We start from the raw sequence: 115343 nt of genomic DNA on the forward strand, positions 1-115343 counted from the left end.
CCGCAAAAGACCGGAAGCGGTAAAGGCACGCCAGCTCTATGATGTACATCCGTGAACGACGGGATCGATGGCCCGTCAAGGAGATGTGCGAAGTGCTTACTGTCAGCGAATCGGGATATTACCGTAGCTTGAAGCCCACCCCCAAACAGGAACGGCAGCAACGCCTTCTGGTCAAAATCAAAGATTTATCGCGAAAGAATGTTGTCACAAGCAGCTTAATAACGGGATTTCAGTATGAGGGTATTTTCAAACTGCACTTTTTTTGACAACCCTATTGATAAATAATCGGGAACACCCAAGTCCCTATTTGCTAAAAACAAATTATTTAACACGAAAGAGTTCACGCTGTGATAACGTGAGCTTTTTCGTGTTCATTAAGATGTTAAACACAATTTCCCTGTCACGTTCACCTTATGGATTTCCCTTACAAATTGCAGATTATCAAAAGTATATTTCTGAAAACTCGTCAGATATTATTAATAGCTATCGTCCTATTTGTATATGAGGAATTCTATCAAGGTTTTACAAATTGTGAGAATGGATATCTTCCTATTAGGCGGTGAGGATATGGAGCTTGACGATAACCAACGTCGCGCCATTGAAGAGTTATTTCAGGATATGCTCTATCGTATGTCCACTTATGCACAAAACACACTACATGACCGCTCACTTGCTGAAGAAGCTGTTCAGGACACATTCAGAATCGCATGTACAAGAGCCGACAAACTATTATCTAGTCCTAATTCGAAGGGCTGGCTGTTAAATACTCTTAAATATGTGATTAAGAACACGATTCGCAGCAGAGCATATCTTAATAGCATTGTAATTTCTTCCGTAGATTTTGATGAGAACATTATTTCGATAGGTGCGGATACCCCTGATGTTGATTTTTTTTACTCAGACCTTGCCAATAATGAAGATTATAAATTAGTTAAAAAAGTTGCTCTGGATAAATATTCGATGTTAGAGGTGGCGCAGGAACTTGGAATATCCGTTGAAGCGTGTAAGAAACGAGTCCAGCGGGCAAAAAAAAGGTTGAAAAATCGTTTTAAAGAAAACAGAAAACAACTTAAATAATACACTGTGACATAATAGGAATCAGCACTGATTCTTATTTATCAGCTCGAGCGCTTCTTTATTTCGCTTGATGTACATTACGCTGTTTCTTTAATAAACTTAGGAAGTTGGTTACTTCATTATCATTATTTATACCGCTGTTAGGAGGTGCGACAACTACTTCGGGACGAATTGATTCTTGCAGCGAATTTGCGTTAGTTCTGTCGCTGTATGGACGGCGCAACAACTTTAGGAAGTGGGTTACTTCATTAACATTGCCGCTATCACTGTTAGAAGGCGCGATCATTACTTCGGGCCGAGTTGTTTCTTGCGGGTCATTTACCTCAGCTATAGCAGCCCCAGTCGTTAGAATACACGCCAGCGCCATACAAAGGATTATAAAGCCTGCCTTCTTTCTCTTAGTGTCCATGATAAATGAAATGCGATTTTTCATATTTCGTTTTCCTCCATAGAAATTTGTTGATAGTGCTGTTTGGGGCTTTGCCCCATTCTTGACAACACCAATAATGGCTTCACCATATTGCTTTCGCCCTTGAAAATCTACACCTTGCAAAACCAATGCATCACAGGAGATTTCACATTGTGCGGCCATCGCTCTTGACATAAGATAGACCATCGGATTGAACCAATGAAGCACGGTTGCCGTTAAAACTAATGCCTTGCACCAAAGATCATACCGTTTTAGATGGATCAGCTCATGCTTCAATATCATAGATAATTCATCATCCGAAAATTGCAAAGGCGGTAGTAAAATGGTTGGCCGGAAAAAGCCCACGAGCATAGGGCTCGTAATGACCGGACATACGTTTAGCTCTATATGTTTTTTAATTTTCAATTCCGACCTTAACCCCTCTAGAATCTCAATAATTTTGATGTCAGCTACAGGGGAACTCCAGCGGCGTACCATCCTTATAAAGGATCTGTGCCTCAAAGTATGATAAGTTGCAACGCTTACAACACCTAAACCCCAAATCGTTGGAAGCATCCACCATAAAGGAATTGGTAACGGAATGTTTATAGTATCTCTCGCATCTATGTGCGATATCGCATTAATAACTGTATTCGCATGCGTTAAAGGGTTATTCTCCATTTGCGCAGGAATCAAGTCAATCCGGAGGCGAAAGGGGACTATCCACCCCACTACAATCAGAATCCACCCCATGTAACACCACTTTGCTGCATACCGCCTAGATAAACTTGGCAATATTGCCGCATACGCAAGTGTCACCAACGACATAGAGACAGAGCTTAGGAGCAGGGTGCTAAGAAATTCCTGCATATCAACTCTTCTTTTCCTTTAGCCATTGTTCCAGTTCGTCAAGGTCACTGTCTCTTATCTTGTTTCCGTCATATAGTCTGGTAACCAAGCTTGTAAAGGAATTTGCATGAAAACGCTCTATAAAGTCGCTTGTTTCAAAATTTAGGTAGTCTTCTTTACTAATAAGCGGAAAGTAATTTCGTTCCTTGCCGTTCTTTTCCGATCTGATAAAACCGCGCTCCACCAGCCGCAACATAAGCGAAAGAACTGTCTGCGCCTTCCATTTCTTTTCATTTCCGAGTTGTTGCATGATGATATTGGTTGTTATCGGCGGCTTATTTGCCCATACCACTTTCATAATGTCAAACTCTGCATCCGGCAGTTTTTTCATTGTCCCCAAAGTATCAGCTCCATTAAGACAATTGTATTACATTTACATTCTACATCTGTCTTAAATGAACGTCAACCAGCTGCAAGCAGATTTTCGGCAAGTGTAGAATATATAATGATCTTGAAAATTGAATTATCAAAAAAAACAGGAGGGATGTCCCTAAAGTGCGATTTCATTACATATATTCATGAAATATTCCGTAATGAGTTGTATCTGTCCAAGCAAGCGGTACGATTGATGAGACCGAATATAAGGAAGCAACGGAGAGTGGCAATGCAGAACTATTTAGCCTACAAGACCAGTTAAAAGGCTAAGTTGGAAGAACTGACTTTTGCAATGTTACATCATCGTTTTGTTGATAAAATTGAAGTTCAAGCGGATGGCTCGCTAAACATTCATTACAAGTTTGCCGCCACCGCTCTTCTTACGGCTTAAAATACAGTGACCGACACTCAAGTCATGTGGAGTGCTGTATGTCGCTCGTAAGGAAGTAGTAGTTAAGTTTGCACGTTAATGAACCGTCCGGGGGTGGACGGTTTTTTTCTTACTTTCAAAAAAGGACCTCATCGTGATGTTTGTGTTCAACGCCTCGCAAATATTTGCAGGGCACATTTTCCTTTAATGATGTTATTATTTAGACAATCAACTTACTTATTGCGCTCTAGTAGATTGGGGTCGGATTCATCATGAGGGGTATTTTCCGATTCGGTTCTCGTACGATCTTGCTTTATATAGCAGCTGCCGTTGTTGTCGGTTTGATTGCAAGCTATGCCATCATCTCTGCACCAGTCTTCCCTAAGTTTCAAAGCGAAAAAGGCATTCTGGATTTAACGCAGGTTCATGTCAGCGAGAATTCGCTAAAGCTAAAAGGGGAGTGGGCGTTCTACTGGGAAGAGCTGCTGTCGCCCGAGGATATACAGAATCGCTTGGCAAGGGACGGAAATCGTGACCGCTGGATCAGCATCCCGAGCTCCTGGTTAGGCTATCAATTAAATGGTCAGCAGTTGAACGGTACAGGCTTTGCAACCTTTCGGCTGGTCATTGAGCTTAGTGAGCAGGATCGGAACGAGCGGCTTGCTCTGCGGATGCCTACCATTTTTCATGCGTATAAATTATGGGTTAATGGTGAGCTGCTGGAAGAAGTCGGTGTGGTTGGTCAGGACAAGGGCAGCGTGACACCGCATCTGGCAACGAAGCTGGTGTTCTTTCAGCCCGAGAATGACACCGTGGAACTGGTTATGCAAGTCGCCAACTTCCATCATCATCGAGGCGGCATTACCAAATCTATCGAGCTGGGCGGCAGCGATGCGTTAACGGTCAGGACAAATCTGAGAATCGCCGCCGAAATGTTTATCACCGCAAGCCTGTTGGTGATTGGCGTGTATCACCTGCTGTTGTTCATCCTGCGACGCAAAGACAGGGCTCCATTGTATTTTGGTCTGTTCACCCTGTTGTTCGGTATCCGATCCTTGCTGGTCGGCGAGCTATTGCTCACGCAATTGTGGCCGGCTATTCCGTGGGAATTGCAGTTCAAAATCGAGTACCTGATTCTGTGCAGCAGCGGATATATCATCACGATGTACTTTGATTGCATTTTTCCCAATTATGTGTCGCGTTGGTTTCAGCGTGGAACGCGGATCGTAACCGGCGCATTCTGCCTCGTTGTCGTGGCGACCCCTGCCATTATCTATTCAAAAATGTTACTGATGATCGGTGCGGTAGTTGTTCTCCATATGATCTATCTGATGGTTGGACTGGCCCAAGCGGCTATGCGACGTATGGAGGGAGCGCTGGTCTTCCTGTTGGTGTCGGTGGTTGCTTTGGTTACCGTCGTCAACGATTTTTTATATTACAACGAATGGTCGCCGATCGGAAATACTTCTCCGCTTGGTCTGTTGGTGTTTACGATCGCACAGATGATGCTGCTTTCTTCGAGATTTACGAGGGCGGCAGCGAACGAGGAGAGGATTGCACGCGAGCTGCAGGACGCTAACAACAAGCTGACCGAAATGAACATGAATTTGGAACGGACCGTGCAGGAACGCACACAGGCCTTATCCGCAGCTCATGACGATCTCCGCTTATCGTATGACCAGTTGCTTCACTCCGAGGAAGGACGGAAGAAGCTCCTTGCCTACATTACGCACGATCTGCGTATGCCGCTGTCCAGTATGCTTGGTTATGTAGAAGCCGTGCAGGACGGGGTCAAGCCGGAACGTAGTGAACAGTACTTGAAGTATATCCGGGATAACACGATAAGGATTAACCGCATGATCGAAGAGCTGAGCTTCTTGTCGCATTTGGAGACGGGACAAGTCTCGTACCGAATGGAACCGGTTCGTGCGATTGACTTCTTGCGCGGCTTTTTTGAACAATATGAGCTGGTTGTGCGTGACGCAGGTCTGGATTTCAGGCTGGACTACAGAGATGAGGAAGATCAAGGATCTAATTCGCCTGTTGTAGTGATGGATGTGCAAAGACTGGAGCAAGCGTTGTTCAATCTGGTGTCGAACGCAATGAAGTTTACCCCAAGGGGTGGGGGGGTGCGCATTGAGCTAGCTGTAGATGAGGTGAATCTTACCCGCTATGCGATCATTAGCGTGCAAGACTCAGGCATGGGTATTCCGCCAGAGCAGCTCGAGCAAATCTTCGATCGCAATTACAGGTATGATCAACCGGGCGAGAAGAGCGTAGAGGGAAGCGGGCTCGGGCTGGCGATTTGCCGGGAAATCGTGCAAGCGCATGGAGGGACGGTTCGAGCGGAGAGCGACGGCAAGACGGGGTCGATCTTCTATGTATCGCTTCCTATGGCGGCGACGATGATGTAAAGCCCGGCTCGGGTGGAGGATAGTTCTTATTTGGTGAAAAAAATGGGTCACGGCGTTGGGGCATTACTTGACGCTGTTGACCTTTTTTTGTTCTTTTCGCCAGTTTCGTAACGGAAGCGTGTTGTAAGTGCGAACTTAAAGTTTTCTTTACAATTCACAAGTTGTCCCAGTTGCCCTGCTAATATGGGAGGAGAAAAATCGACATCATTTTTCCTGTATTCAGCTACGAGAAGGGATGAATAAGCGTGAAGAAGGCAATAAAAAGAGGTTGGAAGTCGAAATCACGGATTGTGGCATGGATGCTAATCATCAGCATAGTGATGGGCGTTCTGCCGGTACAGCAGGCGAAAGCGGCCGAATTGCCGGTACAGCAGGCGATAGCGCCCGAGCTGTCGGTGCAACAGGCGGCAGCGTCCGAACCAAGCGGTTTCCAAGATGTTCGTCCAACGGACTGGTTCTACGAAGCGGCCGTCTATGTCCAGAAGAATGGCATATTCAGCGGAACGGGCGGCGGTCTCTTCTCGCCCAAGGGAACGATGACGCGCGCCATGTATGTGACCGCGCTTGGACGAATGGCGGGCGTGGATGTAAGCGAGTATTCCGCCTCGAGCTTTGCCGACGTGCCGGCGGGCATTTGGTATGCGCCATATGTAGCGTGGGCGGTTAAGAAAGGGATTGCCGGCGGAACGGGCGGCCGGAATTTTTCACCGGATGCAACCGTATCCAGAGAGCAGATGGCGACATTGATTTTGCGGTATTTTGAAAGCTATCAGATTCCTTATCAATCAAGCAATCGCATAACTACGGAGCCGAGCGATCTCGCGAACGTTTCTTCCTGGGCGGCCGACGCGGTCGTCAAGCTGTGGCAAGCAGGCTTGTTCGCCGGCGATAGCAACGGCAACTTCAACCCGCATGGGCAAGCGTCTCGCGCGGAAGCGGCTATTCTCTTCATGCGCAGCAACGCGGTTGTGGAGGCGTGGGCCAATCAGAATCAAGAGGCGGCGGAGCCGACACCGACGCCGACATCCGGAGTCGGCGGAAACAGCGGCGGCAGCGGCGGCAACAACGGAAACAGCGGCGGAGGAAACGAAGGCAGCGCAGGTATCGAATATACGCTTAAGTTCGAGAGCAACGGAGGCACGGAGATAGCGGATCAGAAGGTACGGCAAGGAAAAGCGTTGAATCAACTGCCTGCTCCGGCGAAGGAAGGGTATATTTTCCAAGGGTGGTTTAGGGACAGCGATTTATCGCTCATCTTCGCGGAGGGCAGTACCGTTACCTCGGATACGAAGTTGTACGCGAAGTATATCGATAGCGTGAGTAATGCCGTACAAAGCATTCCCAGCTACTCTGTGCTGGATGTCGCGCCGGGCTTCACGATCGCTGTCAACGATGCGACCGGCAGCCTTACCGCGTCTGAGGTACAAGAGGGGATGACTTTCGAGGACACCGCGAATGCCGATTTCGCGGGGATTACCGTCACCGGCGCGAACGGTCTCTTCACGGTAACGTCCGCAGCCGAAGACGGCAAGTTCGTTGAGGGCAATACCTATCAATTGACGTTGACGGACGACAATCTGTCTTTCCAAGATCAAGATGCGACGACGAGCATCTTTGTGTTTAGCGTTGCAAAGGAAGAAGTCATGAACATTCCGCTCAATCCGAACATGATCTATCTGCCCTTCGCGGATGTGACGGATATGATGCTGGATGGCGCGGAGGTCGGTTCGCCGGCGATTCCGGTAGTCACGACAACGGTGGGCGGCAGCGAAAGCGGTCTTGCTGCGGCGAATGCGGGCAGCGGAACTTTCGCATACACCGGCAGCGAAGCCATTCAAGTTGGCGATACGGTCGCCATCTATGAAGGGGTTCGCCCCGATCAGCGCACGGTAGACACAACCGGCGCTGCCGACGGCGAAGTCGCCTATGTCCAGATCACAGCGATTAACGGCAGCACCTACACCTATGATCACGCGGATGCCAAGCAAGTGTTGTTCAAGCCGGATGTTCTGCCTGTGAGCGTAGAGGCGGATACGGATGGAGACCCGGACAACCATTCGATTACGGTAGCGCATACTGCGATGAACTACAGCGACAGTCAGTATGCGAAGCTCGGCTTGAGCGAGCTTACTACCGTCGATGTAGGCGATTTTATCGCTTTCTATGAGGGGGAAACAATCGAAGATGCCTCCGGAGTAATCGGTTACGGGCGAATTACGTCGATTACGCCTGTGGCGGAGAGGGATGTGATTGCCTATACCGATGCTACGGAAGAAGACATCGCGCATGTCTTCGACGTCTATCAGCAGCAAGCGATTGACGGCGACCTGTTATTGTCGGATGAGGAGATTGCGCAGCTCGAAGATCAAATTAAGCAGCAAGCGATCGCCAGCGGCTTCGTCGATCAAGCCGCGAACTATCTGTCTGCTCTGGCTATGGAGACGAATGCCTTCAAGACGCAGATGGAAGTGAATATGCTATCGGCCTCAAAAGGTGCGGGCAAAGTCAGTGTGGAGAATCTGACCGTCGTCCCTTCGCTTGGTACGAAAGTGAAGCATATTGCCGGACAAACCTCCGGAGTCAGCGCTACGCTTCAAATCGGAGCCGACATTGTCATTCGTATCCATGAAGAGAGCGACCTCGTCATCCATATGACCGGTACGTTCCTTCAGGAGATCAGCTTGAATCTCGGCGTTAATGGAGAGACGGCTTGGGGAGAGGCGTGCCTTTGGGGGCTCTGCGTGCCTTACCCGAGCGATTATCGGATCACCGCTAATCTGGATGCCTACACCTATACCGGGATCAACATTAAAGCGGAGATTGCTACCGTCGAACATGATAAGCTGCAGGCTGCGCTGGCGGACTGGGATAAAGCGAATAATAACGGCATGCTCGGTAAAGTATTGAATATCGCGACAGAGATTCAAGCGTTAATCGACGGTGTGCAGGATACCGGGGTAGATGCGGAATCACTGAAGGAACAATACAAAAAGATGATGGAGAACGAGACGGATTGGGTTCCGTTAATTAAGAAGAAACTCTTCGAGCAGAGCATGCGCGTCGTTTTTGGTATCGTTGAAGTCAAATTTGAAGCAAACTTTGTGGTCAGCGCCAATGTGAACCTGACGATCGGGGCCGATTTCAACTACAAGACGGCGAAGCGCTTCTCGGTTACGATACATGTGCTCGATTTCAGCGGCAGCAGCAGCACGGTAAGCTTGCCGGGCGATGGCGATTATCAGTTTACGTTCTATGTGATGGGTACAATCGGCTTGCGGGCGGGGGTTCTGCTGGAGCTTAAAGCCGGGGTTGGCAGCGTTGAGCTGAATAGCATCGGGCTGTCTGCAGAACCGGGAGCTTATGTGAATTTATGGGGCTATTTCTATTATCAACTGAAAAATATAAACGGGAAGCAGTCTACTCGATCTTCCGGTGCGCTATATGTAGAACTGGGTATCTACCTGGAGATTGCAGTAGGCGCGCAATTGGGCGACGGAATGCTTTCGGCTAGCGCACCGCTGTACGAGAATACATGGCCGTTGTACACGGTAGGGCAGCAACATAATGTCACTGACTTCGCCTATCCGCAGGATGATACGCTCGGGGTCAACTTGGCAGGTAAGGCGACCTCGATTGCTGTGCCGGAGCAGTGGCTGACGATGAGTACATTTGATTTGAAGTCAGGAAAGTCGAGTAGCGAGGCGTATCCCCCTGCGAACTTCGATATTCAGATAGACAATCCGAATTTCAGGTATAATCCGACGACTCAAATCATCGAAGTGGTGAACACGAGTCTTGCGGTAGATACAGGAAATCTGGTCATCACCTGGAAAAGCGCGCCGTTGTCCTTCACGTCTGATCCGCTCAAGCGTACGATTCCGTTAACTTGGCTCGCCAGAGCGGGTGACTATTCGTTGCAACTGGATCCGCGGAATGGCGGATTAACTCAGGTTTTCTCTCACGCTTATAACGCGGCAATCAACGTGAAAGAACCGACCTATCAAGGCTACACCTTTGACGGCTGGTATACGTTTGCTGCCGGCGGCGTGAAGGTCACACTGCCGAGCCGGATGCCTGCGAGGGATTACTCTCTGTATGCGCACTGGATCGCCAATACGGATACACCGTATACGGTTGAGCATTATTTGATCGACCCGAATACTAGATCAGCGTCTGCGCCTGCGTATACGGAAAAATTGACAGGCACAACGGGTGCGAAGATTCAGATTACCTCTGACAGGTTCAGAGATTTGGGTTATGCGGAAGGCAAAGTAAGCGGTGTGCCTATCAAGAACGACGGCTCGACGGTCGTAAGAATCGATTACTATCCGACGAATCGCACGATGACCTTCGATTGGGGTTATGCGGGCGCTCCCAGCAGTACGATAACGGAGCAATTCGGCAAGAACATCGCCGCTCGTATACCGCTGCCGACCAGGGCGGGCTATACGTTTACTGGTTGGTCACAGGATGTCCCAAGCATGATGCCGACTGTCGACACGACCTACACCGCAAGCTGGTTAGCCAGAACGGACACGCCTTACCAAGTCGTACATTTGCAGCAGAATATAGCGGATAACACCTATACTGTTGTCGATAGAGAATCGTATCGCGGCACAACCGACACCGTGGCGAGTCTGGTAGGTACAACGCCTAAAGTTTATGAGGGCTTTGCCTATGATCCGACTGCTGCGGGAATGGTGCAAACAGCTACTATAGCGGGTAACGGCTCAACGGTTCTAAAGCTGTACTACAAGCGCATTAGCTACGAGATGAAGCTCAAATACAATAGCGCTGATGTGGCTGATCAAACAGTGGATGTACCCTTTGGGGCAACAACGGAGCGATACCTTGGCGCTCCGGCTTGGCAGGGACGTACATTCGCAGGCTGGTCGCCTGCCCCTCCGACAACGATGCCCGCGGGCAATGTCGAGCTTACTGCAGAGTGGACGCTGAATACTTATGCGGTGAGCTTCAACAGCAACGGCGCCGCGGAGGAAGTGACCGCACAGACAGTCGGTTACGGCTACCCGGCAAGCGAACCGCTTGAACCGACGAAGAACGGTTACGTGTTCGACGGCTGGTATAGCGATAGCGGCTTGACGAATGGCTACGACTTTACGACACTGGTCACAGATAACATCACGTTGTACGCGAAATGGCTGCGTAGCTATACGGTAAGTTTCAACAGTAACGACGGCTCGGCGGTAGCCGGGCAGACGGTGAGCGAAGGCTACAAGGCGACAGCGCCTGAAGCGCCGACGCTGGAAGGTTATGTGTTCAGCGGTTGGTATAGCGACAGCGGCTTGACGAATGCTTACGATTTCACGACAACGGTGGTGACCGCTAATATTACGTTGTATGCGAAATGGACGGTTAAGCAAAAAAACAGATACACCGTAAGCTTTAACAGCAATGGGGGTACGGAAGTGGCTGAGAAGACGGTGGAAGAAGGCGCCGTGGCGACAGTACCTACCGCACCAACGCGCGAAGGTTATACGTTCGCTGGTTGGTACAGCGACAGCGGCTTGCTAAGCTCTTACGGTTTCACGGCAGCAGTGATGGAGTCTATCACGCTATACGCCAAGTGGACAATGAACAGCTATACGGTAAGCTTTAACGGCAACGGCGGGTCAGCGGTCGATGCCGTGACAGTGGAATATCGCGGTACGGCCGTAGAGCCTGTCGCACCAACCCGGGCGGGTTATACGTTCGGTGGTTGGTACAGTGATATCGGCTTGGCGAATAAGTATAACTTCTCAACGCTGGTGACGGCTAATCTTACGTTGTACGCGAAGTGGACCGCCGTCAATACGGTGAGCTTCATCAGCAATGACGGCTCGGCGGTTGCTGATCAGACAGTAGAATTTGGCGGCAGAGTAATGGAGCCTGCAGCCCCGACACGGACAGGTTATACGTTCGACGGTTGGTATAACGACAGCTCTTTGACGGAAGCTTACGGATTCACTACAGCGGTGACGACTAACCTCACGCTGTATGCGAAATGGACGATTAATGTTTATGAAGTACTTTATGACAGAAATGACGGTTCAGAGGTCGTTGACGCGACAGTGGAATATGGCGGCAGAGCAGTGGAGCCGGCTCCCCCAACACGAGCAAATTATACGTTCGGTGGTTGGTACAGCAATAGCGCTCTGACAGAAGCCTACAGCTTCATGACACCGATCACGGCTAATCTCACGTTATATGCGAAATGGACGATTAACGCCTATACGGTAAGCTTTGACAGTAGCGGCGGCTCGGCGGTAACGAGCCAGACGGTGAATCATGGTGATGCGGCTGAGGCGCCTAATGTGCCGATCTGGAGCGGTTATGCGTTTGAAGGCTGGTACACGGATATGGATCTTGACGAGACGAATGCTTACGACTTTACAGCAGCGGTAACGGCAGACATCACCCTGTATGCGAAGTGGAGGGGATTAGCATGGCGACAAGTTGGCGAGGTGAAGCCAGCGGGCGAAGGCTTGAAACTCGCAGTTGACAGTCAAGGTACTCTTTATTCTGCTAGTATTGAGACAGGTAGTTATAATCTAACTGTGAGGAAATTAGAGGCAGGCGTGTGGGAGCAAATTGGCGATGCAAATGACTTCCCTGAACTTAGGGGCTTCAATAGTCTCATCCTAGATAGCCAAGGTACTCCTTATATTGTTTATCAGAAGAACGTTGGGAGCTCTGTCAATGCCACCGTTGTGAAAAAGTATAACGGCGCCATCTGGGAGGAGCTAGGCAATACAGAAATTTACTCGAGTTGGGTATCGATTGCGTTCGACAGCGATGACGCTCCTTATATCGCTTATATGGGCTGGAGGCAAATGGCGGCTGCAGGGGTAAAGAAATATGATGGCAGCAATTGGGTAAACTTAAGCGGGGGAGAGGAAGTTTTTAATAAGGCCTATTACTATAATGCTCCAAATCTCATGATTGACGAAAACAATATCCCATATGTACTCTATCAGTATTATGATGGCATAATGTCTAACGCTAATTTGCGTACAGTTCTAGTGAAATATCAGAATGGCGCTTGGCAGACTGTCAGCACGATCAACTTCAATACGAGCAACTTAGACAAACCAGGTTATACATTTAGATTTGCAGATGATCCCAGTAACAAGCTTTATATGATAGACTATGAGAATAGGAGCATATTTGGCCAAACTACAACGAACCTGACCGTGAGTCAATATAATGGCTCTGGTTGGCAAACTGTCGGCATTCCCAACTTTGCTTTGCTGAGTACCCAAACAGTTGCCGATCAGAAAGTAAGCATCAACTTTGACAGCTATGGCACTCCTTATGTTTCTTATCTGGATGCTGCCGAAGGCGTCAAATTGACCGTGAGGAAATACGATGGACAGGATTGGGTTGTTGTAGGCGATGCCGGCTTCTCCGCAGGCGGAGCGGACAAGTTACATCACGTTATAGACAAGGACGGAAACATTTATGTGATCTATGCAGATCAAACAAATGGGAACAACGTGACCGTGATGAAGCATAATCCGAGCTGGTAACAAGCTGCGATAGCAGAGACTAACAGGCCAGACACAGACTTGTTGCAGATCAACAGATTCATAGACTAATAGCAGGATAGACTAGCCTACTCCCAGCGGAGTGGGCTAGTCTGCTTGTGGCGATGTTATTCGAATACCGGGAAGATCGAAGTGGTGAAGGTGTGATGTAGACAGCCTCTTAAAGTTTTCTTTGTAATTCACAAGCGGTCTCCTCTACCATGATAAAATAGGAGGAGAAAAATCGACACTGACAAAGAACACTGAAGGAAGGTGACAGAGTGGTGGACGCTCACAAAATCATGATCGTCGATGATGATCCTCATATCTGCGAGATTGTTCAGGTGTATTGCGAGAGGGAGGGTTTCCTAGCCTCCTACAGTCATAACGGGACAGAAGCCATGAAACTGCTTGCGTCGTTCGAGCCGGATTTGATTGTACTGGATGTCCTGCTGGCTAATGAAAACGGAATTGATTGGTGCATTCACGCACGTAACTATACGAATGCGCCGATCGTATTTCTGAGCAGCCGCGAGGAAGACGAGGTGAAAATCAGCGCATTATCCTATGGTGGCGACGATTACGTGACCAAGCCGTTCAGTCCGGGAGTACTCATGGCCAAGATCAAGGCTCATCTTCGCAGAGTATCGACGGGCAGAAGGGAACAACTGCTTGAGCTACCGGGCTTGACGCTGGATTACTACGCGCAGTCCGTCATTATGGGGAGTGAAGCCGTCTTTTTATCGAAAAAAGAGTTCGGTCTGCTGTCCTATATGGCACAAAACGTGAACCATGTCGTCAGTGTCGATGCGTTGTTTCAACTCATCTGGGGAACGGAGAGTCTGGAGGATACGAGAACCGTCGCCGTACACATCAGTAACTTACGCAAAAAAATCGAGGCTGACCCTGCCAATCCCGATAGAATCGTTACGATTCGAGGGGCCGGATATATGCTGGTTGCCATGAAAAAATAGCGGCGCGGGGATTACCTCCCTTGCGCCGCTATTTTTACTTTTAAAGCGAGTTCAAGTAATCGTCAATCGCTGCCTGGATTTGTTGTTTAGTGGACCCGGCGCTTAATGAACCGCCGATACCGCCACCCATACCGCCGCCGCCGAAGCCCCCATATTGCGATTGAAGGTACATATTGATACCGGCTAGGTTCAAGTCCGTAACTCCGACGAGACCGGCGAGATCAAAAGATGCTTTGTCAGGTTCGGTTCCATAACCATATGCAAAATAATTATTGATTGCAGTTAAATAAATGGTCTCGGTGACAATCGTTTGAATCTGACTTTTAGTTTTCGGTTGCGCTCTTGAAGGGTAATCATAGTCTTGCAAGATGCCTTGGATACCGTATAGGTATTCGGATGTAACACCCGTAATACCCGCATCGGCAAAAGTCGTTACAGTAACTTCATCCCAATCACCCGAAGCAGATGCTTGATTGATCAAATCTAGCGACGTTCTGGATAATGAAGGCGTGATATTGCCCGTATAGGGCATGGTTGCCGTTGCCGGAGGCGTTGCCGAATCCGTCGCGCCGATCGTAAACTGATATGCGCCGCTCTCGCTTGGAGTTCCGGTAATCGCTCCCGTGCTTGGATCTAATGTCAGCCCCGCAGGCAGTACTCCATTCGTCACTGCATAAGTAACGACGCCCGTTCCTCCAGACAGCTTCGCTACGCTGCCGGTATAGGGTTGATCTTCGGTCAAGGGCGAAATCGTGTCCGGCAGAACGATTGGCATCGCGACCGTATATTCGAATCTCGCAACCGAGCTATTCTTCGAGCCAGGCTTAACGGCGATGGCTTTGATCGTCGTACTGCCCGTTAGGATGATCGGTCCCGTATACGGCGTGCTGGACGTGGTCGGTTCGCTGAGATCCGTTGTGTAGTACACCGCCGCGGATGCGGTCGCCGAAGTCAAAGTAACCTGCGTTCCCGACGTTACGGCCCCGCCTGCAGGAAGCGCCGTGGGAGTCTCAACGGTAGCCTGTACGGGTTGCGGAGACGAAGACCCACTCTGCCCTTGCTGCTTTTTCTTTTCTTCTTCTTGTTTTTTCTTTTCCTCTTCCGCTTTCTTCAGTTCTTCTTCCTTCTTTTTCTCTTCTTCCTCTTTCCTCTTTTGTTCTATCTGATCCTCATATTGCCCCTTGGCTTCGTATGCGCCCAAAACAAGCAGATCTCGCGTTGCGTTGGTTTGACCGCCGAACTTTCCGTCCGCTCCGTTGTCCAACAATTTTAGTTGCAACGCTAAGGCGACATATCCCTTCGCCCAGTCAGATACAGTAGAATCATTCACTCCCGGCGTTGCTTTGCCTGCCCCGCCCATGCCGAGTCCGCGAACAAAGAACGTCGCGAGCTGCTCCTTCGTCACATCGCCGGCAGGATTGAAATTCCCATTACCGACGCCATCCGTGATCCCTGCTTTTGCTACTGCCTCGATGTACCCCAACGCCCAGTTATCGGTACTGACGTCATTGAATGAAGAGGTCGTTGAGTTCTTCTCTACATTCAAATCGAAAATCTTCGCTGCAACCTTAGCGAATTGCGCCCGGTTCATCTCATCCCCGATACCGAATCTGTCCCCGCCCACACCTTCGAATACGCCAGCGCTAATCAACGCGTCGAACTTGGCTTTCGTTGCGGCATCCAGATCCTTCAAATCCTTAAAGTCGGCTGAAGTTTTCGCTGCGCCTGCTGCAAAGCTGACGGAAAAATGAAAGCACAGTAGCACCGCCATCAATAATCCGACAATTTTTTTCCTCATCGTTAGTCCCCCCTGAAGTATGATATAGGATATCGATTTTCCTCCTTTAATTTTATCATCGTAGATGAGACCACCTGTGAATTGTAAAGAAAACTTTAAGTTGACGATTGCAGTTCGCTTCCGGCAACTAGCCTATATCCAGAAAGCCCCTTTGTTTCTAGAGAGCGATTGGATTCCACGGAATCAGGGGTGTGGTGAAGGAGTATAATTTTATTCCCTTTTTACTGAATAAAATACAAAATATATAATATGTAATATGACAAACCCGCGACTTTCTAAACTAGTTCCTAAGAGAATTGGTTTGTAAAATAAAGATTATTTAGCCTCGACGCCGGAAGCGATCAAGCACATTACAACATGCAGCCGTATATGACACTTAATTTAATTTTCCGCAAAAAAATCGGGCTGGTATAAATATGGTAGTTGAACGTATAGCCCACTAGAAGCGACAGGAGAGGATGTTGAAGTGGTCAAAAAAATGGCAGTGATCGCCATCTTATTGGTGATGGTAACCTACCTTTTTAATTTTGGAACTCTGAAAATAGAGGCAGCGCCCATGGTATTATCGTCTAACCCGTCGGCGACATTTGATGGGACCACATCGTATGAAGATTATAGCGGGAGTTTGAATGCTGGATACCGCAATGGGCTTCTGCCTGCCTACAGCATCACAATGGGGTCTAACAGCAACTTTTCCGAAAACGGCTGGATGAATCCGGCGGGGATTGTAGAGGGGGCAATCGAGTGGCAGGTGAACATCGCTGCCATGGATGCGAATGACTACAGCATTCCGCTGCCATTGGAAGGTCTGAAGTTTTACGATGCGCTAGAGGCTGGGCGCGTAACGCCGTAGCGCAAGCACTGCAGGCAGGCATTGTAACGGGGTATGCGGACGGTACTCTTCGTCCGAATTCGGAGATAAAGCGATCCGAGATGGCGGTCATGATCGCGAGGGCGCTTGGCTTGTCCGCGAATGCGAACACTGGCGATACCGGCTTCGTGGACGAGCGAGACATTCCGCTTTGGGCCCAAGGCGCGGTCGCCGAGTTGAAGCAGTTAGGCGTCGTCGACGGTAAAGGCGCGAATCGTTCGATCCGGCGGGCTTATTGACCAGAGCGGAAGCCGTAACGGTTGTTCTGAACATGCTGACGCAGCTGAACAAGTAAGTTCGAGCGGAAGCGGCGGTCGTATTCATTCGTACGTTGCACCAACTTGCAGTGATCGACTGAGCGACATCTGTTAAGCCGCAAGAGGGTTACCCTGAAGGCTGTGTACTATTGGCTTCGGGGTATCGGTGGCCTAAACAGTTTGCAGGGATTCTTCAAAGAGATGATGTCATTGGCCTTAAAGGGTGTTCCAATATCCGAGAATGTGATGATGGGGGGATTTGAGAGTCCGGACTTGGTCTTGCGATTGCCAAGGAAAATGTCGAAAGGCATGGCGGCGAAATTGGGGCAGAGAGCGAGCTCGGGAAAGGCAGTCGGTTTTATTTCACGCTGCCGGTCGTTGGCGAAAGAGAATAAACTTATGCGAGATCCGAAAGTCCTTAGGGCTTTCGGTCTTTTTTTGTTGAAAAATGTTTTCAGTTAACCTGTATGTAACCTTAGGCATTTAGTATTTAGTCGAACGAGTTTCGGCAGCGGCGACGTTCTGCTAAAGAGGGTTGGGGGCGCCTCCGCCTTGGCTTCGATTGCTAACGAAAAGGAATTTATCGCTTAAAACAATAGAACAAAAAAAGGAAGTGTCAAGTTGAGAAATTCTCTAAAGGGTGTCATCGTTTTGTTTTTGTCCGTTGTATACCTGTTCGGTTCATCGGGGTTCGCCTTTGCGAAGATTCCTTCGGACATCGCGAACAGTTGAGCGAAGGAGAATCTACTCCGGGCGTGCGGGGAACGTCTGTCATTAGGATGGTCCGTCCGATACCTTTCGCGATGGCCGGACTCATTAGGCTGTTCGTATTCAATATGGCGGGAGCGGCCAAACCCAGGAAAGGAATCGCTGCCAGAATGACATACAGCGCGGCGGATTTCCTTTGTATACGCACCCAGTTGCACCATGTGGCAAGGAAGGCGATTACAAGATTGGAGGACCTTACATGTTCGGAATCAATTTGCGGGGATCGGCATTTTATTTAACGTTAATATTGCTGTTTACAACGATTTTCGGCGGCTTTACAGCTTATCTGCAACCCACTGTCGCATACGCCGCTTCGGATTTTGACGCCGGAACGGGAACCGCGGAAGATCCCTATCAGATTGCGACCGCGAGTCAACTAAATTCCGTCAGGAATTACTTGTCTGAGGGAAACTATTTCAAATTGACAGCGGATATTGATCTGAGCGCATACCAGGCGGGGTTCGGCTGGACGTCGATCGGTACTCCCCCATCTAATCTTTTTCAAGGGAAAATGGATGGCAACGGCTATAAAATCACGAATTTGAAGATGTATAAGCCCTCCACTAACGTAGGTTTATTCGGTCACATCGGGAATAAAGCGGTCCTTTCGAATATGAGACTGGAAAACGTAGCTTTAACCGGCGGAACTTATTACATAGGCAGCTTGGCCGGTACCAACGAGGGAACGATCAGCAACAGCTCCGCTTCGGGAAGCGTGGGCGGAAGGGATGAAATAGGCGGCTTGGTGGGGTTTAACAAAGGAACGATCAGCAACAGCTCCGCTACGATAACCGTGAATGGTACCGGATACAATGAAGGCGGCTTGGTCGGTACCAATAACGGAACAATCAGCGCTAGCTATGCTACGGGAAGCGTGAATGGCGGGAGTTCGAGCAATACCGTAGGGGGCTTGGTCGGAGCAAATGCAATTACGGGAAGAATCGAAAACAGTTATGCTGCCGGAAGCGTGAGCGGCGGTGCTCCCGGAGGCGGCTTGGCTGGCGATAATAGAGGAACGATTAACAATAGCTACGCTATAGGAAGGGTATATACGACTGCTTTTAAAGGCGGCTTGGTTGGCGAAAAATATAGTACCAGTAACATTAGCAACGGCTTTTACGACAAAAATACGACAGGACAATCGGATACGGGAAAAGGAGTCGGCAAAACGACCGCGGAGATGAAGACGCAAAGCACTTATACCAGTTGGGACTTTACGACCGTATGGGGAATCGAGGCGTCGCGGAATAACGGATATCCTTATCTGCAAGCCATACAAAAATTTGTCGCCTATGACGAAAATGGCGCGACATCCGGCAGCGTACCGACGGACAACGTTTCGTATTGGCCGGGCAGCATAGTCCCGGTTTCCGACAATACGGGCAATCTGACGAAGCTGGGCTACACGTTCGCAGGGTGGAATATGCAAGCGGACGGCCAAGGAACGAGTTATGCGGCCAATGCAACCTTGGCGATTGGTTCGGAGAATGTGACGCTGTACGCGAAGTGGACGGGGGCCGCGGCAACGTACACGGTGACGTTCGACTCGCAGGGAGGCAGCACAGTTCCGAGCCTGACCGAAGTGAGCGCAGGGGCTACGATTAGCGAACCGACAGCGCCGACCAGAAGCGGTTATACCTTCGACGGCTGGTATAAAGAAGCCAGTACCACGACCGCGTGGAATTTCAGCACCGATTCGGTGACAGGAGATACGACGTTGTATGCGAAATGGACGGCGGTTCCAACATATACGGTGACCTTCGACTCTCAGGGAGGCAGCACAGTTCCGAGCCTGACCGAAGTGAGCGCAGGGGCTACGATTAGCGAACCAACGGCACCGACGAAAGCGGGTTATACTTTCGACGGCTGGTATAAGGAAGTCGGCACCACAAACGAGTGGAGTTTTAGCGCTGACACGGTGACGGGAGATACGACTTTGTATGCAAAATGGACGGCGATTCCGACGTATACGGTGACGTTCGACTCGCAGGGAGGCAGCACAGTTCCGAGCCTGACCAGTGTAAGCGCGGGATCGACGATTAGCGCCCCGATAGCGCCGACCAGAAGCGGTTATACCTTCGACGGCTGGTACAAGGAAGTCGGCACCGCGACCGCGTGGAACTTCAGCACCGATTCGGTGACAGGAGATACGACGTTGTATGCGAAATGGACGGCGGTTCCGACGTATACGGTGACCTTCGACTCGCAGGGAGGCAGCGCGGTTTCGAGCCTGACCGAAGTGAGCGCAGGGGCTACGATTAGCGAACCAACGGCCCCGACGAAAGCGGGTTATACTTTCGACGGCTGGTATAAGGAAGCCAGTACCACGACCGCGTGGAATTTCAGCACCGATACGGTATCGGCAAATACGACGTTGTATGCGAAATGGACTGCAGTAATCCCGGTAACGTACACCGTAACCTTCGACTCGCAGGGAGGCAGCACGGTTCCAAGCCTAACCAGTGTAGTCGCGGGATCGACGATTAGCGCCCCGATAGCACCGACCAGAAGCGGTTATACCTTCGACGGCTGGTACAAGGAAGTCGGCACCGCGACCGCATGGAACTTCAGCACCGATTCGGTGACGGGAGATACGACGTTGTACGCGAAGTGGAAGGAAATTAATGGAGGCAGTGGCGTGATTGGCGGCTCAACACCTTTATCCGATAACAGCTTAGTCATTTCAACGAATGGCAAACTTACGCTTCCCGCAGGCAAAGCGGGTGAGGTTAGTTTGGAAAATGCCGTTTCGATCTCTATTCCGGCAAATGCAACGGATAAAGAACTGAAACTATCGATTAATAAGCTGTTGGATACGCAAGGGCTTGTAACGGAACAAGATGTTCTAGCTAGCGGAGTGTATGAGATATTGAAAAACTTCTCCGAGAACTTCAATAACCCGGTAACATTAACTTTCACTTTCGATCCAGCAAGCTTGATGAGCGGTCAAAAGCCATCTTTATTCTACTATGACGAAGTGGAAGAGAAATGGGCGGAAATTGGCGGCGAAGTAAGGGGGAATAAGATCACAGCAACAGTTAACTACTTCTCAAAATTTGCGGTGTTTGGTGTGAGCCAACAGACGAAACCGAATGGAACAACCAATTTCAGCGATATTGTCGGTCACTGGGCGGAGGTGAATATCAAGCAAGCGGTAAGCGCCTCTATCGTCAACGGTTATCCGGACGGCTCGTTCAAGCCGAACCGGACCGTAACTCGCGCAGAATTTGCGGTTATGCTGATGAATACGTTGAAACTGCAAGGCGATGGGGCGATACTGAAGTTTACCGACTATGGCACGATAACTGCCTGGGCACAGAAAGCGGTGGCGCTAGCGGTTAAGGCGCAAGTAATCAACGGCTATGCCGACGGCACGTTCCGTCCGGATGCCGAGATCACTCGTTCTGAGATGGCTTTAATGGTCGCTCGGGCTTTGGGCCAATCCGCTAGCGTGATTGCGGCAACGAGTTTCATGGACGATAGGGATATTCCGGCTTGGGCGAAAGGAGCGGCAGGGGCTCTAAAGAAGCTGGGCATCATGGAAGGCAAAGGAAGGAACATATGTTCGACTTTGTGGTTTTCCAATGGATAGGGGTGCGTAAATGATCCAATTGACGAACCGCCAGGCCCAGCAATTTCTATTATTGAAGCACGGTTTGCTCAGCGAATATCGATTTACCGGAAAGCGGGGAGTATTGGATTTTGTGAAGCAGGTTGGCTGTATTCAGTACGATCCTATCGATGTTTGCGGAAAAAATGCCGAGCTGGTGCTACAGTCGAGAATCAAAGGGTTCACTAAGAGCATGCTCGACGAGTTGCTGTATACAGATAGATTGCTGGTCGATTATCCCGACAAGAATCTGGCTATTATCCCTGTCGAGGACTGGCCGTATTTTGAACGGTACAGGCAGGCCGCAAGGCAACATGCCAAGCGCTATCCCGAAATGGATGCATTGGCGGAGCAAGTGCGAGCTCACATTCAAAATCATGGTGCGCTAAGCTTGGATGATCTCAAATTGGAGGGGAATTTCTCTTGGCAATCGGCGATCCATTGGAGCAGCGGAAACAATTCATCCAGGTCGGTGCTGGAGCAGATGTACTCGACGGGCGAGTTAATCATCCATCGTAAAAAAGGAACGCGCAAATATTACGATATCGCCGGCAAATACATACCACCTAATCTTCTGAATGCGCCAGAGCCGCTGAAGGATGAGCTTGAGCATCATAAGTGGCGTGTACTGCGTCGCGTCGGCGCTGTTGGCCTATTGTGGAATCGTGCATCCGATGCCTGGTTGAACATATGGGGATTGAAATCGGAGCAGCGCAACGAGGTTTTCCGCCAGCTGCTGCACGAGGGGCGCATTGTTGCTATTGCCGTGGAGCAAATGAAGGATATGCTGTATTGCCGCGCAGAGGATTTGCCCCTTATTGAAGCCGTTCTGCTAGATCCGGCGCCGAAATTGCGCTGCGAGCTGATTGCCCCGCTAGATAACTTGATATGGGACAGAAAGCTGATCAACGAATTGTTTGGCTTCGATTACACCTGGGAGATTTATACGCCTGCTATGAAACGGAAATTTGGCCACTATGTGCTGCCTCTATTGTACGGAGAGAGCTTCATCGGACGAGCCGAGGTCATCGCAGAGCGAAAAACCGGGACGCTCATCGTGAAAAACATCTGGTACGAGAACGGCATAAAGCCGACAAAGCCATTGCGAGCAGCCTTGAACGATTGTTTTCAACGTTTTGCATTATTCAACGGATGCGGGACAATTTCGACAGAGTCTATGAACTGACATGGAGCAACTTTGACATCCTTGTTGGAAGATCGGGCACAGACGGTATCGATTGTTTCTCTCTCCACAGATGACAGGTTTTGAGAGGATTATGGCGGTTGCGAATGGTTTCTCGTCACGGTAGACTGAGGGTGAAACAGGAGGTATCTCATGCAGGAATATAAGAACAGTCAGGAACTGCTTGTAGAAATAGAAAAGACGGCGAAGCTTTTTATTGCTGAATTTGACAGTTTGAAAGAAGAGGAAAAGAACATAATGGTAGAGGGAGTAGATCGCTCTCCCCTGCAAATGATTGCATACCAGCTTGGGTGGCTGAACTTAATTATGAAATGGGATGCGGATGAGCGCGAAGGAAAAGAAGTGATCACACCATCCCCGTACCACAATTGGAATCAGCTCGGCGGTTTATACGACAGTTTTTATGCGGAGTACGTCTCGTACTCTTTAGATAAGCTGATAGAAATGTTTGAAAAAGCGGTTGCTGAAATACTTGCATGGGTCAATACTTTTTCAGAACAGGAATTGTTTGAACAGGACGCAAGAAAATGGGCGTCCTCTACACCGTCAAGATGGCCGGTCTGGAAGTGGGTACACATCAATACGGTTGCTCCATTTAAGTCCTTCCGAAGCAAAATCAGAAAGTGGAAAAGACAGAATACGTTACTATAACAACTGCCATTGCCCCATTCAAGTTAAACAGCAAATCTTTAGTAGGAATACATACGGTATTTACCTATAACCTGTAGAGTCTAAGCTGCGCGCTTAGGCTCTTTTTTGAACTACTAAATGTTAATAATTGGACACAAAATAGAATCTAAGGCCAAAATTATCCGCATGATGACAGAGAATCCTGCAAATTTTTATGATATGGAATTTTCAATAGCTTTGTGTTGTTCAGTATTTTCAAATGCCACAGTAAGACGTGGTAAAGGTATACCTAACTTTTTTGCTTCTCTCACAACTTCAAGTACCGCAAAACCTGCTTTACTATTGTTGTATTCGATGAAAAGTCGTGGTAAGCTGCCCTTTGCAAAAATAACCTTGTTAAAAAGCATGCCGAGAAGTGCCGGCGGAATCTTAGTCAACAGTAGCAAAATCATATCACTCTTTGCGCCTCTTGCTTTAAGTACAGGGGTCATTTCCCTCATATGCTTACCAACATTTGCGAATGAGTCACTATGGTTCATGAGCGCTGGAAAACTTCCACGTTTTAACACCTCGGTCTCCATTGCTGCATTCATGGCAAAGTGAATCCATAGCCAGCTTTGCATATCCTTGATCCAACTAATTTTTAAATGGGCACTTTCAAAGCATTCCTTGACCAATTGGTTAATATGCTCAGTGCCTGCCCGTGGTTTTTCAAGAAATATCATTTTCAAAAAGCCACCTCTAAGCCTGTTGTCCGCGATGCCGCCTCCTGCTCCGGGGAAGCCAAAGACAACATTGTTCATAGACAATGGTGCGATCGATGATTTCAAATCTTGCCAAATGTTATTGAATATGAGGATAGGGGTATTTCCTGCAGCAGTTGATAGGAATTGAACAGCTTCCGGAAGCTGTTCCGTGTTGACGCTCACAATAATGAGATCATAATTTGGGCTCATCTCCTCATGCAGTTTGACGTTCCAGCTTTCTTTTATAAGCTTTTTCCCTCTTCGTGCGTCCCACATTTCAAGCTCTATTTTGCTTCCGAAGGTTTCTTTTCTCCCTTTTCTAACGTAAAACTCAACTGTATGCCCTGCCTTTTCAAAAGCCCAAGCATATTGGGTTGATATTACACCTCTACCGAAGAATAAAATTCGCATATTAGCCTCCTGAAAATATATGTTAATCCTTGTTGATGATCCAACAACGCGTTGTATAATGTTATTGTATAGATTCACTATACGGTCATCAACCATCAGATTTTTAATATCTGTCGTATAATCGATTGAACAGAAAATGGAGGCAAATAATGAATAAGCAACCTGAAATTACGGACAAAACAAGGCAAACATTTATAAATGTATTCTGTGATTTATATAGCCAAAAACCAATTGAGAAAATATCCATTCAAGAGATTGCTAACCAATCAGGATATAATCGCAGTACATTTTATCAATACTTTACGGATATCTATGAGTTGTTGGACTGCGTTGAAGAGCGCGTCTTGAAATCCATTAACGAGGAAATGGCGAGCAGAGAGTTTTCTACACATACTTTCCAAGATGCACTTCAATGCTTGGAAAATGCAGAGGAAATTTCAGTTCTTAAAGCCCTCTTGGGCGACTATGGTTCTGTTCATTTTGTTGAACGCCTGAAAAGAGAAATTCCCTTTGAGAGATTGATTGTGGACTTTCCAACAAATGATGTCTTAGCACCCTACATAATTGAGTTTTACATATCAACATTAATATCTATGTTTCGCCTTTGGATACGCAACGGCAAAGATCTATCGTCGGAAGAATTGGTCAAGTTGGTAGATAGCCTATTTGCAAATGGGATAACACCGTATCATATCTTTGGCACGGTCAATCCGCGGCGCCCTGATTCGAATAAAAAGTAAGGGGACGAGGAGAAAGAGAATGAGGGACTTTAATATCGGCTCATAATGTAGACTTGAAAATTGTTGCATTTTTGCCCGTTTTGTCATAATTGCAATGCAGAAGAGGGTATGTTAAGATCGTCCTGACACTTATCGATTGGAGTTGAAGAGGATAATGTAATGTTTTTTGCCACTTTTTTTGAAGAATGAAGCGAAATTTGTTTTATTCTTTATTGGCAAGAAAGTTACCTTATTCTTTCACTCAAAAAATATATCCTTTATATACCCTCACCGGGTTGGATGTGCCGTTTTTTTGAGCTACAGGAAAGGTAACCCTTTCTTGTGGCTCTTTTTTGTCATTAATCAATTTCTCGGGAGGATGAAAACGATGATGATTGAGGTTGTAGATGATGATGTGAATCGGTTCCTGATAGATGAAACGGTTCACCAAAAAACAAATGGGGTGCCGGAGGTTTACCAATCTATCGACAGGTGCACGTAGCGACCCGTCTGCACACGTTGCGCTTTTCTGTATAGTTGGTTTAACGTGTCAAAGCGCCAACTGACGGTTGCTTTACTACGTTTTCTCCGGCAGTAAGGAGAAGACATGAGACAAGCCTCGAAATATGAAGTGATTCGGCGAATGTTGTCCGACTTCAAGCAGCCGGAGTATCGGTATGCCCAGATGATGGACGCGATCTTCAAGCAAAACGTCGGCGAATACGAACGGATGACCATACTGCCCAAGTTTTTGCGAGACGAGTTAAGCCGGATGCTTGGCCCCAACGTCTGCAGCGTCGTTCCGGTAAAGGAGCTTACATCCAAACAGGTCAGCAAGGTGCTGTTTGCCATTGCGGGCGACGAACGCGTGGAGGCCGTACGTCTTACTTATGAGCGGGGATGGAAATCGTATTGTATTTCCACGCAATGCGGCTGCGGATTCGGTTGCAGGTTTTGCGCCACCGGCACCATCGGCCTGAAGCGAAATCTGACCGCCGACGAAATTACCGACCAATTGCTGCACTTTCGCTTGAACGGCCACGCCTTGGACAGCGTCTCCTTCATGGGCATGGGGGAGGCGCTCGCCAACCCGCATATCTTTGATGCAATGACGATTCTGACCGACCCGGCTCTCTTTGGTTTAGGACATCGACGTATTACGATTTCCACCATTGGCCTGTTACCGGGGATCGACAGGCTTACACGGGAGTTTCCGCAAGTGAATCTAACCTTCTCGCTGCATTCGCCTTTCGACGATCAACGAAGCGAGCTTATGCCGATAAACGATCGATTCCCGATCCGCGATGTGCTGAAGGCATTGGATCATCACATCCGGCATACAGGGAGAAAGGTGTATATTGCGTATATTCTTCTTCGAGGAGTCAACGACTCGGCGGCGCATGCGGAAGCCGTTGCCGAGCTGTTAAGAGGAAGGGGACCTGTGGAGCATCTCTACCACGTTAACTTGATTCCATTCAATTCGACTGAGGTTACGCCGGACAGCTATCAGCAATCGGATTCAGATCGGATTAAAGCGTTTGTGCGGATCTTGAAGTCACAGGGGATCAGCATCACGGTCCGAACGCAATTCGGATCGGATATTAACGCGGCATGCGGCCAGCTATACCGCTCCGAATAATCGATCAACTGAAAGATTAGTACGGAATGATTCATTCAGGATAGGGGGGCGTAATATACCCCCTATCCTTTTTACGTCCCGCAAGCCCGATACAATCAGTGCGTTCTTCCCCTGGTAAAAAGCCAGCCGCCGGCCACGAAAACTAAACAAAGGATAAGGTTAAATCCGACACCCGCCGCAAGCGAGCCGTTAAATAACAGTGCTTCAAAAAAATTGACGACATGGACGCGCAGCGAAGGAATCGCCGTTCCGACCGGAATCGCCGCAATAAGCAGCGCCCACAGCAGCCAACCGACAGGGTGGTAGTAACCAGAGACTAGCATGCTTAGAAGCGCCATCGCCATCATATAAAAGGCGGTTTGGTACAGAAAGGAACCCGCCACGCCAAAGTCATCCCAATGAAACGCTTCAATAAGAGTAACGGTGTTCGTGTACTTCCGGATCACATTCACCTCAAGCACAAACCATAAAGAATTGAACAAAGCGATGGCTGCTGACCAGAAGGCAAAGACGAATTGAAGCGCCCTATAATATTGCTCGCGGCTCGCGCCCAAATCTACGATGCGCTTGTAATATCCGATCGGCAGCAGGATAGCGATAAGGGGCAAAATAAGAATCAGCATGTTGCCGTCCGAAAGGCGGGTATTTTGGCTGTTGTCTATATTGAGACTAACAATAAATTGTGCCAGATTTCCAAGCAGGATAAGAATAATTACGCACCAGATGTACACCCTCGTTTGCAAATAGGTTGCCTTTAAATGAACGGCCAATGCCCCCAATTCAATGACCTCCTCCGATTAAATACGAGAATAGCTTCTGAAGCGTTAGATTTTCAATCGAAATGTCCATCTCGCGAGCCCGTTGCCTGTCCCGATCGTCCAACTTATCGTAAATTGCGGCAAGTGTGCCGCGGCCATAGGATTCCGTATGTAATACTCGCTTACCGGCTGTTAACGAAGCCACCGCTTCCGAATTTCCCCGGATCAGATGAGCTTTCATATGTATCTGTTCTATCTCATCATGAAGCAGGAGGGAGCCGGCTTCAAGGATATATACCTTCTCCGCGACTGGGGCGATTTCGTCTATCAAATGCGTAGACAGCAAAATCGTGCGGGGGTAATGGGCGTAATCCTCCAGAAGCGCCTTGTAAAATCGTTCCCGCATCAACACATCGAGTCCGAGCACCGGCTCGTCGTACAAGGTCAGCGGCGCCCGACTGGCCAGACCGATGAGATTGCCTACGAGCGACTCCATGCCTCTTGAAAGCTGCCTGATTTTTTTTTGCGGATCGAGCTGAAACGATTTGAGCAGCTCATGAGCGAACGTCCAGTCCCAGTTAGGATGAAAACTCGCAGCAATCTGCAAAACCTCGATAATCCGCGCTCCTCCGAAGGATTTGTTTTTCTCGCGCATATAACAGAAATCCTTCGGAAGCTCTCCTCTGCCCAGCTTTTTTCCCCTTACCTCGATTGTGCCGTCGTTCGGGAGGATTCCGCCTGCGATCACGTTAAGCAAGGTCGTTTTGCCGGCGCCGTTGCGCCCGAGCAAGCCGTATATGACGTTTTCCTCCAACTGCAGATCCAGATTCCGCAAGGCGTAGGATTGGCCGTATTTTTTGTTTAGATTGCTGCAAGTCAATACGATGCTCACGGCACGTTCATTCCTTTCTCAACTGCTTGATCATGTCCATGATGTTGTCGGTTGTCAGCCCGAGCTTGTCGGCTTCATTCAACAAATCGGACAACAGCTCGTTGTAGAAACGATCCTTGCGCTTCACCTGAATCTTCTGTTTCGCATCAGTCGCGACGTACATGCCCAGTCCTCTTTTTTTGTACAGGATACCCTCGTTGACGAGCAGACCGATCCCCTTCACGACGGTCGCAGGATTGATTTGGAAGGTCTGGGAAAACTGCGCCACGGAAAGAACCTGCTCGTCCACGCGGAAAGTGCCGTTCAGAATATCGTCCTCAATTAGGTAAGCGACCTGTTGAAAGATCGGTTGCTTATCGTCGAATGTGATGTTCATTACCTCACCATTCATCATCTAGGTATGTTACCCATCTAGCATACCATATTTCGGCTGTTGACATTTAATTCAGTACGCATTACAGTATACTACAATAGTAACATACTAGCATGCCAAGTGTGAATAGGATTGGCTAATAAGGACTTCCAGAGTTAAAAAAACGATATAGGGAGATGCGTGAAGTGACCAATTTAATCGAATTCAAAAACGTAACGAAAGAATACAAAATCGGGGAAGTGCCTATTAAGGCGCTGGGCGGCGTAGATTTTACGATTTCGGAGGGGGAATTTGTCGTTATTTTGGGGGCAAGCGGCGCGGGTAAAAGTACGATTCTGAACATCCTTGGCGGTATGGATACGGCGACTTCGGGTCAAGTATTCGTCGGTAATCAAGAAATAACAAAGCTAAGCGAAAACAAATTAACCGCATATCGCGGCGAGAAAGTGGGCTTTGTCTTTCAATTTTACAACTTGATTCCGAATCTAAACGCTCTGGAAAATGTCGAGTTTGCCACGGAGGTGTGTAAGAACCATCTGGATGCTGAAGATGTTCTGCATAAGGTCGGCTTACAGCATCGGATCAAAAACTTCCCATCCCAGCTCTCGGGAGGAGAGCAGCAAAGAGTGGCCATCGCCAGAGCGGTTGCCAAAGATCCTTTGCTCTTACTCTGTGACGAACCTACCGGAGCTTTGGATTATGTGACTGGCAAATCCGTCTTGAAGCTTCTTCAGGATCTGAATAGGGAAACGAAAAAGTGCGTTGTGTTGGTCACCCATAATTCGGCAATTGCTCCTATGGCTGATAAGGTGATTAGGGTGAAAAGCGGCAAAATCGAAAGCGTTACGGTGAATGAGGAAAAGCAAAGCGTCGAAGGGATTGAGTGGTGAGCATGAAATTATTAATAAAACTATTTAGGGATATTAAACAATCTGCAGGGCAATTTATGGCCTTTGTATTGGTTGTCGCAGTCGGAGCTTTTTTCTATGCGGGGCTCGTCACTTTGAGCGATAATCTTAGCGCTTATACGAAGGGGTACTTCAAGGAACATAATTTAAGCGACTTGAATGTCTATTACAGTCAAATCTCGAAACAGGATGTGGCCGGTTTCAGTGAAATAAAAGGCATCAATAAAATAGAAGGGCGCTATACCTTCGATGCCGCACAATCCTTCGGAGAGGATAAAGCGACCTTACAAATTCATTCGATTCCTGCAAATAATGAAATCAATACGCCTGCTATTATCGAGGGGAGTATCCCGTCTATACAGGGGGAAATCTTATTAGACTCCCATTATGCTAAAGAGCATCAGTATCGGGTCGGCGATCCAATCCCCGTAAGTGCGAACGGAAGAGATTTTACATTTACAATTAGCGGCTTGGGCGAGAATGTTGAGCATACCAAAAAGAATGAAATACAAGACCATAAAACCTACGGAGTCGCTTATATTGCCGAAGAATCTCTAACTGAAATCCTGGACGTCTCTTCCTACAATGAAATCATGATTGATGCGCAAGAAGGCTACGATATCGACAGCTTAGGCAAATCCATTGAAGAGCAGTCCAAGCAACTTCCTTATTTAAGCCAGGTGAGCAAGGAACGCACCTTCAGTTATGCTCAGATCAAGGCAACGATACACAATAATGGCTTGATGAGTAAGGTTATCCCGTTCGTTCTCTTCTTGATCGAAGCGATTATTTTATTCCTCGCCATGTCGAGGATAATCGATTCTCAAAGAAATCAAGTGGGTATTATGAAGGCTTTGGGTGTACACAACAGAAGCATCATGCTTCATTACATGGGATACCCCGTGCTCGTAAGTATTATCGGCTCCATCCTGGGATTTGTAATTGCCGAATTTGTATTTGTGCCGTTAGTCACCGCATCGAATGCAAAAGCCTACTCTCTGCCCGGCATTCAATTCACGCTGTCTTGGTTATCGATCATTCCCCCCATCCTTTTCTCGAGTGTTTTTGGAATGCTATCCTGTTACTTAAGCGGGAGAGCCCTATTAAAGGAACGTGCGGCACAGGCGATGCGTCCCAAACCGCCAAAGAAGACGAAAAAGCTATTCATAGAAAGAGTTCCGGGGATTTGGAGTGCGATTTCCTACAGCTACAAGCTGATTCTGAGAAATATATTCCTGAACAAACAGAAAGCTTTAGCGAGCTCAGTTGGCGTTGCTGTAAGCACGGTTTTAATCATAACCGCTTTTGGCACACAAACCTCCTTGCAGAAAGTAGCTGACCAAGTTGAAGACGTATATACCTATGATTTAAGAGTAGATTATAAGATCGGAGCCTCTTCTGATACGGCAGAAGTCCCCTCCGGGATTAAAAATCGTTATTCTTTATCCACCTTTCCTGTTGAGTTCATCCACGAGGATGAGAAAGAAAATGCTACCTTAGTCGTTACGGAAAAAGAAAACAATCTCATTCATTTCTTCGATGACAAGGAGAACAGGATCGCTTTGGCGGATAATGGCGTGCTAGTCCCCCAATCTTACGCCGACAATTATCGGATTAGAGAAGGGGATACCATCCAATTAAAGTTCACGTCGCCGGAGCTTAAAAATAAAACGGTAGATATGAAGGTATTAAAAATAACGACACAGTATTCGAATCCGTCGTTCTACGTCACCCCCGATTATTTGGAGAGCTTTGGGCTGGAGTACAGTCCAACCTCGCTTGTAGTCGAAGCCAATAGCTCTACAGATCTTATAAGCGTTCGCAGCTTCTTTGAACAAGATCAATATGTAGATACGATATCAGATAAGAATTACCTTAAGAAAACAGCTCAATATATTTTGAAGCAAAACAGCTTCATATTTATCATGTTTATCGTCAGTGCCGTCGTTCTCTCTTTTGGCGCGATCTATACGATCTCTTCCATTAACATATATGAAAGGAATCGCGAGCTTGCAACCCTTAAAGTACTAGGCTATCAAAAATATAAAATAAACAGGCTTATATTTACGGAAAACCTCATCCTGACCGCCTTTGCGGTAATTGCGGCTTTGCCGATAAGCGGCTATGTATACAGCTTTGTTGTTCAGGCACTGTCTAGTACCCATCAACAAATCCCGGATAAATTAAATATATTCGTACTTGCGGTCTCGGTTAGTCTAGCCTTCATGCTTACCATTCTGTCTAGCTTATTGCTAAGAAGAAAAGTAACGAAAATCAATATGATCGAGTCTTTGAAGAGTGTGGAATAGTGGGGGAATTGAGGGAGTAGCTTGATATTTCTGAAGAATGAATCCTTATAGGACTTAAGGGGATTAAGCCATTTCGTGTGCTTAACCCCTTTTTTATTTGAAATTATGTCCTAAGGCAACACATTTTATAACTTTAGTCTCAGAATACAGAATAATTTAGAAGATACAAAAAGGAGAAACGTGGAAAATGTCGAATTTCTGAGAGGGTAAATATTCCTAAGTATACTAAATCAACCTTTTAATCAAGGCCATTTGAACTGAAAAAGGCAAACCTGTTCGAAAGACAGGGACGCAAAGCCACGGACCTTAGGCATCGGTCGAAAGACTGATTGCTATGGCAGCCGGGTTGCCTGCTCTAGTGGTCTTTTTATTTTTTCTCCAATGTCCTATTTCAACCATAAAAGGGGAATTATGAAATGGAAATTCGATTCGTATCCAGATTGGCTAAGGTATTATGTTTCGTCTTGCTTGTAGAATTCATCGTTCCTTTATTATGGAGTTCTCCGACTTATGCATCGTCCGCATCGCCGGATGTCAGCATTCAGTTCAGGTCGCCATTAGCCCCTGCAACGGGTGCGTACATACCCGATTACGGGGAACCTTACGGAGAACGGAACGGATACACGTACGGATGGAACTTCGATCATACTCCCTATTCGGTCAATGAGGCCGTATACGGTTCTTCGTTGCTGGATTCAGCTATCGGCATACAAGCCGGAGGGCAATGGGAAATTGCATTGCCTGCTGGCAGCTATGAGGTAGAAATCAGCGTAGGCCATGCCGTGTATGGCAGTACCACTACGCTCCAGGTAGAGAATGTGACGTTCTGGGATCACGCCGAGCTCCCGGCCGGCGGACTGGACAAAGTGAAGAAGCGCGTTCAATTGAACGACGGCAGATTAACCCTGAAGGGAGATCAAGCTAGCCCTTCGGCCTTCATCCATACGATAGAGATCACGAAGGACGTTCTGGCTAATCGTCCGACGCCGTTGCCTTATATCGGGTTGCCTGCGGAGATAAACAAGGTGCCCGGAGACAAGATTATTTTGTCCGGCTCGCAACGCAATGAACACAATGCCATTCCGTCCGTCAGAGTGAAAGAGCTGGGTCAGGCTATTGATAACTATATGAATGAACAAATATCGGTAATGGAACAACGAATTGCTACGATGGAGCAACAGGCCGAATCCTGTGCGGGTTGCAATGCCAGCGACCTGGAATCGGCGATTCTCCGCAGTCCGAACGAATACGTCGTGATGAAAGCGGGGCATCTGAATCTGGATGCTTCCGCGACGTTTGGCTCGCCATCCAAGCCAGTCTTTCTTATCTTGGACGGTTTGAATACGAACCGGAATCTAACTCTTACCGTATACGGAACGTTGGCGGTTAAGGGAAATCTGAACGCGAATACGAATCTGACGCTGCACCTGAATGCACCCGATCAACCGGCAGCAGCCGAAAAAGGGGATATATGGGTCGGGGGTTCGCTTCATTTGAATAACAATTCCGCTGTGCGAGTGGCAGGCGATTTTATAGCGGGAAGTCTTATCTATAACAACGGCCAATTGAACGTCCAGGCCGATCGGCTTCTTGTTGCCGACAGTATGCATATTAACACCCAGGTAGATATGACCATTGCACAGGAAATGCTCGTTGGCAGTTTGGTATCGAATAACCAAACGGCGAACATCAGAGTAAGCACAGGCGATGTATTCATTCGCGACGATATTCACGTTAATAATCATTTGAGCATTCAGACCGGAGGCGTCGTTGCGATCGGCGGCAGCATCACGGCGAATCAGAAACCGACCATCGCCACCGGCACCAGCGTGGTCGGCCAAACGAAATTGCATTACAGGGTCAACGGATTGCTCGCAGAGTATTATACTGAACCGAATTTGACTGGCGATCTATTCATCGTGGTGGACGAGAACGTAAATGTGAGCAACAAACTGCCGATTGCCAAGCCTGGTCTTAACGACGGCAATATGTCGGTGAGATGGACGGGGCAAATTACTCCTTATTTCACCGAGATGTACGAATTCGAAATGGATGTTCGCGGCGGGGTCAAGCTGTGGGTGAACGGCGTGCTTCTTATAGACAAATGGGAGGCAACGGGGAACGGCAAGTATTCCGGATCGCTTGCGCTTGAAGCCGGAGTCGATTATGACCTTCGTCTCGAATATGCCAATCGCGGGGGACAGCCTCAAGCGATCTTGAATTGGGCCAGCGAGTCCGGGACGAAGGAGGTCGTGCCGCAGAGCCAATTGTCGCCGTTCGCGATGCCGATGCTGACGGCGACCGCGACGGAGAACCTCGTGAATATCGCATGGACGACCGCCTTCAATGCGACCGATTACGAGTTAGAGGTAGATGGGATCATCTACTCGTTGGGCAACCAAGCCGCCTATACCCACGCTCCGCTGGAACCGGGCACTTTGCATAAGTATAGAGTCAGAGCGATCAACGGCGATATTAAAGGAGTTTGGTCGATTCTGCAAGAGGTGTGGACGTTACCGGATGTACCAGCCAATATACTGCTTCAATCGACAAGTAACTCCGTGACGTTAACATGGGATGAAGTGACAGGGGCTGCCGGATATGAGGTTGAAACCTATAACACGATTATCAATAATGGCAACCTTACGACATATACAGAATTAAACCTAGATCCGAACATACAGCGTACGTTCAGAATTCGGGCGCATAATACCAGCGGTCCCGGAAAGTGGAGCTCCATCATGGTCAAGTCAACTCTGCCCGGAGCGACAGGCGCATTGTATACCATAGCGACGGATACTTCCATCGCCGTGAGCTGGGATGCGGTTTCCGGTGCGGATAGCTACAACATTGAGGTTGACGGCACAATCGTGGGAGGTCTTGCGGATACAAAGTATTTGCATGCGAATTTGCAGCCGAACACGATCCATTCTTACCGCGTTCGTTCCAATAATAGCGAAGGATCGAGCGGATGGAGCGAGGCAGTTCAAGCGGTTACGCTTCCGTCTGTTCCGCGCAACTTGCACGCAAGGAGCGTTGCCGGCGACCATATTCATCTCGAATGGGACGAAGTAACAGATGCTACCTCCTATGATTTAGAGGTCGACGGAGTAGCGGTCGAAGTTGGAACAAGTACGAAATACAATCATTCGGGACTGGAAGCTAACACGGAGCATACGTACAGAGTACGTGCGAGGCATCATTCCGTCGTCGGCAATTGGAGCGAGGCGGTTACGTATGCGACATTGTCCGGCGTGCCCTTGAACTTGCACGCAGTATCAACCAGCAATGAGATTACGCTTTCTTGGGATCCGGTAGTCGGCTCGATAGGCTATGAGGTTGAAGCAGACGGCAAAGTTATTCCGAACGGCCTAAGCACGACCTACGTACACGCCGGGTTGAAGCCGTTCACGGAGCATACTTACCGGGTTCGGGCGATTGGTAACGCGGGGGTTGGGCCATGGAGCGAGCTCCTGATTGCAACAACCGGTCTGGATGTACCGGTATTGGGTGCTCAAGCCCTATCGAAGACGGCGATCGCTCTCTCTTGGACAATCGTGCCTGGCGCGACAACCTATGAGCTTATGGTAGACGGCGCGGTCATCGACGTCGGTAACGTTACAGCGTATTTGCATAAAGGGCTGCTTCCCTATTCCTGGCATGCGTATCGGGTCAGGGCGAAAAGCGGCTCCGTCCCTGGCCCTTGGAGCGCTGCGTTAATGAAGGCTACGCAGTTAGGCACGCCTGTAATAACAGGGCTGTATGCGACCAGTTCCGAAATCACTGTGGAGTGGGAAGCCGTTCCGGGTGCGACCGGTTATGATATCGAGGCGGACACGCTCATCGTGAACGTGGGTACGGCGACGACATACATTCATCGCAATTTGCTGCCCAACACTGTCCATTCGTATCGGGTGCGCGCCAAGAGCGGCAACGATCTCGGCGATTGGAGCGATTGGAGCAAGCTTAGCACTCAAGTGACTTCGCCTGTTACGCCTACGCGCTTCAGAGCGGTTGCCAATACGCATGATATCGAACTGAAATGGGACGCATCGCCGGGAAGCTTGAGCTATGATCTCGAACTCGACGGGCGGATCATCACCGGGATAACTGGGACAAGCTTTATCCATCGGGATCTTGTTCCGAATACGATGCACGTCTATCGTGTTAGAGCATCGAATGCGGTCGGCTCAAGCCCATGGTCGAACAAGATTAAACCTCGTACCATTCCCGAACTGACGGTAAACGTTGGGCAAGGTTCGATGTTTAACTTCGTTATCGTAGCTCCTAGCATACCGGGTCTGACGGAAAGGACTATTACGGTGACGTATAATCCGGAAGAACTGGAAATTCAGGATCTGAGCGCGGCTACGCCCGAGATCGAATTAACGGTGGGGCCAATCAAGGGTACGAATATAAGGGTTAGCGAAATCGCGAACGGGAAAATCGTCTTCCGGATTTCGAATGCCCTGAGCACGAACGTCAATATCATTCGGTTTATAGCGAAGTCCAATGAACCATCAACAATCACATACTTCGTCGAGTAGCGATTCACCATCAGGAGGGGGATTTTGCTTGTCGTATCAAAAGACGCTGCCAGCATTGTTTATATCCTTATTTCTCATTCTCTCGTTATCTCTTAAATCAAGCTATGCATCCGAACAACTCATAGATATGCAAGCACCAACAGTCTCCGAAGCAACTAGGCTTGATGATAATACGGGTAGGAAGGAACTGCTGGAGGAGCGCACGGCCAATACGAAGCACTATCTGCTGGAGAACGGCTCGAAGCAGATGGTAACTACATTGGAGCCGCAGCATTATCTAGACCAGAATGGAAATTGGCAGGATATCATTCCCGCATTAATCGACGAAGCGGACATTCAGGACCTGAATGTGCCATTGTCGCGTGAAGTCGTCGGCGAAGTCAAACAAACGATTATGAAGAACAACGAACGAAATCGTCAGAAGACGGTTGACCACGACAATACCTCATACAAAGCTCTTCAGGTTCCGTTCAATGTTTCCTTGTCTAAAAATTTTCAGCAAGGCTATCGTATTCAGAAGGGACAGGACCGACTTTGGTTCAAGCCGGTCGGAGCAAACAAGACAATGGCAAACTTGACGGATCAACAGACATTGACATACGTGAATGTGTGGGAATCGACGGATGTGACGTTAAGAGTGACTGGCGGGGGGGTAAAGGAAACTTTTATCCTGAAGGATAAAAGTGCGCCATTAACCTTTTCATTTGAAGTAGAGGGTGAGTTTAATTCGGAATGGGCCACCGATCAACTATTTGTTTTGCCGGCCTGGCTGATCGATGCTGACGGAACGTTCAGGTCTGTAGAGCAGGTTTTGAGAAAGCAAGGAAATAAACAGTACATCGAACTTACTGTGGATGACTCAGGGTTAGTTTATCCTATAGAAGTGGATCCCACTGTGGCAACATCCGTAACGCAGCTTGCTACTCAATACGCCTATCCGTACGGTTCAGGCGGTCTAACTTACTCTGCTCCCTCCTCCGGATTATACATTGGCGGAAAAGCGTATACATACGGTGCTATCGGTTTTATTAATTTCGATTTGTCTTCTATTGAAGGGATTGTCCAGAGCGCCTACTTAACGTTGAACCGTGGAAAATCACATCGTGATGAAAAAGCATTAACTATAGAAAGCTATGTGAATACATCACCTTGGTCGCCTAGCGATCCTTCCCAAGTACCTGGTCAGGGCCAATTAATTAACGTTGTTAACACTGCTGGAGCTGTTAACAATTACATACCGCCTACAATTATTACGGGGATGGAAACCTATGTAAGATACGTGCTCGCAGGGAACCCCAATTACGGGATTAAGCTGTTTCCGAGACTTACGGACATCGAAACGCTGCGGTATTTTACCTCTCTGACATTAACGATAACCTATACACTGATACCAAAAATCACAGAAGTTGTCGCACCCGTCGGAAATCAGTTTTTTGGACCAAACGCCAATTCGTTTATTCCGATCATCAAGGTGTCGGGGCCGGATGCATCTCCATTGACTGCTGCTTATTATCTGGATAATGAAGCGTCGCCGCGAGAAACGAAATCGGTCTCCAATCCGCAAACGGCGCAAACGGTCAGCTTTAGCGCCATGAATATCGGTACGTTGGCGGAAGGGAAGCATACGTTCAGATTTACCGCCAGCAACGGGCAACAGACGGGTCAAAAGTCGGTCGATGTATACGTGGATAAAACGGCGCCTTTACTAGGCTCATTAAACGTTACGTCTACCAGTAGTTCCGTTTCGGTTTCCGGTTCCGCGAGCGATGGCGGTTCAGGTCTAGAAGCGGCCTCGTATCGCTATACTGTCGGAGCAGCGACAAGCGGTTGGACAAGCCAAACGTCTTACACAGCTGCAAACTTGATGCCTAATACGGTATATCAGGTGAAATTCGAGGCGAGGGACAAAGTCGGCCTTGTTTCTTCACGTGAACACCAGATCTATACAGCCAGCCAGAGTCCTACGTTATCCGTAACCCGTTCTATGGAAAACGGCCTGGACCTATCCGTTAACGACAGCAATCCGGCTGGGACCCAATACGTCATTCAGGCGGGCGGCCGTTACGTTAACGGGACTGGGGCTTTAACCGCCGCTCCGGTCTGGTTTGCTCCGGTCAATAAAAAGATAACCGTAACCGGACTTACAGCAAATACTTCATACGCTTTGACAGTAAAAGCGAGGAACGAAGCGGGAGTCGAGACAGAATCAAGTGCAGCCCTAACAGGAACGACACTTGCCACTCCTCCTGCCACGGTTACACCAACAGCCAAGCAAAGCTCTATCAGGCTTTCCTGGCCTGCGATCAGCGGAGCGATCGGCTACGACGTCGAGGCGGATGGGATATTGATCCCTAACGGCGCTTCCGCGACTTATGTGCACAACAATCTTGCTCCCAATACTCCTCATAAGTATCGAGTGCGGGTCATCAATGCAGGTGGAACGGGGAGCTGGAGCCCACTGGTGACAGCATATACTTTGCCTAATCCACCGCCGATACCGGTTAATATACAAACGACATCGACGCAAACGGATGTTACGGTCACCTGGGATGCTTCTACCGGCGCGGATGGGTACGATATTGAAGCGGATGGAAAGGTGATCGATAATGGCAACCATTTATCCTTTGTGGATAAGGGATTGCAGCCTTTAACCAAACATACTTACCGGGTCAGAGCGAAGAATGCCGGGGGTGCCAGCGAGTGGAGCGGTGCCGTTACGCAAATCGTCCTGCCGAATCCTCCGACCGCACCCGAACAGCTTGCCGCCCAGCCGACCATTCATCAGATTAAGGTGAGTTGGGATCCGGTTAAGGGTGCCGACCGTTACGAAATTGAGTCGGACGGGGCGATTCTCGATAACGGGACCCGCACGACATACACACATGATGGTTTGGATCCGCTAAGCAGGCATACGTATCGAGTTAGAGCCGTGAATGCGGGGGGGACAAGTTCGTGGAGCCTGCCGCTGTATGCGACTACGCATCCGGAGAAGCCGGATATTCCGACGAATATTATGATGACGGCGGAGGGAACGGCGATCTCTTTGATCTGGTATGAGGTGCCGCATGCGGAAAGCTACGATATCGAAGTCAACGGTACAACGATCATGCATTCAACAAGTGCGCAGTTTAATCATACTGGGTTATCACCCGATAGCAGGCACAAGTATCGGATTCGCGCAGTCAATATCAGCGGTAAGAGCGAGTGGAGCAGTCCTGTTGCGATGAAGACGCTTCCGAGCAAGAGCGATGCGAACGATTTTCTTACGAATATCGCAGCGGTGGTGACCAACTCTTCCATTACCTTATCCTGGGATACGGTTGCCCCTGACGCGGAGTACGAGATCGAGGTGGACGGCGTCATTGTGGACAACGGAAGCAGCACATTATATCAGCAAACCGGGCTTCCGCCGAATGAATATCACACCTATAAAATCAGGCTGAAGCAGAGCGGGACCCCGGGGGTCTGGGTGGCCGTTCTTTCCTTATCCACGTTGCCGAATCCGCCGGATGCTCCAGGCCAATTGGAGGGGGTCTCTACGAACAACAGCATCGAGTTGAGATGGGGACGGGTCGAGGGCGCAACCGGATACGATATCGAAATCGATGGAAAAATGGTAGACGGAGGCCACAATACGATCTATTTGGATGAGGGTCTTTCGCCGGGAACGACACACACCTATCGGGTGAGAGCGAAGAACATGAGCGGAGTAACTGCATGGAGTCCCGCTCTTATTACAAGCACCACCAGTCCCGACTATCGGGTTCAGGTCGTAAAGGGGCAACCCTTTCATTTTTCCTTGCTGGCGTTTGACGTAAAGGATTTCAGCGAGCGAAAGTTTATCGTGACGTACAATCCGGATGAACTGGAAGTCATCGACTTATATAGCTTCACGCCAGAGAAGAATGTTCTGAGTGCCGGTACGATTCCCGGCTCTCCATTGTCGGTGACGAATGTGCCGGGGATCATCGAATTCCGGGTACACCAAAGCGTTGCGCCGGGAACGGTCTGGTCCGGAGAAATCACTTCGATCCTATTCAAATCCAAGATCGACGGACAATCTTTCATGCAATTTAGAGTGGAATAAAGCTTCGAGGTGAACCTATGAAAACCGGAAATAAAAGAATATACAAGTGGATAGCCATTTGTCTCGGTTCAGTTATAGCGCTGCAACTGTTGACGGGAATTGGCTTCAATACGAAAAGCGGGGCGAATATCACCGCATCCGCAGAAAACGCTGACGATGAGAATCGCATTGCGGTGGAATTATCGAACCTTTCCGGGGTAAGCAAAGAGGATATTTTGCAATGGCGAAGCACCGGGAAATCGTGGAACGATATTATCGCCTTGCTCTCCAAACGGGACGACGACTTGAACGGAACCGCAAAAGCCGAGAGAAGCCAGCTTCTTGCCGATAGCGGCTTAGATGAGGATTTCATTCAGAAGTTAACGGATGCAGGCTATACTCAAGCCGAAATAACGGATGCCAAGCTGCTTGCGGAAAGAATTGTTTTCCAACTGCAGGAAATCGTTCGTTCCGTTGACAATCGTCCAAAGCAACCAATAGCGGACTTGAAGGATGAAAATCAAGACAGCAAGGATTTGACCGCATATATCCAGATTAGCGATCAATTCGACTTGAAAACGGCTGTATATGCCATGACCGTATTAAAGAAGGATTTCGGAAGCATCGATAGTGTTATGAATGAGTACCTTTTTGCGCTGCAAATCGGATTGGATTTTGAGGGATTTTTCAAGGATAAGGAAAAATATTTACAGGATAAAGCAGATAAGAGTATTGGCATCAACCCGGATTCAGTCATCTCAATCGATAAAATCGAGAATCGAATGCTGGAAGCCATTCAACAGGGAAATGCATTGAGCCAGGATGATTTCACGACAAGTCATGATGCAGCAGCTTTTCCTGTCGAATCGCAAATGAATAATCCGCTACCGGATGTGCCGAACCCGAATGCGATAAATGTAAAGCCCGAAAATCCAACCGACGCTGTAATGAAAGAAATTCAGTCGATCGACCCCAATAGGCAGTAGGAGGCTTATCCTATGAGAAAAATTCCGAAATTGTTGCTGATACTCTTCATAACCGCCATGACACTTCCGGCTGGCTTGGCCGCGTATGCCATGGTTAGCTCGACTTCCGGTCAAAATTCGAACGCAACGCAATCACCCCTTGATTCGACTGCGCTAGATGTAATCAACGCAGACTCCATTGTGATCTCAAAGCAGGTTTTAGACAAAATTAAGCAGTCCGACCCTGGCAACTACCAAAAAAATGTGACCCATTACAAGAATCTATTGATCGAGTTGAGCGTTCACGACAAATTCAAGCAAGAGATTGAGAGATTGGCAGCGGCCAATCACAAGCTGCCGAATGTCCTGATCGCCTATGCCTTCTTATATCAGAGCTACGGTCAGTTAAGCGATCTTGAGCCCATGGTGGTAAATAAGGAAGCCGGAAAAACGTGGAGCGTCATTTTTTCCGAATACGCCGAAGCCCATCCCGTGTTTGCTCCTAGAGCTTACGATTCGTCTTATCTGGAACAATTGATGCAAACCCCTAATTTAACCTCGGACGATATCATGATTGCCGATAGAGTCTCCTTTGCTACCGGCAAGCCTTTCGAGGAGGTTCTAAGCAATAGGCTTAAGTCTATCAGTTGGAAAGCAGCGAATGCCGATCTCGGCATTCTCTATAGTGCGGAGAAGCTCCCCCGTGTGCAAATTACCGCTGAGCAGTTAGATAAATATACCGCTTCCGGAAAACTGACGGAAGATCAGGTGGCTCAAGCCTTTGTCATCGCTGACAAAGTGGGGAAGAGCACAGACTCGGTTATCGAGCAAATCAAAGCAGGCCGCTCCGAAGAAGCGATTTTGGCGCAAGCTTACTCGGAAAAGTATGAATGAAAGGGGGACGACTAGCTGAAACCGTATTATAAAATTATGTTTTTCGGCTTTCTGTTTCTGGTTGTTGTCCCCTGGAGGGCTGCCCATGCCGAAACGCTGGAAGATCAATTGAATAACTTAATTGGGCCCAAACAGCAGTACAACACGATGCTGTCGCCTGTATATTTGAAAAACAACAAGTCCGAAGAGTATATCAGCCCTCAGAACGGCGAGTTAACTTTAACGCAGAGCGACTATGTGCTGCCCGGACGTAACGGACTGGATCTGGAAATTAAGAGAATCTACAAAAATGATACCTCCAATGTACAGGAGATGAAGGTCAAATATCTTAATGGCGCATGGGTGGACTATGTTTCTTCCGATATTAAGACCTCTTCCTTCAATGAAGATCGCTATAATCTCGGCATTGGCATGCGATTTTCCTTTCCCATGATTGAGGTTAAACAAAATTCCGATGGCACGAGCACCGACTTTCTGCATACACAGAGCGGCGACGTCTATCGTCTGAAAGCCGACACGCTGGCCGGAGCATCTGTATTACTGCCGGAAGGACAAACCATCAAGGATGTCGTGGTGAGAACCTCAACAGCTTTCAGCAACGGACAGAACGACGGCACTTCCAAGTTCGTCATGACGGAAAAGGAGGGGAAAAAGACCTATTTCGCAGCGGACGGTCGAATTCTGGGCATTGTTGACCGATACGGAAACACGATCAAGTTCGAATATACGACTCTGTCTTATACGCTCGACGGGCAAACGGTCAATAAGAGATTGATTTCCCAAATCACCGATACGATCGGCAGAGTGACGACAATTGAGTACAAAGAGGATCCTTCGCTTACCGTCGGCCTGATCGAGAATAATCCTTACAGCGCAAGCGACAGCTATAAAGCGTCTCAAAATCCGAATAACACCGATTCCGGCGATCTGCAGGGCAAGTTTCAGGTCATCGTCCATCTGCCCGAAAACAAACAAATCGTATACGACAAATCCGCGGTGCTGGTCAGCTCGTCCAAGCATGTCATGCGCACAAGGCTGCAAAGGGTCATCGATGTAGACAACAGTGTGAAATATCACTATTGGTACGAGCAGCCCGAGCTTGGCTTTACCTATATGAACGGTAAGAATTACGCCGTGTACAACCGCTACGAGAATTTGGTACAGATCGATTATGTCAAAACGAACCGTATTAAGCGCTATGTTTACAATACGTACACGAAGCGGCTGAACTCGGGCAGCATGCAATACCGCAAAATTTTCGAAGCCGAAGAGCGGGTTAAAAAGAGCTACGACGCATCAAAAAGCAGCTTCTTAGACCGTTTCGTTACCGAAATCAATAACAAAACCGGCTATAGCTATACGAACGAGCCAGACGGCTTCGGCACCTCGGGATACAATGAATATAACATTGCTTATTTGAGGGACACCTATCGCTATTCTACGCAAACCAAAGATTTGAACGGAGCGACGACAACCTATACGTACGATGGATTGCATCAATTGATTACGACGGAAAACAAAGGCAATGACCATAACGAAACCATTACCACCGAACGCGATGAATTGAAGCTGGTCAAAAAGAAAGCAACGGTGTCGTTACAGGTTGTGAACGGCGTAGCACAAGGCGTGTCTGTGAAAAAAATCGAAAATTACCGCTATGACGAATACGGGAATATGACCAACTATACGGGCCCCGAAGCTGTGCGGGATGCGGCCGGCTATCCGCTCGACAGCAAGCATACCGTGGTATATACGTATGCCTACGACAAGTTTCACGTCCTCACATCGAAGACCTGGAATAAAGACAAGAGCACCACTTCGCAGATTCTTTACGATGTCGACAGTAAAGGCAATGTAATCAAGGAAACCAGGGTGAACGCCGGAGACGCTGCAAACTGGACCACGATCGATTATCAATATGACAACTACGGCAACATGACTCAGAAAAAACAGAATGCGGGCGGCCAGTCTTTTGTAACGAATTACGAATACGGCATGGATGCGAACGGCAAGGACACAAAAGGAGCATACTTGTCGAAAAAATACGCCGTAGTCGAGGGAACCTCATTTGCTAATACCTATGCCTATGATTTTAATGCGGGCAACTTGACTGAAGAAATAGATCCGAACGGCAACCAAACCGTTTACGAGTATGACGCACTTAGCAGGGTGGTTCAAACCAGTCTGCCGAACGGATCGCTCAAAAAGTACGTATACCAAGAGAATCCTTATATCAATATGAAGATTCAACAGACTGATCCGAATGGAAACCAATTCATTTACACCTACGATATTCTGGGGAATCTGCTGCAAGCCAGCTTGCAGGCCAACGGTCAGATACGTCCGTTAACCACTTATGAATATGATGCCAAAGGCAACAAAACCAAAGAAACGGATGCGAATGGAAACAGCATCCTATACGCGTATGACAGTGCGTATTCACTCGTTCGTAAGACATACAAGGAAAAAGACACGGTCGATAAAGGCTCGATTGTCGTTAAGTACACAATATTAAACGACAGCGCCAATCCTTTTCTCGTCACCATCACGGATCAGGACGGGTATGTGAAAAAATACTATTACGACATTCTGAACCGACTGGTAAGACTGGAGAAGACACCGGACAACAATCATTTCTTCGCTACTGCCTATTCCTATAATTATGTAGGGGATCTGTTATCTGAAACCGACGCCAGAGGCGGAGTGACACGCCATGAATATGATTATCAGAGCAGGCGGATAAAGAAGGTCGATGCGCTCGGGAATGAAACCGGGTATGTCTACAATGCTCTGGATCAAATTTCGCAGCAAACGGAGCCAGGGGGCAAAGTTACCCGGGTACTATACGATGCAGCAGGTCGGAAATCCGAACAGAGAGTGCACGAAAATGGTTCAGCCGATTATATCTATACCAAATACATCTACGATGCCGCAGGCAATGCCATTAATATCAAGCAGGGGCAAACCTTGCGCGGACAAGATAATGTCGCTTCCGACATTTCCTACATGTATGACAAGATGAATCGTATATCCGATGAATATCACAAGATCGACGCCAGCCGTAAGTCGCATATACGTTATAGCTATGACTCGAACGGGAATAAGACGCAGGAAATCCGCTATGCGGATGCAGGAGAAAAGGAGTTCCTTGTCTATACGTACGACTACGACTATGCCGATCGCGTCAAGCAAGAAAGCGGGGCCCTGAAGGCAGCGGGCGGCAGCGGCGGCGAGGACGTTCAAGGGAGCTACAACAAAAAAAATAATTACGATGATGTCGGCAACCTTATAGAACAGCATGTAGATAACGGCAACGGGTATGACGTGACCGCCTACACTTATGATTATCTGAATCACGTTATCGAGAAGAAAGAGCCTTTTACCGATAACAGTCACTTCAAATACTCCACTTATAAGTATGACAAACGAGGGAATCAAGTCTCGGCAACGATGACGATTCAGGGGCAGCCGGTTACGGTATCCATTGCATACGACGGTCTGGGAAGACAAACGAGCATGGTCGATCCGCTCGGCGGCCTGACCCAATTCGTGTATGACGAGAACGGAAATCTGATTAAAAAAGTAGATTCGCGATACATGTCTCAATCAACGGATCAAGCACCCGGAATCGAATATGTCTATGACGCATTGAACCGTGTGGTGAAGACCTCTGTCTACGATGGCAACGCACGCACGGTAACGGATTACAGAGAATATGACGGCAGAGGCAACCTGACTCTGGAAGCGGACGGAGAAGGATACAACGAGAGCGATCCGGCCCGATCTTTAGGCAAAAAATACGTGTACAACGTTCTTGATAAAACAACCTCTTATATATCCGCACAAACAGAGGAAAAAAATCGTAAAAATGGTTCCCGTACGGTGACGTCTGCGTATACGTATGATGCTGTCGGCAACGTGCTCTCGCAAACGGACGCGCTGGGAAATCGAACAACGAACATCTATTATTTGAACGGAATGCTGAAAGAAACCGTGTATCCGGACGGCAAGAAGGACCTTTACGACTACGATCTCACGGGCAAAATCCGCGCAGTCAAGACGGACCGGGCAGGTAACACGACGACGGCTTACAGTAACGTTTTTGGACAGCCTTACCGCATAAAGTATCCAGATGGCACCTCCAAATCTTTAAAATATTCATCGAAGGGAGAGCTGACGGAAAGCATCGACCAGGCGGGGAATCGCACCCTGTACACCTATGATCCTTCTGGAAACGCAACGGCCAAGCGGGAATTTATCCGCACGGACGGCGCACACGCTATCAGCAAGCTGACTCAAAGCGTGTACGATGAGGCGAACCGCCTGATCGAGCAGGAAACCTATGAAGCCCGCAAACCGCTGGGTGGCAGCGGCGAAACGGCCATATCCTCCGGAGATAAGGTTCAGCAGGTCTATGACAAGGCGGGTCGTCTGGTTCGCGTTTCCGGTCCATTCGGAAGGGAAAAGAATTACGAATACGATCGTGCCGGGAACCAGATCACGGAAAAGCAAAAGGTATCCGACAGCTATTCGGACGTCAAGCGATACGCTTATGACGTGCAATCCCGACTCATCAGCGAATCGACACTGGTCCAGACTTCCGGACTGGAAATGCAATACTTGGCGGGAGCCAGGTTCGACAACGAATTTGCGGATCGGGTACTGTCAACGACAACGTATATGTACTATAAAAACAGTCTGATCAAGAGCAAAACGGACCCGCACGACAACAAAACCACGTTTATTTACGATGCGGATGGAAAGCTGACGAAACAGACCGATCCGCTGCTGGCGGCAACGGAATACAGCTATGACGACAATGGTAATCTGGTTGGACAATTGGATGCAAAAGGCGTTACTACACGCTACGAATACGATGGGCTGAACCGTCTGATTCGGCAAATCGCTCCTGCAGCGGACGGATCTGACGCGACAACCCGTTACCTGTATGATGCTATGGGCAATTTGATCAAGCAAATCTCACCGAACCAGTATGATCCGGCCAAGGATACAGCCGATCAGGCGATGACGATGACCGGAATTTCTTACACCTATAATGCCATGAACCGTCTAATCTCTACGGTTTCGCCCGATGGAGACGGGCTCTCGTACATTCGCTACGATGCCAACGGCCGGGTGCAAAAAACGGTAGACGGTTTGCGCTACACAGGAAATATGGATGCATCACAGGGAAGCGTCTACGAATATGACGGATTGGGCCAGCTCGTCAAGGAAACCGATGCATTAGGCAACATCACCTTATATGCCTACGATGTAAAGGGACATCTGATTAGCCAGATCGACGCCAACGGTAACACGACCGTCTACAATTACAATCCGGACGGCACGTTGAAGTCCGTCACCTATGCCGATGGTGGAGCCAGTTCTTTCGGCTATGACAAGCTCGGCCGTAAAACCGTGGATACGGATCAACGCGGCCATACGACAACTTATTCTTACAACGGTTTAGGCAAACAAAGAACGGTTACCGATCCTTATGGAAATACGCTGGAATTCAAAACCGATCTGGCGGGAAATCCGATTTCCCAAAAGGACAAGCGCGGCAGCGTTAAGTTGTTCAAATATGATGCGAATAACCGGCTCGTCGAAAAGCGGACGCCGCTTGAATTCGATGCCAGCGGTAACGTAATGTACGCTGTAGAAACGACCGTCTACGACAAGGTTGGCAACGTGATCAAGCAAGCGATGACAAGCTCCAGGGATAAGTCTTTTGTCCGTGAAACCCGTTATACGTATACCGACAACAACCTTGCATTAACCGTATCCGACAACGGCGGCGCCTATACGAAATACACTTATGACAAGAACGGCAACGTTGTTAAGAAGGAAACCCTGCGGGATAACGACTTGTACGACGTGGAGGAGTTTTCGTACGATAATCAGGATAGGACGATAGCCGATATTCGCTTGGTGGATGAGCAGAGTATTGCGGAAGCCGCAAGCTTGATCGGTATTTCCGGTTTGCGAGATCCTGCATATCCGGGACGAATTCGTCTGATTAAAGAATATGAGTACGATATTCTCGGCAACAAAATCAAGCAAATCGATCCGCGTGCTTACGCGTTCGCAGCGGATGATACGGACAATCGCGGTATGTATACCGTCACGTACACGTATGATGCCTTAGGACGGGTGGACAAAATCATCCGCAAACAGGACGGCAAAGACGTGTATACGCAATATACCTATGACAAGGTCGGCAATAAAACCGCCATTCGTAACGAGCGGGGATTTGTCACAACTTATGCGTATGACAGCATGAACCGTTCGATCACCGTTACCGATTCACTGAACCAATCGGTGACGACTCAGTATGATTCCGCCGGCAACCGGATCGCGGTGACGAACGCCAAAGGCGATACGATGAGCTTCGCGTATGACCAATTGAACCGGCTGGTCAGCACGACCGACGCGTACGGTACGATCATCGAAGAGAATGCGTATGACGCGAATGGCAATGTGATCAAGAAGATCGATGCCAAAGGCTACCTGTCTTCTTCCAACAATTCGGCCAGGTATGGATGGCTGTATACGTACGATCTGGCGAATCGGCTGATCCAAACCGTCGATCCGGAGCTTGCAGCGAAGAACAATCCGGCTTTGTTTAAAGCTGCATATCGCTATAATGCGTCGGGGGAGAAAACGGAAGAAACCGATGCGCTCGGCAATAAAACGGTATTTGTGTACGATGCGGCCGGCTATCTTGTTCAAGTGACCGATCCGCTTGGTATCGCGACCAGATACGGTTACGACAATGTCGGCAACAAGCTTTATATGACAGATGGCCGCGGCAAAACAACTCAATATGCCTACGGCGCATTTGGTTTGCTGACACAGGTCACCAATGCGGACCAAAAAACGATCCAGTACAGCTACGATCTCGGCTCGAACCTCGCTGTCATGATCGATCGCAACGGCAACCATACGCGTTACACTTATGATAACAGGGATCTGCTGTTGACCAAGAACGTCGACGAGACAGGCGATCGGATCAGCTATACGTATGATGAGAAAGGCAACCGCGCTTCGATGACGGATGCTAGCGGGACCAGCAGCTATTCTTACGATAGCAACGATAAATTGTTGGAAGTGGTCAAGAACGAGTCGGTCCAATTGACTTACACCTACGATGTTGTTGGCAACGTCTCGACCGTCACGGATCAAAGCGGGTTCGTCACAACCTACACCTACGATAAATCGAACCGGATGAGCACCGTCGTATTTGACGGAAAAACCGTTGCCTACGCCTACGATCCGAACGGCAACCGTACCTCGATCTCCTATGCAGGCGGCGTGACGGAAAGCTATACGTACGACAAGAACAACCAGCTATTAACCTTAATCAACCAAGCGCCGGGTGGCAGCGTCATTTCCCAATACAGCTACACCTACGACAACGTCGGAAAGCAACTCTCGAAGGCCGACGGTCTGGGAACGACGAATTACCTCTACGATGCGGCAGGTCGTATACTGGAAGTAAAAGCGCCAGGTAAGACGACGATGTACACCTATGACGGCGCAGGCAACCGTCAGGCGCTGAACGAAACCTATGTGTCCGATCAGTTGAGCGGATATGTTGATCGGAATACGAAACAGGCACTGCCCTACAGACTCATGAAGAGTCAGTATGTCTATTCCAACGCGAATGAATTGTTGAAGCTCGTTGAGACGATGTACGATGAGCGCAACAAGGAAGTGCTGAAGAAGACAACCGACTACCTGTACGACAATAACGGCAACGGGCTGCGGACGAAAGTCAACTTTGTTCTGCCGTATAACAACGGCATGCGGCAAGCGACCGACGCTAGTCTGTTCGGCGATGACGTTACGGGCGATATCAGCGCCTTGATCGAAAACGTCAGCAACACCTTTGACGGGTTTAATCGCTTGGTGAAGACGGAGAAGATCAAAGGCGGAAACCGTTCGACGGTCACTTTCGTCTATGACGGTAACGATCTGCGTACGCAAAAGGTCGTCCGTAGCTCCGAGGAAGACTATGCGGAGAAGACCACGAACTATATTTATGACCGCCAGTATGTCATCTTGGAGACGGATGCTTCGGGAGATCGTGCAGTTCGTTACGTGAACGGGGTCAACTACATTGCCCGGATCGACGCTTCCAGTAAGCTGTCCTACTATTTGTTCAACGGTCACGGCGACGTTGTACAGACGGTAAACGAAACCGGAGAGGTCGAAAACCAGTACGACTATGACATTTTCGGCAACCCGACCTTGACGATCGAGAAGTACGCTGCTTCCATTCGCTATGCGGGAGAATTCTTCGACGCCGAAGTGGGACTATATTATCTTCGCGCGCGGTATTATGATCCTTATATCGGGCGGTTTATATCGGAGGATACGTATGAGGGGAGAATCAATGATCCGTTGTCGTTGAACCGGTACACGTATGCGCATAACGATCCGATCATGTATGTGGATCCGACGGGGTATGCTGCGATGGCAATCCGTGATCTTGCCGCTTTGACAGGATCGACCGTTGTATGGAATCAAAAATCAGGCATAGCGACGGTTACCCTCTCTCCGGGCGTATCGGTGGAGTTTAACACGAAAAGCTCAACCGATCAGGCGAAAAAGGGATACACCGTCAAGAACGGCCAGATTATCATCGACAACAAGCAATTTGATAGTCTGATGTCACAGAACAATACGAAATCCCAAAGCTCTGTGACAGGTGGGAAAGTAACTGTTCAATCTAAAGTGGAAACTGCAGTAGGGGATAACAAGCTAATCGGTTACGCAAGTGTGACGAAAACCTACTACGCTCCCGAATCACAGCAGAAGTCGAGCCTTGCAGCTAATTTCAACATGCCGCAAATTCCGCTAGTTGTGAAAGAGAAGGAGCGGGTAGCTGTCTTAGACTTGACAACCCACAAGTTAGATAGCATTGATTTAGTCAGCGGCAAAGGATTGACGAAGAAGAATGAAACGCTAATTAAAAATATCGTGGCCGGATCAGAGGGGACAGTCAGCAGGCCGCAAGCTGCGTTGATCACGTTGCTGCTGGGACAAGATAATAGTACGTTTAGCAAGTACCTGCAAGAGAAGTACAGCGGCAGTTATCTAGGTAAAGACATGCAGAGTAGCGATAGACATTTTGTATCGAACAAAGCAAGTAATGAGATCATGAAAAATGGTAAGATATCGATAAAGGCTTTCGAGAGGGGTTTGAAGAAGTACTATCATCAGGCATTTCAAGAAGCTACCGAGCAGGATTACCAGAACTACGTCAAGACGTTAAATCAAGCTCAAAGCGGTGATATGGTAGACGTTCTAAACGCCTATTTCTCCAAGGAAGCATTACTGTATGGAGGATATTCCCAGGATATGGCGTTGGCGGAAGTTGGATGGGCCATGATGTTTAGATCAGCAGGTTTTAGCATTTCCAAAGGAGTTGTGAAGTTTGCGCCTAAGGCGCAGGTTTTCCTAAATACACCTGCTGCAAAAAATGGAACTCTTAATATTGGAGCTGGATCAAAGCCTATTCAAGGAGCTTACAATATTGATGCAAAACCAGGGGCGAGTGGTGTTCATCTAGGAGATGCTACAAATTTAAGTAATGTAGCTACCGGGAGTCAAAGTAGAGTTATTATGGAAAATCCTTATAGATACGATGTTTTGAATCCAGAAGTCTCAAGAGTTTTACAGAGGGGTGGCACTTTAGAAATTACAGGTGGTTTATCTAATAAAACTTTTAATACAGTCTATAAAATGAGCGATGAGGAATTAAAGGCAGCGGGATATACTTTGGTTTCAAAAGGTCAAGCAGCAAATGCCGGAACATCTTTGACGACAACAGGTGAACCCATTAGAAGTATGATAATGGAAATTATTTTAAAGAAGAACTGAATTGTGGAGGTGTGAAATGTGAAGTATGTAATTGATTTGACAAAAAACAATTTTGACAGAATTGATTTTACAGAGGCTAAAATTATAGATTTTTATTGCCAGCATAAACTTCCAAGCAGTCTAGAATTCAATGTTTGGGGAGCTACGCTGCTATTAGATCCGAGGTGGAAGCACGAAGAAAAGTTTGACAGTTCTCTACCCAGTGTAGAAGACATGTATGTATCTGGAACGGGAGTTGTAAAAATCGACAGACTAATTGGCGGTAATATTGAAGTGTATGCTTATGATAATGTAAGAGAAGATAATTTAATAAAAGTAGTCCAAAACTGTGATGGTTCAGAATTGGTATTTAGGAGGGAGTGGCCAATTAATAAAACAAAAGATACAGATGAATATTTGTGGGAGTCCGTTATTTTATGGCCCTATGGATTTTGCAATCTGCGCCTTCTTAGTGAAAATGGTAAAGTGTCGTTTGAGTTTGATAGCAATGATATGGTACCCGCAGGAGATTTTATCCTAAATCCTGAACGATATAGTTTTAATGCTGATAAGCTAAGGTAATCTTTAGTTGTCTTTAAAAACCCGAGTAAATAAATGCTCATTTGCGTCATGAGAAGGCTTGTCATCATCTGCAGCATGATGAAGAACAAGACCGAGTATCTGGCGGCTAGTCCTCTGATGGAGTGTCAACCAAGCTGATACAAAGGGTGGTAATCGGAATTCCGATTGCCACCCTTTGTATGCCCAGATTTAAGACAACTCAGGGTGCGGGTGATATTCCGACATCGAAGGGTTCTGATCCTGTCCCTGGTGTAATTGGTGTAAACCCATCTACAAAATCTGTAGGAGTTTTGAAGAATTATAATCTCAAAGCTGGCGGAGTAGAGTTTGTTTTTGACGCCAAAACTATTACTTTTGTGGCCGGCAGTCCAACAAGTGGATTATTCCAAAGGCTCCACTCATCAAAAGTTAGCGCAAACAATAGGCGCTGATGGAGGGAAAACAAAGCTAGGAGGAACATTTACCAGAGGGCCGAATGGTAAGTTTTTGACAACTGAAAACAGTGGGCATTTCGGGAAAAGTTGGACACCGGAGTTAAGACAGCAATTTCAAGATGTAATGAAAAGTTAAGGTATTGACGTCCAACATCAAAAATGGGTGAATCCATAATGAAAAATGATCTTAAAAGCATCTACTTTGCATTACCCGCTGAAATGAAAAATACAACCCGACTAATGGATTCAGAAGAGCTAGTAAAATGGGTTCCAGTTCTCCCTTATGGAGAAGCTTATAGAAGTATGGGCATTTCAGAAAACGGATACTGGGTTGTAAAAGTCGCTTCCGGACTATGCGAACTGACAGAATCTCACTCGTATATGTACGTGATGATTTTACTTGAACAAACCGTGAGTGAAATTCGGAGTCAGTTGACGGAGTTTTTCAATTGTTCGGATATTCCTATCGACCCGGATTCAGTATTTCCTTTTAGAGAGATAGTCAAATTCGGACTCGAACAACAAGATGAGTATTGGGTCGGTTTGGCTTTTGATTGGTACGAATGCCTCCCTTTGATGAAAAAGAATTCATTAAAAGATTCTTTAGAAAAGTTAGCGAAGTCCAAACGAGCGTCTCAAAAGTTACGGCAGCGGGCATCCAAAGAGGTAGGAAGCAAGCTCCCCAAAAGGTAGAGAATAAGTTATACGCCTAAGCTAGACTTTACCACCACATTCGGGAAAGTGAATGTGCATGTGCATCTAGAGCAGTGGAACGCCTCTACCGGAACCCCTTTGGTGACGTTTGGGGATAGAACGTATAATTTGTCGGTGACGCAGGAGAAATTTGTCGATAACGTGCTATCAGGTCTGTTTACAGATGAAGCAAAAGAAAAAGAGCTGGCGGTAACCTTCCTTAGCCTATTGGAGAAGGATAAATCAAACGATTTCTATCGCTATGTCCTGAACCAGTATACGTCCGGGCGAGGAGTCAATTCGTCCGAAATGAAGATGTCGATTAATGGGGTCATTAAAAGCGGGAAGAGCGATCCAAGTCTGACCCGATTGTTCAACAGTGCATCCGGTGAGAAAGGGAAAGAGGCCGCCCAAGAGTTCAACGACACATTAATAAAGGCTAAAACCGGAACTAGACTGAGATGAGGCTCCTCCTGCTGGAGGGGTTTTTTCGCTTGTCGAAATTGGGGGAATTTTCTTTAATTAAAGATGGTAATAAGATATAATTTTAGTAAATATTTTAACTATTCTTTGAGCTAACCTCTTAATGAAAGGATAAAAACCATGAGATTACGACTATTCATCCTAACGATAATCATGATTTTGCTACTAAGCGCATGCCAGACAAATGAAAAAAAGGTAGTGGAAAACGTAACTTTGAAAGTTGTTTATTATGATCAAAACATGTTTAATCGCGATTACGGTGAATTATTCGCCTCAAGGTACCCGAATATTGATGTCGAGGTATTGCCCATTACCTATTATTCTAATTCCCAAAACAATGGCGTTGATTCGATTAGTCAATACATCCTAACGAATCAACCCGATGTTGTACTTCTAAGGGATATCGATTTAATAGAGCTGTCGCGAAAAAACGAATTAGTGAATTTATCCTTTCTAATTAAGGAAGAAAAGTATGATCTCAGTACGATGCTGCCTTCCGTCATTGATTTAATTAAGGAACTCGGTGACGGAGATATTTACGGTTTGGCTCCGACTTTCGAGAATACGGCGCTCTTTTACAATAAAGATATTTTCGATCAAGCCGGAGTTGATTATCCGGTCGACAATATGACTTGGAAAGACGTGCTGCTTCTAAGTCAAAGGTTTAATGGTAACGAGTCTGCATACGGTTTTTATAAGGGCAAAAACTCAAGCCTATTTAATTTTGTTATCAAAAGAGTCGGTTACCTTAGCGGAATAAATTTCTATAACGCGAAGGATAAAAAAATTACATTGAATACGCCATTCTGGAAGTCCGTTTTCGAACAAGTCATTGAAGGATATCGTAATAAGAGTCTCTTTCTTGATACCAATCAGGAAATAAAAAGCAGATATAAGTTTAGCGAAGAATCGGACATCGCTATCGGGTCCAATTTGTTTGTCAAGGGCAAGGCCGCAATGACGATTGACTCTATTGCTTTTGTGAGCGACATCGAGAAAGCACAGCAAGCATTGAAGAATAGTACACCTATGAATTGGGGAGTCGTTACGACGCCTGTAGATCCCTTAAACCCGGCCGAAACAACCGCATTTCATTTGAGCCAACTCTTCGCCATTAACGCAAAATCGCAAAATATTGAAGCAGCTTGGGAACTCATCAAGTTTATCAATGGAGAAGAGTGGGCGAAATTAAAATCGAAATCTTCATCCGTACTATTAACAAGATTCGAGAACATGAAAGAAATGTATGGTTACAATATTGAGGCATTCTATAAATTAAAGCCGAACGGTAGGTTTTACAACTCTGATGGTTTACCGGACGCATTCTACAAAGAATTTAACGCTTTTGGTAACGACGAAATCTTTAAAGTCATCCAAGGAACGAGCACAATAGAGGATGCATTGATTGCAATTGAAAAGAATGGGCAAGTCATTCTAAATAAATATGAACCATAAAAGGGGATTTGTGATGGGGTGAAATTAACGAAATAGGACGTAATTAATCAAGGGTTACCCGAAGGCGGTTGATCAACGGCCTGAGGTAACCCTTGTTTTCATTTCATGAGTTAACCCTCAGATGCAGACACTGGTTATCGTGTTTAACTAACGTAAAGAGGATATGGAATAAAATTGTCGAAAGCTACTAAGTTAGCAATTCATCCTAGGGTTGGAAAGTCCGAATGATTCGCGTTCTTGCCGAACGGTTTCAACAATCGCGGAATTGCGTTTAGGATTAGGGTTGAATGATGATAAAACGCATATAGCCTATTAGGGAAACGGAGCTCATTCTCTTGCGAAAAACTGTTATTCTCATACTCGGTCTCGCATGCGTCATCTTGTTTTATTTTACGTTCGTATCGGCGTATAAAGTGTTTCGTTCCGACTGGCAATTGCCGCGGACCTCAGCCCATAAGCAAGCGCAGTTTCGCCTTGTTCTGATTACGCAAGAGCTGGAGACGCCGTTCTGGGTGAAGGTCGGCGGAGGCGCGATCGAAGAAGCCCAGAAGAACGGGACGAGCATTGAAGTGTGGGGAAGCTACAACAAAAACCAAGAGGATTTCTTGAAAAAAATCGAGATCGCCATCGACTCCAAAGTAGACGGGATTATTGTGCAAGGTCTGGATACCGAGGAGTTCAAAAACTTAACGAAATTGAAAGCCGCCTTCTACGGTATCCCTATCATTACCGTGGCGAATGATGTGCCGATGGGTGAAAGCCTTAGAAGAACTTACGTAGGATCGGATCAGTATATGGCAGGCCAATTGATCGCCAAGCAGCTGCTATCCGACATGGGACATTCGGGTAAAGTCATCCTTATGGGCGACAGCCGTCAGGAGTATTATCAAGAGCAAAGATTAAAAGGCATTTACGACGTGCTGAAAAATTATCCGAATGTTCTGACGGAATATGCGGAAACGGCCGACACGAGGCAGCAGGTCATCGCTACGACACAAGACCTTATGAATCGTTTGCCCGATTTAGATGCATTTATAGCCGTTAACGCGAATATCGCTGAGGCGATGATTCAAGAGATCGGCAGACGCTCTCAGGTCGAGCCTTATTATATCTATTCATTCGACGATAGCCCGGATACGTTCTCCTTGCTCATGCAAGGAAAGCTTGACGGGATGATCGAGCAATCCCCCGAGATGATGGGCAAGATTAGCGTGGATCTTATGATTAAATGGTTAACCGGCGAGATGGTCCCTCTCAATACGGACGGATATCTCACCGATATTCGGATGTTGAAGGCGGCGAACTCGCGATGAACAGCATCCAGAAGAAAATATGGACGCTGGCCGCAGTCGTCTTGTTTATCATGATGGCAATTTGGGGGGCACTGACCTACTACAACCAGAAGACCCAAAATCAATACAACGATATTTTGCAACGGTATTTACGGATGAACGAAGTGACGAGCGCGAGCCAGCAGACGATTACGGATCTGAACAACTATTTGCTAGCGCCGAACGCTGCCAATCTTGCGCAACTGAATGAGAGCAAGGAGAATATCCGTAAAGCGAGGCTGGAGGTCATCGGGCTAAGGAACGCGGAAAACGATTTCGCATTGACCAATTACATGAACTTGATCGACAGCCTCGTCGAGACGACGGATAGATCGCTGATGTTTCAGTCGGAGAAGGAAACGGAGGATTCCGCTAAAGCTTTCTCGGAAGCGACGCGTATATCCAAATACATCTCGGACATGACGCTCACCCTTCTCGACACGGAACTGAAGACGTACGATCGCTTCTATCGCAGCATTATCGAGCAATCCGCCGAATTGAAGAAGCTAGGAATCTGGTTGCTCCTGCTCATTATGCTCCTGCTCTTATTATTTACGTACTGGTTCTCGTTAAGCATTACGAGACCGGTGCTGAAGCTGACGCAAGCGGCTAAGGAGCTGTCGCGGGGACGATTCGATCTGCAGATCGAGGTAGAGTCCAACGACGAAATTTCCTTCCTCGCGAAGATGTTCGATCGTATGCGCATCAATATTAACAACTTGATCTCGGAAATCCAACAAAAGGCGCAGCTCGAGAACGAACTGCAGCAGAATAAGCTTCTATTGCAGGAAAGCCAGCTACGCAGCTTGCAGAGTCAGATCAATCCGCACTTTTTGTTTAACACGCTTAACACGCTTTCCAAGAAGGCGTACTTGGAAGGTTCCGAAGAAACGAGCGATTTGCTTGCAAGCGTCGCGGGACTGCTCAGGTACAACTTAAAGCGGTTGGACAGGTCCGTTACGCTATACGATGAAGTGAAGGTACTGAGGCAATACATTGAAATTCAGAAGGCTAGATTTACCGAACGTCTGCAATTCCATACCGAAATCGACGAATCTTGCCTGCATATTCAAATTCCCGGCCTTACATTGCAGCCGATCATCGAGAATGCGGTTATCCACGCGGTCGAGCCCGAGGAGAATGGCGGTACGATTTGGTTCCGCATAATCAATGGAGATGAACGAGTAACGATTGAGATTGAAGACGACGGACCGGGGATGACGGAGCTCAAGATTAAGCAAATTCTGGAGGAGCATCTTATCGAAACGGAAGGACATTCTACCGGAATCGGATTCAGTAACGTCGTCAGGCGGCTTCGCCTTTTCTATGGATATGAAGATGTCATTGGGATAGAGAGCGGTTCAGGCTCCGAGCGCGGTACCAAGGTTATGTTGAAAATACCGAAAACAAGGGGAAACGAATAGTATGATTAAGCTCCTGATCGTAGATGATGAGCAGATCGAGCGGGAAGGGCTGCATGCGATATTGCAGAAAAACTTTGCGGAGCTTGCCATCGAACAGGCGAAAAACGGGAGAATCGCTATACAGATGGCTGCTGAGTTCCAGCCGGATTTGATCCTAATGGATATCAAGATGCCTGGGATAAGCGGAATCGAGGCGTTAGAACGAATCAGCGCGGACAATCCTGGCATCAAATTCGTTATGGTAACGGCATACGATACGTTCGAATACGCACGAAAGGCGATCAAGCTTGGCGTCAAGGACTATTTGCTTAAGCCGAGCAAAGCTAGCGAAATCGTGGCGACGGTCGGCAAAGTTCTGAATCAAATAGAGGAAGAGCGTAAATGGATAGAGAGGAACAGGCTTCAGCAGGATGCGCTGCAAAAAGTATTGCCGCTCGTCGAGACGGATGTCGTTACGCAATTGTTGTTCGATCACGTGCATGAAGTTCATTTGGATGAACTGGTCGGGCTGCTGGGCATCCGGAAGACGAACGAGAAGTTCGCTCTGATCGTCTTGCTGCCGAACGGCTCGGAAAGCTTCTACACCGCGGTTAAAGATAAGGTAAGGCAGACGGGGAGCGGTTGGGTCGGCGCCTTGTATGGCCGCCAAATTCCGATTATCGTATTCCGTGAGCCGGATCGTACTTTCCGTTCCCAAGCCGTAGCCTTGGCTAACGAAATTCTTTCCGTGGCGAAGTCCGAAGTCGGTACGGGCTGGTTCGTCGGGATCGGGAACGCTTGCGGGGCGCTGGATCAGATCAGGCAGTCTTATCAGGAGGCGCTAATCGCTTCTATGGATCCGACGCTGCCCGTGAAATACCGTTTTTACTGCGATACGCCTGTGCTTGGTGTTGCACGCGAAGGCCATCTGGCCAAGCAACGGGAAAAACAGTTTTTCGATCAAATCCGGCTTGGGCAATGGGAGCAAGTGCGTGCTAACATTATGGATTCCATTCGACGGTACGAGAATGAAGGAGCCGATCTGCTGCAAGCGCAGCAGCGCGTGCTGGAGCTGCTCTGGGTCGCTTCCAGGGTGTTGATTGAAATGGGGGTCGAGACGGATATGCCCTTATATTCTTTTCAGTCGCAGGATTATCGGCAGTTGCGCGCCGAATCGGGTCTCCTGCTCGACCTAATGAGGCAATCGTACGTAAAACATTATGAACGGCTGGAACCGGATACGATTCAGCAGATTAAGCAATATATCGTCGAGCATTCCCATAAGGATATTACGCTGGACGCGATCGGCAAGAGGGTCGGTTTAAGCCCGTTCTACATAAGCAAAATGTTCAAGGAGCAGCTTGGAGTCAATTATATCGATTTCTTAACCGAATGCCGGATCGAGAAGGCCAAGAAGCTGATGAGCGATCCGGATAAAAGCCTCAAGGAAATTACGTTCGAGATCGGCTACCACGATCCGAATTATTTCAGCAAGGTGTTCAAAAAAATGTGCGACGTCTCGCCGACGGAATATCGGAAGACTCTTCTTGGCAAAAAAACGGACGGTAAATTCGACTCAATGTGAAAAGGAGGGGAAGTTGATGAAGCGGGGATTTATGCAGGCTAGGTTTAAGGTTTGCGTTTGGGGGCTGATCTGCCTAATTGTCCTATCGGGCTGCCTAGGGAATGAAGCCCAGAGCGATATCCAAGCGTCAGCTACACCATCCATGTCGGATGCGGCGGCGGAATCAGTCGGCGGTCTTGCGTCTCCCGGAGACAAGGTCAAAATCGGCTTCTCCATGGATACGTTTCAGGAGGAGCGTTGGTTGAAGGATAGGGACCTGTTCAAAGAAGCGGTCGAAGCGTTGGGCGCGGAAGTGGAAATTATGGCTGCCAACGGCGATGAGGCGAAGCAGAATTCGCAAGCCGAAACTTTGATCGGACAAGGCGTCGATATCCTTGTCGTCGTTCCCCATAACGCCGAGTCGACTGCGGCAATCGTCAAGAAAGCTCATTCGGTGGGGATTAAGGTACTCGCGTACGATCGCCTAATTAAGAACGCGGAAATCGACATGTACGTTTCCTTCGACAACGAAAAGGTGGGGGAGCTGCAGGCGCAAGCCATTACGAAGCTGGTCCCCAAAGGCAAGTACGTGTATATCGGGGGGGCCGATACGGATAACAATGCTCATTTATTTAAAAAAGGGGTATTTAATGTTCTCCAGCCTTTGATCGATAGTGGAGATATTACGGTCGTATACGACCAATGGTCTAAAGACTGGAAACCCGCTAACGCGCTAGTGAACATGGAAGCGGCCCTTAAGGCCAATGACAATCGGATTGACGCTGTCATTGCGGCGAATGACGCGACGGCGGGGAGCGTTATTCAAGCGCTTGCGGCGCAAGGGCTTGCCGGCAAAATTCCGGTCGCCGGGCAGGACGCGGAGCTTGCGGGCGTACAGCGAATCGTCGAAGGTACTCAGACGATGACGGTGTATAAGCCGATTCGGGCGTTGGCTGAAACGGCAGCCGCGCTTGCGATCAGGATGGCGAAGGGAGAGAAGGTTATCGCGGAAAGTAAGGTGAACAATGGGAAAATTGAAGTGCCTTCCGTACTCCTATCCCCAATCGCGGTCGACAAGCTTAATATTGATGAAACGATCATCGCGGACGGCTTTCATACCAGGGAAGACGTGTACAGGAACGTGAAGAAATAGCATCGCGATCATACGCAGGCATCTTATGACCGTCAACTGCGAGTCACCCCAAGTTGCAGGACCGCCATAAAGTAGCTGAGTCACCTTGGATTATTGAATTACTCGCTAAATCGCCTGGCCCCCCCTTTCTCCCAGGTTTGCGGACATCAGAGACCTTATTATAGAAATCAGAGTGATTTTTAGGATGTTATGGACCTGAGAGCCGTTAAATGGTCAAGAATCCCTCAAGTTTACGAAATATAGGGTGAATAACGGCGCTCATGTCCGCGACGAGCTTAAATACTAGGGAAATCGCCCGGATAAAGGCTCCTATGTCCGCCACACCATCGACGCAAATGAGGATCCGTATCTACGAGCACAAGATGCCAAATTAACCGCTACTCCCAAGCACCAAGCTACTCCAAAGCACCAAGCTACTCCCAAGCACCAAGCTACTCCCAAGCACCAAGCTACTCCAAAGACCAAGCTACTCCAAAGCACCAAGCTACTCCCAAGCACCAAGCTACTTCAAAGCACCAAGCTACTCCCAAGCATCAAGCTACTCCCAAGCACCAAGCTACTCCCAAGCACCAAGCTACCCCGGGCATCGCTGCCCATGACCAATTGAATCCCTGCTCCAAGCTCTGCCTTGCCCCCAACGTTCATATGCGAAGCTTATAGGTGCGAAATCGTTGTTCACCGCCGCTTGCGACTTCCAGAATGTGCAGATCTACAAGTTTGTGAAGAATGCGTCGAGCGTGACGATCGGTCACTCTAAGATGTTGAGCAAGCTCAAGCGGAGTAAAGGGCCGTAACAAGCGCCGCGCCAATCTGAGCGTTTCGACTTCCAAGCACGCTAACCCGGAAGGGGCATCTGCGGCGATGAATTTCCCGATAAAAGCTAGAACAAGCTGCTGGCATTGTTGGGGTTCATCGATAATCGACGGATAAGCGACGGGCAAGAACGTCCAGCCATCCAATGCTAACAAGCAATGTCGCCTGCAAAGATCCTTGAATCGCCTAACGTCAAGGTCTCTAGCGTGAGGTCCGTAGCCTTGAATTTCAATCCCGCCTTTGGCTCCGCCCGGCATATAAGCTAGATCCAAATAGCGATAGCCATTATTGAAGTCTCGTACTTCCCATTCCGGGAACAGATGCTGGAAATGACCGACGGCAGGAAACCAAATGGAGCGCAAAAATTGAACAGTCCCGTGCCCAAGTCCCTTATTCAGTAATTCTCGCCTTCTATGGTTTTTTTCCTCCGAGATATGGGCATTCATCCACTCGTCCAATCTTTCCTCGAATCGCAACATAGCGGGCAGACTCCTTCTCCGGTTAATGAAAAAGCCGCTTCAATACGCTCTCCTCCAAGGAACAGGGGGATCAAGGTATCGAAGCGGCGTGTGCTTCACGACCGACTTTTCACTTAATAGTATAGTGGAGAACGGATGATTCGGCAATTCGCAGCATGGAAGTGACCGGGTTCAGTACGAATAGAGTTTGTTTCTTGGTTCCGTCTACCCGGCGGAGCTTTTTTATGTAAAAAATCACCTTTCCGATCCTCATCGTTTTCCCGTCTGCAAAAAAGTATAGATGGTCGTAAAAGAGTGCTATTATTTAGCGCTTTCAACAAGTAATTTCGGTGCTATAGTTGACCTTGTTATCAGATGGAACAATTTGAGAGGGGTAACAAAGATGAAAAAAAGCATCAAATCGATTGCTTTAATGCTCGTTATTATGATGTTGGCCATTATCGTAGCAGCTTGTAACCAGAACAATGACAAAGTGAGCGTCGGTATCGTATTACCGACCAAAGACGAGGAAAGATGGCTGCAGGATGAGCAACGGTTCAAAGACGCGCTGAAGGACACCAAATATACGACTGAAATTTTGTTCAGCCAAGGCTCCTCCGCCAAGGAAAAAGAAAACGTCGAAACGTTGATCAACAAAGGAATCAAAGTATTGATCATCTGCCCGCCGGACGGCGACGCGGCCGCGGCTGCGGTCGAGGCGGCCAAGAAGGAAGGCATCAAGGTCATCTCCTATGACCGCTTAATCACGAAAACAGACGCCGTCGATTACTACGTAACGTTCGATAGCATCGAAGTGGGTAAAGCGCAAGCGCAATACTTGGTCGACCACGCCAAAGGAAACGGCCAACCGCTATACCTATACGCCGGCGCCGCAACCGACAACAACGCATTCCTATTCTTCGAAGGCGCTTGGAGTGTGCTTCAACCGAAGATCAAAGACGGCACGTTTAAGATCGCGAACTCGGCTGAAGCGGTTGCCCTGCAAGATAAAGAAACGTTATCCCGCGACGAGATGAGCAAGATCGTCGGCCAAGTGACGACGAGTTGGGATCCGAACGAAGCCAAAAACAAAGCCCAAACGCACTTGACGGCTGCGGGTGCCGACATGAAAGGCGACGTCGCCATTCTCGGCCCGAACGACGGTACGGCCCGCGCGATCGCCGACGTTTTCGCTACGGATAAAGCGGTTACAAGCTACGTCATCTCCGGCCAGGACGCCGACAAAGCTTCTATTCAATACATTATCGAGGGCAAACAATCGATGACCGTGTTTAAGGACGTTCGCACGCTCGTGAAAGACGCGATCGGCATGGCGGTCGACCTTCTCGATGGTAAAACACCGTCGACGACGGGCGAATACGATAACAAAAAGATCAAAGTCAAAGCGAAGCAAACGAAAGTTATCGTGGTCGACAAAGACAACGTTAAAAAAGAGCTCATCGATTCGGGTTACTACAAAGCAGACGACTTTACCGGATTATAAGCCGAACGAGCAATAGGACGAAGCGGAATCGTGATGGACTCGTCTATCACGATTCCGCGATTGTAAGAAGGCGTTCGGTTAAGGGGGCAGGATGATGAAGGACTACATTCTTGAAATGGACCGGATCTCCAAGGAGTTTACGGGCGTCAAGGCGCTTACGGATGTTAACTTCAAGGTCGAGAGGGGCGAGATTCACTGCCTCATCGGAGAGAACGGCGCCGGCAAGTCCACGCTTATGAAGGTATTGAGCGGTGTTTACCCTTATGGCTCTTATAGAGGAGATATCGTGTACGACGGGGAAGTGCAGCAGTTTCACAAAATCAGCGATAGCGTGAAGGCTGGCATCGCGATCATCTATCAGGAGCTCGCACTGTTCCCTGACCTTCCTGTTTACGAGAACATTTTCGCAGGAAACGAAGTGATGCGGGGCGGAGTGATCGACTGGAACCGCACGATCGTCGAAGCGACGAAAATGCTGAATAAGGTGAAGCTGAACGTCAATCCCGAGACGCTGATCTCAGATTTGGGCGTCGGAAAGCAGCAACTGGTAGAGATCGCCAAGGCGCTCAGCAAGAACGTCAAGCTGCTTATTCTGGACGAGCCGACGGCTGCCCTGAACGAGAACGACAGCGAGAATCTGCTGAATCTGCTGCGGGAATTGAAGCAGCAAGGCATCACCTGTATCATGATCTCGCACAAGCTGAAGGAAGTTATCGCCATCGCGGACAAGGCGACCGTGCTGCGGGATGGCCGGACGATCTGTACACTTGATGCCTCCAAAGGCGAGGTCATAGAGAGCGTCATTATTAAGAACATGGTCGGTCGAGAGATCGAGGACATCTATCCGAAGAGGAATAACAAAGCCCCCGGGGAGACGGTTCTGGAAGTCCGCAATTGGTCAGCCTACGATGCTCAATTGGGTCGGCAGGTCGTGAAGGGAGTTAATCTGCATATAAAAAAGGGCGAAATCGTCGGAATAGCCGGCTTAATGGGCTCGGGAAGAACAGAACTCGCGCTGAGCCTCTTCGGAAATCCGAGGTCCTATAAACTGAACGGACAACTCGAACTGAATGGGCAGCCGAGGTCGTTTCCCCATTCGAGAGATGCCATCCGCGCCGGCATCGCCTACGTGACGGAAGACCGCAAAGGCGACGGATTGTTCCTGATTCAGGATATCAAGAACAACGTGACCGCGGCGAACCTGAAGGGCATCTCTTCCAACGGCATTCTCAACGACAACGAGGAAATCCGGGTCGCTGAGCGTTATAAAACGTCGCTGAACGTAAAAGCGCCGTCCGTCGAACAGATCGTCGGCAACCTGAGCGGAGGCAACCAGCAAAAGGTTTCGCTCGGCAAATGGCTGTTCGTCGGGCCGAAGCTTCTCATTCTGGATGAGCCGACGCGGGGAATCGACGTCGGCGCCAAATTCGAAATCTATACGATCATGAACGAACTGATCGATCAAGGCATGTGTATCATCATGATTTCTTCCGAGCTCGGAGAAGTGCTCGGAATGAGTGATCGCGTGTACGTCATGGCTGAGGGCAGAATCAAGGGCGAGCTGCCGATTGAAGAGGCCGATCAAGAAAAAATTATGCAGCTCGCTACGCAATAGGAGGCCTACCACATGAACGTAATCAAGGAAGCGAAACCGTTGAAGCCGGCTAACCTCGGCAAGGAAGCCAAGTCGCTAGCGCATTTCAATATTCGCGAATACGGGATGTATATCGCCCTGATCGTCATTATGCTTACTTTCTCGATTATGACGGACGGCTTATTCATGTCTTCCCGGAATATCAGCAATCTGCTCGACGCGACCGGCTATATCGGCGTGCTTGCCGTCGGCATGACGCTCGTCATCGTCATCCGGCACATTGACTTGTCCGTCGGGTTCGCCGCCGGCTTCATGGGCGCCATCGCCGCGCTCCTGCTGACGCAGGCGGGCTGGCCCGTGTACGTCATTTTTCCAGTTATTCTCGTACTGGGCATCGTGGTCGGCATGTTCAACGGGGTGCTCGTTGCCTCGATCGGAATCCCTTCTTTCGTGGCGTCCCTTGCGGGCATGCTGATCTTCCGGGGCGCTCTTCTTCAAGTGACGGAGAAAACCGGGACGATCCGTATCGACAATGCCCAATTCAACGCGATAGGAAACGGGTTCATTCCCGAACTCGCCGAAGTGGGCGGCTTGAAGCTGCTCTCGTTGATTTTGGGCTTGGCGGTCATTCTCTTCTACTTGTACAGCGAATTTTCTAAGCGAAGGAACAAGATCAAATATCAGTTCGAAGTCTTATCCAGGCCGATCTTCCTCTTGAAATTAATTTTCGTCTCCGTTGTCATTTCTTATCTAACCTGGATTTTAGCGGGTTATCACGGATTTTCGTGGACAGTCGTCATCATGCTGCTGGTTGTCGTCGTGTATCATTTCCTAACGACCAAAACTGTGCTCGGCAGACAAGTTTACGCCGTGGGCAGTAACCCCGAAGCCGCGCATCTAAGCGGGATTAACGTCAAGAAGATCACTTACATCGTTTTCGGTTCCATGGGCTTGCTTTCCGCGCTGTCCGGCATCCTGTTCACGTCCCGCTTGCAGTCGGCGACGACGACCGCGGGCACGCTGTTTGAGCTGGACGCCATTGCGGCCGCTTACGTCGGAGGTGTCTCGTCCGCCGGCGGGGTCGGTAAAGTGACGGGCTCCATCATCGGAGCCATCGTCATGGCTTCCCTATCCAACGGGATGAACCTGCTCGGAGTAGGGATTTCCTACCAATATATGATTCGCGGCGCAATTCTGGCGGCGGCCGTTATTTTTGACGTCATGACCCGCAGGAAGAGAGGCTAATCCAATTTGCGCAAGTCCGCCGTCCCAGTTCTATTCGCGATTGAGGACGATAGAGGGCCGACCGGGTTTGCTTACTTATATATCCTTTAGTTTAGATTAAGTTTCGTTTAAGGATCGTCCTCCATGATAGAGTCATAGAAAGCAACAGGAGGATGATCATCATGAATGAAAATCAAGCACAAGACTATCATGGAATGGACAACCGTAGCGAGCCGGTTACCGTATATGATTACGATTCCTCGAAAAACTTAACCTCGATGAAGTCGTCTTATAAAAATGAGTTGGCTGCCATGGATCGGACGCAGTCTGAGCGAGGAGATGCGAATTCGCGCAACAGAAACAGAAACGGATATACATTTAAAACGATATTCGCGTCGTTCATGACTGGTATGATGCTAAGTGAGTCACTTTGGATTATTGAATTACTCTCTAAATCGCCTGAACCCCCAGGTTTGCGGACATCACAGACCTTATTTTAGAAATCAGAGCGATTTTTAGGATGATGTGGACCTGAGAGCCGTTAAATGGTCTAGAATCCCTCAAATTCACGAAGTATAGGGTGAATAACGGCGCTCATGTCTGCGACGAGCTTAAATACTAGGGAAATCGCACGAATAAAGGCTCCTGTGTCCGCCACACCATCGACGCAAATGAGGATCCGTCCCCCACACTAGCACAATATGCTAAATCAACCGCTATCTAGGCACCAAGCTACTCCCAAGCACCAATGTAGTTGAGTCACCTTAAGTTACTGGATCGTCATAAGTAGCTAAGTCACTTTGGATTATTGAATTACTCTCTAAATCGCTTGGACCCCCCAGGTTTGCGGACATCAGAGACCTTATTTTAGAGGTTGAACATGGACCGGGAAGCCATTATTGTTACAGACAGAATATGATGGACTTCTTAATGCTTGGATGGACATTAAAATTATTGTCTGCTATCATGTAGTTGTAACAATTACAAAACTTGGTTTTATAATATAGAACCGATATGAGGAGGGGAGACAGAGAAGAGATATGCCCATCATTCAAGCATTAGATAGAGCGTTTAAGATTATCGACCTATTCGATGAGCATTGTATGGAGTATAAGCTGACTGAAATAAGCTCGGCAATGAACTTGCATAAGAGCACGGTTCATGCTCTGTTGAAAACGCTTCAAGCCCACCAATATATCGTACAGGATGAGCAGTCCGGGAAGTATCGCCTGGGGATGAGGTTTGTAGAGAAGGGGCAGTTGCTCCTCAATCATTTTGATATACGGGAAATCGCCAGACCCCACTTAAGAGCTTTGTCTGCCGAGACCGGCCAAACGACGCATTTGGTTATTATGGAGGGCAAAGAAGGCATATATATTGACAAGGTCGAGGGGCAGAAGGCTGCTATTCGCTATTCCCGGATCGGTCGCAGAGTATCCTTGCATAGCAGCGCGGTGGGGAAGGTATTGGCGGCTTTCCGGCCTATCGAGGAGCAGACCCAGATGATGGCAGGGTATACTTTTGTCAAGCATACGGATAAGACGATTGACAACATCGAGGCTTTCATGAAAGAGCTGGAGGAAGTCAAGAAGCAGGGCTATGCGATTGACAATGAGGAGAATGAGCCAGGGGTCCGATGCGCCGCTGCTCCGATCTACAACCATAACGGGAAAGTGATCGCGGCATTGAGCGTATCTACGATGGTGGCACATGTTGACGATCGTGAACTCGCACGTTTAATCGGAATGCTGCAGCAGGAAAAGAGTCACATTTCCCGGCAACTGGGTTATTTAACCTAGCTCAGGATAGATCGAATAGGATAAAACCGGTTCGATCTATCCCCGAATACAAGAACGCAGTTTTATATTATAAAACTAGGAGAGAAAAAGATGAGAATTATACGATATCGGAATGGCGAGGAACCATGTATGGCAGCCGTAACGGATGAGGGCAAGATCTACACAATGATAGATTCGGACTTTATACCTTTCCTTGAACGAATCGAGAAGGCGGGGACAACACCGCTTGAAGACGTGAACAAACTGATCCGTTCAACGGAGCCGCTGGATAGGGAGCTTAAAAGCCTTGATCTGCTTATGCCTGTAGATGCCCCAGAGGTATGGGCGGCGGGTGTAACCTATGCGCGCAGTAAGGAAGCAAGAAACTATGAGGCGACAGACGGCAAGATGAATGCGATTACATTCTATGACAAGGTGTATGATGCGGAGAGGCCGGAATTGTTCTTGAAATCTACAGCGGCCCGAACGGTCGGTCATCTTGATGAGGTTTGCTTAAGAAGCGACTCTAGCTGGCAGGTTCCTGAGCCTGAGCTGGGTTTGGTATTGAATAAGCGCGGCGATATTGTAGGGTACATCATTGGCAACGACATGAGCTGTCGCGATATTGAAGGGGAGAATCCCTTATATCTTCCGCAAGCCAAGGTTTGGAAGCAATCCTGCTCGATAGGACCGATCATCCGATTAGCCGAAACGGTTCAAGACCCCTACCAGCTTCAGATCAATTTGCGAATCTATCGGGATGGAACCAAAGTGGTCGATGAGTCTGCCAGCACCGGGCAGCTTAAGCGCAAGCTGGAGGAGCTCGTTTCGTTCCTGCACAGGGACAATATTGTGTTCGACGGCACCGTTCTTCTCACGGGTACGTGCATCGTGCCTCCGAATCAATTCACGCTTGCGCCCGGGGATCTCATCGAAATTGAAATCACGAGCCTTGGAACTCTAGTGAATACGGCTGTATTAGCCAACTAAAGCCCAAATAGAAGAGAGGATGAATGACATGACTCAAACCTCCCCCGTATATGACAACTACATTAATGGCGAATGGAAGAGCGCCGAAGGCGGCAGAACGCAGAAGAGTATTAATCCGGCCAATAAGAATGAAATCGTAGGGATCATTCCGGATTCGTCCAAGCAGGATTTGGAGAAGGCCGTTGCAGCCGCGAAGACATCCAGACTGGCATGGCGCAAGCTGGCTGGAGCGCAGCGGGGCAATCTCTTGTTCAAGGCTGCCGATATTATGGAAAACAGAATCAATGAAATCGGTGAAGCGATGACCTTGGAAATGGGGAAGACATTACCCGAGGCGAAGGGAGAAACAGCTCGTGGTGTAGCTATTCTGCGCTATTATGCAGGAGAAGGCATGCGTAAGATCGGTGATGTTATCCCTTCTTCCGATGCAGATGCTTTCTTGTATACAACCAGATCGCCGCTCGGAACGGTGGGGGTGATCTCCCCTTGGAATTTCCCGGTTGCCATCCCCATTTGGAAGCTGGCTCCCGCCCTGATATATGGCAACTCGGTCGTGTGGAAGCCGGCAACGGAAACGGCGGTTACGGCAGCGAAGGTGATGCAATGCTTTCATGATGCCGGCTTACCGGCAGGTGTTCTGAATATGGTCGTCGGGAGCGGCAGCGTCATTGGTCAAGGAATTGCTGAACATGCAGATATTAACGGAATCACCTTCACTGGCTCCAACGCGGTTGGTCAAGCGGTCGGGCAAGCGGCACTGGCGCGCGGAGCCAAGTATCAGCTTGAGATGGGTGGAAAAAATCCGATCATAATCGCTGCAGATGCGGACGTCGATCTGGCGGTTGAAGCGACCATTAGCGGAGGTCTTCGTTCTACGGGGCAGAAATGTACGGCGACTAGCCGAGTCATCGTAGTGAAGGATGTCTATGAGGAGTTCAAGTCGAAGCTGATTCAGAAGGTTGCTGAGTTGAAGGTTGGAAATGGCTTGGATGCACAAACGTGGCTTGGTCCATGCGCAAATGAAAAGCAAATGGAAACGGTTATCTCTTATATCCGCAAGGGTGTAGATGAAGGGGCGGTATTGCTGCATGGGGGTACACGACCAACGGATCGCGCTTTGTCCGATGGCTTCTATGTGACTCCTGCAATATTTGACAAAGTGACCTCAAAAATGGCGATTGCTCAGGAAGAAATATTCGGACCTGTACTTGCATTAATTGAAGTCAACGATATTCAGGAAGCGATAGAGCTAGCGAACGATACAACCTATGGCCTTAGCGCATCCATCTACACTCGCAATATCGGTAACGCGTTGCAGTTCGTTCAAGATATGGAAGCGGGTCTTGTCCGGGTGAATGCAGAAACGGCCGGCGTTGAACTTCAGGCTCCCTTCGGCGGCATGAAACAGTCCAGCTCGCATTCCAGGGAGCAAGGCCAGGCAGCCATTGAATTCTATACCTCGATTAAAACCGTATTCATTAAGCCGTAACGAATGACTACACAAGGAATGGATGGGGTAAGTGTGAATTCGGGCTTCGAAACGATTATGGGTATGGACATCGATGCTTACTTTGACATCGTTACGCATGTCTTGGGACCAAGCGGCTCATTGCCTCTTACCCCGGATATGCTGCGCCATTCGCCCAGCGGCGATCTATTCGGCTTAACGCAGAACGTTGGTATGGGATGGGACCCTGCGAAGCTGCTAGGTAAGCAAATCCTGATTCTTGGAACTCAGGGTGGAATTCGAGATGAAGCCGGTCATCCCATCGCACTTGGCTATCATACCGGCCATTGGGAAGTGGGTATCTTGATGAAAGCCGCGGCAACAGAAATTGCGAGTCGCGGCGGAGTGCCCTTTGCAGGCTTCGTAAGCGATCCTTGTGATGGCCGTTCTCAGGGGACGACAGGCATGTTCGACTCATTGCCGTTTCGAAATGATGCTGCAATGGTATTAAGACGTCTTATTCGATCCTTGCCGCAGCGTTCGGCAGTTATGGGAGTAGGGACATGCGACAAGGGATTGCCGTCCATGATGCTGGCTCTAGCAGGGATGAGCAAGCTTCCGGGCATTATCGTTCCGGGAGGCGTGACTCTTCCGCCGACCCATGGCGAGGATGCAGGCAAGATTCAAACGATTGGCGTGAGATATACGAATGGGGAACTGTCGCTTGAGGAAGCGGCTGAGCTTGGTTGCCGTGCTTGCGCTACGCCTGGCGGAGGCTGCCAGTTCCTGGGCACGGCGGGAACGGCACAGGTAATCGCGGAGGCGCTTGGGATGACTGTGCCTCATGCGGCGCTGGCGCCGTCAGGACAGCCCGTGTGGGAGGAAATGGCTAGGCAATCTGCCAGGGCTGCTCTCAGAATGGCGGAAAGCGGACTGACGACCGGCAGGATTATTACAGATCGCGCTATTCGTAATGCGATGGCCGTTCATGCGGCCTTTGGCGGATCTACGAATCTACTGCTCCATATTCCGGCAATCGCGCATGCGGCTGGTCTTTCCATCCCCACGGTCGCGGATTGGGCAGAAGTGAACCGCAATGTTCCACGATTAGTGAGTGTTCTTCCTAATGGCCCGGAGCATCACCCGACCGTAAGAGCTTTCCTGGCTGGCGGGGTACCCGAGGTGATGCTGCACATGCGTAAGCTTGGCGTATTGGATGAGAAGTCGCTCACGGTAACGGGAAATACAATTGGCGAGACGCTGGATTGGTGGGAATCGTCCGAACGACGTCACCGCATGCGCCGACATTTGCTGGAGAACGAAGGGATCGACCCCGATCGCGTGATCTTCAGTCCAGAACGCGCCAAGCAAGCGGGTCTGAGCTCCACGGTAACCTTCCCGACCGGGAATATCTGTCCCGAGGGCTCTGTCATTAAATCGACGGCTATTGATCCGTCAAGAGTTGACAGTAATGGCGTCTATCGCCACGTTGGCAGAGCAAAGGTATTCACAACCGAACGCGCGGCCATTCAAGCGATTAAGGACAAAAGCATCGTTGCCGGGGATGTCATGGTGCTTATTGGCCGCGGCCCGTCGGGCACCGGGATGGAAGAAACCTATCAGCTGACTTCGGCGCTTAAGCATTTGTCCTATGGCAAAGAAGTATCGCTACTTACGGACGCTCGCTTCTCGGGAGTGTCAACCGGTGCATGTATCGGACATATTGGACCCGAAGCTCTAGCTGGAGGACCGATCGGCAAGCTTCGCGACGGCGATTGGATAGATATTCGTATTGATCTGCATCGATTAGAAGGATCTATCGATATGGTAGGTAGCGGTGAGAAGCCGGTAGATTCGGATGCAGGCACGAGTGTATTGGCTTCCAGAGTCCCCCATCCTGATCTGGCGAAAGACCCTGAGCTTCCTGACGATTCACGCTTATGGGCAGCGCTGCAAGCCGCGAGCGGCGGAACATGGCGGGGATGCGTGTACGATGTAGACCGGATCGTCAAGCTGCTTGAGGCGGGGATGAACACGGCAGAGGGTCGAGAGATCATGAACGGTTAAACAGGACAATAAGGGAGTCGAGAATGTGATTAACAATCCCATACTACGTGGATTTCATCCTGATCCGTCTATTGTGCGTGTAGGAGAAGACTATTATCTTGCGACATCGACATTCGAATGGTTTCCTGGGGTACTTGTTCACCACTCCAGGGATTTGGTTAACTGGCGTCCGATCGCCTCGATATTGACACGCTCCTCTCAATTGAATATGGAGGGCAGTATCGATTCAGGCGGGGTCTGGGCGCCATGCCTAAGCTACCACGAGGGCATTTTCTATCTTATCTATACCGATGTGAAGAGCCGAATGGGAGCCTTCAAGGATACTCATAATTATATGGTGACGGCGAAGGATATTATGGGACCCTGGTCAGAGCCGATCTATTTGAACAGCAGCGGCTTCGATCCGTCCTTGTTTCATGACGAGGATGGTCGCCAGTGGCTAGTCAATATGATCTGGGATCATCGGAAAGGCAAGAACTCATTTGCGGGTACTATTCTTCAGGAATATTCGAAGGAAGAGAAGAAGCTGATCGGTCCGAAGAAAAATATTTTCCGGGGAACAAAACTTGGACTTACAGAAGGGCCGCACTTATATAAACGCAATGGATATTATTACTTGCTGACAGCCGAGGGGGGAACACAATATGAACATGCCGTTACGATGGCGCGTTCTCGATATATCGACGGTCCTTATGAAGTAGATCCCGCCAATCCGATCCTGACGTCTTCAGGCAAGCCGGAACTGGAGCTGCAGAAGGCAGGGCATGCTTCGCTGGTCGAGACGCAGAACGGCGAGTGGTATATGGTTCATCTCGTGGGCCGCCCAGTGAAGGATAAATTATGCATGCTCGGCAGAGAAACCGCCATTCAGCGCTGTCACTGGACGGAGGAGGATTGGATAGCGGTTGATGGAGGCAAGTGGCCGCAATCCGATGTGCAAGCCCCCCAATTACCGCTCCATCCTTTTCCTGTTGAACCTGGCCTGGATCACTTTGATCACGCGGAGCTCGGACTGCAATGGAGTACCCTTCGCATCCCTGCAAGTCCGGATTGGATGTCCTTGACTGCAAGATCAGGCTACTTGCGGTTGTGGGGTCAAGAGTCTATGAGCTCAACGCATCGCCAAAGTCTTGTTGCCCGAAGGCAGCAATCGATGGATTGCGAAGCCGAGACAGCCATGGAATACCGTCCAGAGCATTATCAGCAGATGGCGGGCTTGATTCTGTACTACGATACCCGCGATTATGTTTATTTGCGTGTGACGCATCATGAGGAATTAGGCACTTGCATAGGCCTTGTTCAATCCGTAAACGGTATCTATCATGAAATACTGGAACAGGACATTCCCCTTGAAGACGGAACTTATCGCTTGAAGGTAAGGATTCAACGTGAGAAGGCCAGCTTCATGTACGCGGTGGGGGATGGAGAATGGAACGGCATCGGACCGGAGCTTGATGTCAGTCATTTATCTGACGAGGATGCGGAATACATTCGTTTTACAGGGAACTTTATCGGAATGAGCGTCCAAGACTTAAGCGGAGAACGCAAGCATTCGGATTTCGATTATTTCCGATATGAAGAGCATGACGTAGTGCGAATGGATCATCAATAAAAGATGACTGCGGACATCGCTTCCTTAAACGGCCCATAACTTTGTTATGGGTTTTTGTGTAAATTCATGTGCCACTGGGAGATATTGCGGATATGAAAAATGCGGTTAAATTCATAAGTCGTTACCTAACGGGAAAAACCATCATTCGGACGATTATGTTCTCCTATTTAATCGTAAACGTGCTGCTCTTGTTGCTGCTTGGAGTGTTGTCCATTCGGGATTCGACGACAAGTCTTACCCGGGAAATCACGCAATACAGCTACAAAATGATGGAGCAAGCGGCGCGCGGGTTCAGCTTCAATCTTGAAGAGGCAACTCGTCCGCTCGTTCTTCTGGCAGGCCATTATTCGGTTGGCGCCATGATGAATCCGGGCAGGGAAATGGATGTTGAAGGGCGCATCCAGCATGAGAGGAATATAGCAGACGTAGCTTTTGGCGTATCTTCCTTGCAATCTCTGGTTAGCGATATTCTGATCCTGGGGGACAACGGATATGTAAACAATCTGGATGGCAGAAAGACGCTTCGTTGGGACTACCCGTTCATCGAGCAAGCCTGGTTTAAGCAGGCGATATCGGGAACTCCGAACAAAGGTTTTATTACGCTGGGCCTCCATAAGCAGGATTACTATTTGGAAAATAATATTTCAAAACACAACCGACCGACTCTGTCCATCGCATTACCTGTCAAGGATTTTAACCGTAAGCCGATCGGAGCCGTCATCGCTAATCTGGATCTGGACAAAATTAATAGCATGTTCGAATTAACGTCGTATCAGAATAATGAAAGTATATTTATGATCGACACTCAGCAGACCATCATCGTTCACAAAGATGCTGCCGCAATTGGCACAAAACTTGAATTCTCTGACATCGAGCTGATCTATGCCGGCGACTCCGGAAGCTTCGTTACCGAGCTTGACGGGAAGGGAACGCTTGTCATCTTCCACCCGACTGCCGTTCAGGGCTGGAGAATGATCTCGACGATTCCGATGTCTGTCATCAGCGGGCAGGCGGACTCGCTGAAATCCAATCTGATCGGGTTTATATATCTTTGCTTGCTGCTCAACTTTCTGATTTCCATCTTGATTACTATCCGGATATCTCGACCTTTCGGACGACTGCTCTCCACATTGGACAAGATTGGGGGAGACCGTGTCTATGTCAATTCGAAATATAAATATCGCGAGCTGGACATGATAGGCAACAAATTCAAGGAACTGGTCATCCGAATAGAAGCGCTGGTTAAGCAAAACTATCAATCTGAGATCGCATTAAAAGAGGTGGAACTCAAGACGCTGCAATCGCAGATTAATCCGCATTTTCTCTTCAATGCGCTGCAACTGCTGCAAACCGAGATCGTATGCGGCAGTACGGAGGATTCCAACCAATTGGTGCTGTCGCTAAGCAGTCTGCTGCGATACTCCATGAAGCAGTCGGAAGAAATGGTGGAGCTGGAGCAGGAAATTCAGAATGTCAGGGATTATCTGTATATCGTGAATAAAAAATATGACGATCGAATCCATATTGAGTTCCATATCCCGAACGAGTCCATTTTGAAGCAGGGCTCTATAAAGCTAATCCTGCAGCCGCTCGTAGAGAACGTAGTTCTTCACGGATTTGGCGAAAACCCGCAGTCGGCCAAAATGACGATCAGTGCTGTGGCGGTCAAGAAAGGCATCATGATCGCAATCCAGGATAATGGCAGAGGAATAGAGAAGAAGCGATGCCAGCAATTGACCGGACAATTGAATCAACGGGATTTTAAACCGGAGGGCATAGGCCTATACAACGTCAATCAGCGTATCCGGTTGAAATTCGGCCCTCATTACGGATTGAAGATTAGAAGCAAGGAAGGGGCGCACACCACGGTCTATATCATATTGCCAAAAGCCTGAAAATACAAGGGAGGCCATGCGCGTGAAGTTGCTTATCGTGGATGATCAAATCTCGCTGCATCGATATTTGGATAAAGTCATGAGCTGGAGAGAAATGGGGTTTACGCATGTGCAGCATGCGTATGACGGTGAGGAAGCGGCCAGCATGGTCGATACCTTTCGCCCGCACATGATGATCATGGATATTCATATGCCGTTATTGAACGGTATCGAAGCATTGAAGCGAATCCAACAGTCGGGTAATTTACCGAGGACAATTATACTGAGCGCCTATGATCAATTTGAATACGCCAGAGATGCACTCCGACTGCAGGTTGCCCATTACCTGCTCAAGCCGGTCGATGCCGACCAGCTTAGAGAGGTTATGCGGGAAATGATCCTGGAGGCGGCATCGGCTGGGCGGCTATCGATTCGCGCCGAGTTGGATCGCACGATCTATTCCGGATCGATCGAGACAGAATCGTTATTTATCATCCGGAGAGGACTGGAGGTTCTCTCGGTCGACCGTTTTGCTATTTTGACATTCGTGGACAGTATCTCCTCCAATGAGGACTACTCCTGTCTGCTGCAAGAACAAGCGGATCGTAACCTCAATTGTGTGATCTGCCGCAAAAATAAAAAGGAATGGGTGGTTTTTGTCGGCGGGGGAGAAGAACTGACCCCCGGGCGATTGCGAGAGTTTAGCGAATCCATGCTGGAACAAGCGACGGCGTCTTCACCCGCTCACAAGCTGTCTGTCGGAGCCAGCTCGATTGCTCAGGATGCCACGCTCCTGCCGCAGCTAATTGCCGAAAGCGCAGAAGCCGTTAGCGCGCCTGCCGATAGCGGATCTAGACTGAAGGATGCGATGTTTCGGGTTAAGCCGTATGTCGATAGCCGTTATCAGGAGGATCTGTCCCTGCAATCCGTAGCCGGGCGATTCGACATTGACAAGTATCAGTTAAGCCGGGCATTCAAGCAGGAATTCGGCGTGAATTATTGGTCTTATGTAATCAAGGTACGGATGGAGAAAGCCGCAGATCTATTGATTGGAACGAACTGGAAGAACGGTCGCATTGCAGAGCATACCGGCTTTCTGGACGAGAGCCACTTCAGCCGCGCATTTAAGAAGTTTTACGGCGTTACGCCTAAAGAATATCGAACCTCACTTGTTCGCTCCGAATAATGAGATGATGCAGGTCGCGGAGAGCGCAACATTTGACAATAAACCATGCAATAATTTGAATTCAGATTCAATCCCGATCTTACTATACTGAACCTGTAAGTGCTTACATTTAATTAAACCAGGGGGAAAGTCAAACATGAAGAAAACTTCTATGTTGCTGCTCATCACCATCCTTTGTTTGTCCTTCGTGCTTGCTGCATGCAGCAAATCAGGTAATGATGGCAAGAACAGCGAGGCATCGAAAGGTGCGGATGCGCCTAAATCGGTCAAGCTCAGTATTCTTGCCTGGAACAATGAGAAAGAGATGAAGCCGGTCATTGATGGCTTTAAGGCGAAGTACCCGCATATTTCGTTTGATTTTCAATTCGCTCCGCCGGTAACCGATTACATTGCCAAGCTGCAGACGATGCTGCTGTCCGATACGGCTCCTGATCTTTTTATCATCGCCGCGGAGAACCGTAACGAGATCATTGACGGAGGCTACGCGCTTGATTTGACCGACGAGCCGTTCATGTCCGTTATGCTGGACAGCAACAAACCGATGCTCAGCAAGAACGGAAGAACATACGCCTTTTCGCAAACCGGATGGGCAGGCGGCTTGTTCTATAACAAGCAGTTGTTCCAGAAGGCCGGTATTAATCAATTGCCGGAAACTTGGGATGAATTCATTCAGGTCTGCTTGAAGCTTAAAGAAGCCGGCATCCTTCCGCTTTACGACAGAATGCATGATATTACGATCATTCATTCCGCCATGTTCGGCAGCAATGTTTTAACGAAAGACCCTTCCTTCGATGAAAAGCTGTTCAATGGCGAGGCAACCTTTGCAGAGGGCTGGACGGAAGTGCTGACGATGTGGAAGGAAGGGCTGATTGACAATAAAATATTGACCCCGGACATGATCGGCATGACCAGCGACCAAGTTATGAACGAGTTTGCCCTTGGCAATGTGGCCATGTTCCCCGGCGGTCCTTGGAATATCGGTACGGTTGAGGCGACTAATCCAGATATCGAGTTCGAAATTATGGCGATTCCAGGAAAAGAACCAGGCAACAAGTATTACAACGGGGCGCCTGGCGTAGGCTTTGCCATCAATAGCAAAACCAAGAACAAGGAAGAGGCGCTGCTGTTTCTCGAATATCTGACCACACAGGAGGGGCTGAAGCAATTCGAGGAGGGCACGGGTGGAATCATCACCGCTCATGGCTATGAAAGCGAAGTGCATCCCGCGTATGTGCCGGCTTATAAAGACGGACTGATGGCAGGCCGCATCTATCTGCCAATGGTATCGTGGGGACGGCATCAGGAAGCGCTGCGCAACCAATTCCTTGTAGGGCTTCAGGATATAGCGGTAAATAAAATAACGCCGGAGCAGGCCACCGCTGCACTGGACAAAAAATTGAAGGAAATGGACAACAAATAAGCTGAAATAGGGTCACGTAGGGGAGAAGGAAAAAGACGACTCTACGTGACCCATAGCGGGTCCATCAATTGCTGCGCCGTTGCTTCCGAGAAACCTATCAAGCTCCAGAAGACACTTTAGGAGGCAAATTATGATCAGATTTGTTCGTCAACTGCAGTTTCAACTTTTTTTGCTTCCGATTCTTGCGATCTATTCTTTATTTACGATCTATCCGCTCGTCAAAGCCTTTTTCCTGAGCTTTACCAATTTCAATGGCTATTCGAAAATCTATGATTTTGTAGGGATGAAAAATTATGTGCGGATATTTGCTGACGATGCAATCCTTTCCGCCATTTCTTATACCCTGTTCTTTACTTTTGCCAAGGCGCTGCTCGTTACCGTGCTGGCGATTCCGCTTGCTATGATATTGGATCAGAAGTTTCTGACGAGAAATCTGCACCGTGCCGTTTTCTTCTTTCCGTCGATTCCGAGCGGCTTGCTGCTTGCCTACATCTGGGGCTTTATTCTGGCACCGATCGGATCCGGGGTACTGAATACCCTTCTTAGAGAGCTGTTTAACATCGGACCTCAGCCATGGCTAGCCGACCCGTTGCTTGCAAAGCTGTCTACGATTGTCGTGGCCACATGGGCGGTTACAGGATGGCATGCAGTGTTGTATCTGGCATTCCTACAATCGATTCCGAAGGATTATTACGAGGCTGCCTCTATAGACGGAGCAAACCGTTTTCAGCAAATTCGATTTATTACGTTGCCGCTTCTTGCTCCCGCGATGACGATCAGCGTCATGCTGCTGCTTACAGGAGGCCTGAAAGTCTTCGAAATTCCATTCGCATTGACGAAGGGTGGGCCTGGCTTTGAGACGTACTCAATCACTCAGGTAATCGTGTTAAGAGGCATTTCGGAAGCCCAATACGGCCTTGCTTCGGCGATGTCGATCATCTTCTTCCTGATCGTGCTGGCGATCGCTGTCTTCCAGGTCACCGTGATGCAACGAAGGGAGCAAGGCATGCAATGAAAAAACGGATATGGCTCGATCTATTCATGCTCCCTGCGGGAATCATCGCGTTCTTCCCGTTCTATCTGATCATTATCAATACGTTCAAGACGATGCAAGATGCCGCGAGGAGACCTCTAGCCCTCCCTTCAGAATGGATATTTACGAATTATGTCCAAGTCTTTGAGGAAACCTCGATCTTGCGCAGCTTCGGAAACAGTCTGACAATCACTTTCTTTGCCGTAGTCATGATCGTGATTATCGGGGCGATGGGGGCATACCCTGTTGTGTTCAATGCAAATCGGGTTACACGGTTCGCTATGCTCTATTTACTTGCCGGATTTATGATTCCGTTCCAGGCGACACTCATCCCCCTGTTCGAGCTGATGAGTGATCTGCACCTGATCGACAAAATATACGGCTTGATCATCCTGTATATGAGCGGCTCAGTCTTTGTCTTCTTCTTGATGATGGGCTATATGAAGTCGATTCCACGGGAGCTCACCGAGGCGGCTGTTATCGACGGCTGCAGCGTATGGGGCATCTTCTGGCGGATTATCTTTCCGCTGCTTAAGCCGATTACGATTACGAGCGTCATCTTTCAGACGATGTGGATATGGAATGACTTTCTGGCGCCTATGCTGTTTCTGAACTCGTCCTCCAAATCGACGCTGGTTCTGCAGATCTATAAAGCCAAGGGTGAATTTACCGTGAACTGGCCTATGTTCATGACGCTTACGGTCATTACATTGGTGCCGATCTTTATCTTCTTTATCGTTATGCAAAAGCACATCGTCCGGGGGATAGCTGCCGGCGCGGTTAAAGGTTAATTATCGAGTGAGGAAAATCAAGAAGGATACCCGATTAGCGAGTATCCTTCTTGATTTTATCCCTATAGCTTGGCCGTTAGGAAAAAGCGTTCCGAAATTGTCTTAATCCCCTTCTCCGGGGATAAGTGTGCTTGAGTAAGAAGATCAAATCCTCAGCCGTTTGGTAATATTCAATAAACTTGAATTCAAATGTCTGTATGTCGCTAAAGCCCGCTTTGCCGAGCTCGGCCAGATAATGCTGCTGTAGCGTACCTGTCTTTGCCCCCCAGGTCTGTCCTCTTCCAAACGCTTGTTTAAGATTAGATTTGTCGTTCTCGCTTACTTGCTGAGTAAGGAAGGTGCCGCCCTTCATCAGAACTTTGGCAACTTCTTTGGCACAGAATTCCGAATGTCTACAAGAGACAACATTAAAAAAACCTTCTGGAAAACGCAAGCTCGTAGCTTCCATCCTCATAAAACGTACATTAGGGATACCTGATTCGGCAGCATATCTAGCCGCGGTTTCAATCATGCCAAAGGATTGGTCAACCCCGACCAGAAGCAGCGCAGATTCAGCCAGAGGTAAGATAGCTTCTCCGTCCCCAGCACCTATATCGAGCCATAGATCCGATGGGGTGCACACCTTCGTGACTTCACGATACAAGTCCCGCGTGTTTCCTTCAGAAACACATTTTACGCTGCTGAAATCCCAACCGTTGATTTTGCCCACCTGTTCATAGAACGCTTTGTATTCCAATGGATTCATTCGTCATCCACCTTCCGATGTCCCGATCGTCTCCATTGAGAACCGTAAACAGTGTTGAAGGAATGATCTTTTAGAAGAGCCACATTACCTTGCAGTCTTGTTGTTTCAATAGCGTCATTTTCAGAAGTCATCCAGACGGTGTATGATAATTTTGAGCAAAGCTTCCACACAAAACGGTGTCATCACGCTGTGCACCTATAGCGAAGAGAAAGGAAGGTATGCAAGCATGAAAGAAGCATCTGAACAGCTCATTGAATTACTTGGGCATCCGTACAATCCCAAGCAAGTCCAAGCGTTGCTGCAATCCTTCGGAGTCAAGCGGATGCCGCCCGCGAACAGCTATTTCAACGACGATATTATCTGGTCTGTGAAAGCTTCACTGCGCATCGATATTTATCGCGCACCCAAAATTAATGATTTGACTGGTCTCCAATATACGGATGAAGATGGGTGGATCATTGGCGCCTTGCATTTTCTTGCGCCGGAGGCGGATGATCGAATTAAAGCTCCGTTCTCCGGAAGGCTTCCCGGAGGAATGACGATGAGCTCAACACCGGATGAGTCGATTAAGGCATATGGACCGCCCGAATTGGATGAGGAATGTTGGCGGCCTGAATATTCAGGCCGAATTATGGCATGGCGCAAGCCGAGCATCAATATTGTAATTGAATATGAGGATAATGAAATCAATAGAGGGCTGAGAAGCTACATTGCCTGTTTGATTGGCTGCATAGGCGCTTGGAGAAATGATAATCCGGAGGTCTATGCTCCCTAAGGGCACACCGTCACAGCTTAGACCGATTAAGAGGCAGTCTGCCAATGGCAACTGCCTCTTTCGCATGCGGCAAAGCGAGTTGAACCGATTCCAAGGACGAGTGAGACTGCGATATTTTCTCACAGTCTGGAGGAATCATTGAGATGAAACAAAGGGCGATGTCGAATCATTATCGCGCCGGGAGAATGTGAATTCGACAAGAGAAAGGAAATGTATCCGTTCCTGTCGAATGAGAAGCATGGTTGTTACTTCACTGCAATTTACACTGAGAGCATTAAGCCGCTAAGGAGACAAGCCTGATGATTCGTGTGATGCTCGTCGATGATGAAGAAGATGCGCTGGATTTGTTGGCTATTTTGCTTGGGCAAATAGAGGATGTTAAGGTCGTCGGCAGGTATGTCAATCCGATTCAGGCGATTGAAGCTTTGGTTGATTCGCCTGTCGATGCGGTATTCCTGGATAACCAGATGCCAGGGATGAAAGGTACGGATGCGGCGAGAAAAATCAGACAGTCGATGCCGCGGATGCCGATCATATTCACCACAGCCTATGCGGAATACGCGGTTGAAGCGTTCGAGATTCAATCGACAGACTATCTAATGAAGCCTTTTACGATGGACAGGCTGCAGAACGCGGTCGCGCGAATTAAGCAGTCCTTATCCGAATCCTCCCTTCATGCTCGTCGGAACGCAAGCTCCCCCTATGCGATTCAATGTTTGGGGGGATTCCAGATTCAATTGCCGGATAGCGGGGGCAAGGCTCTGTCTTGGAAAACAAGGAAGGAAAAGGAGCTGCTCGCCTTTCTGATTCATCACGAAGGAAGGCCTGCGAATACGGCATCGATCCTTGAAGCGCTATGGCCGGAGAACGACTTGAATAAGGCGAAAACGTACTTGTATACATGCCTCTCCTACATAAGAAAAGGCTTGGCTGAAAACCATATCCCGATCCGTATCGATAAAGCTCATCAAGGATTTGTCGCAGAATTGGACGGGGTGACGGTCGACGCTACGGAATTCGAGCAATTATTGAGCGGGATCTTGCTTGCGAAGGAAATAGACGACAGTCTATACAACCCTATCCATCAAATCTATAAGGGCGAATATATGGAAGCCTGCGATTTCAGGTGGGCCGCCGCGAGACAGATGGAGATGAAAGCGGCCTATATCCGTGCGCTTCGCAAATGGTATGCGCATTTCCAGGGTCAGGGCAATACTGCACTTATGGTGGACAGCCTGCAGCGCCTATTAACGCTTGCCCCTGATTCTGAGATGGCCGGACGCGAGTTAATTAGGCTGCACCTGAAGATGGGCAATCGGAATGAGGCGTTGCGCGTCAGCCTGCAGTTGGAGCAAGCGGTGCGTTTCCAGTTGGGAGTCGAATTGGAGGAGGAGACGCTGCGGCTGATCCAACAAATTAGAGACAAGGACACAGGGGAAGCCTGATGAGAAAAAAAGCGGCAGCGGCGTTAATCACGCTATTTTTGTTGTTTGCAACCTATGGGATTCTGCTGACTTTCTTTTCTTCGAATAAGAAGGCAATGCCTGTGGCGGTCAATGGAGCTATGGACCTCCGCGAATGGCGTTTCGAGGAGGATGGAGTCATTCAACTGGATGGGCAGTGGGAGCTGTATCCGGATAGGCTGTTAACCGGCCGGAATTTCGCTGCTTCTGCCACTGAAGGGGAATTTTTGCCCGAAATGATCCAGGTGCCGGGCTCATGGTCGCAGCTAATGGATACAATTGGCATGGCCACCTATAGATTGAGGGTCCACATGGGCGATGCGAGTGCGGTATATGGATTGAAAACGGCGTCTATTCTGATATCCAATCGGCTCATCGTCAACGACATAGTCGTCGGAGCAAGCGGAAATCCGGCCGAAAAGCAAAGCTATACCGCCTTTAACAGACCCTATATCAGCTACTTCACGCTGAAGCCCGGATGGAACGAGATTGTTCTTCAGGTGGCCAACTTTGAATTGATCGCAAGCAGCGGGATCGTCGAGCCGCTTCTTCTGGGCAAAGCCGAGCAAATTGCCGGTATCCGCGACAGAGCGACGGCTCATGACTGGATCGCTTTAACTGCTTTTTTGATTATGGGGTTATATTTTCTGGGGCTGTTCACCCAGCGCCGCAATGATCTTTCCCTGGCCGTGTTCGGCACAGCTTGCCTATTTATTGCTTTATTTACCAGCGTGAGCGGAGAAAGAGTGCTATTCGAGGCGGTCGGCCAGCTTCCGTTCTGGCTGTATTTCCGTATCCAGATGATCTCGGTAGTCGGTATAGGTTTTGGCTTTTTCCTGTATGTCTATACCGCTTTCCGGTCCTACTGTTTTCAATGGCTTGTACGAGGCGGTCTTATGGCCGGGGCGATATTTGCCGTGCTGCATATCGGGTTCGCTATTCCGCTTTCGTCGGGGCTCTTTCGCCAATCGACGTCGTTGTATGTCACCTTCTCGTTGCTGTACGCCACATATGTTTTCGTGTATGCAGCTCTTCACAAAGTCGCGGGCAGCCGGTATCTGGCTATCGCGGCCATGGCCTTGAATGCGCTGGCGCTGAGCCAGAATTTGAACTTTTACTTCGGCGTGCCGGTCTATGCGCTCCCGCCGATTGAGCCTTTTCTTGTTCTGCTGATGCTTGCCTTGCTGATGTCGCTGCGGTTCTCGAATGCATTCCGTAGAATTGAAGAGCTGTCCGACCAATTGCTGCAAGCGGACAAATTGAAGGATGATTTTCTTGCCCGGACCTCGCATGAATTCAAGACGCCGCTTCACGGCGTAATGAATATTTCCCGCTCGATGCTGGAGGATGATACTTATCCGCTAGCTGACGAGCAAAGGGAAAAGCTTCAGTTGACGTTCGATATTACGAAGAGGCTCTCGCAGCTGGTTTACGACATTTTGGACTTATCTAAGCTGAAGCAGAGAGAGCTTCGCATCGTCCCGTCATCGATTGATGTTCGCTCGGTCGCGGAGGTGCAGGTGCGTTTCTATTCTTACCTGTGCATGGAACGCCATATCCAACTGGTGAACGATGTCCCTGCGCACTTGCCTTCAGCGCTTGCCGATGAAAGCCGTCTTAGTCAGGTAATCGGAAATTTGCTGGACAATGCGATCAAGCACACGGAGAACGGAAGGATTGTCGTTACCGGGACAGAACGCGACGGCAGGCTCGAAATTGCGGTGCAGGATACGGGAAAAGGTATCGATCCGCACGACCTGCCATTCATTTTCGAACCGTTCAAATCGCTTGACGACGGTGTTGAGCGCCGAGGCTTCGGATTAGGGCTGTCTATCGCCAAGCAATTGGTGGAGCTGCAAAGCGGCACGCTTTCTGTCGCCTCCGCTCCGGGAGTCGGCTCTACGTTTACCTTCACGCTTCCGATTGCGAATCGGGGAAGAGAAGCGTTATCGTCCCCGCCAAGCGTCCGCGTCATGCCCAAGGAAACCGAATATTCCTTTGCAACGCCTTATTATTCGAATCACAACGGCAAGCACACGATTCTCATCGTCGACGATCACTACGTGAATTTGAAGGTGTTAATGGACGCGCTCCAAACGCTTGAGTATCGTGTGATTGCGGTCAAGAACGGGTACGAGGCGCTGGAGCAGGTGAATCAACCGGGGAAGATCGATCTCGTCATTCTCGATCTGATGATGCCGGGGATGTCGGGCTATGAGGCTTGCCAGGAGATTCGCAAGAGATATACGCTGCTTGAGCTTCCCGTCCTGATGGTGACGGCGGCCATTCAACCGCAGGATAAGGTAGCTGCCTTCCAGGCGGGAGCGAACGATTATTTGCCGAAGCCGTTCGATCTGGAGGAGCTCAAGGCTCGGATTGGCAGTCTGCTGGCGATGAGGGAATCGCTCGGCCGAGCGGTCCACCTGGAGGTGGCGTTCCTGCAATCGCAGATCAAACCGCATTTTTTGTACAACGTTTTGAACAGCATCGTGGCATCAAGCTACACGGATGTGGAGCGTGCGAGGAAAATGATCGCCGATCTCGCAGATTACCTGCGTGGAAGCTTTCGGTTCAGCAACGCCGAGGAACGCATCGGATTCGCTGAAGAATTCAGCCTGATCCAAACGTACGTAGATATTGAGAGAGCTCGATTCAAAGACCGTATACGATTTGAATTTGACATTGAAGAAGCTGCATACCGTTTGCGCATACTGCCGCTGCTGCTGCAGCCGCTTGTCGAGAATGCCATCCGGCACGGAATCGGCGATCGCATGGAAGGCGGCATGGTGACGTTGACGGCGAAAGAAACGGATGGACAGTGGAGATTTACCGTGGCCGACGACGGCGTCGGAATCGGGCCGGAACGGTTGAAGTCGCTGCTTGATAGAGACGAGAAGGGCGGACCGCAAGGAGTAGGTCTTCTGAACATCAACAAGCGGATGAAATACGAATACGGGTTTGCGCTGGAACTGGAAAGCGAGCCGGGACGCGGAACGAAGGTGACCGTGCGCATCCCGGGTATGACGGATTGAGAGGTTAAATAACGGTTGAAACCAACAGGCTCTCATCGGTTGACGGTGGGGCCTGTTTTTCATGGGGAAAACTGTCGATTTTTAAGGTTTCTTTAAGGTGGGGTCGGATATGCTGGACAGGCAGATGTGGAGTATCAACCGTGCGAAGGAAGGATGATGAAGAATGATTTCGGGATTCAGGAGAGCGGTAAATGCTTTATTAGCTGTCGTGCTAATGCTGCCGATGCTAGCTGGCGGGGGCGGAACGGCCTGGGCGGCGACGGATTGGCAGCAGATAGATGGAGGCGGAACGAACGGGGTGAACGCGGATACTTCAAAAAACGCATATTCCCCCGTTCTGGCTGTACTCAACAATGAACTATATGCAGCGTGGTACGAAATTAAAGGAAGCGTGAATCTGATTCGCATTAAGAAGTACAATGGCGGCACGAGTTGGACGAGCGTTGACGACGGCAACGGCTTGAATATGAGTATCGCCAACACTGCTTTCGATCCTAAATTGGTTGTATTCGACAATGCTTTGTATGCGGCGTGGGCGGAGTATAACGGAACCGCTAGACAGCTTCGCGTCAAGAAGTATAACGGCGGCACGAGCTGGACAAGCGTCGACGCAGGAGGTGCGACCGGCTTAAACAGAAATGATACCAAACATGTATATGGCCCCAATCTGGCTGTATTCAACGGAGCTTTATTCGCGTCGTGGTATGAACATGACGGAACCGCCGATCAGCTATACGTCAAGAAGTACAACGGCGGCACGAGCTGGACGAGCGTTGACGGAGACGACGCGACGGGTCTGAACGTGAATCCGATCCGAAGTGTAAGCAGTCCAACGTTGGCGGCAACGAACGATGCCTTATATGCGGCCTGGATTGAAGTTAACGGAAGCGTGAGTCAGCTTCGCGTCAAGAAGTATACCGGCGGCACGAGTTGGACGAGCGCTGACGGCGGTTCAGTCGGCTTGAACGTGAATCCGTCGCAGGGGGCCAACAGTGCGGCGTTGACCGTCGTTAACGATGTCTTATATGCGGCTTGGACTGAAAGTAACGGCGGCTCTAATCAGCTTTATGTCAAGAAGTATAACGGCGGTGCAAGTTGGACGAGAGTGGATGGCGACGGTACGAACGGATTAAATACGGAAGCCTCGCAGATCGCAGAACGCCCGCTTCTGGCTGCATCCAACAATACCTTGTTCGTGGTGTGGAATGAATATACAAGAGATATGGACGAATGGGGAATGCCTAATTCTACGCCTTATCAGCTTCGCGTCAAGAAGTACAACGGCGGGACGAGCTGGACGAGCGTGGATGGTGGAGGCGCGGTTGGGTTGAACGTGAATACCTCTAGCAGCGCACATTCCTCCGGTTTGGCTGCGCTCGGCAACCGTTTGTATGCGGCGTGGCAGGAAACGAACGGAACCGCTAATCAAATCCGTGTGGCGAGTTATTCGGTCGTCGCACCAGCAAGATTGGACGGAGAGGGCACGAGCGAAGAACCGTGGGAAATTATGAGCGAGGCCGATTTGGCTTTAATCGGTACTGCTGATTATCCGCTGTCCGGGATCTATAAATTAATGAACTCTATTCAGCTTGAGAATGAATGGACTCCTATCGGTCAAGAAGACGACGTCGGCTTCACCGGAGTGTTTGACGGCAATGGTAAGACCATCGGCGGCTTACGCATCGACTTACCCGGGGAGCGCAGGGTAGGCTTGTTCTCCAGAATCGTGAACGGCCAAGTGTACAACTTAAAGGTCCAGGCCGACAGCGTTACCGGGAAGGAGAAAGTCGGCATCCTCACGGGAGAAATCGTTCAGTCGGGGGAGAACCGTGCGTTGATCTCGCTCGTTTCTGTCGAGGGAGACGTCTCGGGGGAAACGAAAGTAGGCGGCCTGGTAGGATCGGCATACGGAAATAAGGGCTCAAATTTGCTTTTTGCCTACAACCACGCAGGTTCAGGCTCGGTGACCGGAGATCGGTACGTTGGAGGCTTGGCCGGAAGCTGGGAAGGCGGATGGATCTATAACTCTCATAGCGAAGCTGCGGTTGTTGCGCAACAGGACGTGGGAGGGCTCCTGGGATATGCCTCTGAAGCTGTAGTGCAAAGAAGCTATTCGACAGGAACAGTAGGGACGTCCGCGGTTCCTGCGGACTATGCAGGCGGTCTGATCGGCACTTCGCTAATTAACAGGATCAATGCCTCGTATTCCGTAGGGAAAGTGACAGGGAATGAGGTTGTCGGAGGGCTGATCGGATACTCTGATCGCGACTTGATTAGCCAGAGCTATGCGGCAAGCGAGATAGACGCGACAAGCGTTCAGACGGGCGGATTAATCGGATTGAACGATCAATCCCAATCGAATGTCGCAGCATCCTATTGGGACACGGAAGCGTCAGGCAAGGCGGATGACGATGATGCCGATTCTCGTCTTTACGGCACAGGGCGAAATTCGTCACAGATGAAGGAAGAGGTTACCTTCACTTCGACGTCGGTACAATCCGATAAGTGGGATTTCGAGCATGTATGGTATCTGGAGACCAACCGTTATCCGCAGCTCTACGGCGGCATGGATATCCGATTTAACGTGAATCCGAATGTCGTATCCGGTCAGATCGCGAACGAGCATGAATTGACCATCAGAACCAGCTCCAATTATTCAGTTCCAGGCCAAAGCATCAGTGTCTATCGGGTAACGGATAACGGCGACGAAAAGATTGGCGATTTTGTCAATGGCAAGCTGGATGTGCCGTTCACACTGGATATAACAGGGGTGAACGACCTAACGTTACGATTGGACGGCTATTACCTGATAGATCAAAACGGCAACAAAACGAGCGTCTTTTATCCCAGCATTGAAGTCGACAGCACGTCGCCTGTTTGGGGGGATGGCGCAGCCCTGACTGTGGACGATAACAGCGGCAATGTCGTTCTAGCCTGGGATAGCGCGTCCGACGGCGAGGGCAGCGGCGTGGTTCATTATCTTGTGTACGTTAACGGGGAGGTCGCCCAGGTCTATGGAACGACGCACACCGTTATCTCTCCTCCGGCATCTGCAATTTATGAAGTCGAGGCGGTAGATCGGGCGGGGAACAAGAGCACCAGGCTTTCCATAGGCGGAATGCCTTCGACAACGACGTTAACAGGCTCGGCTGACGTGACGCTCGGTCAAGCGGCTTTCCCGCTCTATATCGCCACAGTTACAGGCGCTCCCTCCCATATGCAAGGCTTTGGTTATGTGTATGGCGGAACATTAGCCTTCTATGTGGATGGGGTTTTACAGCAGGAGGGCGTGGCAATTGCTTCGGTGCTGACCGGAATGGCTCCATTCGGCACATTCTCCTATACGAATCTGACGGAAGGCGTTCATACGGTTAAAGCCGTTTATTCCGGATACACGGGCGATTTCCACGGGACGAATTATGCCGTACAATCGAGCGAGGCAACCTTCCAAGTCACGGTTGCAAGCGCGCCCGTCGGAGGAGCGCCGAGTGCGCCGACCGGCTTGACGGCCACGCCGGGAGATCAAGAGGTTGCCTTGAGCTGGAATCCTGTTGCGAATGCGACTGGCTACCATATCTACATGGGGTCGGCTCCGGGCGTCAGCCCGATCAATACCGTAAGACAGGCGACGGTTACTGACGCGACCTATGGAATGACGGGATTGACGAACGGCACGCCTTATTATTTTGTCGTCACCGCTTATAATGGCGCGGGAGAAAGCGCCGCCTCCGCCGAACAGAGCGCTACACCGCAGTCTGGGGGGGCGCAAGCTTCCGCTGCTGTATTGACTGCCGATCGCACGACAATAAGGGTCGGCGAGCGGATCACATTCTCGGCCTCCATAACGGGCGCGCCGGAAGCTGAAACCCTGACGGGCAAACTTTACGCGGGCAGCGTGACGTTCAAAGTAGACGGCGTAGCCGTGCAGACCGTCCCATTGGGCACAAGTTCCGTTGCCATATATTCCACGAGCGGGCTTGCGCAAGGAACGCATACGATTGAGGCTGTCTATAGCGGGTTCTACGGACAATTTCACGAGGTCAATTATCGCGTCGCGGGAAGCAGCGCCGCTGTTGCCGTGACGATCAATAAGGCGGAATCCAATAACGGAAACGGGGCCCCTTACCCACCGACGAGCCCCATTCCCGAAACGACGGATAACGGCACGGATATTCTGATCAACGGAAAGGCGCAGAATGCAGGGACGGCAATGAAGAGCATACGAAACGGCCAGCATGTGACCACGATTGCGATCGATCCGAAGAAGCTGGCAGACAAGCTGAAGGCCGAAGTCAACGGCTCGGTCATTACAATTCCGGTAGCTGCCGGGCCTGATGTCGTCATCGGCGAGCTCAACGGCCGGATGATTAAGGATATGGAAGAGAAGCAGGCTGTGCTTGAAATCAGGACGGACCGTGGGGCGTATACATTGCCCGCTCTGATGATCAATATCGACGCGATTTCCGATAAGGTGGGCAAGTCGGTCGCGCTGGAGGATATCAAGGTACAGATTGAGATTGCGGTTCCGGCTGCGGACAAAATCAAATGGGTGGAGAATGCGGCAGAGAGAGGCTCATTCAAGCTTGTCGTACCGCCGGTTGAATTTACGGTACACGGAACTTATGGAGATCAGGCGATTGAAGTCGCCAAATTCAATGCATACGTGGCGCGTACGATCGCGGTTCCGAAGGACGTCGATCCGGGCAAGGTGACGACGGGCGTGGTCATCGATCTGGACGGAACCCCGCGCCATGTGCCGACCAAAATCGTCGTGGTCGACGGCAAGCATTACGCCCAGATCAACAGCTTGACGAACAGCACGTATGCCGTCGTCTGGCATCCGCTTGAATTTGCCGATATGGCGAAGCATTGGGCGAAGGATGCGGTTAACGATATGGGAGCGCGGATGATCATCGAAGGGACGGGCAATGGCCAGTTCAGTCCCGATCGCACGATCACGCGAGCCGAATTTGCGGCGATCGTCGTTCGAGCTCTCGGACTGAAGCCGGAAAGCGGGGCAGCGACGTTCTCTGACGTAAAGGCGTCGGATTGGTACAGCAGTTCGGTTGGTGCTGCGTATGGATATCAACTGATTGGCGGTTTGGAGGACGGCACCTTCCGCCCGATGGATAAGGTTACGCGGGAACAGGCGATGGTCATTCTCTCCAATGCGATGAAGCTGACAGGACTGAAGGCCAAGCCGTCTGCTCAGCCGGCAGAAGCAACGCTTGGCAGGTTCGAAGACGCGCAGGGGGTATCCGCTTGGGCGAGAAGCGGCGTTGCAGACGTGGTACAGGCGGGTCTGGCATCCGGACGCAGCGCGGTTAAGCTTGCGCCGAAGGATTACATGACCAGGGCTGAGGCTGCAACCCTGATTCAAAGACTTCTGCGAGAATCCGATTTGATATAGAGAGAGCAGTTCCCCTTCAAACGTCGAACAATTTGGTTTCTAATGAAGCAAGTCGGAAGCGGATCGCCTTACATTGGGCGGTTCGCTTTTTATCGTTAACGACTCCTCGGCAGTTTTTACGGAATAGATCGTACATAGTCGTGTCCCCGCATGCGACACATGTGGAGTGTTCAGTGTTACTTAAATGGGCGGGGGATTAATGTCCCCCGCTTGATTTATGCCCCTACGGAAGCGGGGCGGACAATATTGTAGATAATTTTAATGCTGCTATCCGCATGTACTTCAATCTTATTAATCAACTTATGGATGACGTGTTTAAGTGCTTGCTCATTTTCAATGTCCAGCTTTGCTATCTTGCTTACTTGACGTTGGAAGTCCTGTAAGTAGCTACTGTAGGGTTGAAATAACGATCATGTGCACCGTACTGTCCCATACTCTTGAATTTGCTAGGTTTCGTTCTCTTTGTTGCGCTCAAAGGACGGTGCGTGTTGCGCTAGTAAATAGAATTGTGTCACACATTTTGTCGCAACAACGTGACAAGGTAGTACCTTTACGGAATGAAATTGGAGTTGGTTTAGAATGAATGAAGCGCTGAAACCCTTGATTTTACTGAGGTAGTATCTAACAGGGTGGGGGTCAGTGGTTCGTACCCACTACAGGGTCATTATAGCAGAAGCCTTACAGCCCTTGAACTGTAAGGCTTCTTCATTGATACAGTCTATTGGAAAGTAAATCATACTGCGTTGATTTGAACCTGCTTAATTCTTTCTGCAAATCAATACATGTAAAAACTCCCCATCTAGCCCCAGTTGTCTATTTTTTTCCAAATAAATAGTAGTCGATATCGCATTTGAGAAAAATTTGGTGATATCTAACCCATACTCATATGTTACAAGCGAACCATTTTTATCAATAGGATTTCCATGATAATCTGGTTCGAGAATATGTTCAACCTCATTATTAACTATCCTTGCCCTCTGAACTGTTTTATCTAATTTTGTATAAATAGGGACTGTAAATATATGTACTCCACCAATTTTTAGTACTCTTTCAATCTCTTTAAAGGCTTCTATTGGGTTCATTACATGTTCAAAAACATCTTGAGTAATGAATATATCGATACTCTCACTATCAAATGTTAAACTCTCCAAATTTTCACAACGTACGCCATTATAATATTCCCCAAGATTTATATTCGGAAAAAAATGAGAATCCGTGTAACTTTTACAATTATTTTTCAAGTAATCTGCTGAAGCACCACCTGGAGACGATTCATGAATTATTAAATTTCTCCAATTATTTTCAAATTGATTTAATACATGCACAAGCGCCCTCTCTCTTGGGATTGAATGACAATACAAACATAAGTACTCATCCCTTAACCAATTGCCTTTTTCATAAAAATATGTTTCTTTTTCACAAATAGGACAATATCCTGAGTTCACTTTAGAACTTTCTTGGTTGTCTGCCCCCACAAAAACGGCTAAGTCATCGATTAACGTTTTTCCATCATTTAATAGTTGTTCCTTCACTTCTTGAAATAAATTGTTAGCACGAATCGCAATGTAGTAAGGAAAACCACATTCCCCCAACTGCTCATATGTATAGACTATAATATTATCAATTTCCTTTATTTCATCAGCTCTTTTATCGCAAAACGCATAAACAGCATCGCCATATCCCATTAATTTAAGAAATTCATAAATGCCTCTTCCGATGATTCCTGCTCCATAAATAATAAGTTTATTTTCTTTTTCCATGTTATCTCCTTAGAGGTTGTTATGATAGAAATATATCATATGCCAGTAAAGTTAAACACTGAAATATTAGTTTTTCTTCAAGTTCCAGTAGTCAGTAATCACAATATATTTATGACTATCAAAATGGTATATTAGCGACATTGAGGGGGGCGGGTGAATACCCGTGAGGGTTCAAATTCCTCCGACCGCATACCTCAGAAAACCCTTGTATATCAAGGGTTTTAGTCATTTCTAATAACATGAAAGCCGAATGAGCAGGGGATGAAAACTGCTACAATTCGGCTTTTTGTCACAACAGTGTCACATCGTGTTTTGGAACAATGCTTTACCCAATATGTTCGCGGCTTCGCGTTGCATGTTAGGGCACAAATGTGAGTACAGATCGAACGTCATTATAATTGAACTATGTCCTAGTCTTTCTTGAATAACTTTAGAATTAATATTACGTTTTAGCATCATGCTTGCATGAGTATGACGCAGATAATGAAACCTTTGATTTTCATGCTGGAACGTCCGATGTATATATTCGACACTATAATACAGCGTTTTCCTATTTTAACCACATGGAAGTCAAGCGAAAAAGCGCTTGGCCTTTGTTTATTTGAACCATTTCATAACTCTAAAGGAAAAACATCGTTTACGCGATTGATAATTATAATGTACAAATTAAAATTATATTTTACATAATGTAATATATATTGTACATTAAAATGGCGGAGGTGATAAGTTGGAATTTTTAGTGAAAAACAGAGTGAAGGTAGCAAGAATCGAAAAAGGAAATTTGTCTCAAGAAGAACTGGCAGAATTAATTGGCGTTAGTAGACAGACCATCAGCTTAATCGAGTCTGGAAAATATAATCCGACCATTAAGCTTTGCCTTGCGCTGAGCAAGGTACTTAACAAGAAGTTGGATGCATTATTCTGGATAGAAGGGGATACCGACCATGAGTAAACAACGAATGATCGATGATGAACGAGTGATTTTTGCTAGAAATGAAGGGGCAATGATTACTTTACAGTGTCTGGTAGCGGTGATGTTTATCGACCTAATCCTGCAAGCGCTGATCCCGGAAAAGTTAAAGCTGCATGTATGGCCAGAGGTGTTCCCTGAAGGCTTTCCGATCGATATTGGTTTCATGTTCAGTTTTATAGCGATCATGGGCTTTTATCATAAATGGAGACGTGAACAAACCATCGGCACAGCAAGATTTGTTTTCGCTCTTTTTATCGCTTTATTTCTTTTCGTTGTGATTTTCGGTGTCGTTGCCATATGGAGACAAAATCAAGGTCTACCTGTTTGGCCATAACCATAACGAGCAATGCACTGCGACTGTCACTTATTCATCACATGTGGAGTGCCTAATATTGAATACCGATTAAGGAGCCGTTACTTGAAAAGAAAATACGTAAAGATAACAAAAATAAGTATTTTTATTATTGTTTTGCTTCTTGCAATCGGATTGGTTTTTCCAACATGGACGCCTCGAATTGAAGGAGAGAATAGCATAAGTTCTTTAAAACAGATCGAGATTAACGGCACTGATCATGAAGTCATGATTAGGGGAGTGGATCGACGCAATCCGATAGTAATCTTTGTGCATGGCGGTCCTGGCTGTTCTGAAATTCCTTATGTGCGGAAATATCAAGATTTGCTTGAAAAAAACTTTACAATCGTACACTATGATCAACGCGGAAGCGGGAAGTCGTATCACTTTTTTGAGGATTACTCTAAATTATCCGCAGACTTGCTCGTAGATGATTTATTGGCATTAACGGATTATGTTGAAAAGGAACTTGGACAAGAAAAAGTGTTGCTGATAGGCCATTCTTATGGCACATATATTGGGATGAAAGCTGCCGCAAAAGCGCCGGACAAATTTGTTGCTTATGTTGGAATCGGGCAAGTTGCCGATCATGAGAAAAGCGAGTTGGATAGCTTGAATTATTCCATTGAACAAGCAAAATTAGCCGGTAATTTAAAAGATGCAGAACGATTAGAACAGATTCGAGGTCCAATAGAAAGAGGGGAGCAACTTACCCCAAGAGATATGGTTCGAAAATATGGCGGAGCAGCTAGATTAATTGATGATAACAGGGATTATTACACAGGGTTTCTCTTTAATCCGGAGTATAATTTGCTAGATGTCATTCGCTATTTAAAAGGAGTTTCATTATCGCAAGAAATTTTGTTGGAGGAAGAGTCGAAAAATAATATTACAAGTATTGTTGATAAAGTTGATATACCCGTTTATTTTGTGATGGGGCAATATGATTATATGACATCTGTAGATGCGGCAAAAGAATACTTTGAAGTACTGGAAGCGCCGAAGAAGGAGTTTGTTATTTTCGAAAAATCCGCTCATTATCCTCAGTTTGAGGAGGAAGAGTTATTTGCTGAATGGTTGAATAAAACATGGAGTCAGCTTAAATTTTGAGGAGTAGTCACTGTCTACTCATCACTTGTGGAGACCGTGTAAAAAACGTGTCCAGAAGAACCGAAGTGACGCCGGGATAACCCGTGCGTCTTTTTTGTTTTCGAAATAAACGTATTATTTAAAATGTTTATTAATTGTTGAGTGCCGCTTTTATATAATGGCCCTCAAGCGTTGGGAATTGAGGTTCGTAAGCATCGAGAAAATGTATCTTTATAGCAACTAGAGAGAGGAAAATGAACATGCAGAGCAAGAAACGCGGTAGAACGATCATCGCCAGTTTCGTCATTTTTTCAATGTTGTTATCGAATTTTGTTTTTTTTAACCAGCAAGCGAGGGCTGCGGAAATAGCGGACCCCAATCAAAATACGTACAGTTTCAGCAAGAACAGCGGCAGCGTGACAAGAGGCGAGACTGTCACGGTAACCGCTGAAGGCTCACGGCAATCCGCATCCGATCCGTCGGATCAAGACCAGCGTTACATTCCTTTCATATTGGAAGTGACATTACCGGGTAATACAATAGTCAAAGAGTTCAATGGAAGCAATGCGGCCAGTTTCACGCCTACTATTGCAGGGGTTTGGGACGTATCTATTCTTTTCATGTTGCAGGAATATAATGATTCAACCCAACAATGGGTGAATAAGTGGCAATTTGATACAAAGCCCGACACGTTTACGGTGAAAGCTTCACCGAACCCCGCCGACGAGAGTAAGAACAGTTTCAGTATTAGCACGACCACGACTGTTCAAGGTACTCCCGTTACATTGACCGCTGCAGGCGATCGGCAAAATATAGTTGTTGGAGAGGCCGATGGAGCCGAGCGCTTCATCCCGAAAAGCTGGCGGTGGAAGACGACGGATAGTACGTTTAGCGATGATGGGTCGGGTAACTATACCGCCTCTTTTACACCGTCAGAAGAAGGCAATAATTTTATTGACGCTACGTTTGCATTGGAGAAATGGGATAGCGCAAGCGGCACTTGGCAAGAGACCAGCGTAAAAACGATATTGACGGAAAGTGTACAGGTGAGTCGGGCGCCGGTAGATGCGAATCCTGACAATAATTCTGCAAGCGTAAGCGCCAGAGATGTTATTTATTTGGGTACCACGGGCTTCTCAATCACCGTTAGAGGAGACCGGTTAGGAGTGCCGGGTCCGATAGCCGGGGATACGAGGTATACGCCGATAAAGTGGGAAGTATTGGAGACCGGTGAGGTAGAATATGCGTTGCATTTTGCGATACCGTCCGTAGGTACTGCTAACTATTATCCTACGGCACCAGGTAGATATACGATTGAAGTTACCTTCAAGAAGGAACAGTATGATGGCAATGGTTACTGGACGGATATGAATGCTAATGATACCAAGACGTCGACTACCGTTATCGTGTCCGGACCTCCGACGCTTGCCGACGTCAATAATAATACTGCCGAGTTAAGCGCAAGCATAATCAAGGAAGGCAGCTCGGTCACAGTGACCGCAGAGGGCGATCGGCAGTCGGCGACTGGCGTGTCGCATCAAGATGAAAGATACTTTCCGAACAAATGGGTATTGCTTACAACGGACGGAAGTGAAGAGGCTCTCGGAAATATTGATTACGACGACGTTCAAGATAGTTATTCTTCCGTAATCACCCCCTTAACGGAAGGCGAATATGAGTTGAAAGTATCTTTCCAAAAGCAAGTATATGATTTGAAAGGTGAGCTCTGGTTAACTGTTTTCGGCGAGTCGTCCAAGAGCTTTAGCTTAACGGTAATGCCGGTGGCGAAACCTGAAAAAAATACGTTAAGCGCAACCCCAAGCTCAAAAGAAGTTACTTTGGGGGACAGTTTCACATTGACTGCCGTCGGGGACCGGCAATCTGAAACCGGATCGTTTGATGGCAATGAAAGATTCATTCCGGTAAGCTGGGCTTTATCGGATGGGACGTCAGGTTTGTTCAGCTTAAACGGCGGAAGCTATACATCCCAGTATACGCCTTTATCGGCGGGGACCCGAACCGTGACGGCAACCTATAAAAAGCAGGTATGGAACAGTACCGACAATCAATGGGAAGACACCGGCGTAACGGATACGAAAACGATAGATTTGACGGCAATGGCCGCGACTGGGCCGACGCAACCGACGGAAGCGGACGCCGGCAACAACAGTGTCAGCGCGAACCCGAGCAGCGTAACGACAGGCACAGCGGCCACGTTGACGGCGACTGGAGACCGGCAATCGGCGGACGGCGCATTTGTGGGCGACGAGCGTTACGTGCCGGTAAGCTGGAGCTCGGCGGAGATCGGCAAGGCGGGAACATTTACGAAAGGCAGTAACGGGATTTATACTTCCGATTACACGCCTTCGATAACCGGAAGCCATACGGTAACGGCGACGTTCCAGATGCAAACGTGGAACGGTACGACATGGGTAGCGGTTACTGGAGCGAACGATACGAAGACAACAACGGTTACGGCAACGGCCGCGACTGGGCCGACGCAACCGACGGAAGCGGACGCTGGCAACAACAGTGTCAGCGCGAACCCAAGCAGCGTAACGACAGGCGGAACAGCCACGTTGACGGCGACTGGAGACCGGCAATCGGCGGACGGCGCATTTGTGGGTGACGAGCGTTACGTGCCGGTAAGCTGGAGCTCGGCGGAGATCGGCAAGACGGGAACATTTACGAAAGGCAGTAACGGGATTTATACCTCCGATTACACGCCTTCGATCACCGGAAGCCATACGGTAACGGCGACGTTCCAGATGCAAACGTGGAATGGCACGGCGTGGGTAACGGTTGCTGGAGCGAACGATACGAAGACAACAACGGTGACGGTAACGGCAGCAACTGGGCCGACGGAAGCGGATGCCGCCAACAACAGCGTCAGCGCAAACCCGAGCAGCGCAACGACAGGTACAGCGGCCACGTTGACGGCGACTGGAGACCGGCAATCGGCGGACGGCGCATTTGTGGGTGACGAGCGCTACGTGCCGGTAAGCTGGAGCTCAGCGGAGATCGGCAAGACGGGAACATTCACGAAGGGCAGTAATGGCAGCTACACATCTGCGTATACGCCTTCGATCACCGGAAGCCATACAGTAACGGCGACGTTCCAGATGCAAACGTGGAACGGTACGACATGGGTAGCGGTTACTGGAGCGAACGATACAAAGACAACAACGGTGACGGCAACGGCCGTGACTGGGCCGACGCAACCGACGGAAGCGGACGCCGGCAACAACAGTGTCAGCGCGAACCCAAGCAGCGTAACGACAGGCACAGCGGCCACGTTGACGGCGACTGGAGACCGGCAATCGGCGGACGGCGCATTTGTGGGCGACGAGCGTTACGTGCCGGTAAGCTGGAGCTCGGCGGAGATCGGCAAGACGGGAACATTCACGAAGGGCAGTAACGGGATTTATACTTCCGATTACACGCCTTCGGTTGCCGGAAGCCATACGGTAACGGCAACGTTCCAGATGCAATCGTGGAACGGTACGGCGTGGGTAGTGGTTGCTGGAGCTAACGATACGAAAACGACAACGGTGACAGTAACGGCAGCAACTGGGCCGACGGAAGCGGATGCCGCCAACAACAGCGTCACCGCGAACCCGAGCAGCGTAACGACAGGTACAGCGGCCACGTTGACGGCGACTGGAGACCGGCAATCGGCGGACGGCGCATTTGTGGGTGACGAGCGCTACGTACCGGTAAGCTGGAGCTCGGCGGAGATCGGCAAGACGGGAACATTCACGAAGGGCAGTAACGGGATTTATACCTCCGATTACACGCCTTCGATCACCGGAAGCCATACGGTAACGGCGACGTTCCAGATGCAAACGTGGAACGGTATGGCGTGGGTAGTGGTTACTGGAGCTAACGATACGAAGACAACAACGGTGACGGTAACGGCCGCGACTGGACCGACGGAAGCGGACGCCGCCAACAACAGCGTCAGCGCGAACCCGAGCAGCGTAACGACAGGTACAGCGGCCACGTTGACGGCGACTGGAGACCGGCAATCGGCGGACGGCGCATTTGTCGGCGACGAGCGTTATGTGCCGGTAAGCTGGAGCTCGGCGGAGATCGGCAAGACCGGAACATTCACGAAGGGCAGTAACGGCAGCTATACGTCATCTTATACGCCTTCGATCACCGGAAGCCATACGGTAACGGCGACGTTCCAGATGCAAACGTGGAACGGCACGGCGTGGGTAGCGGTTGCTGGAGCGAACGATACGAAGACAACAACGGTGACAGTAACGGCAGCAACTGGGCCGACGGAAGCGAAGACCGACAACAACAGTGTCAGCGCAAGCCCAAGCAGCGTAACGACAGGCACAGCGGTCACCCTGACGGCTGACGGAGACCGGCAATCGGCGGACGGCGCATTTGTGGGTGACGAGCGTTACGTGCCGGTAAGCTGGAGCTCGACGGAGAGCGGCAAGACGGGAACGTTCACGAAGGGCAGCAACGGCAGCTACGCGTCTGCGTATACGCCTTCGGTTGCCGGAAGCCATACGGTAACGGCAACGTTCCAGAAGCAAAGGTGGAACGGTACGACATGGGTAGTGGTCGCTGGAGCGACGGATACGAAAACAATAGTTGTAACCGTTAGTAATGGAAGCTCCGGCTCGACTCCGTTGCCGTCAACTTCAACATCCGAAGGTGAAACTGAAACCAGCGTCATTGTTTTGGTTAATGGCAAAGCCGAAAACGCAGGCACAGCAAAATCGACTACAATTAACGGTCAATCGGTGATGACCATCCTCGTCGATCAGAAAAAGATCGAGGAAAAGCTTGCGATTGAAGGGTTTGGTGCGGTCGTGACGGTTCCGGTGAAGACCAATTCCGATGTGGTTGTAGCTCAGCTTAATGGCCAGTTAATCCGGGAAATGGAAGACCTCCATGCAACTCTTGTTGTAAAGACCGATCGTGCAATATACACGGTGCCTTCACTGCAGATCAACATGAATGAGGTATCGAGCCATATTGGAACCACGGTTCCGCTGCAGGACATCAAGGTAGAGCTTCAATTTGGCACAACGCCGACCGATATGGCGAAGATCGTCGCGCAAGCGGCAACGAACGGAAGCTTTACTCCTGTAATGCCAGCGATGGATTTTATAGTCAAGTACACCTATGGCGATAAGACAGTAGAAATTTCAACCTTCAGCATATATGTTGAACGAGCTATTGCAATTCCGGAAGGCATCGATCCGAACAGGATTACGACTGGCGTCGTCGTCGATCCGGATGGCACTTCTCGCCATGTGCCGACGAAGATTACGATCATCGATGGCAGGTATTACGCCGTTATCAACAGCTTGACCAACAGCACATACTCGGTCGTGTGGCACCCGCTCGAATTCAGTGATGTTGCGAAGCATTGGTCGAAAGATGCGGCGAACGACATGGGGTCCCGCATGGTTATCGAAGGCACCGGCAATGACCAGTTCAGTCCAAATCGCGATATTACTCGCGCCGAATTTGTGGCGATTATGGTCCGCGGTTTGGGGTTGAAACCGAGTAAAGAAGCCGCTCCTTTCTTGGATGTCAAGGAGAAGGATTGGTATAATACCGCGATCAGTACGGCATTCGCATACGGATTGATCGATGGGATCGGGGACGGTACGTTCCGCCCGAACGACAAGATTACGCGAGAGCAGGCCATGGTCATTATCGTCAAGGCGATGAAGATCACCGGTCTAAAAGCCAAGCTTTCAGCGAAATCGATTGAATCGCTGCTCCGTCCGTTTGCAGACGCAGCCGCTTCGTCCGAATGGGCAAAGAGCGGCATTGCGGACAGCATCCAAGCAGGCATTATCATTGGAAAAAGCGATACGCAGCTCGCACCGAAAGCTTATATCACTAGAGCCGAGGCTGCAGCGGTTATCCAGCGGCTGCTTCGAAAATCCGATCTAATTTAAGATCAAGGCTCAAAAAGAACCTGGAATCCATTGAGTATGATGTTATAGGATGCGGTCCAAGCTATAAAGTCCCCGTATTTAGAAGCGTCAGGGTGAATCCCCTGACGCTTCTTTGCTGTACGCCCAGCGTGGGCGTCATCTATACGGTCCGCAATGGGGGCTGGCGAGCGCCTACCATTAGCCAAGAGCAACGGTGTCCGCCGTGAGGCTGAATCGGAAGGAAGCCGAAGGCAAACGCACGGCTTGAGGTACACGAATCCAATTTGAGCTATCTAAATGCCGGCGTCATGGGACAAGCGCATTGACAATCTTAACCGCTTCTTAATGGGGTGGATAGGCTACTTCCAAATTGCTGCCGCCAAGAAACACTGTGAGACCTTCGACCAATGGATTCGGAGAAGGCTGCGAATGTGTTTATGGAAACAGTGGAAGAAACCGAGCGCACGCATGAGGAAACTGCGCAGTCTTGGAGTCCCCCAGCGGCTTGTGTACATGATGGCACACGCACGAGGTGGCCCATGGACCATTTCCCGCAATACAAATAATGCCCTCGGCGTCTCCTACTGGGAGAGCCAAGGGCTGAAGAGTTTGCTTAATCGGTATTTGGAACTACGTTAACCTTTAGGAACCGCCGTATGCGGACCCGCATGTACGGTGGTGTGAGAAGTCGGGGGCTTGCCGCCCCCTCTTACTCGATTCGCCCGAATCCAATCGCTGTTTGAAAGGATAGTGTGTTAGAATGTGCAATAAACATCGCTGCATTTTTTATTGAGGTACGCTCAGGGGGTCCATAGAATGAATGTACACGAGGGAGGGTTTCTAGATGATTAGGATGAAACGCAGAATGAACTTGATCACGCTCATTCTCCTTCTCATGTGCATTATCATTATTCCGGTTCTTATCCAAGGTTATATGTTGGGCAAAGGAGCGGTTAAGCAAGTGGAGACGTTGTACGATAAATCGGTATCCAGCAACATGGAGTCGCTCTCCATCAGCTTGGATTTTTATGTAAATCATATCGAGGATTATATTCGCACTCTGTCGCAGGATCAGGAATTGCAGAGGTTGCTGGATCGCGATGCCAACGTCTCCATCAGCAGTCAAGCCGTTATGGAGCGCCTCAAGTCTTTTACCACGGCCTATCGGCTGAGAGTGCCTTTATACGTTCAGATCCTGACCGATCAAGGGGAAGTGTTCAGTAATAGCGCCCTGCACGATACGGAAGTCGAAAGGTTCAAGCAAATCGTGCGCGGATTTAATTGGCCCGAAGATAGGATTCCTTATGACAATAACATCATGTATCGTAATGTAGGCGTCAATCTTCACGATCTCTCCGGCGAGCATAAGGCTTTATACTTTACGAAAAATATTGTGCAAGGAAATCAGGCTCTTGGCCTTTTGAATGTAGAAGTGAACGATAGCTTATTTCAACGGCTGCTGCGCAAAATTCAACTAAACAGTTCTACGCTTGCTTTCATTAGCAAGGAAGACGGAGAATTGCTTATTTCGAGCGAGGACAATGACTCTCCTCTACAGGATCTATCGAAAAACGCGATTTCGACGGCAAAGAAAAACGGGGGAGAATACGAAAGCTTTCATATCAAGTGGAACGGGCAGAGCTACTTCTGTTCCGTCCAGAATATTCCCTTTCTTAGCTGGTATCTAATTGCCTTAACGCCTGAAGAATTTGTAGCGAGTCCGACTAAACAGTTGTGGAATCATACGCTGACCTTGACGGTAGCCTCCATTGTATTAATTTCGCTCATCCTGTATATTTTCACAAGAAAAGCGATGGTGCCGATCTTAAATTTATCCAAGACGGTACGCAAAATCCGCTTTAACGACCCCGTTCAGGGGCATAGTATCCATTGGCACTTCCAGTACAAGGGATTGGAAGAGATCGAAATTTTATTTTCCGGCATTCAACAAATGGTTAGCCGGATCAATGAACAGATCGAGCGGATCCAAACGGATGAACGAGAAAAATCAAACCTGGAATTGAATCTGTTGCTCTCGCAGATTAAACCCCATTTTTTGCATAATTCGATCAACTCGATCCGCTGGATGGCGGAAATGAAGGGCGAGAAGACGATTGCCCAGACGCTTGTCAATCTGAGCAGCATGCTTAACTATACGTTAAGCAAATCACTCACGATCTGGAGCACCGTCGGTGAAGAAATGGATTATGTAAGGAGCTATATCGCTTTTCAGGAAAAACGCATTTTCATGAAAATCGAAACGATATGGAATGTGCCGGAGGAAGTCCGAAACGCGAGAATTCTCAAGCTGACGCTGCAGCCGATCGTCGAGAATGCCATATTGCACGGATTTGCCGATCTCGACGGGATAACGCCGCAATTAACGCTGTCGTGCGTCGCGGAAGAAGGGCAACTGCGGGTGGAAGTCGCAGATAACGGAGCCGGTATCGAGGAATCCGCAATTGCCGGAATGCTGTTTAATGACCCGGAAGGGACAGAAGATGAGGAAAGAATATCGGGTATCGGGTTGAAAAACGTGCACCGTCGCTTGCAGTTGGAGTACGGCGCGCATTATGGAATCGAAATTCGAAGCGAAATAGGCAAGGGGACGGCCGTCGCGCTAACTTTTCCTAATATCGATCATATAGGAGGAGCCTCCGAATGAAAGTGATGATTATCGAAGACGATATGCTCGTTAGAATGGGAATAAAATCGTTGATCCCTTGGTCGGAGTTGGGACTTGAGGTTGTCTGCGAAGCCAGGGACGGGGCTGAGGCCGTAGAGCTGTACGAGAAATTTTTGCCCGAAATCGCGCTTGTGGATATTCTGCTTCCGAAGATGAACGGGCTGGATTTTATAGAGAAGGTGAAACCGCTCAATCCTCGCGGAGAGTTCATTATTCTTACCTGCAATCAAGATTTCGAAACGGTTCGCAAATCGCTGCGTCTGGGCGTTCATGATTTCATCGTGAAATCGACGATGGAAATTGAAGAGCTTCAACGGATATTGAAGCAGTTAACGGACAAGATGAAAGCCACATTGTCGTCTCAAGAGGAACCTACATCGGAGACCGGTTCGAGATTCATTCGCAAAGCGGGTCTGTTGAGAGATTGGTTGCACGGATTGTATAACGGCGCGGAGACGGAAGATTTCGCAGAGAAACTGGGCGAGTTTAAATATTTTCTCGAAGAGGGACAATATCAGGCATGGGCCGTGGCATTGGACGTTTCCGGGAGCGATTCGATTCTTACTTCCCAGGAAGTCGCGAAAATCGGCCATTCGATCAATCATATGGCTGAGGAGCTTTACCGAGGAAAGCTAATCGGGTTCGTGGAGAACATCAAAGACAGCCGCTGGCATGTTCTGTTGCGCAGCGGGAACGGCATGGAGATCGACCCGGAGCTATTGATCGACTCCGTGTCGCAGTATCTCGGCCATTCCCTGTCCATCGCGGTAAGCAATCCATTTGTGGATTGGCGGGAGTGGATAGAGTACGACCGTATAGCGAGCGAACTGCTCAGCCTTAAATATTATTGCGATGACGATCATTTGTTCCAGGGGGAACCGCCCGAAACCACGCTTACCGATACCATGTTCGTATGGAAAAAGTCGATGATGAACAAGCTTACGGGGTTTCTATTCGAGCAGGCGGAAGATCATCTTGTCGACCTGAAGCGGGTCATTGGTCCGCCTTATCCAAAGCCGACGTTGGCGTACAATGTACTTGAGGACGTTTTGTTCCAACTGAAGCAGATATCCGAAATGACAGGAAGACGTCTTCCGGAAGAGCAATTCCAAAGAACCGAGCTGCTGAAATGCGTCTCGTTGTCGCAAGCCGTTCAATTGCTGCACAGCGCGATCCAAGTCTTGCAGGATCCGATATCCAGGGAAAAGAGCGGCCATGAAAGAAAGAAGTTCGTCGATGCCACGGACTTATTCATTCAGGAGAATCGCTTTGAGGAAATCAGTCTAAATGGGATAGCGGCGCACCTGAAAGTAAGCCCGGTTTATCTCAGCCGAATTTACAAGGAAGAGAAGGGAGTATCGTTCAGCACTGCCGTATTGACGGCCAAGGTGGAGCAAGCCGAAACCATGATCCGAAGCGGAATGACCTTAACCGAAATTTCCGATAAGCTGGGATATTTGAATCTCAGCTCGTTTACCCGGATGTTCAAGAAAATCAAGGGTGTCGCTCCGTCGCATTACGCGGAATCGGAATCGGATTAAAAGATGTCAATGCCGATTTAAAAAATGATAAATCAACTGCTCTGTAGATATAAAGTGATAAACCAAATGGTTGGCTTAGGACATTCAACAGATTAAGGAAAGCTTCTATACTAGGCTTCAAGACATCAACTAACGAAAGAGGGAAGCTTTCCATGAGACTAAGAAGAGGGTCTGTTGTAGCCGCAGCATTAATCATGGTACTGGCACTCGTGCTTAACGCATGCGGCAATGGCAAAAATGAAAGCGCTTCTTCCGGCAGCAACGGAGAGAAGCAAATCAAACTTGTTTTCTGGAATTCAGGGTTTGCCACCATTGACGAAAATAACAAATCCAAAAAAAAGGAAGACTTCTATATCTCCCAAGCGGTGGAACGTTATCAGAAGCTGCATCCGAACGTCAAAATCGACGTGCAGGACGTTCCTTCGGGAGACGAGCTGTTCGCTAAATTCCAAACGGCAAGCATCGCTAAGAACGGTCCAGACCTGACCGTACTCTGGTCCGGTTCGTACATGCTTCGCTTTAAGCAATTTTTGGAGCCGATGGACCCGTACTTCTCGGCAGAAGAAAGAGCCCGAATCGTCGGTTGGAGCGCAACAACGGAAGACTTCACGAACGACGGCAAAGCCTACGGCGTTCCGTTCGGGACGGACGGCACGTTCCTCCTGGCGTACAACAAAAAGATTTTTGCCGACGCGGGGGTCGATCCGGTCGCACAGCGTCCGAAAAACTTCCAGGAATTCGTGGCCATGCTCGAGAAGATCAAAGCGCAAAACGTGACGCCGCTCGGCTTGTTCAAAGACAGCTTTCTTCATGTTCCCGACTACTGGATTGCTCAGACGGTAGATATTCCGGGTCTGGACAGCCTGGTCAAAGGCACGTCAAACTTCTCCGATCCTAAGCTAGTGAACGTAATGAAGGGCTGGCATGAGCTCTTCGACAAAGATTTGGTCATTGCGGACGATTCCATTCGTCAATTGTTCATTCAAGGCCAGCTTGGCATGAGCGTGGGAGCCAATTCGGATATTACGAACTTCAGCAAAGAGATGGGCGATAACGTCGGCTTCATGAAAATCCCGGATTTCAGCGAGGACGTCAAAATCCATGATGGCGGTCCCGGCGGCGTCGGCGCGGCGTTCGTTGTGACGAATTACTCCGAGCACGCGAAAGAAGCGGCCGAGTTCGTCAAGTTCCTGATGAGCAAAGAGGAGCAAATCAACAAAATCAAGTCCGGCGAAGCTCGGATTACCGTAGTCAACGACGTGGACGTAAACGAATACGTCAACGATCCGCTAGTGAAAACGATGCAGGATATGGCTAACGAACCGAGCACGATTTTCTGGCCGGATAACGTCTACCCTGCCGAGCTGACCAGCGAGATGATGTCGCTGCAATCCCTGGTGTCCAGCGGGAAAATGACAGCGGAAGAATTCATGAAGAAAATCGATCAGAAACGCGACGAGCTTCTGAAGAGCAAAAGCAACTAAGAGAAAATGACCTCCCGTTAAGGGAGGTCACTTTTACAAAAGGCAAGGAGGAAGATGGGAATGAGTCTTAAGCAAGAGCGCTGGGTAGGTTGGTTCTCCTTGCTGCCGGCTTTTCTGTTATTGGCGATATTCGTGGGCTATCCGATGTTCAATACGTTCTTTCATAGCTTTACGAAATGGGACGGGGTTACTTCCGTGTTCATAGGGCTGGATAACTTCAAGAACATCTTAAGCAACGGGGATTTGCCGCTCATGTTGCGCAATAATTTGATCTTTTTATTATCCGTTCCTGGCATCCTGTTGATCTCGCTCGCGGTATCGGTCCTGTTGCACGAGGAGGTTCGCGGCTGGCGCTTTTTCCGTTCCGTGTATTATTTGCCGGCCATTCTCTCGTCGGTAGTCATCGGCTTCTTGGCGAAATCCATGTTTACCAACAGAGGTGTCGTGAATACCCTTCTTGAGAATATCGGACTCGGTCGTCTTACCGTGGATTGGCTGAATACGGTTCCGACGGAATTTATGATCTTGATCCTCTGCTTCTACTGGCAAACGCTCGGCCAAGGCACGCTTATTTTTCTTTCGGGGCTTTCCTCCATATCCAATGAATTGTTCGATGCCGCAAAAATCGACGGCACGACTTGGCGGCAGCGCCTGTTCTACATCGTCATCCCGTCCCTGTACCCGGCCATCTTTTATTTTACGATCGTTAACGTCATCTATGTATTCGTGGGGCTGTTCGGGCTCGTTTATTCGATTACGGGCGGGGGCCCGGGTTACGAAACGACGCCGATCGATTACATGATCTACATTCAAGCCTTCAGAAGCGGCAATATGGGCTATGCGAGCGCGCTTTCGGTTTTTCTGTTCTTCATCGTCATGTTGATTACCTGGGTTCAGTTAAAAATATCCAAACGCTTGGAGCAGTAGGAGGACAAGATGAAAACGGCCTCGACAAGAGTGATTAGGTTGCTGATTTTTATCGTTCTCGCCCTCATCGCCATTCTATCCCTGTATCCTCTTTTTTACATGGCGTTCAGCAGCATGAAGCCGACGATCGAGTATATCAAACACCCGCTCGCGCTTCCCGAAACGTGGTACTTCGACAATTTCAAAGCTTTGTTTTACCGGTTTTCCCTGGTTCGCCTATTCGGCAACACGGTCTTGTACGTGGGCTTGAGCATGGTCGCTTGCCTCGTCGTCTCCGTTCCGGCGGCCTACGCTTTCGCCAAATTGAAATTCCGCTTCAGAAACGGATTTTACGTCGCGATGATCGCCACGATGACCATTCCGGGCATCACCTTTATCATTCCGAACTACTTGCTGATGTCCAGAATCGGCTGGACCGACCATATCGTGTCCGTCGTCGTCATCTGGGCCGTCTCCGCCATTCCGAGTACGGTATTCCTGCTTACTTCCCTGATGAGGGGGATGCCGGACGAAGTGCTTGAAGCCATTAAGATGGACGGAGCGAAATATCACCAGGCCATGATTAAAATCATTCTTCCGATGAGTCTGCCCGGCGTGGTCACGGTATCGATCTTTAACGCGACGAATTGGTGGAACGATCTGTTGACCCCGCTGATCTACTTGCAGTCCGACCATCTGAAGACGGTAACCGTGGCCGTAGCGACCGTGCTTAACAGGTTCAGCTCGGATTATCCGCTGCTGCTGTCCGGATTGCTGCTGGCCTCGTTGCCGCCGATCGCGATTTATATTATTTTCCAAGGTTTCATCCGCAAGGGCTTGGTCATCGGAGCCGTCAAATAACCCAAACCGAATGAGGGAAAGAAAGGAAGATCTGCTTATGAGTACGAATCCGACGAAGCAAGGCCGCCTGAATTCAAAAGTTGCCATCGTCACGGGCGCGGCATCGGGAATCGGCAAAGGCACCGCGCTGCTATTCGCCGAAGAGGGCGCGAAGCTGGTGCTGGTCGACTTGCACGAAGACAAGCTGAACGAAGTCGCCGCTGAAATCCGCGAAGAGGGCGGAAGCTGCGAAATCGTATGTGGGAACGTCGGCTTGATGGCAACCGCGGAACGCGCGGTGGCCCGCGCGGTCGACGTCTATGGCCGGCTCGATATCTTGTTCAACAATGCGGGTATTATGCCCGTCGGCGATATTCTGGATTATCCCGAAGAAACGTGGGATGAAGTGTTGCAGGTCAACTTGAAATCGATGTTCCTGATGTGTAAAAAAGCGATTCCCGAGATGCTCAAAGGAAACGGCGGCTCCATTATCAACACGTCGTCCGTGATGGCTTCGCTGACGGAACCGGGTTATACCGCCTACTCCGCATCTAAAGCGGGCATTATCGGCTTAACCAAGGAAATTGCCGTCTCGTATGCGGAGAAAGGCATTCGTTGCAACGCCATTTCTCCGGGCTGGGTCGAAACGGATATGAACGTCCGGCTTGCCGATAGCCTGGGAGGCATGGACAAATTGTACCCGATTATCAAGCAGCAGCAGCCGCTCGGAAGAATGGCTACGACGCGCGAGATCGCGTATGCGGTACTGTTCTTGGCCTCGGACGAGTCTGTAGTCGTCAACGGGTCCAATCTGAGCATCGACGGGGCGGCATCGGCCGCGATTTGATGATGTCGCGATGATTAATAAATAACGATATTGGAGGATTTGTCATGCCTAAGATCAGTATTATCGGAGCCGGCTCGGCCATGTTTTCCCTAAGCCTTATTAAAGATATTTGCCTTACGCCTTCCCTTGAGGGCAGCGTAATCAGCTTCATGGACGTTGACGAGCAGCGTCTGAACAGCGCCTATTCGCTTTGCGAGCGGTATGCCAAGGAGGCGAATATTTCTCTGGTTCTGGAAAAAACGACGGATCGGAGAGAATCGCTTCGCGGAGCCGACTTCGTCATGCTCGCCGCGCTGATCGGAGGCCATCAACGTCTGAAAGACGGATGGGACATCGCTCGGAAGCACGGGTATCGGTTTGGCGGAAGCCTCCACGTTATGCATGACGAAGGATTCTGGATCAACTTCGATCAGTTGCAATTGATGGAGTCGGTGATGCAAGACATTCTGGAAATCTGTCCGAACGCGTGGTACATGCTCGTATCCAATCCGGTCATGGCCGGCGTGACCTATTTGCAGCGGAAGTACCCGCAAGCCAAGCTGGCAGGCTTCTGTCATGGTTCCAACGGAATTAAAGCCGTCGCCGAGGTCATCGGGCTCGATCCCGAACAGATTACGTACGAAATTCCGGGCGTCAACCATTTTATCTGGCTGACGGAGTTCCGTTACAAAGGCAAAGACGCGTTCCCCATCCTGGATCGCTGGATCGAAGAAAAATCGGCGGCGTATATCGAGCAATGCGGCACTTGCGATTGGCTGGGACCGAAAGCGCTAGATCTTTACAAGAAGTTCGGCGTATTCCCGATCGGCGATACGGGAAATCCGGGAGGCGGCGCTTGGCCGGCCTGGCATCACGCGGATGAAGAGACGGAACGCTTCTATAAGGAAGATCCCGAGGCTTGGTGGCGCGACCTCTACTTCGCGGGCGGAGCCGCGGGCGTAGAGAAAATTCGGAAGGTTTCCGAGAATACGGCCGAGAAAGTGATGGATAGCTTCCCGCCGGTGCATTCGACGGAACCGATGATCCCGTTTATCGAAGCGATCGCGTGCGATGTTCCTAGGGTGATGATCCTCAATATTTTGAACGACGGCAATTACGTGCCCGGCATTCCGCTGGATTTTCAGGTGGAGATTCCTTGTTACGTCAGCGGAATAGGCGTTCAAGGCATTAAAACGAAAGGTTTGCCTAAGCCCGTCATTCAATATGCGCTGCGCGATCGCGTCGCTCCCGTCGAGATGGAGCTGCAAGCTTACGAAAGCGGAAGCTATGAAGACCTTGTTCAATTACTTCTCATGGATCCGTGGACCCGTTCCGAACAACAGGCGCGGGCGCTGTTGGACGACATTCTTCAAATGCCTAGCCTTGCCGCGATGAGACGGCATTTCAAGTGAAGGGGCTGGCGATATGGCAATCGAACGGTTTGACCTTTACGGCGAAACCGCGATAAGAGCGCGGAACGAGAAGCTGGAGATCGTATTGGTTCCGTCATGGGGGAGCAACTTATTGTCTTTGCGCTCTCTCGGGAAAAATCTTGATTTGCTGCGCTTCCCGCAATGCCGGGAAGAGTACGAAGCGGATCCGTTCATGTACGGACTGCCGATTCTATTCCCTCCGAATCGGATCGCCGACGGTAGGTTCGAATATAACGACAGGGAGTATCGCTTTAACATCAACGACCCTTCGGAACACAATCATACCCATGGCTTGCTGTTCGATGCGCCGTGGAAGCTTCTGCGAGCCGAAGTCGAGGGAGAACGAATCGTGCTGGAGACGATTATTCATTCGGAGGATCACGAAGGGATTCTGGCGCAATTTCCTCATCTATTTACCGTTCATATGAAGTACGTATTGGAACAGGCGTCTCTAACCGTCGAAGCGACGGTCAGCAATCGGGATAGCGCTCCGTTTCCTTGGGGGCTCGGTTATCATACGACCTTTAATTTCCCTTTTAACGGTTCCGGGGATTTGGCGGCGTGCCGGTTCGCGCTTAATGCCGATAAGCACTGGGTGCTGGACGAACGGTTTCTGCCGACCGGGGAGCTCGCGGATATCCCGTATTCGGAACAATTGCGCGAGGGGAAAAGCCTTGTCGGGCATGCGCTGGACGATGCTTTCCTAACGGCCGGCACCGGAGCGAACGAAGCGGTGCTGACGGATTCGGGCTCCGGCATTCGCGTCGTATACGGCGCCGACGAACAGTTCAAGCATTGGGTGGTTTACAATCATGATTCGAAACAAGGTTATCTTTGTCCGGAGCCGTATACTTGGATCACGAACGCGCCTAATCTGCGGCAGCTTCCGGAGGAAATGACCGGCTTCCGCGTTCTTCGGCCCGGCGAACAAGCCAAGACGACAACGCGAATTCGGATTGAAGAGGGGATCTAGACATGTCTTTGCGCAGCGATCGATGGTTCAAACATCCGTCCAAGGAAACGCGATTCCAGCATTTGTCCGCCATGAGGGCGAATGGACATGTCCCGGAATCCTTCGTAGGCAAACCCATTATCGGGATTTTCAACTCGTGGAGCGATTTGAATAGCTGCAATGCGCCTCACAAGGAATTAGTCGAGTTCGTCAAACGCGGGGTGCTGCTCGCCGGAGGTTATCCGCTGGAGATGCACACGATTACGGCGCCAGCGGATTTTATGAAGCCTTCCGATCTGCCTTATCGCAACTTGATGGCGATGGACGTCGAGGAATCCATTCGGGCTTTGCCGATCGACGGCGCGGTCATGCTCTGCGAATGCGACAAGACGACTCCCGCTCAGCTTATGGGCGCGGCCAGCAGTAATATCCCGTCGCTTCAGCTGGCCGCCGGGCATCGGGCCTCCGGAACTTTTCGCGGGAAGAAAGTCAATTACGGCACCGATCTATGGCGGTTAATGGACGATTACAATGCCGGACTGTTAACCGAAGAGGAGTGGACGGAGCTGGAAAAATGTATTTCGTGCACGCAGGGAGGGTGTCCCGTTATGGGGACCTCCTCCAGCATGAAATGCTTGTCCGAGATGCTCGGCATGATGCTTCCGGGCACCTCCACGATTCCGGCTACGCATGCCAGCCGCAAATGGGCGGCGGAAGAGACGGGGAAACGAATCGTAGCGATGGTCAAGGAGGAGTTGACTCCGTCCCGCCTGATGACGGAAACCGCATTCGATAACGCCATCAAGCTGCTCGCGGCGATCGGGGGCTCCACCAACGCGGTTATCCATCTGACCGCGATCGCGGGGCGCCTGGGTATCCGTATCCCCTTGAAGCGTTACGAAGAACTGTCCGCCGGCATTCCGCTGCTGGTTAATCTTCAGCCGAGCGGCGAGCACAGCATGGACGATTTTTTCGAAGCGGGCGGGCTTGGCGCCGTGATTGACAGGCTGTTGCCTCAATTGGACGCGACCCGTCTTACCGCTTTGGGGACTACTCTTGAAGAAGTCTATCGCGATGCCCCCTCCTACCGCGACGATATTATTACGACATTAGGCGAGCCCTTCAAAACGGATGTCGGCATTGCCGTACTCACGGGCAACTTGGCGCCTTCCGGCGCGATCCTGAAACGCTCCGCGAGCTCGTTCATTAACGGGAAGCACAGAGGTCAAGCGATCGTGTTCGACAGTTATGAAGACATGCATGAACGAATAGATAGCGAAGAACTGAAAGTAGACGAGACATCGGTGCTCGTTCTGCGAAATTGCGGTCCGGTCGGCGCCGGGATGCCCGAATGGGGAGCGTTGCCGATTCCGAAGAAGCTGTTGAAGCAAGGCGTGCGGGATATGGTCAGAATTAGCGATGCGCGAATGAGCGGAACGAGCTTCGGAACGAATATCCTTCACGTCTCCCCGGAGGCTCAGCTCGGAGGACCGCTCGCGGCGATCCGCGGCGGAGATTGGATCGAGGTCGACTTGGAGCGGGGAACCCTTCATGTCGAGCTTACCGACGAGGAAATCCGCGAGCGAATGAAAGCCTGGTCGCCTGTTCGCTTACACAAGCGCGGATATATGCGGATGTACGCGGACCATGTCTTGCAAGCCGATGAAGGCTGCGATCTCGACAACCTGCGTCCGGCCTCCGAAGACGAAGTTCCGTTTGTTGAACCGACCGTAGGAAGAGGATAGGCAAATTAGTCAGTCGTTCTTATCGAATGACGATTATGGAGGAATTAGCGATGAGTAGAGCGAAAGCATTCGCGGCCAGTCTGGGTCTGCCGGTCAATGATCGGTTCCAGCTCCCGACAAGCGATAAGAGATTCGAAGACGGCGCGCATTATCGGGTGGAGATTCCTTCCGTGGAAGGACCCGCAATCTTGGAAAGCGTCATCGCCGAGTCCAAGAAATTCGGGATAACGGTGAATCGGGT

71 protein-coding genes, 2 pseudogenes and 1 riboswitch (1 of these 74 cut by a window edge) are annotated in these 115343 nt (G+C 49.1%); of the genes and pseudogenes, 62 read left to right on the forward strand and 11 right to left on the reverse strand.

The genetic code is table 11. The features are described from left to right. Positions 1-567: 567 nt before the first annotated feature. Complete coding sequence (locus ACFO1S_RS17315) at positions 568-1077, forward strand: RNA polymerase sigma factor (RefSeq protein ID WP_378127222.1); 510 nt, start codon at positions 568-570, stop codon at positions 1075-1077. Positions 1078-1135: 58 nt separating this feature from the next. Here the strand turns inward: ACFO1S_RS17315 and ACFO1S_RS17320 are convergent, their stop codons facing one another. After that, positions 1136-2356: a M56 family metallopeptidase gene (locus tag ACFO1S_RS17320; protein WP_204603845.1), complete on the reverse strand. Its 1221-nt coding sequence runs from the start codon at positions 2354-2356 to the stop codon at positions 1136-1138. A gap of 1 nt (position 2357) precedes the next feature. Beyond that, entirely contained in the window at positions 2358-2726 is a 369-nt protein-coding gene (locus tag ACFO1S_RS17325; protein ID WP_204603953.1) for a BlaI/MecI/CopY family transcriptional regulator, read from the reverse strand. A gap of 686 nt (positions 2727-3412) precedes the next feature. On the opposite strand from ACFO1S_RS17325, the gene ACFO1S_RS17330 reads away from it, so the two are divergent. The 3 genes from ACFO1S_RS17330 to ACFO1S_RS17340 all read left to right on the forward strand — a co-directional run bounded on the left by ACFO1S_RS17330 (position 3413) and on the right by ACFO1S_RS17340 (position 14054). After that, complete coding sequence (locus ACFO1S_RS17330; protein WP_204603846.1) at positions 3413-5554, forward strand: ATP-binding protein; 2142 nt, start codon at positions 3413-3415, stop codon at positions 5552-5554. A 245-nt stretch (positions 5555-5799) separates the two neighbouring features. Then, positions 5800-13083: an InlB B-repeat-containing protein gene (locus ACFO1S_RS17335; RefSeq protein ID WP_378127224.1), complete on the forward strand. Its 7284-nt coding sequence runs from the start codon at positions 5800-5802 to the stop codon at positions 13081-13083. 299 nt (positions 13084-13382) lie between these two features. Next, positions 13383-14054 carry a response regulator transcription factor gene (locus ACFO1S_RS17340; RefSeq protein WP_378127265.1) on the forward strand — a complete coding sequence of 224 codons (672 nt, stop codon included), beginning with the start codon at positions 13383-13385 and terminating at the stop codon, positions 14052-14054. A gap of 40 nt (positions 14055-14094) precedes the next feature. Here the strand turns inward: ACFO1S_RS17340 and ACFO1S_RS17345 are convergent, their stop codons facing one another. Next, the gene (locus ACFO1S_RS17345; RefSeq protein ID WP_204603849.1) at positions 14095-15852 is read right to left on the reverse strand and encodes an S-layer homology domain-containing protein; all 1758 of its coding nucleotides are present in this window, start codon (positions 15850-15852) and stop codon (positions 14095-14097) included. A gap of 466 nt (positions 15853-16318) precedes the next feature. Between ACFO1S_RS17345 and ACFO1S_RS17350 the strand changes: the two genes are divergently transcribed. From ACFO1S_RS17350 to ACFO1S_RS17375, 6 genes and pseudogenes are all read left to right on the forward strand, one after another. Further along, a complete protein-coding gene (locus ACFO1S_RS17350) occupies positions 16319-16705 on the forward strand; it encodes a hypothetical protein (protein WP_204603850.1) in 387 nt (128 codons plus the stop codon). An 80-nt stretch (positions 16706-16785) separates the two neighbouring features. Beyond that, a complete protein-coding gene (locus ACFO1S_RS17355) occupies positions 16786-16962 on the forward strand; it encodes a hypothetical protein (protein ID WP_378127225.1) in 177 nt (58 codons plus the stop codon). A gap of 284 nt (positions 16963-17246) precedes the next feature. Beyond that, a pseudogene (locus tag ACFO1S_RS17360) lies at positions 17247-17375 on the forward strand (ATP-binding protein); the annotation flags it as partial. A 572-nt stretch (positions 17376-17947) separates the two neighbouring features. Next, entirely contained in the window at positions 17948-21340 is a 3393-nt protein-coding gene (locus tag ACFO1S_RS17365) for an InlB B-repeat-containing protein (RefSeq protein WP_204603851.1), read from the forward strand. 10 nt (positions 21341-21350) lie between these two features. Beyond that, complete coding sequence (locus ACFO1S_RS17370; RefSeq protein WP_204603852.1) at positions 21351-22544, forward strand: winged helix-turn-helix domain-containing protein; 1194 nt, start codon at positions 21351-21353, stop codon at positions 22542-22544. 150 nt (positions 22545-22694) lie between these two features. Beyond that, a complete protein-coding gene (locus ACFO1S_RS17375) occupies positions 22695-23213 on the forward strand; it encodes a ClbS/DfsB family four-helix bundle protein (RefSeq protein WP_204603853.1) in 519 nt (172 codons plus the stop codon). Between the two features lie 191 nt (positions 23214-23404). Here the strand turns inward: ACFO1S_RS17375 and ACFO1S_RS17380 are convergent, their stop codons facing one another. Further along, on the reverse strand, positions 23405-24349 hold the full coding sequence (locus ACFO1S_RS17380; RefSeq protein WP_204603854.1) for a ketopantoate reductase family protein: 945 nt from the start codon (positions 24347-24349) through the stop codon (positions 23405-23407). Positions 24350-24498: 149 nt separating this feature from the next. On the opposite strand from ACFO1S_RS17380, the gene ACFO1S_RS17385 reads away from it, so the two are divergent. Then, positions 24499-25089: a TetR/AcrR family transcriptional regulator gene (locus ACFO1S_RS17385; protein WP_204603855.1), complete on the forward strand. Its 591-nt coding sequence runs from the start codon at positions 24499-24501 to the stop codon at positions 25087-25089. Between the two features lie 586 nt (positions 25090-25675). Further along, positions 25676-26707: a Cfr family 23S rRNA (adenine(2503)-C(8))-methyltransferase gene (locus ACFO1S_RS17390; protein ID WP_204603856.1), complete on the forward strand. Its 1032-nt coding sequence runs from the start codon at positions 25676-25678 to the stop codon at positions 26705-26707. A 95-nt stretch (positions 26708-26802) separates the two neighbouring features. Here ACFO1S_RS17390 and ACFO1S_RS17395 read toward each other — a convergent pair whose 3' ends face one another. The 3 genes from ACFO1S_RS17395 to ACFO1S_RS17405 are packed head-to-tail and all read right to left on the reverse strand — an operon-like array spanning position 26803 to position 28733. After that, positions 26803-27486, reverse strand: a complete 684-nt coding sequence (locus ACFO1S_RS17395; RefSeq protein ID WP_204603857.1) for a hypothetical protein — start codon at positions 27484-27486, stop codon at positions 26803-26805. Position 27487: 1 nt separating this feature from the next. Next, on the reverse strand, positions 27488-28357 hold the full coding sequence (locus ACFO1S_RS17400; RefSeq protein WP_204603858.1) for an ATP-binding cassette domain-containing protein: 870 nt from the start codon (positions 28355-28357) through the stop codon (positions 27488-27490). 7 nt (positions 28358-28364) lie between these two features. After that, the gene (locus ACFO1S_RS17405) at positions 28365-28733 is read right to left on the reverse strand and encodes a GntR family transcriptional regulator (protein ID WP_378127226.1); all 369 of its coding nucleotides are present in this window, start codon (positions 28731-28733) and stop codon (positions 28365-28367) included. Positions 28734-28915: 182 nt separating this feature from the next. On the opposite strand from ACFO1S_RS17405, the gene ACFO1S_RS17410 reads away from it, so the two are divergent. The 17 genes from ACFO1S_RS17410 to xylF all read left to right on the forward strand — a co-directional run bounded on the left by ACFO1S_RS17410 (position 28916) and on the right by xylF (position 61384). Continuing rightward, a complete protein-coding gene (locus ACFO1S_RS17410) occupies positions 28916-29620 on the forward strand; it encodes an ABC transporter ATP-binding protein (protein WP_378127227.1) in 705 nt (234 codons plus the stop codon). Positions 29621-29622: 2 nt separating this feature from the next. Continuing rightward, the gene (locus tag ACFO1S_RS17415) at positions 29623-31947 is read left to right on the forward strand and encodes an ABC transporter permease (protein WP_204603861.1); all 2325 of its coding nucleotides are present in this window, start codon (positions 29623-29625) and stop codon (positions 31945-31947) included. Between the two features lie 255 nt (positions 31948-32202). Beyond that, a riboswitch (cyclic di-GMP riboswitch) is annotated at positions 32203-32301 on the forward strand. A 62-nt stretch (positions 32302-32363) separates the two neighbouring features. After that, positions 32364-36494 carry a fibronectin type III domain-containing protein gene (locus ACFO1S_RS17420; RefSeq protein ID WP_204603862.1) on the forward strand — a complete coding sequence of 1377 codons (4131 nt, stop codon included), beginning with the start codon at positions 32364-32366 and terminating at the stop codon, positions 36492-36494. A 28-nt stretch (positions 36495-36522) separates the two neighbouring features. After that, the gene (locus tag ACFO1S_RS17425) at positions 36523-40581 is read left to right on the forward strand and encodes a fibronectin type III domain-containing protein (RefSeq protein WP_204603863.1); all 4059 of its coding nucleotides are present in this window, start codon (positions 36523-36525) and stop codon (positions 40579-40581) included. A gap of 17 nt (positions 40582-40598) precedes the next feature. Beyond that, positions 40599-41546, forward strand: coding sequence for a hypothetical protein (locus ACFO1S_RS17430; protein WP_204603864.1), 948 nt, complete (start codon positions 40599-40601; stop codon positions 41544-41546). Positions 41547-41558: 12 nt separating this feature from the next. After that, positions 41559-42419: a hypothetical protein gene (locus ACFO1S_RS17435; protein ID WP_204603865.1), complete on the forward strand. Its 861-nt coding sequence runs from the start codon at positions 41559-41561 to the stop codon at positions 42417-42419. Positions 42420-42527: 108 nt separating this feature from the next. Beyond that, positions 42528-52307: an RHS repeat-associated core domain-containing protein gene (locus ACFO1S_RS17440; protein ID WP_378127228.1), complete on the forward strand. Its 9780-nt coding sequence runs from the start codon at positions 42528-42530 to the stop codon at positions 52305-52307. An 18-nt stretch (positions 52308-52325) separates the two neighbouring features. After that, positions 52326-52868 carry a hypothetical protein gene (locus ACFO1S_RS17445; RefSeq protein ID WP_204603867.1) on the forward strand — a complete coding sequence of 181 codons (543 nt, stop codon included), beginning with the start codon at positions 52326-52328 and terminating at the stop codon, positions 52866-52868. A gap of 179 nt (positions 52869-53047) precedes the next feature. Then, positions 53048-53299, forward strand: coding sequence for a polymorphic toxin type 43 domain-containing protein (locus tag ACFO1S_RS17450; RefSeq protein WP_204603868.1), 252 nt, complete (start codon positions 53048-53050; stop codon positions 53297-53299). Beyond that, complete coding sequence (locus ACFO1S_RS17455) at positions 53244-53438, forward strand: polymorphic toxin type 43 domain-containing protein (protein ID WP_204603869.1); 195 nt, start codon at positions 53244-53246, stop codon at positions 53436-53438. Before ACFO1S_RS17450 ends, ACFO1S_RS17455 begins: the two co-directional genes overlap by 56 nt. 38 nt (positions 53439-53476) lie before the next feature. Beyond that, complete coding sequence (locus tag ACFO1S_RS17460; protein ID WP_204603870.1) at positions 53477-53995, forward strand: hypothetical protein; 519 nt, start codon at positions 53477-53479, stop codon at positions 53993-53995. Positions 53996-54124: 129 nt separating this feature from the next. After that, positions 54125-54460, forward strand: a complete 336-nt coding sequence (locus ACFO1S_RS17465) for a hypothetical protein (protein WP_204603871.1) — start codon at positions 54125-54127, stop codon at positions 54458-54460. Positions 54461-54598: 138 nt separating this feature from the next. Beyond that, positions 54599-55933: an ABC transporter substrate-binding protein gene (locus tag ACFO1S_RS17470; protein WP_378127231.1), complete on the forward strand. Its 1335-nt coding sequence runs from the start codon at positions 54599-54601 to the stop codon at positions 55931-55933. A 335-nt stretch (positions 55934-56268) separates the two neighbouring features. Next, positions 56269-57246 carry a sugar ABC transporter substrate-binding protein gene (locus tag ACFO1S_RS17475; protein WP_204603873.1) on the forward strand — a complete coding sequence of 326 codons (978 nt, stop codon included), beginning with the start codon at positions 56269-56271 and terminating at the stop codon, positions 57244-57246. After that, positions 57243-58688 (forward strand): sensor histidine kinase, encoded by a 1446-nt coding sequence (locus tag ACFO1S_RS17480; protein ID WP_204603874.1) that lies wholly within the window; start codon positions 57243-57245, stop codon positions 58686-58688. The genes ACFO1S_RS17475 and ACFO1S_RS17480 overlap by 4 nt, the downstream gene beginning before the upstream one ends. A 1-nt stretch (position 58689) precedes the next feature. Continuing rightward, a complete protein-coding gene (locus tag ACFO1S_RS17485; RefSeq protein ID WP_204603875.1) occupies positions 58690-60252 on the forward strand; it encodes a response regulator in 1563 nt (520 codons plus the stop codon). Between the two features lie 16 nt (positions 60253-60268). Continuing rightward, a complete protein-coding gene (gene xylF / locus ACFO1S_RS17490) occupies positions 60269-61384 on the forward strand; it encodes a D-xylose ABC transporter substrate-binding protein (RefSeq protein ID WP_378127234.1) in 1116 nt (371 codons plus the stop codon). 641 nt (positions 61385-62025) lie between these two features. Here the strand turns inward: xylF and ACFO1S_RS17495 are convergent. Then, complete coding sequence (locus ACFO1S_RS17495; protein WP_204603876.1) at positions 62026-62676, reverse strand: transcriptional regulator; 651 nt, start codon at positions 62674-62676, stop codon at positions 62026-62028. Between the two features lie 382 nt (positions 62677-63058). On the opposite strand from ACFO1S_RS17495, the gene ACFO1S_RS17500 reads away from it, so the two are divergent. From ACFO1S_RS17500 to ACFO1S_RS17565, 14 genes are all read left to right on the forward strand, one after another. Next, positions 63059-64159 carry a sugar ABC transporter substrate-binding protein gene (locus ACFO1S_RS17500; protein WP_204603877.1) on the forward strand — a complete coding sequence of 367 codons (1101 nt, stop codon included), beginning with the start codon at positions 63059-63061 and terminating at the stop codon, positions 64157-64159. 94 nt (positions 64160-64253) lie between these two features. After that, positions 64254-65774, forward strand: coding sequence for an ATP-binding cassette domain-containing protein (locus tag ACFO1S_RS17505; RefSeq protein ID WP_204603957.1), 1521 nt, complete (start codon positions 64254-64256; stop codon positions 65772-65774). Between the two features lie 12 nt (positions 65775-65786). Beyond that, on the forward strand, positions 65787-66998 hold the full coding sequence (locus tag ACFO1S_RS17510) for a sugar ABC transporter permease (RefSeq protein WP_204603878.1): 1212 nt from the start codon (positions 65787-65789) through the stop codon (positions 66996-66998). Positions 66999-67159: 161 nt separating this feature from the next. Continuing rightward, positions 67160-67477 (forward strand): hypothetical protein, encoded by a 318-nt coding sequence (locus tag ACFO1S_RS17515; RefSeq protein WP_204603879.1) that lies wholly within the window; start codon positions 67160-67162, stop codon positions 67475-67477. Positions 67478-68017: 540 nt separating this feature from the next. Continuing rightward, positions 68018-68776: an IclR family transcriptional regulator gene (locus ACFO1S_RS17520; protein WP_204603880.1), complete on the forward strand. Its 759-nt coding sequence runs from the start codon at positions 68018-68020 to the stop codon at positions 68774-68776. A gap of 90 nt (positions 68777-68866) precedes the next feature. Further along, entirely contained in the window at positions 68867-69745 is an 879-nt protein-coding gene (locus tag ACFO1S_RS17525) for a fumarylacetoacetate hydrolase family protein (RefSeq protein ID WP_204603881.1), read from the forward strand. Between the two features lie 28 nt (positions 69746-69773). Continuing rightward, positions 69774-71234 (forward strand): alpha-ketoglutaric semialdehyde dehydrogenase GucD, encoded by a 1461-nt coding sequence (gene gucD, locus ACFO1S_RS17530; protein ID WP_204603882.1) that lies wholly within the window; start codon positions 69774-69776, stop codon positions 71232-71234. Positions 71235-71267: 33 nt separating this feature from the next. Next, a complete protein-coding gene (locus tag ACFO1S_RS17535; protein ID WP_378127267.1) occupies positions 71268-73259 on the forward strand; it encodes a YjhG/YagF family D-xylonate dehydratase in 1992 nt (663 codons plus the stop codon). Positions 73260-73284: 25 nt separating this feature from the next. Next, positions 73285-74871: a glycoside hydrolase family 43 protein gene (locus ACFO1S_RS17540; protein ID WP_204603883.1), complete on the forward strand. Its 1587-nt coding sequence runs from the start codon at positions 73285-73287 to the stop codon at positions 74869-74871. Between the two features lie 92 nt (positions 74872-74963). Continuing rightward, the gene (locus tag ACFO1S_RS17545) at positions 74964-76766 is read left to right on the forward strand and encodes a cache domain-containing sensor histidine kinase (protein ID WP_204603884.1); all 1803 of its coding nucleotides are present in this window, start codon (positions 74964-74966) and stop codon (positions 76764-76766) included. A 16-nt stretch (positions 76767-76782) separates the two neighbouring features. After that, the gene (locus ACFO1S_RS17550; protein WP_465251301.1) at positions 76783-77931 is read left to right on the forward strand and encodes a response regulator transcription factor; all 1149 of its coding nucleotides are present in this window, start codon (positions 76783-76785) and stop codon (positions 77929-77931) included. Positions 77932-78067: 136 nt separating this feature from the next. Further along, the gene (locus ACFO1S_RS17555; protein WP_204603886.1) at positions 78068-79351 is read left to right on the forward strand and encodes an ABC transporter substrate-binding protein; all 1284 of its coding nucleotides are present in this window, start codon (positions 78068-78070) and stop codon (positions 79349-79351) included. 130 nt (positions 79352-79481) lie between these two features. After that, positions 79482-80366 (forward strand): carbohydrate ABC transporter permease, encoded by an 885-nt coding sequence (locus tag ACFO1S_RS17560; protein ID WP_204603887.1) that lies wholly within the window; start codon positions 79482-79484, stop codon positions 80364-80366. After that, positions 80363-81175, forward strand: coding sequence for a carbohydrate ABC transporter permease (locus ACFO1S_RS17565; RefSeq protein ID WP_204603888.1), 813 nt, complete (start codon positions 80363-80365; stop codon positions 81173-81175). Before ACFO1S_RS17560 ends, ACFO1S_RS17565 begins: the two co-directional genes overlap by 4 nt. A gap of 76 nt (positions 81176-81251) precedes the next feature. On the opposite strand, the gene ACFO1S_RS17570 is transcribed toward ACFO1S_RS17565, so the two are convergent. Beyond that, a complete protein-coding gene (locus ACFO1S_RS17570) occupies positions 81252-81920 on the reverse strand; it encodes a class I SAM-dependent methyltransferase (RefSeq protein ID WP_378127238.1) in 669 nt (222 codons plus the stop codon). 226 nt (positions 81921-82146) lie between these two features. Here ACFO1S_RS17570 and ACFO1S_RS17575 point away from each other — a divergent pair, with 226 nt between their 5' ends. From ACFO1S_RS17575 to ACFO1S_RS17590, 4 genes are all read left to right on the forward strand, one after another. Further along, on the forward strand, positions 82147-82695 hold the full coding sequence (locus ACFO1S_RS17575; protein ID WP_204603959.1) for a hypothetical protein: 549 nt from the start codon (positions 82147-82149) through the stop codon (positions 82693-82695). A gap of 299 nt (positions 82696-82994) precedes the next feature. Further along, positions 82995-84140: a response regulator gene (locus tag ACFO1S_RS17580; protein WP_204603889.1), complete on the forward strand. Its 1146-nt coding sequence runs from the start codon at positions 82995-82997 to the stop codon at positions 84138-84140. Beyond that, positions 84140-87190, forward strand: a complete 3051-nt coding sequence (locus ACFO1S_RS17585) for an ATP-binding protein (protein ID WP_204603890.1) — start codon at positions 84140-84142, stop codon at positions 87188-87190. Before ACFO1S_RS17580 ends, ACFO1S_RS17585 begins: the two co-directional genes overlap by 1 nt. 163 nt (positions 87191-87353) lie before the next feature. Then, positions 87354-92600 (forward strand): S-layer homology domain-containing protein, encoded by a 5247-nt coding sequence (locus ACFO1S_RS17590; protein ID WP_204603891.1) that lies wholly within the window; start codon positions 87354-87356, stop codon positions 92598-92600. Positions 92601-93358: 758 nt separating this feature from the next. Here the strand turns inward: ACFO1S_RS17590 and ACFO1S_RS17595 are convergent. Continuing rightward, the gene (locus ACFO1S_RS17595; RefSeq protein WP_378127268.1) at positions 93359-94075 is read right to left on the reverse strand and encodes a class I SAM-dependent methyltransferase; all 717 of its coding nucleotides are present in this window, start codon (positions 94073-94075) and stop codon (positions 93359-93361) included. Positions 94076-94660: 585 nt separating this feature from the next. Next, entirely contained in the window at positions 94661-94903 is a 243-nt protein-coding gene (locus ACFO1S_RS17600; RefSeq protein WP_378127269.1) for a tyrosine-type recombinase/integrase, read from the reverse strand. 196 nt (positions 94904-95099) lie between these two features. On the opposite strand from ACFO1S_RS17600, the gene ACFO1S_RS17605 reads away from it, so the two are divergent. From ACFO1S_RS17605 to ACFO1S_RS17675, 15 genes and pseudogenes are all read left to right on the forward strand, one after another. Beyond that, positions 95100-95312, forward strand: coding sequence for a helix-turn-helix transcriptional regulator (locus tag ACFO1S_RS17605; protein WP_204603961.1), 213 nt, complete (start codon positions 95100-95102; stop codon positions 95310-95312). Then, positions 95305-95667 (forward strand): hypothetical protein, encoded by a 363-nt coding sequence (locus ACFO1S_RS17610; protein WP_204603893.1) that lies wholly within the window; start codon positions 95305-95307, stop codon positions 95665-95667. The genes ACFO1S_RS17605 and ACFO1S_RS17610 overlap by 8 nt, the downstream gene beginning before the upstream one ends. A gap of 84 nt (positions 95668-95751) precedes the next feature. Then, complete coding sequence (locus ACFO1S_RS17615; protein WP_378127240.1) at positions 95752-96795, forward strand: alpha/beta fold hydrolase; 1044 nt, start codon at positions 95752-95754, stop codon at positions 96793-96795. Between the two features lie 1145 nt (positions 96796-97940). Then, positions 97941-102710, forward strand: a complete 4770-nt coding sequence (locus ACFO1S_RS17620; RefSeq protein ID WP_378127241.1) for an S-layer homology domain-containing protein — start codon at positions 97941-97943, stop codon at positions 102708-102710. A 297-nt stretch (positions 102711-103007) separates the two neighbouring features. Beyond that, positions 103008-103328 (forward strand): annotated as a pseudogene (locus ACFO1S_RS17625) (group II intron maturase-specific domain-containing protein); the annotation flags it as partial. 205 nt (positions 103329-103533) lie between these two features. Continuing rightward, positions 103534-105354, forward strand: coding sequence for a sensor histidine kinase (locus ACFO1S_RS17630; protein ID WP_204603897.1), 1821 nt, complete (start codon positions 103534-103536; stop codon positions 105352-105354). Next, positions 105351-106916: a response regulator transcription factor gene (locus tag ACFO1S_RS17635; protein ID WP_204603898.1), complete on the forward strand. Its 1566-nt coding sequence runs from the start codon at positions 105351-105353 to the stop codon at positions 106914-106916. The genes ACFO1S_RS17630 and ACFO1S_RS17635 overlap by 4 nt, the downstream gene beginning before the upstream one ends. Before the next feature lie 152 nt (positions 106917-107068). After that, positions 107069-108400, forward strand: coding sequence for an ABC transporter substrate-binding protein (locus ACFO1S_RS17640; RefSeq protein ID WP_204603899.1), 1332 nt, complete (start codon positions 107069-107071; stop codon positions 108398-108400). Positions 108401-108460: 60 nt separating this feature from the next. After that, positions 108461-109327: a carbohydrate ABC transporter permease gene (locus tag ACFO1S_RS17645; RefSeq protein ID WP_204603900.1), complete on the forward strand. Its 867-nt coding sequence runs from the start codon at positions 108461-108463 to the stop codon at positions 109325-109327. 9 nt (positions 109328-109336) lie between these two features. After that, a complete protein-coding gene (locus tag ACFO1S_RS17650; RefSeq protein ID WP_204603901.1) occupies positions 109337-110167 on the forward strand; it encodes a carbohydrate ABC transporter permease in 831 nt (276 codons plus the stop codon). A 37-nt stretch (positions 110168-110204) separates the two neighbouring features. After that, the gene (locus ACFO1S_RS17655) at positions 110205-110993 is read left to right on the forward strand and encodes an SDR family NAD(P)-dependent oxidoreductase (protein WP_204603902.1); all 789 of its coding nucleotides are present in this window, start codon (positions 110205-110207) and stop codon (positions 110991-110993) included. A 44-nt stretch (positions 110994-111037) separates the two neighbouring features. After that, positions 111038-112384 (forward strand): family 4 glycosyl hydrolase, encoded by a 1347-nt coding sequence (locus ACFO1S_RS17660; RefSeq protein WP_204603903.1) that lies wholly within the window; start codon positions 111038-111040, stop codon positions 112382-112384. 13 nt (positions 112385-112397) lie between these two features. After that, positions 112398-113378: an aldose 1-epimerase gene (locus tag ACFO1S_RS17665; RefSeq protein WP_204603904.1), complete on the forward strand. Its 981-nt coding sequence runs from the start codon at positions 112398-112400 to the stop codon at positions 113376-113378. Between the two features lie 2 nt (positions 113379-113380). Beyond that, positions 113381-115102, forward strand: coding sequence for a dihydroxy-acid dehydratase (locus tag ACFO1S_RS17670; RefSeq protein WP_204603905.1), 1722 nt, complete (start codon positions 113381-113383; stop codon positions 115100-115102). Positions 115103-115152: 50 nt separating this feature from the next. Continuing rightward, on the forward strand, positions 115153-115343 hold the 5' end (the start) of the coding sequence (locus tag ACFO1S_RS17675; RefSeq protein WP_204603906.1) for a hypothetical protein. Its footprint extends 742 nt past the window's final position; the window shows 191 of its 933 coding nt (coding positions 1-191); the start codon lies at positions 115153-115155; the stop codon falls past the right edge of the window.

This window comes from Cohnella boryungensis, assembly GCF_042651945.1.
Taxonomy (GTDB): domain Bacteria; phylum Bacillota; class Bacilli; order Paenibacillales; family Paenibacillaceae; genus Cohnella; species Cohnella boryungensis.

Excerpts from the sequence above, each read along its gene's own strand:
- ACFO1S_RS17550 (WP_465251301.1), top strand. The coding sequence starts at position 76,783 with ATGCGCGTGAAGTTGCTTATCGTGGATGATCAAATCTCGCTGCATCGA.
- ACFO1S_RS17570 (WP_378127238.1), bottom strand. The coding sequence starts at position 81,920 with ATGAATCCATTGGAATACAAAGCGTTCTATGAACAGGTGGGCAAAATC.
- ACFO1S_RS17415 (WP_204603861.1), top strand. The coding sequence starts at position 29,623 with ATGAAATTATTAATAAAACTATTTAGGGATATTAAACAATCTGCAGGG.
- ACFO1S_RS17330 (WP_204603846.1), top strand. The coding sequence starts at position 3,413 with ATGAGGGGTATTTTCCGATTCGGTTCTCGTACGATCTTGCTTTATATA.
- ACFO1S_RS17585 (WP_204603890.1), top strand. The coding sequence starts at position 84,140 with ATGAGAAAAAAAGCGGCAGCGGCGTTAATCACGCTATTTTTGTTGTTT.
- ACFO1S_RS17430 (WP_204603864.1), top strand. The coding sequence starts at position 40,599 with ATGAAAACCGGAAATAAAAGAATATACAAGTGGATAGCCATTTGTCTC.
- ACFO1S_RS17665 (WP_204603904.1), top strand. The coding sequence starts at position 112,398 with ATGGCAATCGAACGGTTTGACCTTTACGGCGAAACCGCGATAAGAGCG.
- ACFO1S_RS17655 (WP_204603902.1), top strand. The coding sequence starts at position 110,205 with ATGAGTACGAATCCGACGAAGCAAGGCCGCCTGAATTCAAAAGTTGCC.
- gucD (WP_204603882.1), top strand. The coding sequence starts at position 69,774 with ATGACTCAAACCTCCCCCGTATATGACAACTACATTAATGGCGAATGG.
- ACFO1S_RS17635 (WP_204603898.1), top strand. The coding sequence starts at position 105,351 with ATGAAAGTGATGATTATCGAAGACGATATGCTCGTTAGAATGGGAATA.
- ACFO1S_RS17510 (WP_204603878.1), top strand. The coding sequence starts at position 65,787 with ATGAACGTAATCAAGGAAGCGAAACCGTTGAAGCCGGCTAACCTCGGC.
- ACFO1S_RS17505 (WP_204603957.1), top strand. The coding sequence starts at position 64,254 with ATGAAGGACTACATTCTTGAAATGGACCGGATCTCCAAGGAGTTTACG.
- xylF (WP_378127234.1), top strand. The coding sequence starts at position 60,269 with ATGAAGCGGGGATTTATGCAGGCTAGGTTTAAGGTTTGCGTTTGGGGG.
- ACFO1S_RS17555 (WP_204603886.1), top strand. The coding sequence starts at position 78,068 with ATGAAGAAAACTTCTATGTTGCTGCTCATCACCATCCTTTGTTTGTCC.
- ACFO1S_RS17560 (WP_204603887.1), top strand. The coding sequence starts at position 79,482 with ATGATCAGATTTGTTCGTCAACTGCAGTTTCAACTTTTTTTGCTTCCG.
- ACFO1S_RS17450 (WP_204603868.1), top strand. The coding sequence starts at position 53,048 with ATGCCCAGATTTAAGACAACTCAGGGTGCGGGTGATATTCCGACATCG.
- ACFO1S_RS17390 (WP_204603856.1), top strand. The coding sequence starts at position 25,676 with ATGAGACAAGCCTCGAAATATGAAGTGATTCGGCGAATGTTGTCCGAC.
- ACFO1S_RS17375 (WP_204603853.1), top strand. The coding sequence starts at position 22,695 with ATGCAGGAATATAAGAACAGTCAGGAACTGCTTGTAGAAATAGAAAAG.
- ACFO1S_RS17420 (WP_204603862.1), top strand. The coding sequence starts at position 32,364 with ATGGAAATTCGATTCGTATCCAGATTGGCTAAGGTATTATGTTTCGTC.
- ACFO1S_RS17340 (WP_378127265.1), top strand. The coding sequence starts at position 13,383 with ATGATCGTCGATGATGATCCTCATATCTGCGAGATTGTTCAGGTGTAT.
- ACFO1S_RS17670 (WP_204603905.1), top strand. The coding sequence starts at position 113,381 with ATGTCTTTGCGCAGCGATCGATGGTTCAAACATCCGTCCAAGGAAACG.
- ACFO1S_RS17500 (WP_204603877.1), top strand. The coding sequence starts at position 63,059 with ATGAAAAAAAGCATCAAATCGATTGCTTTAATGCTCGTTATTATGATG.
- ACFO1S_RS17320 (WP_204603845.1), bottom strand. The coding sequence starts at position 2,356 with ATGCAGGAATTTCTTAGCACCCTGCTCCTAAGCTCTGTCTCTATGTCG.
- ACFO1S_RS17370 (WP_204603852.1), top strand. The coding sequence starts at position 21,351 with ATGATCCAATTGACGAACCGCCAGGCCCAGCAATTTCTATTATTGAAG.
- ACFO1S_RS17610 (WP_204603893.1), top strand. The coding sequence starts at position 95,305 with ATGAGTAAACAACGAATGATCGATGATGAACGAGTGATTTTTGCTAGA.
- ACFO1S_RS17640 (WP_204603899.1), top strand. The coding sequence starts at position 107,069 with ATGAGACTAAGAAGAGGGTCTGTTGTAGCCGCAGCATTAATCATGGTA.
- ACFO1S_RS17380 (WP_204603854.1), bottom strand. The coding sequence starts at position 24,349 with ATGCGAATTTTATTCTTCGGTAGAGGTGTAATATCAACCCAATATGCT.
- ACFO1S_RS17650 (WP_204603901.1), top strand. The coding sequence starts at position 109,337 with ATGAAAACGGCCTCGACAAGAGTGATTAGGTTGCTGATTTTTATCGTT.
- ACFO1S_RS17385 (WP_204603855.1), top strand. The coding sequence starts at position 24,499 with ATGAATAAGCAACCTGAAATTACGGACAAAACAAGGCAAACATTTATA.
- ACFO1S_RS17470 (WP_378127231.1), top strand. The coding sequence starts at position 54,599 with ATGAGATTACGACTATTCATCCTAACGATAATCATGATTTTGCTACTA.
- ACFO1S_RS17565 (WP_204603888.1), top strand. The coding sequence starts at position 80,363 with ATGAAAAAACGGATATGGCTCGATCTATTCATGCTCCCTGCGGGAATC.
- ACFO1S_RS17480 (WP_204603874.1), top strand. The coding sequence starts at position 57,243 with ATGAACAGCATCCAGAAGAAAATATGGACGCTGGCCGCAGTCGTCTTG.
- ACFO1S_RS17580 (WP_204603889.1), top strand. The coding sequence starts at position 82,995 with ATGATTCGTGTGATGCTCGTCGATGATGAAGAAGATGCGCTGGATTTG.
- ACFO1S_RS17315 (WP_378127222.1), top strand. The coding sequence starts at position 568 with ATGGAGCTTGACGATAACCAACGTCGCGCCATTGAAGAGTTATTTCAG.
- ACFO1S_RS17660 (WP_204603903.1), top strand. The coding sequence starts at position 111,038 with ATGCCTAAGATCAGTATTATCGGAGCCGGCTCGGCCATGTTTTCCCTA.
- ACFO1S_RS17435 (WP_204603865.1), top strand. The coding sequence starts at position 41,559 with ATGAGAAAAATTCCGAAATTGTTGCTGATACTCTTCATAACCGCCATG.
- ACFO1S_RS17525 (WP_204603881.1), top strand. The coding sequence starts at position 68,867 with ATGAGAATTATACGATATCGGAATGGCGAGGAACCATGTATGGCAGCC.
- ACFO1S_RS17325 (WP_204603953.1), bottom strand. The coding sequence starts at position 2,726 with ATGAAAAAACTGCCGGATGCAGAGTTTGACATTATGAAAGTGGTATGG.
- ACFO1S_RS17520 (WP_204603880.1), top strand. The coding sequence starts at position 68,018 with ATGCCCATCATTCAAGCATTAGATAGAGCGTTTAAGATTATCGACCTA.
- ACFO1S_RS17405 (WP_378127226.1), bottom strand. The coding sequence starts at position 28,733 with ATGAACATCACATTCGACGATAAGCAACCGATCTTTCAACAGGTCGCT.
- ACFO1S_RS17515 (WP_204603879.1), top strand. The coding sequence starts at position 67,160 with ATGAATGAAAATCAAGCACAAGACTATCATGGAATGGACAACCGTAGC.
- ACFO1S_RS17460 (WP_204603870.1), top strand. The coding sequence starts at position 53,477 with ATGAAAAATGATCTTAAAAGCATCTACTTTGCATTACCCGCTGAAATG.
- ACFO1S_RS17495 (WP_204603876.1), bottom strand. The coding sequence starts at position 62,676 with ATGTTGCGATTCGAGGAAAGATTGGACGAGTGGATGAATGCCCATATC.
- ACFO1S_RS17645 (WP_204603900.1), top strand. The coding sequence starts at position 108,461 with ATGAGTCTTAAGCAAGAGCGCTGGGTAGGTTGGTTCTCCTTGCTGCCG.
- ACFO1S_RS17590 (WP_204603891.1), top strand. The coding sequence starts at position 87,354 with ATGATTTCGGGATTCAGGAGAGCGGTAAATGCTTTATTAGCTGTCGTG.
- ACFO1S_RS17630 (WP_204603897.1), top strand. The coding sequence starts at position 103,534 with ATGATTAGGATGAAACGCAGAATGAACTTGATCACGCTCATTCTCCTT.
- ACFO1S_RS17545 (WP_204603884.1), top strand. The coding sequence starts at position 74,964 with ATGAAAAATGCGGTTAAATTCATAAGTCGTTACCTAACGGGAAAAACC.
- ACFO1S_RS17345 (WP_204603849.1), bottom strand. The coding sequence starts at position 15,852 with ATGAGGAAAAAAATTGTCGGATTATTGATGGCGGTGCTACTGTGCTTT.
- ACFO1S_RS17355 (WP_378127225.1), top strand. The coding sequence starts at position 16,786 with ATGGCGGTCATGATCGCGAGGGCGCTTGGCTTGTCCGCGAATGCGAAC.
- ACFO1S_RS17365 (WP_204603851.1), top strand. The coding sequence starts at position 17,948 with ATGTTCGGAATCAATTTGCGGGGATCGGCATTTTATTTAACGTTAATA.
- ACFO1S_RS17575 (WP_204603959.1), top strand. The coding sequence starts at position 82,147 with ATGAAAGAAGCATCTGAACAGCTCATTGAATTACTTGGGCATCCGTAC.
- ACFO1S_RS17485 (WP_204603875.1), top strand. The coding sequence starts at position 58,690 with ATGATTAAGCTCCTGATCGTAGATGATGAGCAGATCGAGCGGGAAGGG.